Here is a 115,343-nt window from a genome sequence, read left to right as displayed (position 1 = left end):
CCGCGCTTCCAGACGCCGCGCCTCTCCGTCGACCCGACGCAGCCGCAGCTTGCCGTGGCGATCGATCGCGAACGCGCCTCTGATCTCGGCATCGACATTACCGGGCTGGCCGACACGCTGCAGGCCATGCTCGACGGCAACGATGTTGTCGACGTCTACATCGCCGACCGCAGCTACGGCGTGAAGCTGGTCTCCACCACCAACCCGATCAACGACCCGACCGACCTGGAAAACATCTTCCTGAAGACGTCCGATGGCCGTTTCGTGCCGATGTCGACCATCGCCACGCTGACCGAGCGCGCCGTGCCGCCGTCGCTGACGCGCGAGCAGCAGCAGCCCTCGGTCGCGATCACCGCCAATCTCGGCAGCGGCCTCGCGCTCGGCGAGGCGCTGACCCGCGCCGATCAGATCGCGGCGCCGCTGCTGCCACCCGGCGCGCGCATTCTGCCGCTCGCCGAAGCCGCGACACTCGGCGAGAGCAACAACGCCATGATTGCCGTCTTCAGCTTCGCCCTGGTCATCATCCTGCTGGTGCTGGCCGCGCAGTTCGAAAGCTTCGTCAGCGCCGTCATCATCATGGCGACGGTGCCGCTCGGGCTCGCCTGCGCCATTTTCGCGCTGCTCCTGTCGGGCACCAGCCTCAATGCCTACAGCCAGATCGGACTGGTGCTTCTGGTCGGCGTCATGGCCAAGAACGGCATCCTGATCGTCGAGTTCGCCAATCAGCTGCGCGACCGCGGGCTCGGCGTGCGCGAGGCGATCGAACAGGCTTCGACCATTCGGCTACGCCCGGTGATGATGACCATGATCTGCACCGTGCTCGGCGGCGTGCCGCTGGTGCTCGCCGCCGACGCCGGAGCCGAGGCGCGCGTGGCGCTGGGCTGGGTCATCGTCGGCGGCCTTGGGCTCGCCACTGTCTCGACTTTGTTCCTGACGCCTGTCGCTTATCTCTTGCTTGGCCGCTTCGTCACGCCGAAAGCGCATGAGGAAGCGAGGCTGAAGCGCGAGCTCGAGGAAGCCGTGTATGTCGACGCGGAGCCGGCCGAGTAGACTATCTCAACAGCCGACCCTCGATCGACCAGCGTGCCGCCAGGAAGTTCAGCACAGCGGCCACCACGACACCGATGATCTTGGCCGGCCACACGCCGATGGCCCCCGCGAGAGCGGCGATCGACAGGCTGGAAACGCCAAGCGAAATCAACGCGCCCAGCGAGACGAAGCGCAGGAAGGACTGGCGGAGCCGGATGCCCGGGTCGCGCTCGAACGACCAGAAGCCGTTCGCCGCGAAGGAGAAAAGGACCGCGACGAACCAGGCGCCGACATTGGCGGCCAGAGCCGGTACCGCGAGCTTGAGCAGCAGGAAGAATGCGGCGAGGTCGATGCCGCTGTTGACCAGCCCGACCAAGGCGAAACGAACGATCTTGTTGCCGGTCGAACGCTGCGGCTGGCCGGCGCTCATGTTTTGCCGTCCATGACGCGCATTCCGGCCCGTTCGAGGCTGGCGCCGAAATCCTCAGAACTCAGAACCGTGAACTCGACCTCACGCGCGCCCTGCATCGGGTCTCGCGCCCGTAAACTGTCATCGACTTGACCCGGATGGCACATGAACACCCCTTGTTCGGGCAAGGTGTCGATCGCGCCGCGCAGCGTCGGAGCGAATTTCTCCGGCTTCCGCCAGTCATAGATGCCGCAGAGCGGCGTCATCACGCTGAAGCCGGCCCGCTGCATCGACCTGTTGAACCCCACGGCCAGAGCAGCGATCGCCGCGATCTTGGCCGCCGCGTCCAGGCCGGCAAGCCCGGGCGCGCCGCGTAGCGCGGGCTTGTGTGCGCTTTCCCCAAACCGGGTGAGCAGCCAATTCCGTACCGCGGGAAGAAAATGCACGTGCTGGTGCCCGTCGATGTGATCGGGCGGGCCAACCAGCGCTTCGGTGAAGCGGTCGTACTGGGCGTCGAGCTCGGCATGAACGTCCCGCTCGTCGATACGCTCGCGCCGCACCGGCAGCGCAAGAGAGGCAAGCCCGGGCAACTTGCCGTCCGGCGCCAGGCTGGACGATCCGGTCACGGCTATCTGATCGGTCAGGGTCAGGTGCAGCCCGACGGTCGCGCGTTGACGGAACGGCCTGATGCGCGCCGCCGCCTCTTCCCATTCGGGAAAGCCGGTCATGCAACTTGTCCCGGTCAGGCGGCCGCACTCGATGAGGTCGAGGATCGCACCCGATACCCCCGGCGCCAGCCCGTAGTCGTCGGCGATCAGGCGGATCGACCTGGTCATCTCTCGGAAGCAACCTGCTCGGCGGCATTGCCATGCAACACGTCGCGCACGATGTAGACGGGCCGGTCCTTGCTTTCGCTGAGCGTGACCCAGACATACTCGCCGATCAGGCCGAGCAGCGCCAGGTTGAGGCCTCCAAAAAGCACGACGGCGACCATGATGCTGGGGTAGCCGGGCACGGCGATGCCGTAGAACAGCACCTCGAAGAGCACCTTCACGCCATAGGCGAGACCTGCGAATGCCGCGAGCAATCCGATGAGGCTGATGACGCGCAGCGGGATCACGGAAAACGAGGTGAACCCTTCAAGCGAGAACGCGATCAGGTTGAACCTGGTCCATTTCGACGTGCCGCCGGAGCGGTTTTCCGGCGAGTAAAGCACCGCCTTCTGGCGAAAGCCGGCCCAGGCGAACAGGCCCTTGTTGAAACGCCGCTTGTCGCGCACGCTGGTCAAGGCACGTGCCACCGCGCCGCGCATGACACGGAAGTCTCCGGCATTCTCGGGAATATCGAAGCGCTGGCTGCTGTTGATCAGCCTGTAGAAGAGCCGCGCCAGCTGGCTGCGCCGCCAGCTCCCCTCGCGCCGGTCGTTCTGGGCGTAGACGACATCGATTTCGGGATTCTCGACCAGCTCGCCGATCATCCTCAGGCTGATATCCATGGAATGCTGGAGGTCGGAGTCCATGATCAGGACCATGTCGCCGCGGGAATGATCAAGGCCGGCGAGCACCGCCGCTTCCTTGCCGAAATTGCGGCTGAGCCGCACGATTTCCCACGAGCCCGACAACGCCGCAGCGAATGTCTCGGCGCTGCCGTCGCGGCTGCCGTCGTCGACGAGTATCTTGCGGACGGTCATGCCGAAGCGCTCCGCCACGGCCACTTCCAGCCTGTCGAGCAACCCAACGAAGGCGATCGCGGATTCGGCCTCGTTGAAGAACGGCGCGATGACGTCGAGCATCTCAGCCATGCGCGACGGCTCCGGGGGTCGGCACTTTGTCCCCGCCTCGCCCCCAGAACCAGGCGACAAGCATGCAGGCGACTATGCTGGTGCTGATTGGCCACAGCCACAAGTGGAAAAGATCGTGCAGCCGGAGATCGACACTGGTCAGTCCGGTAACGAAGAGGAGTATCGCCGGCAACCAGCGCATGACCGCGTTTTCCTTCTCCCGCCACATCAGGGCGATGGAAAGGCCGGCTGGCACCGCCACCATGGCATAGGTGTTCTGCTCGACCCGCGGATTGAAGACGCACATGTAGAACGCCGCAATGAGGAATACGGCCAGTCCGCCGATGTTGGAGTCCAGCCTGCGGTCCAACTGAAGCACCGCCCAAAGCGCAAGCAACCCCACGACGACGCGCACGATCGTCGCCTCGGCTTCGGACAGCGGCATCCCAAACCGCGTGAAAGGCGCTGTGAAGTCGGCCGGAACGAAGGGACCGGTTGGGTCGACCGTCATCGACGTCAGCATGCGGAAGAAATCGTGGTACTGGGCGTTGATGTAGTCCGCGGGCGCAAAACCATAGGGGATGGCGAGCACGACGAGCACCGCCAGCACCAGCACCGGTATCAGCCGGGGACGCAGCGCTCCCACCAGAAGCAGCATGATGATCGCCGTGGGCTTGGCTATGACCGCAAGCGTGGCCCAGAAGAAGCTTTCAGCCCGGCGCCCCTCGAGCGCCGAGAGCGTGAGAAACCAGCACGCTCCGGTGAGCAGGATCGTCGCCTGGCCGTTGCGAAGCGCCGCTAGCGCCATCGGCAAGGCAAGGAACAGGCCGAAGGACAGCAGCCATGTCTGCTCCTGGCCGTCGATCCTGCGCACCTGACGCATTACGGCGAAAGTCAGCGCGCCGAAGCCCAGCACGTGCCACAAAACGCTGCCCAGATGCGGCCCGAGCTTCACCAGGGGAACGTAAAGGGCGGCGAAGGCGGGCGCGTAGAGATACCCCATCGCGGCCTGGACGTGATACAGCGGTTCACGGCTCAGGAAAGCTTCGCTGCCATGTCTGTAGATATAGACCACCGAACGCGTATCGGGCGACCATAGCGCCAGGCCAAGCACAATCAGAAACGACCCGACCCACAGCCAAAACCCCAAACGGTCGAAAACCGGCTTGGTTACCGTCATAGCGCACCCCGCGTTCCGACCAGGATGGCGTTCCCATCGCCGCCTGGCCTTCAGCGCCGGCGAGATATCACATCGAAATGAAATAGAACATACGAGCGTGACTGTTACCGGCGCGGGGCAAAGGACGGCGCAACAGCGGCGTTTTTCCGCCGCCACCTTGTCGATCACAGATTTGTGTTCAAGGCGTCGGCCGTGGTCTGAACAGCTGCGATCGGCGCCCGGGGAGCTTACGGTTTGATGAACACCTTTCCGTTGGGCCTAGCGAGCTCGGCCGGCAGCCGCGCCATCGCCTCGTCCAGCGGCACCACTGCCGCGACGTCGGTCGACCAGCGTCCGTCGGAAAAGCGCTTCTGCGCTTCCAGCACCGCCGGGCCCAGCCTGTCGCGGAACTGGCGCATCCATTCGGCCAGCCAGAAACCTTCGACACGCTTGTGCTGGAAGATCAGTTGGCCGGGCTCGCGGATCACCGTCGGCTCGGCGTCGAGCCGGCCATAGACGATCCAGCGCGCGCGTTTCGGCATGGCGTTGAAAATGGTGGAAGCCAGCGGGCCGGTGACGGCGTCGAGGAAGATGCGCGGCTGCTCAGCCTTCATCACCTCGCGCAGCGCCGCCTCGAAATCCGCCGCCTTCTCGTTGAGCACATGGGCGGCGCCGAGCTCTTTCAAAAGCGGGATCTGCTCGTCGCGACGCACCGTGACGATCGGCCGGAAACCCGCCTCCTTCGCCAGCCCGATGATCAGCTTGCAGAGCTGGCTGGCGCCAGCGCTCATGACGAAGGCCTTTTCGCCCTCTTGCTTGACGATGTCGAACATGGCCAAGGCCGTCAGCGGATTGACGATCATCGCGGCGCCGTCCTCGTCGCGCACCGTATCGATGAGCGGGATGCAGGACGCCGCCTCGGCGACGGCATAATCCGCCCAGGCGCCCCAGTTCGACACGCCGGTGGCGAAGGCGACGCGTTTCCCTGCGAGGCTCCTTGCATAGGGATCATCGCCCGTGGCGACGACAATGCCGACGCCCTCGAAACCCGCCGGACGGCCCTTTACCCGCGGCTGGCCGTACTGGCCCTTGATGAAGGCGATGTCGGACGGGTTGATCGAGGCGAGGCTGACCTTGATCAGCGCTTGCGACGGACCGGGCGCGGGCACGGCGACGCTGCCGGGCTGGAGATAAGGCTCCATCGCCTCCAGCGCGGCCGCCGAAGGCGTCCTGGTGTAACCGTCGCCGACAAGCAGCAAGCCCCACATTTGCGATGGAAGCGTCATGATCGTCAGACCTTCTCCTGCGTGTATTTCTTCAGTTCCGTGCGCGCCACCTGCCGCCGGTGCACCGCGTCCGGCCCGTCGGCCAGCCGCAGCGTCCTCAGATGCGTCCAGGAGCGGGCGAGCGGGGTATCCTGGCTGATGCCTTGCGCGCCGAACATCTGCACCGCCTCGTCCGTGACTTTCAGCGCGACGCGCGGCGCCACCACCTTGATCTGGCTGATCCAGGGCGCGGCGGCGCGCGCGTCGCCCTGGTCGATCATCCAGGCGGCCTTGAGGCAGAGCAGCCGCGCCATCTCGATCTCCATCCGGCATTCGGCGATGATGTCGAAATTCGCGCCGAGCTTGGCCAGCGACTGACCGAAGGCCTCGCGCCGCACCGAGCGCTGGCACAGCATCTCCAGCGCCATCTCGGCCTGGCCGATGGCGCGCATGCAGTGATGGATGCGGCCAGGCCCCAGCCGCCCCTGCGCGATCTCGAAACCCCTGCCCTCGCCGAGGATCAGGTTCGCCGCCGGCACCCGCACATTCTCGAATCTCAGATGCATATGGCCGTGCGGGGCGTCATCGTCGCCATAGACCTGCATGGGCCGCAGCCTGGTGATGCCCTTGCTGTCGGAAGGCACCAGGATCATCGAATGCCGGCGATGCTGCGGCTCTTCGTCCGATCCGGTCCTGACCATGACGATATAGATGGCGCAGCGCGGATCGCCCGCGCCGGAAGCCCACCATTTCTCGCCGTTCAGCACATAGTCGTCGCCCTGCCGCTCGCAGCGCATCGAAATGTTGGTCGCATCCGAAGAGGCGACGTCAGGCTCGGTCATCAGATAGGCCGAACGAATCTTGCCCTCGAGCAGCGGCTCCAGCCAGTCCCGCTTGTGCCCTTGCGAGCCGTAACGCTCCAGCACTTCCATGTTGCCGGTGTCGGGCGCCGAGCAGTTGAACGTCTCGGCGCCGAGATGCGCCTTGCCCATCTCCTCCGCCAGATAGGCGTATTCGACGGTGGAAAGGCCATAGCCGCGCTTGGAATCGGTCAGCCAGAAGTTCCACAGGCCGCGTTCGCGCGCAGTCTTCTTCAAGCCTTCGAGGATTTCCGTCTGCCTGGCCGTATAGGACCAGCGGTCGCCGCCCTTGCCGATCTCGGCGAGAAATTCTTCGCCGAGCGGCGCTATCTCGTCGCGCACCATCGCCGCCACTCGCTGGTGGATTGGCCTCAGCCGCTCGGTCATGCCGAGATTCATGTCCGTCATCGCTTCCGGCCTTTCCAAAGATAAATCTTTACCCGTGGCAAGGATGACCGTACTTCGGCTAGCCTTGTCAACGCGAGTCCTTGGGCGAGTCCCCGGCCTGGCCGGATGCGGAGAAACACGATGAGCTATCTGGACAAGCTGTTCTCGGTCGCCGGCAAGACCGCGCTGGTGACGGGTGCTGCGACCGGCATCGGCCGCATGGTGGCGACCGGACTGGTACGCGCCGGCGCTCATGTGATGATCGTCTCGCGCAAGGGCGGGGATTGCGCGAAAGTCGCCAATGAATTGAACGCGCTCGGCGGCTCCGGCCATGCCGAGGGCTTTGCCGGCGACGTGTCCAGCGAAGCGGGCATCGCCGCTCTGGTCGCCGAGGTCAAGGCGCGCACGGAGCGCCTGCACATCCTGGTCAACAATGCCGGCATTTCCTGGGGTGCGCCTCTGCAGGATTTCCCCTACCACGCCTGGGCCAAGGTGTTCGGCGTCAACGTCACCGCCGTCTTCCACCTGACGCGGGAGCTCTTGCCGCTGCTCGATGCCGCCGCGAGCGACGAGGATCCTGCTCGCGTCGTCAATCTCGGCTCGGTGATGGGCACCCAGCCGCTGGCCGACGATGCCTATTCCTACGCGGCCTCGAAAGCGGCGGTGCATCATTTGACTCGCACGCTGGCGATCGAGTTCGCGGCCCGCCGCATCACCGTCAACGCCTTTGCGCCTGGTCCTTTCCAGAGCCGTATGACGGCGTTTGCCACCGCGACCGAGGAGCAGGCGAAACATGTTGGTAACCATGTTCCGCTCGGCCGCATCGGCGTGGCGGATGACATTGCCGGCGCAACGCTTTATTTGTGCAGCCGGGCCGGCAGCTATGTCACCGGCGCCATCCTGCCGATCGACGGCGGCCAGTCGGTGCAGCATGGAATGACTTTGTTCAAGGAATAAGGTGCCCGGTTCGAGGAATCGTAATCCGGGCGGGGGTGCGGAGGACATCAGCGTGGAACCGATCAGTCTCGATACGCTTGTGGCAAGCGTCGGCAAGGAGGTCGGCGTCTCGCCCTGGCGAACGGTGACGCAGCGCATGATCGATCAGTTCGCCGATGCGACCGACGACCACCAGTTCATCCATTGCGATCCGGAGCGCGCCGAGCGCGAAACGCCCTTCGGCGGCACCATCGCTCATGGTTTCCTGTCGCTGTCGCTTCTGTCGGCAATGACCTTCGAGACGATGCCGCCGCTGGAAAACACCAAGATGGGCGTCAACCACGGCTTCGACACGCTGCGTTTCCTGGCGCCGGTGAAGACGGGCTCGCGCATCCGCACCCGCTTCGTGCTGGCGGACGTCAAGGTGCGGCCGTCCGGCTGGGTGCAGACGGCGCATGATGTGACCATCGAGATCGAAGGCTCGAAGAAGCCGGCGCTGACGGCGCGTTGGCTGACCTTGACGCTGATTGAGCGTCAGCCCGAGAACGCATGAGCGGCGAGGCCGGTGCCATAGACCAGGCGGCGCTTGCGCCCTATCTCGAGGCGCATATCCCGGGTTTTACCGGCCTGTCCGCGATTGAAAAATTCAAATCTGGGCAATCCAATCCGACCTATCTTTTGACCGCCGCCAGCGGCCGCTATGTGCTGCGCGCCAAGCCGCCGGGACAATTGCTGAAATCCGCGCATCAGGTCGACCGCGAATTCCGGGTCATGCAGGCGCTTGCCGGCACGGCTGTGCCGGTCCCGCGCATGCTGCACCTGTCGGGTGAAACCTCCCCGATCGGCCGCATGTTCTATGTCATGGAATATCTCGACGGCCGCATCTTCTGGGATCCGTCATTGCCGGACTTTTCCGGCAATGACGAGCGCGCCGCGATCTACGACGCGATGAACGCGACGCTTGCCGCCCTGCACGATGTCGATGTCGGCGCCGTCGGCCTTGGCGATTTCGGCAAGCCCGGCAGCTATTTCGAGCGCCAGCTCGCGCGCTGGACCGGCCAGTACCGCGCCTCCGAAACCGAAACCATAGCCGATATCGACAGGCTGATTGCGTGGCTCGAAACCCATATACCGGCCGATGACGGCCGCGTTTCGCTTGTCCATGGCGACTACCGGCTGGACAACATGATGTTCGCGCTCGATGCGCCGAAAGTCATCGCGCTGCTCGACTGGGAGCTGTCGACGCTCGGCCACCCCTTCGCCGACCTCGCCTATCAATGCATGCAATGGCGCCTGCCGCATGCCTCCGGCTTTCGCGGCCTCGGCGGCGTCGGCCGCGCCGCTGCCGGCCTGCCGTCCGAGGAGGCCTATGTCGCAGCCTATTGCAAACGGCGCGGCATCGGGAAGATCGACAACTGGACCTTCTTCCTCGCCTTCTCCTTCTTCCGGCTGGCGGCGATTTGCCAGGGCGTCTATCGCCGCGCGCTGGACGGCAATGCCTCCAATCCGGAAAAGGCAAAGACCTATGGGCAAGCGGTTAAGCTGATCGCGATACTCGCGGCGGAGCTGAGCGGCGGGAAGAACTGAAGAAAGGAAAGCTGAGCGATGGGCCGTTTCGATGGGATGACGGTGCTGGTCACCGGCGCGACGGGCGGCCTCGGCCGCGGCGCGGCAAAGGCTTTCGCGGCGGAAGGCGCGCGGCTCGTGCTCTCCGATCTCGACGAGGCGGCGCTCGGCGATTTTGCGGCGACGCTCGACGCCGAGACCGCTCACCTTGCCGGCAACATCGCCGACGAAAAGCTCTCGGAGGATCTGGTGCAACTGGCCGTCGAGAAATTCGGCCGGCTCGACATCGCCGTCAACAATGCCGGCATCGTACACAACTTCGTGCGCTTGCCGCAGGTGACCTCGGAAGAGGCGCGCCGCGTGGTCGAGGTCGACCTGCTCGGCGTCTTCTATGCCATGAAGCACCAGATTCCTCAGTTGGAACGGCAGTTCAGGGAAAACGGCAAGGGCGGCATCATCGTCAACATCGCCTCGGTCGCCGGTCTATCGGGCGCGCCGAAACTTTCGGTCTATGCCGCCGCCAAGCATGGCGTCGTCGGGCTGACGCGCTCGGCCGCCGTGGAATATGCCAGCAAAGGGATACGCATCAACGCCGTCTGCCCGGCCCACACCCGCACGGCGATGGTCGACGGCTTCGTGCGTTTCACCGGAGCGCCCGAAGCCGAAGCGCTTGCCGAACTCACGCGCGGCGTGCCGATGAAGCGTGTCGGCGAGATCGACGAGATCACCACCGGCGTCCTGTTCCTTGCCGACCCTGCCAACTCCTTCATGACCGGTCACGCGCTGGCGCTCGACGGCGGCATTGGCGCCATTTGAGCATGCCGGGAACGGCTTGCGTCCGCAATCGCGTTAACCGAAGAGCTTGAACGGACGTTGCGGAACCGGAACGCTCTCTTGTCCGTTTCCGTACAGCGTATATAATTTCGTCAGGCAACCAATCACAAAGGCAGCGGACATTGACGCTGAGCGTTCAGAAACGCCGCGAAAAACAGAAGGCGGAGCTTCGCTCCGAACTGGTCGCGGCGGCTCACAAGCTGGTGCAGGAAGAGGGTTACGAGGGCCTCACCATCCGCAAGCTCGCCAAGCGCGTCGGCTACGCGCCGATGTCGGTCTATTCCTATTTCGCCGACAAGCAGGACATCCTGTTCGCGCTGGCCGAAGACGCCTTCGAGACGCTCGCTCGTCGCATCGAGGACCACCCCGCCGACGACCCGATCGAGGCGCTCAAGGCGGTGATGACCGAGTACGCGGCTTTCGGGCTCGGCAATCCCAACGAATACCGCACCGTCTTCATGACCGAGAAGACCAAGCTGCCCGAAGGACGCAGCTACGAGGACATGGAAGAGGGCAATCCGGCCATGAAGGTGCTGATCAAACGCGTCGAGGCCTGCGTTGCCGCCGGCAGACTTAAGGGCGACCCGCGCGCCATCGCGACCATGCTGTGGACCGTGGGCCACGGCACGATTTCGCTCTTGATCACCTTTCCCTTTTATCCGTTCGGCGACGCCCAGGCCTATGTGAAGCGCATGTGCGATTTCACGCTTGTGGGGTTGCAGGCGCAGGATATTCCGCCGCTGACCGCAACGCCCGTCAACTGCTGATCTCTTTGATCGTCGGCTCGCATCGCTTCGCCTGATTTGCGGCGGCGAATTCCTGTGTTCAAAAAAATTTGTCGTACACGTACAGATTCCTCCTTGAATTCCGACTCTATTAACCGTATTTGTACGCCGTATCGTACGTGTACGACGAGATTGACTGGAGACGGAAAATGAAGAAGACCCTCCTTGCGCTCGCCACCGTGCTGGCTTTCTCGGGTGCTGCTTTCGCTGGCGCGAGCCAGCCGGCCAAGCATGCCCCCGCGGCTTGCGCTCAGACCAACGCCAGCGTGAAACTCGACTGCACGTCGACCGGTTCGGTCGAAAAGGCGGACGCCAACAAGACGACGAAGAGCCCGCGGCTCGGCATCGATGTCAGCCCGTGGTTCGTGCCCGGCCTCTAAGTGCCGGCCGGCTTTTAAGATCTCAACATCGAAACGGGTGGCATCCGGCCGCCCGTTTCGTATCCACCTGTATGGCGCCAACTGAAACGGTCGGCGACAGCACCTATTTCTTGCGCGGCTTGCTCCCGGGTACCGTCTTGGCCTTGCCGGTTTTGGCGGGAGCGCCGGGAATGGTGGTGCTGGTGATCGACACCGGATCGCTGGCTGGGAATGTGTCCTCGAGGCCTTCCTCGAGTTCCTCGTCCTCGACCTGGCGATGCTTCTCACGCTCGAGCGAGCGGACGGCCGAAGTCTTCCTGGGCGATTTCGGCGCGGATTTGGATGGCATCGCGGTCTCCCTCAAGTCGCAAGAACGGGCTGGATCGGCGATGGTTCCTGCCACGCCGCATCCCTTCGGATAGCGTGGCGCAAAGATCAGTTCGCCGCGTCGCTCGCCGCTTCCGACAGCAGAGTAAAGACATAGTCCGCGAAGGAACGCCAGCACTCCACACGGAACGCGTCGGCCGCGATGCGCAACAGCACGATCTCGGATTTGCCGAGAATGGTGCGCGAGGCAGCACCCACCGGGAAAGCCTCGAGCGACAGGTCCTGCGGACAGCCCGAATTGACCGTCATCGCGGCCGCTGGCCCGGTGACCGAGATTGCGACATTGCGGTGCGAGATGCCGACCGCCGAATGCAGCGCCGTCACCTTGGCACAGTCGGCGAGCGGATCGTTGCCCGCCTCGTCGATGATCAGCCATTCGTCCGGCCCGAGCCACAGCGCCATGCGTCCGTCCTTGGTCGCCGAGGTCTTCGGCTTGGCCGGCAGCGTCACACCGAGCGCCTTGGAAAGTGCTGCGACCGAAGCCTGCGGCGCGCGCAGCGAGATGCGTTCGGCCGGCGGCAGCATCTCCACTTTTACGCCCGGCGCCGAGACCGTGCGGCCGGCGAATGCCGGCCGCCGCTCGACGGAAGGCGCGGCAGCAGCGGCTTTTGTCTTGGCGGCGGCCTTAGCCATTGAGGCGTTCTCCCTTCTCGTCGACGAACACCATGCCGGTGACTTCCACCTCGATCGTGCCGTTCGGCATCGGCACGTAGAGCGTCTGCCCCATGCGGTCGCGACCGCCGGCGACCAGCGCCAGGGCGATCGAGCGGCCGCAATTCTCCGACCAATAGCTGGAGGTGACGTGGCCGATCATCTTCATCGGGATCGGCTGCTTCGGGTCGGCGACGATCTGCGCGCCCTCTTCCAGCACGACCTTCGGATCCTTGGTCTTCAAGCCCACGAGCTGCTTGCGGCCCTTGGCTACAAGGTCCGGCCGGGTCAGGCCGCGGATGCCGACGAAATCGGTCTTCTTCTTGCCGACCGCCCAGTCGAGCCCGGCATCGTTCGGCGTCACCGTGCCGTCGGTGTCCTGGCCGACGATGATGTAGCCCTTCTCGGCGCGCAGCACGTGCATCGCTTCCGTGCCATAAGCAGTCGCGCCATGCTTCTGGCCTTCAGCCCACAGCGCTTCCCAGACCGCCTCGCCGTAATCGGCAGGCACGTTCACTTCAAAACCGCGCTCGCCGGTGAAGGACATGCGGAACAGCCTCGTGGGCACGCCGCAGATCTTGCCCTCGCGCACCGACATATGCGGCATCGCCTCGTCCGACATGTCGATGCCTTCAACCAGCGGCGCGATGATGTCACGCGACTTCGGCCCTTGGACGGCTATGACCGCCCACTGTTCGGTGATCGAGGTCAGCCAGACATTGAGATGCGGGAACTCGGTCTGGAGGTAATCCTCCATGTGGTTCATCACGCGCGGCGCGCCGCCAGTCGTCGTCGTCACATGGAAGCGGTCGGGCGCCAGCCTGCCGACGACGCCGTCATCATAGATGAAGCCGTCCTCGCGCAGCATGATGCCGTAGCGGCAGCGGCCAGTTTCCAGCTTCTCCCACGGGTTGGTGTAGAGCAGTTCCATGAACTTCGCCGCATCCGGCCCGACCACCTCGATCTTGCCGAGCGTCGAGGCGTCGAACAGGCCGCCCACTTTTCGCACCGTCACGCATTCGCGGTCGACGGCGGCGTGCATGTCCTCGCCGGCCTTGGGGAAATACCAGGCGCGCTTCCAGTGACCGACATCCTCGAACACAGCACCTTGCGACGCGGCCCAGCCATGCGTTGCCGTGCGGCGGGTCGGGTCGAAGAGCGCACCCCGCGCGTGGCCGACGATCGAGCCGAACGTCACCGGCGTATAGGGCGCGCGGAACGTGGTGAGGCCGACCTGCGGGATCGGCTTGCCGAGTTCCTCGGCGGCGATCGCCAGGCCATGCATGTTCGACGTCTTGCCCTGGTCGGTCGCCATGCCGTTGGTGGTGAAGCGCTTGACGTGCTCGATCGAGTGCATGCCTTCATGCACCGCCTGGCGGATGTCCTTGGCGGTGACGTCGTTCTGGAAATCGACGAAGGCCTTGACCGTTGTGCCCTGCCCGGCGCCGGGCCCGGCGCCCAGCATGCCGCGCGACCAGCTCTCGCCGGCATCGACCTTCGGCTTGGCGCTCTTCCTGGCGCTGCCGCCGGCGTCCTTCGCCGCCTTGGCGCCGGCCGCATAGGCCTCGTCGACCGTCGCGTCCAGTCCGTCCGTGCCGTTGCAGGCACCGGCCGAGACGCAGTCCTGCGCATAGGTGCCGGGCACGAAGCGCTTGGTCTCGTCGTTGAAGGCGACCTTGCCGCGCGACTGCGAGAACAGATGCACCGACGGCGTCCAGCCGGCCGACATCAGGATCGCGTCGACCGGGATGGTCCGCTCGCCGCCGCCATTCTTCGGCTGCACCGTCATCGACGACACGCGCAATTTGCCGCCGGCGCTGACCACGGCGCGGCCGAAATTGATCTCGATGCCGAGCGCCCTCGCCTCGTCGATCACCGCGCCGGCGGGATTGTCGCGCAGGTCGACGATGGCAGCGACATTGACGCCCGCCTTCTTGAGATCGATCGCGGCGGCGTAAGCGGAATCGTTGGCCGTATAGACGCCGACATTCCTGCCGACCGCCACGCCATAATGGTTGAGGTAGGTGCGCGCCGCCGAAGCCAGCATGACGCCCGGACGGTCGTTGTTGGCGAAAACCATGTGGCGCTCGATGGCGCCGGTGGCGATGACGACGCGATTGGCGCGAACCTGCCACAGGCGCTCGCGCGCCAGCTCGCGGCCCGGGCTCTTGAGATGGTCGCTGACCCGCTCGACCAGGCCGACGAAGTTCTGCGCGTAGTACCCAAAAGCAGTCGTGCGCGACAGCACGCGCACATTGTCCATCGCCTTGAGCCTGGCGATCGCGCCTTGAGCCCAGGCAAAGCCGTTCTGGCCGTCGATCCTGGCGCCGCTCTCGAAGCGCAGGCTGCCGCCGAATTCGGCCTGCTCGTCGGCGAGGATCACCCGCACGCCCGTTTCGGCGGCGGCAAGGGCAGCTGCAATGCCGGCGGCGCCGCCTCCCAGCACCAGCACCTCGCAATGCGCGTAGCGGGCGGCATAATGGTCCGGATCCGGCTTCTCCGGCGAAACGCCGAGGCCCGCCGCAGCGCGGATCTTCGGCTCGTAGAGATCCTTCCACGCCCACTTCGGCCACATGAAGGTCTTGTAGTAGAAGCCGGCCGAGAACATCGGCGAGGCGATGTCGTTGACGGCGCCGACGTCGAAGGCAAGCGACGGCCAGCGGTTCTGCGAATTGGCCGTCAGCCCGTCATAGAGCTCCTGCACGGTGGCGCGCACATTGGGCGTCTTGCGCGCATCGTCGCGCACGATCTGCACCAGCGCGTTAGGTTCTTCCGCGCCGGCCGACAGGAAGCCGCGCGGCCTGTGGTACTTGAACGAGCGGCCGACCAGATGCACGCCGTTGGCGAGCAGCGCCGAGGCCAGCGTATCGCCCTCGATGCCGGAATAGGCCTGGCCGTCGAAGCTGAACGATGCGGTCTTCGCCTGGCTGAGGCGACCGGCGCCGGAGATACGGAATGCAGCGCTCATTTCGCGGCTCCAGGCAGTTTCGCCGGCTTCGGTTCGCCGGCCTTGTAGGTCATGACGAACTTGTCGGTGACGGTGTCGCGGACGGCGTTGAAGAAGCGCGCGCAGCCATGGATGTGCCGCCAGCGCTCATAGATGACGCCCTTCGGATTGGCGCGGATGAAGAAGAATTTCTCGAAATCGTCGTCACTCTCGCCGGCAATGTTGGCTGAGCGCACGACATGCGCCTCGCCGGCATTGCGGAACTCGAGTTCCGGGCGCTCTTCCTCGCAATAGGGGCAGCGGATGAGAAGCATCTGTGTGATCCTAAAACTTGCCGTGACCGGCGCGCGCGTCGGCCGAGTGAAAGCAAAGCGGCTGAGCCATCATCAGTGCGCCACCGCCGCCGCGGCCGCTTCATCGATGAGGCGTCCCGTGCGGAAACGCTCGAGCGTGAAGGGCGCGTTGATCGGGTGCGGCTCGTCCTTGGCGATCGTGTGCGCGAAGACGTTGCCCGAGCCGGGCGTCGCCTTGAAGCCGCCGGTGCCCCAGCCGCAATTGACATAGAGGCCCTGCACCGGCGTCTTTGCCAGGATCGGCGAGCGGTCGGGCGTCACGTCGACGATGCCGCCCCAGGAGCGCAGCATCTTCATGCGGGTGAAAATCGGGAACATCTCGCAGATGGCGTCGAGCGTATGCTGCAATATGTGCAGGCCGCCGGTCTGCGAATAGGAGACATACTGGTCGGTGCCGGCGCCGATCACCAGTTCCCCCTTGTCCGACTGCGAGATATAGGCGTGCACGGTGTTCGACATCACCACGCAGGGCACGACCGGCTTGATCGGCTCCGACACCAGCGCCTGCAGCGGATAGCTTTCGAGCGGCATGCGCACGCCGGCCATGTTCATGATAACGGAGGAATGACCGGCCGCGACCACGCCGACCTTCTTGGCGCCGATGAAGCCGCGCGTCGTCTCCACGCCGCTGACCGCGCCATTGGCCGCGCGCTTGATGCCGGTGACCTCGCAGTTCTGGATGATGTGCACGCCGCGCGCCGAGGCGCCGCGCGCATAGCCCCAGGCGACCGCGTCGTGGCGCGCCGTGCCGCCGCGCCGCTGCAACGCGGCACCCATCACCGGATAGCGCGCGTCCTTGGAGATGTTGAGCGGCGGACAGAATTCCTTCGCCTCTTCCGGCGTCAGCCATTCATTGTCGATGCCGTTGAGGCGGTTGGCATGGATGTGGCGCTTGAAGACCTGGACGTCGTGGACATTGTGCGCCAGCATCATCACGCCACGCGCCGAATACATGACGTTGTAGTTGAGCTCCTGGCTCAGCCCATCCCACAGCTTCAGCGCATGATCGTAGATGCCGGCGCTTTCGTCATAAAGGTAGTTGGAGCGGATGATGGTGGTGTTGCGGCCGGTGTTGCCGCCGCCGAGCCAGCCCTTTTCCAGCACCGCGACGTTGGTGATGCCGTGCTCGCTCGCCAGATAATAGGCCGTCGCCAGGCCATGCCCGCCGGCGCCGACGATGATGACGTCGTATTCCTTCTTCGGCTCGGGCGACGTCCACTGCTCTTCCCAGCCCTTGTGGCCGCGCATGGCCTCGCGGGCAATGGCGAATACCGAGTATTTCTTCACGTTTCAGGCCTCGCGCCAGTAGCTTTCGCGGATTTGCGGCCGGGCATTCCCGCCTCGGCGCGCGAGGTGTATCACTAGCGAAACCGCGCTGTCATCCTTGCGCTGTTTGCGACGGCACTTGCCGTTTTGCGCCGTGCCGCGTAATGCCCGCGCGCCGATGGCAAGGCAGCTTTCGGGTGGCTGCATTCATACCGATTTGCGACCAAGCATCCAACCGCCGGCAAGCCAGGCACAAAGGAAGGATGCAAGGACATGTTCACCCTGACAAACAAGGTCGCCATCGTGACGGGCGCCAGCTCCGGTATCGGCCGCGCCACAGCCAGACTGTTCGCCGACCAGGGCGCGAGCCTCGTCGTCGCGGCGCGCCGCCAGGCCGAACTCGACGCGCTCGTCGGCGAGATCGAGGATGCCGGCGGCACAGCGGTTAAGCTTGCCGGCGATGTAAGGGACGAGGCCTACGCGAAGGCGCTCGTCGAACTCGCGGTCGAAAGGTTCGGCGGCCTCGACATCGCCTTCAACAATGCCGGCGCCGTCGGCGTGATGGGACCGGTGACCGACATGGCGCCGGCGATCTGGCAGGAGACGATCGACACCAACCTGACCAGCGCTTACCTCGCCGCCAGGCATCAGATCCCGACCATGCTGGAACGCGGCGGCGGCTCGCTGATCTTCACCTCGAGCTTCGTCGGCTACACCGCCGGCATGCCAGGCATGGCGGCTTATGCCGCCGCCAAGGCCGGCCTGACCGGCCTGACGCAGGTGCTGGCCGCCGAATACGGGCCGAGGGGATTGCGCGTCAACGCGCTGCTGCCCGGCGGCACCGACACGCCCGGCGCCACGACCACGACGCCGGAGGCGCGCGCTTTCGTCGAAGGCATTCACGCGCTCAAGCGCATGGCGCAACCAGAAGAGATTGCCCGCTCGGCGCTTTATCTCGCCTCGGATGCTTCGAGTTTCACCACCGGAACCGCGCTGTTTGCCGATGGCGGCGTGTCAATCAACCGGACGTGATCCGTTTGGCGGGCGGCAGACATGCTCATCCGCTAAAATCTTGCGACTGCACCCTTGCATTCCGGTCTGTTTTGACGATTTTCGTTTCCCGTCGAAAAACGGACCGGAACGATGCTGCTGATCAGAACCTATGTCGCCCAGAGCGCCATCGAAGGCGTCGGCGTTTTCGCCGCCGAGCCGATCAGGAGAGGCGCCTCGATCTGGCGGCTCGATCCCGATTTCGACCGGCTGGTCCCGATGGAGAAATACGAGACCGCTCCCGCGCATCTCAAGGAACTGCTCGACCGCTACGCCTATCCGAGCCCGGACAAGCCGGGCTTCATGGTCTATGAGGTCGACAATGGCCGCTTCATGAACCATTCCGAGCGGCCGAACACGGATTTCTCGCAATATGGCGGCGCCACCGCCATTCGCGACATTGCCGCCGGCGAGGAAATCACCTGCGATTATGGCGAGTTTTTCGAGGATTTCGCCCGCCTGCATCTGGCGACCGCATAGTGCTCCGGCCGTCACGACGGGACACGCGGGATTTTGATCGCGGTTTCCTGCAATCAGCGGTGGACAGTGCGGCATGATTCTGCTATCAGCCGCCCACAATTCGCGGTGCAACCCGCCGCGGAGGCATGGCGGCTATGGCTGTGTGCCTATCGATATCAAACCCGAAGACAGGATTGCCCGTGCAGGTACTCGTCCGCGACAACAACGTTGATCAGGCGCTTCGCGCGCTGAAGAAGAAAATGCAGCGCGAAGGTATTTTCCGCGAAATGAAGATGCGCGGTCACTACGAGAAGCCGTCCGAGAAGCGTGCCCGCGAGAAGGCCGAGGCCGTGCGCCGCGCCCGCAAGCTGGCCCGCAAGCGCGCCCAGCGCGAAGGCCTGCTGCCGATGACCCCGCGCCCGGCTCCGGCTGGTGCTGCCGGCGCATCGCGCTCGCCGCGCTCATAACGCCTATTTTTCGTCCTTTTCGAAGGATACCGAGGGTGGCGCGATGCGGAATCGCCGCCACCTTTTTGTTTATGCATAGGAGCCGGTTCGGAGAGGGAACGGACTGACGGCGCTGCGGCAGTGAGGACAAAGATGAACGCAATTTCCGTGGAGCGCAAAACCGCTTTTCGCGGCTTCGCCCTGACGGCGGCCCTGCTTTCGGGTCTGACGCTTGCAGCATGCCAGACGACCCCGACGGGTGAGTTCAACTCGATCGACAAGGCGCAAGGGTCGAGCGAGAACATCTCCTCGCTTTCGGCGGTCATCCAGCGCAATCCGCAGGATCCCGAGGGCTATAACGTGCGTGGCTCGGCCTATGGCCGCGGCGGCCAGTACCAGGCTGCGCTCAAGGACTTCAACCAGGCGATCCAGCTCAACCCGAACTTCTACCAGGCCTATTCGAACCGCGCGCTGATCCAGCGCTTCCTCGGCAATCAGGAAGCCGCTTTGGCCGACTACAACCGCTCGATCCAGATCAACGCCAACTACGACGCCGCCTATATCGGCCGCGGCAATCTCTACCGCAAGGCAGGCCGCACCCAGGATGCCTTCAACGACTTCCAGAAGGCGATCCAGCTCGACACCACCGATGCCCGCGCCTACCACAATCGCGGCCTGATCTATCAGAGCCAGGGCCAGCACAAATTCGCCATCGAGGATTTCTCGACCGCCATCTCGCTGGCGCCCGACGCCGCCGAGCCGTACAACGGCCGCGGCCTCTCCTATCTGGCGACGGGTGACGAGGACAACGCCTTCTCCGACTTCAACATGGCCATCAAGCTCGACGGCAAGAACGCCGAGGCCTGGGCCAACCAGGCGCTGATCTACGAAAAGCGCGGCGACAAGGGAAGGGCAGCCAAGTCCTACCGCGAGGCCATCCACCTCGACCCGAACTATCAGCCGGCCAAGGACGGCCTGTCGCGCACCGGTGGCAACGCCAGCTGATCGGAAGCTGGCGCCGAAAATAAGGTGTCTTGCACGACTTACGGGTCCGCCTGCGAGCGCAGTGTTGCGCCGCGGAGACGCCGATAGCGATCCGTTAACCGCCCAGTCCAACGCGTTAATCTTTGCCATGTTCGCGCCAAGTTTTCGGCGGAACGCTCCGTGCACCTCGATCGTTTAAGCCGGGGCCAAGATTTTCGCGAAAGGACCTTTCCAATGATCAAAACACTTGCCTGTGCCGCTGCCGCGCTTGCCGCCACGGTCCTCGCTTCTCCGGTCAGCGCCGGCACGCTCCGGCTCGGTACGCTCGATTGCACGATCGACGGCGGCGTCGGCTACGTCATCACGTCGAACAAGGGCGTCTCCTGCACCTTCCGCCCCTCCCATCATGGCCCGGCCGAGATTTATACCGGGATGATCTCCAAACTCGGCGTCGACGTCGGCAAGACGCATCAGGGCCAGCTCGTCTGGGCAGTGCTTGCCGCCACACGTCATCACGACGCGGGCGACCTCGCCGGCAGCTATTACGGCGTCAACGCCGAGGCGAGCGTCGTGACCGGCGGCGGCGCCAACCTCCTGGTCGGCGGCCTTGACGGCGCCTTCATGCTGGAGCCGCTCAGCGTCCAGGCACAGACCGGCCTCAACCTGGCCGTCGCGGTGGCCTCGCTGGATCTCGTCCACTCCTACAAGTGAGCCCTCGGCTTTTCAAATTCATTGCGCCGCACTCGGCCCGGAACATCTGTTCCGGGCCGAGTGCTTTGGAAAGCCGGATCCCTTCGGCGCAAATGGTGGCTTGCCTCGAAATCCGCGAAAAAGCCTCTTGAGCTCAACTGCGCTTGAGGTTCTACAAGCCCTGCCGAACTGGATCTTGCCCCTCGTTCGCAACGCGGATGAGGTGCGCAAAACAAGCAGGAGATCGGCGTGACGGCAGCGAGCGGCAACAAGGTGGCCAGCAAGAGGGTGGATTGGCGGGCGCTGTGGGCGAGCGGCGATCTGGCGCGGTTCTGCTTCATCAATCTCGGCATCCTGCTTTACGCCACCAACGAGACGATGGTGGCGACGGTGATGCCGGCGATGGTCGGCGAACTCGACGGCGTGCAGCTCGTCGGCTGGTCGCTGGCGATCTACGAGCTTGGCGCCATCACCGCCGGCGCCGCGGCCGGACGGCTCGTCAGCTATGTCAGCCTGCGCAGCAACATGGCGGTCGCCGCCACCCTCTACGCGGCCGGCGCGCTGTTGAGCGCCGTCGCGCCCTCGATGACCCAGTTCCTCGCCGGGCAGCTGATCGAAGGCTTCGGCGGCGGCGCGCTGGTGTCGCTTGCCTTCGTCTCCGTCGAGCGGCTCTTTCCGCGCAGCATCTGGCCCCAGCTTTTCGGCGTGATGTCGGCGATCTGGGGCATCGCCGCCTTCAGCGGCCCGATGATCGGGGCGATCATGGTCGAGCTTCTGTCCTGGCGCTGGGCGGTCGGCATCTTCACGCTGGGCGGCATCGCGGTTGCGCTTGCCAGCCTCACCGTTCTCAACACCGCCGGCGCGTCGCGTCCGCAGGTTTCGGCCGATGCCGCGCCGCCCTTCCCCTATGGCGCGCTCGCCTGCCTTGCCGTCAGCGTGGTGCTGATCGCGACCGCCGGCGTCGACATAGCCCTGCTGCGCTCGTCGCTGCTGCTTTGCCTTGGCCTGATCGGCCTGGCGCTGTTCGTCAGGGTCGATGGGCTGAGACCCCGGTCGCGCCTGTTCCCGTCAGATCTGTTTTCATGGCGCGCGCCGCTCGGCACCGGCATGACCATGGTCGCCGCCTTTTCGGTGGCGACCTGTTCCTTTGGCATATACGGGCCGCTGCTTCTGACCACGCTGCACGACATACCTCTGCTCACCAGCGGCTACATCATCGCCGCCGAGTCGATCTCATGGTCGATACTGTCGATCCTCGTCGCCAATGCCCCGCCGGAACGCGAACGCTCGATCATCCTCGTCGGCGCGCTGATGATTGCATGCGGAATTGCCGGCTTCGCCTATACGATCCCTGCCGGCTCGATCCCGCTGATCCTGCTCTGCGCCCTTTTGCAGGGCGGCGGCTTCGGTATCGCCTGGCCGTTCCTGACCCGCATCATCGTGGCGTCGGCGGCGCCGGACGAGCAAACCATCGCCTCGGCCGCAGTGCCGACCATGCAGCGCATCGGCTATGCCGTCGGCGCCGCGCTTGCCGGCATCATCGCCAATGCCAGCGGCTTCTCCGAAGGGCTGAACCGGGAAGCGGCCGCTTCCGTCGCCAGTTGGCTGTACCTGGCCTTCGTGCCGCTCGGCGTGTTCGGCTGCCTGGCGGCGCTGAGGATCTTCTCCACAGCGAACCGGCCGCGACTTGCGGCGGGTTGACTGCGGCGACGGCAACGACCGAAACGCGGGCTTGCCGCTCAGACCACGACAGTTTGCTGCAGCCGCTCGGCAATCAGCGCGGCGAGCCGCGCCGCCACCTCGTCCTTGCCCATTTCCGGCCATTCCTCGACACCGGTCCTGGAGACGATGCGCACCTTGTTGCGGTCGCCGCCCATCACGCCGGACGGCCCGATGCCGCTTTCATGCGAGACGTCATTGGCGACGATGAAGTCCGCGCCCTTTTTCTTGAGCTTGGCCTCGGCATTGGCGATCAGATCCTGCGTCTCGGCGGCGAAGCCGACGATGAGGCCCGGCCGCTGCGCGTGATGGCCGATGCCGGCCAGGATGTCCGGGTTCTCGACCATCTCCAGCGAAGGCGGCCCCTCGCCAGCCACCTTCTTGATCTTCTCGCCGGCGGCGTTGGCGGTGCGCCAGTCGGCGACCGCCGCGACAAACACGGCGGCATCCGCCGGCAGCAGGCGCTCGACCGCGTCCTTCATCTGGGCAGCTGTTTCGACATGCGTGGTCACGACGCCGGCCGGATCGGCGATGGTGACCGGACCGGAAACCAGCCGCACATCGGCGCCGAGCTTCGCCAGCGCGGCCGCTATCGCGTGGCCCTGCTTGCCCGAGGAGCGGTTGGCGATGTAGCGCACCGGGTCGATCGGCTCATGCGTCGGCCCGGAGGTGACGATGATCCTGCGGCCGGCAAGCGGCTTCGGCTTCTCGTCGAGCATGGCTTCGATCGCGGCGACGATCTCCAGCGGTTCGGCCATGCGGCCCTCACCCGCTTCGTGGCTTTCCGCCATCTCGCCCTTGGCGGGACCGACAAAGGCGATGCCGTCCTTCAGCAAAGTCGCCCGGTTGCGGCGCGTGGCAGCATGCGCCCACATTTTCGGGTTCATCGCCGGCGCCATCAGCACCTTCTTGTCGGTGGCAAGAAGCACCGTCGAGGCAAGGTCGTTGGCATGGCCATTGGCGAGCTTCGCCATCAAATCGGCGGTGGCCGGCGCCACCACCAGCAAGTCGGCTTCGCGCGACAGCCTTATATGGCCGACATCGTGCTCGTCCTTGCGGTCGAACAGCTCGGTGAAGACATGATCGGCCGAAAGCGCGCCGACCGAAAGCGTGGTGACGAATTCCTGCGCGGCCGACGTCATCGCCACCCGCACCGACGCGCCACGCTCGCGCAGCCGCCGGATGAGGTCGAGCGCCTTGTAGGCGGCGATGCCGCCGCCGATGATGAGCAGGATGCGCTTGCCGGAAAGAGTCATGCTCCCTCCCAAGGATTGACTATGTAAATGCCACAATCAACAAAGTCGGCCACATTCCTTGTCACCACAGCAAAACTCCGACAGAGAGCAACCGAGGCGATCTGCGCGTCAAATTCACGAATAGGATGCCCCAGAACCCGTCTCTTCGAAACAATCTCTGCGTACGCCTCAGCCTCACGATCTCCGAACGCAAGCACAGGGGTCTTGAGCTTCATCGTGAAAAACGCCCCGATCACGCTACCCAGAGCAGCCTTACGCTTCCCATCCGGCATATTTGCCAGGACTACGAGCAGTTCCGCTTTGGTCATCGCCGTGACGTAAGAGCGCCTCCCAAACGAACTTTCCATCCAAGCGGCTACTCCCGCATCTGGCTGCGGCTTGAAAGTTTCCGAAATAACGTTCGTATCCAGCACGAACATGGTCAATCGAATTTTGGCGGCTCGCGCGCGGGGCCACGCTCCGGCAGCTCAATATCGAAGCCGCCATGAGGCTCAACTAGCCGACGAATCGCTGCGTAAAGTGACTCGCCGTGCACATCATAACCCGACCCGTCCGACAAAACGCTCTTGGCGAGAACACTACGCGCTTCCTCCTCCATCGAGACTCCTCTTACTGCAGCTCGCTCACGTAGTTTTTGCTTCACGCTGTCATCGAGATTGCGGATCGTAAGTGTGCCCATATCTCTGCTCCTTACCCTGCAAGATAGGACATAAAAGAGCTGCTTTCAATGACAGCAATGCTTGCATTGCTGTCATTTGATACGATCACAGCAATTTCCAGGCGATGTAGATCAGCGTCAGCGCGATCACCCATAGCGCCACGCGGCCGGAGCGGGTGTGGCGCGCTTCGGCCTTGCCGATGGCGCGGGCCGTCGCTTCGTCGAAGCGCAGGCCGTTCTCGGCCATCAGGTCGATCTCGCGCGACAGCCGGTCGGTACGGGTGGCAAGGTCCGGCGCCTGTCGTGCCAGCGTCAATAGCGCCTTGGCGCCGTCGCGCGCGTCGGTGAGCATGCCGCGCGGGCCGAGATTGCCCGCGATCCAGTCGCTGACCACAGGCTCGGAAGTCTTCCACATGTTGAAGGCCGGATCGAGCGTGCGGGCGACGCCTTCGACCACCACCATGGTCTTTTGCAAAAGCACCAACTCGGTCCGCGTCGCCATATCGAACAGCTCGGTGACTTCGAACAGCAGCGTCAGCAACTTCGCCATCGAAATGGTCTCGGCCGACTGGCCGTGGATCGGCTCACCGATGGCGCGGATCGCCTGCGCGAAGGCCGAGACATTGTGCTGACGCGGCACGTAGCCCGCCTCGAAATGCACCTCGGCGACGCGCTGATAGTCGCGCACGATGAAGCCGTAGAGAATTTCGGCGAGGAAGCGCCGCTCCTTCTTGCCGAGCCGGCCTGCAATGCCGAGATCGACGGCGACGATGGTGCCATTGGCTTCGACGAACAGGTTGCCCGGATGCATGTCGGCATGGAAGAAGCCGTCGCGCAACGTGTGCCTGAGGAACGACTGGACCAGATTGGCGGCGATCGCCTTGAGGTTATGACCGGCATTGGCAAGGCCGGCGATGTCGTTCATCTTGGTGCCGTCGATCCACTCCATGGTGAGCACGTCGCGGCCGGTGCGCTCCCAGTCAACCGCGGGCACGCGAAAGCCCGGATCGTCCTTGGTGTTCTCGCCGAGTTCCGAAAGCGCGGCCGCCTCGAGCCTCAAGTCCATCTCGACCTTGGTGGTCTGCGCCAGCGTCTGGGTCACCTCGACCGGACGCAGCCGGCGCGACGAGGGGATGTATCTTTCCTGCAGATGGGCAGCAAGGAAATAGCTTTCGAGATCCTGGAAGAAGCGGCGGCGCACGCCGGGTCGGATGACCTTCACCGCCACGCGCGACGTCGTTCCGTCACGAGCCACGTCGGCGCCATGCACCTGCGCGATCGAGGCGGCGGCAACGGGATCCCCGAACCTGGCATAGAGATCGTCGATCCTGCGCCCGAGCGAGGCTTCGATCGCATGGACCGCTTCCGCTTTCGGGAAGGTGTGCATCTTGTCCTGCAACAGCGCGAGGTCCAGCGCCATGTCGTTGCCGACGACATCGGGCCGCGTCGCCAGGAACTGGCCGAGCTTGACGTAGGAGGGTCCAAGCCGCACCACCGCTCGCGCCAGCCGGTCGCCGCGCTGATAGCTCAGCGCCCGGCGGCGGGTAAAAAGCCGCGCCACGCGCCAGCCGAATTTCGGCATGCCGGACAGTTCTTCGCCAGGCAACGCCGCGACGACGCCCTCGCGGACCAGCACCCAGCCGGCCCTGGCGAGCCGAAAGGCGGCGGCGACGCTGCTCATAGCCCTGCCTGTGTCAAAGGGGCCTGCTGCAAGGGGCCGCGCCTCAAAGCTTCCAGCCGGAATGAAGGGCGGCGATGCCGCCCGAATAGTTGCGGAATGTGACGCGGTCGAAGCCGGCGCGGGTAATCATCGCCGCGAAATTCTGCTGGTTGGGGAATTTGCGGATGGATTCGATAAGGTAGGAATAGGGCTCGCCATCGCCGGTGACCGCCTTGCCGATCTTGGGGATCGCATTGAACGACCAGGCCTCATAGGCCTTGTCGAGCAACGGCATGTCGACCTCGGAGAACTCCAGGCACAGAAACCGTCCGCCCCGCTTCAGCACGCGATAGGCTTCGGCAAGCGCGACTTCGATGCGCGGCACGTTGCGAATGCCGAACGCGATCGTATAGGCGTCGAAGGACTCATCGTTGAAAGGCAATTCCTCGGCATTGGCCTCGACAAAGTCGGTGTTTGCCGCAAGGCCCTGCTTCTCGGCGCGGTCGCGGCCGACGGCCAGCATCGAGCCATTGATGTCGAGCACCGTGGCATGGGCCTGTCGCTGACTGGCCTCGACGATGCGGAAGGCGATATCGCCGCTGCCCCCGGCGACGTCGAGCACCTTCCAGCCCACCTTTTTGGGAGGGTTCAGCCAGGCGACCATCGCGTCCTTCCACAACCGATGCAACCCAGCCGACATCAGATCGTTCATCAGATCGTATCGATTGGCCACCTTGTGGAAGACGTCGTTGACGAGGGGCTGCTTCTCGCCTTCCCGGACCCTCCTGAAACCATAGGAGGTTTCCATGCCGCCCGCGGCCGTGGTTCTCTCAACTGACATTATTTTGATCCGTCATAAAACCGGCGGGACCATAGCCGATCGATGGTGCCGACGCTATTGTCCAAGGCGCGGTTTTCGGCCGCGCCTTCAAAACCCGGCAGGGAAAGGTCACGCATGATTTTCCGGCCAGAATCTGCGCGAGAGCAGCATATCGGACGAGATGACCGCATGATTTTGAAGGCCGAACTGCATTGCCACATCGAAGGGGCGGCGGCGCCCGAGCTCGTCGTCAGCCAGGCCCGCAAATATGGCAAGGACCCTTCCCCCTATATCCAGGAAGGCTCCTTCATCTGGCACGATTTCACCTCGTTTCTGGCCGCCTACGATTTCGCTTCCGACCTGTTTCGCACCGAAGAGGATTATGCGCGCCTCGCCGACTATTACCTGACCAGCCTCGCCCGCGACGGCGCCATCTATTCCGAGGTTTTCACCTCGCCGGACCATGCCAAAAAGGCTGGGCTGTCGCCAAAAGCCTATACGGACGCGCTGGGCGAAGGCATGACCCGCGCCAAGGCCAAGACCGGCATCGAGGGCCGCATGATCGTCACCGGCGTGCGCCATGTCGGGGTTGAGGCGATCGAGCAGGCGGCGCGCTTCGCGGCGCGCTGCGGCCATCCGCTGGTGACCGGCTTCGGCGTCGCCGGCGACGAGCGCATCGGCGATGTCGAGGACTATGTGCGCGCCTTCGAGATCGCGCGCGAGGCGGGCCTCGGCATCACCATCCATGCCGGCGAGCTGATGGGCTGGGAAAGTGTCAAGGCGGCCCTCGACCACATCCGCCCGTCACGCATCGGCCATGGCGTTCGCGCCATCGAAAACGCGGATCTCGTCCGCCGCATCGCCGCCGAGGGCGTGGTGCTGGAATGCTGCCCTGGCTCCAACATCGCGCTGAAGGTGTTCGGCAGCTTCGCCGACCATCCCTTTCCGGCGCTGCGCGCCGCCGGCTGCAAGGTGACGCTTAACTCCGACGACCCGCCCTATTTCTGGACCTCGCTGAAGCGCGAATACGATATCGCGGCCGAGCATTTCGCCATGAACGACAAGGCGCTCGCGGAGATCACCAGGACGGCCATCGAGGCGGCCTTCGTGGACAAGAAGACCAAGGTGATGCTGCTAGGCCGGTTGGACGTGAAGGTGCGGTGAGTGAGTAGGGAGTAGTCGGTAGTCAGTAGTTATGGATTTGGCCGAGCGCGCATAGATCGGTTGAAGGCCAGAGCTTTCCCCGAGGCGAGGACTCGCAAATCGGCTCACTATTCACTACTCACTACTGACTACTACCCCGAACCAGTCGGAGCACATCATGCAGGGCGTCACCGTCGTCGACCACCCCCTCGTCCAGCACAAGCTGACCATCATGCGCAAGAAGGAGACCTCGACGGCAGGTTTCCGGCGGCTGCTGCGCGAGATTTCACTTCTGCTCGGCTATGAGGTGACCCGCAATCTCGAACTGACCACGACCATGATCGAGACGCCGATCGAGGAGATGGAGGCGCCGACGCTGGAAGGCAAGAAGCTGGTCTTCGCCTCGGTGCTGCGCGCCGGCAACGGCCTGCTCGAGGGCCTGCTCGACCTGGTGCCGGCGGCACGCGTCGCCCATATCGGCCTCTACCGCGACCATGAGACGCTGGAAGCGGTCGAGTATTTCTTCAAGGCGCCGAGCGATCTCGCCGACCGCCTGGTGATCGTCGTCGATCCGATGCTGGCGACCGCCAATTCCGCGATCGCTGCGATCGACAAGCTGAAAGGCCGCGGTGCCACCAACATCCGCTTCCTCTGCCTGCTTGCCGCCCCCGAAGGCATCGAGCGCTTCACCAAGGCGCATCCGGACGTGCCGATCTTCACCGCCTCGATAGACCGGCAGTTGAATGACAAGGGCTACATCATGCCCGGCCTTGGCGACGCCGGCGACCGCATGTACGGCACAAAATGAGCGCATCCGTTTACCACGCGTTTACACAACCGCGCGGTTCCGGCGCACGTTAAGGCGGAAAACACCACGTCGGCGCAAGGATGCGACCTCGATTTAAGGGGCATCCATGCTGCGCAAGCTTCTTATCCTTGGCATCTTTGCCGGAACCTCGGCTTCGATTCCGATCGTCTATCAGGCGAATCCGCATCTGGTGGACGGCTTGTTGAAATCGACCGTCGCCTCGCAGCCGGCTGCGCCGAAGGCAGAGCCGCAGGTCAATCTCGCTTCGGTCCCGGACAAGCCGGCGACGCCAATGCCGCTCGGCCGCCAGGTGCTGGTCAATGCCGACGGGCGCGGTCACTTCACGTCGCAGTTCAAGCTCAACGGCCGCCAGATCGACGGCATGATCGACACCGGCGCGACGCTGGTCGCCATCAACACCTCGACCGCCCGCAGGATCGGCATCTCGCTCAACCCGTCCGACTTCAATCGCCAGGTGAACACTGCCAACGGGGCGATCAAGGCCGCCGTGGTGACGGTCGAGCGCCTGCAGATCGGCAAGATATCGGTCGACAACGTCCAGGCGATGGTGCTCGACGACAGGGCGCTGCAGACCAACCTGATCGGCATGAGCTTCCTGCAGCGCCTGCAGAAATACCAGGTCCAGGACGGCTCGCTGCTGCTCGTTCAGTAAGGCCGATCAGCGAGGCAATATCCGCCTGAGCACGGTCTTTTCGGCGGGCGGCTTGGAACCCCCGATCGTATAGGCGGCACGCACGGCGGCCGCTGTCGCCTCGGCCTCGGCGTCGGTGCGGGCATGCACCAGCGCCAGGGCCTCGCCCGGGCGCGCCTCGGCGCCGACCGGCAACAGCCTGGTCAGACCGACAGCATGATCGATCTTGTCGTCGGGACGGGAACGCCCGCCACCGAGCGTGACGACGGCAAGCCCGATATCGCGCGTGGCGATGCCGGTCACGAACCCGTCCTGTTCCGCTTTCACGGCCAATTCGACCGGCGCTGTCGGCAGATACTTTTCCGGTTTCTCGATGAAATCGCCGGGACCGCCAAGCACCGCCACCATTCGCGCGAAGACGGCTGCCGCACGGCCTCCGGCAAGCGCCTCGGTGCCGCGCCTGATACCGTCCTGGTGAGACGAGACGAGCCCCGCCGACTGCAGCATCTCGGCCGCCAGCGCCAGCGTAACGTCCTCCAGCCGGCGGTCGCGATATCGGCCGGTGAGGAAATCGACGGCATTTCGCACCTCGACCGCGTTGCCGGCCGCCGAAGCCAGCGGCTCGTTCATGCCCGTCACCAGCGCGGATGCATTCAGGCCGGCGCCATTGGCGACCTCGACCAGGCTGTTCGCCAGCGCGACCGCATCGCGCGACTTTTCCATGAAGGCGCCGTTGCCGACCTTGACGTCGAGCACCAGCGAGCCCAAGCCCGCGGCAAGCTTCTTCGACAGGATCGAGGCGGTGATCAGCGGGACCGATTCGACGGTTCCCGTCACGTCGCGGATCGTGTAGAGCCTGCGGTCGGCGGGTGCCAAATCGGCGGTCTGGCCGATGATGGCGCAACCAGTCTCGAGCACCGTCTTGCGGAAAAGCGCCACGTCCGGCTGGCTGGCATAGCCAGGGATGGCATCCATCTTGTCCAGCGTGCCGCCGGTGTGGCCGAGGCCACGGCCCGATATCATCGGCACATAGGCGCCGCAGGCGGCGACGATCGGCGCCAGCATCAGCGAGACATTGTCGCCGACGCCGCCGGTCGAATGCTTGTCGGTGACCGGCCCCGGCAGGTCGGACCAGTCGAGCACGTCGCCGGAATCGCGCATGGCGAGCGTCAGCGCCACCGCCTCCTCGCGGCTCATGCCGTTGAGGAACACTGCCATGGCGAAAGCGCCGACCTGGCCCTCGGCGATGGTGCCGGCCGTCAGCCCTGCGACGAAGGCCGCGATCTCGTCGGCCGAGAGTCTGTGGCCGTCGCGCTTGCGGCGGATGATCTCCTGCGGCAGCATCAGTCGGGCAAGCCGTCCTGGAAGACGCGCCGCAGGATCGTCGCCAGCCGCGCGCCGCCGACCGGCGCCATGTCCTTGGTTTCCTGGTGCGAGAGCTCCGCCCCGGTCATGCCGGCCGCCAGGTTGGTGATCACCGAGCATGCAGCGACCTTGAGTCCGAGGAAGCGGGCGAGGATGACCTCCGGCACGGTCGACATGCCGACCGCCGTCGCGCCCATGACGCGCGCCATGCGGATCTCGGCCGGCGTCTCGAAGCAGGGTCCGGAAAACCACATATAGACGCCCTGGTGCAATGCCGTGCCGGTCGCCTTCGCCGCCTTCTCGATCGCGCCGCGCAAGCCGGCATCGTAGGCCTCGGTGAGACCGACGAAGCGGCGGTCGCTCGGCTCGCCGATCAACGGGTTGGAGCCGGAGAAATTGATGTGGTCGGTGATCAGCATCACCGAGCCCGGCCCCATTTCAGGATCGACGGAGCCGGCGGCATTGGTGAGGATCAAATGCGAGATGCCGATGCCGGCAAGCACCTCCAGCGCCGGCCGCATCGCCGCGGCATTGCCATGCTCGTAATAATGCGCGCGCCCGGACAGCATCAGCACCGGCGTGCCGGCGAAATGCCCGGCAACAACCTCGCCGGCATGGCCGGAAACACCGCTGCGCGGGAAGCCCGGCAGTTCGGCATAGGAGATGCGCCTGGCATCCTTGACCTGGTCGACCAGACCGCCAAGGCCCGAGCCCAGCACAAGCGCGGCCGCGGGCGCCAGCCCGTCCAGCTTCTCGACCAGATGATCCAGCGCTTCCTTCATTTCAACCCGCTCTTCATTTCAAGATGTCGCCCCTGAAGCCGTAAGGCAGCATGTCGCCCATGGTCACGGTCTCGGCCACGCCGGCGTTGTCGCACAGATAGAGCTTCGTGTCCGGCCGGCAGAATTCCGCCAGCCGTTGCCGGCAGCCGCCGCAGGGCGAGCATTTGGCCATGCGTTCGGCGATCACCGCGATCTCGACGATCCTGCCGCCGCCGCCCATTATGTAGTGGCCGAGCGCCGTCGTCTCGGCGCACCAGCCTTCCGGATAGGACGCCACCTCGATGTTGGCGCCGGTGAAGACGCGCCCGTCCTCGGTGCGCAACGCCGCACCCACCGGGAATTTCGAATAGGGCGCGTAGGCCTTGGCCATCGCCGTCTTCGCCGCCTCGAACAGATCATGCGACATCCGGTTCTTCTCTCCCATGATCTTGTTCAAATGCCGGTCGCCGCCGGACGAAAATCCAACCTCAGCGTTCCTTGACATAAGGCACGCCGCCGGCGCGCGGCGGGATCGCCTTGCCGATGAAGCCGGCGAGCAGGATGACGGTCAGCACATAGGGCAGCGCCTGCATGAACTGTGCCGGAACCTTGCCGACAATAGGCAGCGGCGAGCCCTGCAGGCGGATCGATGCCGCGTCGAGAAAGCCGAACAGAAGGCAGGCGAACATGGCGTTGACCGGCTTCCATTTGGCGAAGATCAGCGCGGCAAGCGCGATATAGCCCTTGCCCGCGGTCATGTCTTTCACGAAACCGCCATTCTGCACCATGGAAAGATAGGCGCCCGCGACGCCGGTAAGCACGCCGGTGCAGATCAGCGCCCTATAGCGCAGCCACGCGACCGAGATGCCGGCGGTGTCGACGGCGGCCGGATTTTCGCCGACGGCGCGCATCCTCAGCCCGAAGCGGGTGCGAAACAGCACCCACCAGGTGAACGGCACCATGGCGAAGGCGAAGTAGACCAGGATCGAGTGGCCGGAGATCAGCTCGGCATAGATCGGGCCGATGATCGGCACGTCCTTGATCGCGTCGGCGCCGGGCCAGGTGATCGCTGCGAAGCGTTCGCCCGGCTGCAGTGCCGGCGTGCGCCCGCCCTGCTGGAACCAGGCCTGGCCGAGGATGATGGTCGATCCGGCGGCGATGAAGTTGATGGCCACGCCGGACACGATCTGGTTGCCGCGATGCGTGATCGAGGCGAAGCCGTGCACCAGGGCGAATGCAACCGAGATCAGCACCGCCATGCCGAGGCCGATCAGCGCCGAATGGAAGACGGCGGCGGCCGAAGCGCCGGCAAAGGCGCCGACCAGCATCTTGCCTTCGAGCCCGATGTCGAAGATGCCGGCTCGTTCCGAATAGAGGCCCGCCAGGCAGGCGAGCAGCAGCGGCACCGAAAGGCGGATGGTCGAATCCAGCACCTGGACGATGGCGTTGAAAATGTCCATCTCAGGCCCCCTTCCCGTTCACTGCCTGCATGCCGACCGATTTCGGACTGACCGAGGCGAACAGCGCCTGGATGTAGGGCCTGAACATGTGTTCCAGCGCGCCGGCGAAGAGAATGACCAAACCCTGGATGATGACGATCATGTCGCGGCTGATCGCCGGCATCTCGAAGGCGAGCTCGGCGCCGCCCTGGTAGAGCATGCCGAACAGGATCGCCGCCAGCACGATGCCGACCGGATGCAGCCTGCCCATCAGCGCGACCGCGATGCCGACATAGCCGGCGCCGGACACGAAATCGATCGCGACATTGTGCTGGTCGCCCATGACAGGGTTGAGCGCCATCATGCCGGCCAGCGCGCCCGAGATCATCATCGCGGTGATGATGATGCGGGTTTCCGAAATGCCGGCGTAGCGCGCCGCCTTCGGGCTGTGGCCATAGGTGCGCATCTCGTAGCCGAGCCTCGTGCGCCAGATCAAAAGCCAGACAAGGAAAGCCATGACCAGTGCCAGCAGGAAGCAGATGTTGAGCGGCGCCGAACGGATCTTGGCACCGAACAATTCGATTATCCAGTTGAGCTTCGGCAGTTCGGCGCCGGCGAGGAAATTGCGCGTCTGCGGCGCCTGCGAGCCGGCCGGCTTCAGCGCGCCGACCAGCAGGTAGACCATCACCGAGGCGGCGATGAAATTGAACATGATGGTGGTGATGACGATGTGCGAGCCGCGCTTGGCCTGCAGATAGGCCGGGATCAGCCCCCACAGCGCGCCGAAGGCAGCAGCGGCGACGATCGCGATTGGAAAGATCACCCACCAGGGCAGCACGCTGTCGAGGCTCAGGCAAACAAGCGCGATGCCGAGGCCGCCTATATAGGCCTGCCCCTCGGTGCCGATGTTGAACAGGCTGCAATGCGCCGCTACCGCCACGGAAAGTCCGGTGAAGATGAAGGTCGTGGCGTAAAACAAAGTGAAGGCGATGCCCGTGCCCTTGCCGAAGGCGCCCTCGACCAGGATGACGGCGGCGCGGAACGGGTTTTCGCCGACCAGCATGACGACGAAGCCGGCGACGATGAAGGCGACCGACAGGTTGATCAACGGAATCAATCCATAATCGGCCCAGGCCGGCAATTTGGCGTAAGGCGTGCTCATTCGGCGGCCTCCTGGTGCTCGACGCCGGCCATCAATAGGCCAAGCTCGCCTTCGGTCGCGTCCGGGCCGCGCTCGCCGACGACACGGCCGGCAAACATCACCAGGATGCGGTCGGAGAGCGAGCGGATCTCGTCGAGCTCGACCGAGACCACCAGCACCGCCTTGCCCTGGTCGCGCATGGCGATCAGTCGCTTGTGGATGAATTCGATGGCGCCGACATCGACGCCGCGCGTCGGCTGGCCGACGATCAGCACGCCGGGATCCTGCTCCATCTCCCTGGCCAGCACGATCTTCTGCTGGTTGCCGCCGGAGAAGTTCGCCGTCTTCAGCCGCGGATTGCTTGGACGGATGTCGTATTTTTCGATCTTGTCCTTGGCATCGGCCATGATGGCATCGATGTCGAGGAACGGCCCCTTCAAATAGCGCTCGTCGTCGTGATAGCCGAGGATCGAGTTCTCGTTTTCCTCGAAGGCGAGCACCAGTCCGACATGGTGACGGTCTTCCGGCACATGGGCGAGTCCGCGGTCGCGTAGTTCGCCGGGATCGGCCTTGCCGGTGAGGTCGATCGGCTTGCCGTCGAGCATCACCTCGCCGGAGACCGCATGCCGGATGCCGGAGATCGCCTCGAGCAGCTCGGACTGGCCGTTGCCGGCAACGCCGGCGATGCCGACGATCTCGCCGCCGCGCACGTCGAAGGAGACATTGTCGACCATGGTGACGCCGCGCGAATCCTTGACCGTCAGGTTCTTGACCGAGAGTTTTACCGCGCCGGCTTCCGACTGGCCCTTCTCGACCCTGAGCAACACCCGCCGGCCGACCATCAGTTCGGCCAATTCGCCGACCGTGGTTTCCTTCGTCACCCGGGTCGCCACCATCGTGCCTTGGCGCATCACCGACACCGTGTCGGTGATCGCCATGATCTCGCGCAGCTTGTGCGTGATGAGCACGATGGTTTTGCCCTGCTCCTTCAATTGCTTGAGGATGCGGAAAAGGTGATCGGCCTCAGCCGGCGTCAACACGCCCGTCGGCTCGTCGAGGATCAGGATCTCGGCGCCGCGATAGAGCGCCTTGAGGATTTCGACGCGCTGCTGCAGGCCGACCGGCAGCTCTTCGATGACGGCGTCGGGATCGACCTCGAGGCCGTATTCGCGCTCCAGCCGGTCAAGCTCCGAGCGCGCCTTGGCGATGCTGCTCTTCAACAGCGCATCGTTTTCGGCGCCGAGGATGATGTTCTCCAGCACCGTGAAATTGTCGACCAGCATGAAATGCTGGTGCACCATGCCGATGCCGAGTGCGATTGCGTCGTTGGAGGTGCTGATCGACACCGGCTTGCCGCCGACGCGGATCTCGCCGCTATCGGCCTGGTAGAAGCCGTAAAGGATCGACATCAGCGTCGACTTGCCGGCGCCGTTCTCGCCGACAATGCCGTGGATCGTGCCGCGCGCGACTTCCAGGTTGATGTCGCGGTTGGCGCGCACCGCGCCAAAGCTCTTGTTGATGCCTATGAGCTCGATTGCGGCTTGCGCCATGCAGCCTGTTCCCACTGTTATTTTTTTATCGCTTGGTCAAAATGCCTAGCATGATGCCCCGCTTATGCCAATCGGCCGTTCACTCTCGACAAATCCCCGCGTCCTTGTCAATTTCGAACCTGAGCAGGTTCCGCAAAAGTGTCCCACGGTTTTGCGATCTGAACCTGCGAAAACCAACAGAGCTAAGCAGATATTCGTGGGGCATCCCACGAATATCTGCTTAGCTGGAGGCTTCACATTCGCAAGGATCGGTTTTGCATGGCCATGCCTGACGATCGGCTGACGACGTTGGAAATCCGCGCCGCCGAGCAGGAGAAGACCATCGAGGAGTTGTCCGGCCAGATCGCCGAACAGTGGAAGGTGATCGAGCGTATGGAGCGCAAGCTCGCAGCCCTGACCGACCGCTTCCTGGAATTGGAGGAGCAGTCCGCCTCCGATGTGCCGGTGACCAAGCCGCCGCATTGGTGAGGAGCCATGGGGAAAGACGGCCATGTCCAGTGAAAGCGACCGCGTCGCTCGAGCCGGCGATTATGTCTTTGGCTTGATGAACGACAGGGAACGCGCCCGTGCCGAACGCGACCTCGAGATCGATCCCGCCTTTCGCGACACGGTGCTGCGGCTGGCCGAACGCCTGCGCGCCTTCGATCCCGCGGGACCTGAAGCGCGCGGCGATCGCTGGGAACTGGTCACGCAACGCCTTGCCGAACTGCCGCAAATGCAGACGCGGCTGGCTGGCGTTGGCGTCCCGGAGACGGAACCGCCGCCGCCGATGATCCACCGGCTCGAGCGGAAGCCCTACGGTGTCGGCCTGCATTCGCTTGGCGGCAGGCTGGGCTTCGTCATCGCGCTTGCCCTGGTGGCGGCCTTTGCGCTCGGCTATCTCGCCAGCACGCTATAAAGGCAATTCCAGGAAAAGTGCGGGCAGTTGGGCTCGGCGCCTTCGTCGTAGCCTTCCGTCCGGAATTGCGTCAAAGCAGAGACTTCGACATCAGAAGCATCGGCGCGCCGTCCTGCTCGAAGGTCTCGACCGCCGTCCATCCAAGCGCCTCGTAGAAGCCGCGCGCCTGCCAGGTATAAAGGTAGAGCGTGCCGATACCGGCAGACGCCGCATGAGTCTCGACGGTTCTGACCAGCGCCGTGCCGACGCCGCCGCCTCGATAGGCTTCCTCGACGATCAGTCCGGCCAGCCATGGCGTCAGATCGTGCGGCGAACTGATTTCGTCGCGGACGAGCAGGCAGTTCCCGATCGGCCGGCCGCGGTCGCGGGCGACAAAGGCCGCCTCGAAGCCGTCGCCGGCGATCAGCCCGCGCAGCCCGGCCATGTCCTCGTCGAGTGTCCGATCCGTACCCTCAAAGAAAGCCTCGAGCCGAAGCCGCGCCATTGGCTCGACGTCGCCTTCGGCCATGGCTTCGATTGCCGGTCGCATCGTGCCGTCTCCAGAACAAAACCACCGGGCATTGGCCCGGCGGTTCGAACCCCAGAGCAATTCCACGAAAAGTGCGTAGCGGTTTTCCGTCCGGAATTGCGTGAAAACAAAAGCTAGAGCGGTTCAATCACTGAACCGCTCCGGCTCAGCTGCCGATCAATAGGGGCAGGCGTTGTCGGCGGTGTAGTCGTGCACCTGGACCTTGCCAGCGATGATGTCGGCCTTGGCCTTTTCGACGGCCGCTTTCATCTCATCGGTCACCAGCGCCTTGTTGTTGTCGTCCATGGCGTAGTCGACGCCGCCTTCCTTGAGGCCGAGATTCTCCAGACCACCCTTGAAGGTGCCGTTCTTGCCGTCCATGAAGGTGTTGTAGACGGCAACGTCGACGCGCTTCATCATCGAGGTCAGCACCTTGCCGGGCTGCAGGCCATTCTGGTTGGAATCGACGCCGATGCCGAGCTTGCCGGCATCCGCCGCCGCCTGCAGCACGCCAACGCCGGTGCCGCCGGCAGCGGCATAGACCACGTCGGCGCCCTGATCGATCTGCGTCTTGGCGATCTCGCCGCCCTTGGCCGGGTCGTTCCAGGCGGCCGGCGTATCGCCGGTCATGTTCTGGATGACATCGGTCGCGCCGGCCGACTTGGCGCCGCCGACATAGCCGCATTCGAACTTGCGGATCAGCGGGATGTCCATGCCGCCGATGAAGCCCACCTTCTTCGACTTCGACGCCATCGCCGCCAGGATGCCGACGAGGTAGGAGCCTTCGTTCTCCTTGAACACCAGCGAGCGGACATTGGGAAGGTCGACGGCATCGTCGATGATGGCGAAGTTGAGGTCGGGATAATCTTTCGCGACCGCTTTCAGCGCGTCCTCCCAGGCAAAGCCCGCCATGACGATCGGATTGCGGCCGTCCTCGGCGAAGCGGCGCAGCGCCTGCTCGCGCTGCGAGGCGTTGGAGACTTCGAATTCGACATAGGCGACGCCGGTTTCCTTCTTGAACTTCTCGGCGCCGTTATAGGCGGCCTCGTTGAAGGATTTGTCGAACTTGCCGCCCAGATCGTAGAGGATGGCCGGCTGCACGTCCGCGGCGAAAGCCGGAAGAACCATTGCGGTTGCGGCCAGAAGGCCGAGAACGATACGTTTCATGTGATCCACACCCTGTCGGTTATTTTTCCGTTTTTGCACCGCCTGCTCGCCCGGTTCTCCGGCGGGCTGGCGAGGCCAGGCAGGAAGTGTTTGACCCTCCCGCTCGCGGTCAATCTGGCACGGCGCGAAACAAAATTCACGTGGAATTTTGACCTGTTGGAAAAAGCGGTTATCGGCGATCCGGCACGTCTCTTAAAAGCAATTCCACGAAAGAGTGTGTTGCGGTTTGCATGCGGAATTGCGTCAGAACAGCCTTCAAGGGCTTGGAGCGAATTCCGCGCCGCGGCGCTTGCGCCGGTAGCCGATGGCGTAGAGCAGGAAGGCAAGCACCGCGAACACCGCGAAACCGGGTTGCGCGAGCACCCAGGCGACCGCGCCGTCCCAGACCAGAGGGTTTGCCTTGGCGCGCACGAAAGTCTCGAAAGCCGCGCGGGTATCGGGCGAGACCGCGAGCCAGCTTGCGTTGAGCGGCGTCATCACCAGCGACGACGCCGCGACCGAGCGTGTCGTGTCGATCACCACCATGATGACGGAAATCGACAGCGCAACCATGGCTGCCAGCCGAAAGATGAAACGCAACATCGATGCTCTCCCCGGGAAAGCTCCCGTCTACCCCGCAATCGACATAGAGCGTGCGTGGTTCCCGCGCAATCGCGGCCCGTGAAATTAGCGAGCCCGCGCCGGCACGCGCCGGTTCACCCGCCAGACGGCGAAAATACCGCCGGCGATCGCGCCGACGATCAGGCCTCCCAGGCCGACAAAAGCCGCGAAAAATCCGCAGGCGCCCTCGAAGCAGCTCATATGCGTCAGGTCCGCGATCAGCGAGCCGGCGAAGAACCCGGCGCAGGCGCCGATCGCGCCGCCAAGGATGATGCCGAGCAGCGCGGCAAGGATCGAGACGAAGACCGGCGGCCGCTCGGTCTCCGGATTGGCGTAGATCGTGTCCGCGCCTGCCCCGTTGCGCAGGAGATAGATGCACAGCAGGCCGATGGCGATCTCGGCCACTGTGAAGCCCAACGCTTCGGCCGAGAAGGCGAAGCTGTAAAACACATAGGCCTGGCGCACGAGGAGCCAGATGATGATGGCGATTTGCCAGATCGTGTAATGGCGCGGGAAGCGGGCCGACCGGTTGAAGGCAAGGCCAAGCAGGTACAGCCCCCACAGGATGGTGATGACGCCGCCGGTCAAGCCGCCATAGACCAGGAAGAACACGCTGTCGGGCAGGCTAAAGTCGCCGATCAGCCGCCAGGAGGAGATCAGCCCGTAGGCCGACAGCCCCATGACGATGACAAGCCACGCCACCGGGATGAAGGACAGGCCGCCGTCCGGCCGCCCCGCGGGTTGCTGGTCGATCGATGCCATGTCGGAACGCCCTCGCCCAAGCAATTCCAGGAAGGCCGCCTGCCGGCTTTCGTCGGGATTGCAAAACCGAACCGGCAATTCCAGGAAAGCCCGCAACCGTTCACCGGGATTGCATGATTAACGGCAGTCGACAGCCGGGCGCAGGCGAAGTCAAGCATCACCGGCGCGCCACGATCGGCCTGTATACATCATTCGAACGCATCGCCCTTCCCCGCCCTTTGCGCCATACACGGCAAAAGCCGCGGCAACGCCAATATGGCTTGGCATTCGCTTTCGGATCGACTAGATGAGCCCCGCGCCTGTTTGCCTAGACGGCTAGCGGTGCCGGGAAGGTTGCCCGCCGGTTGAAGGCACCAGATGTCCGTTGAGGACTTCCCACGGGAGCATCTCCCCAACCCGCGCGGCGAAACCGGCCGACGCGAGATGCTAAGACGGAGAGGTGGCCGAGTGGTTGAAGGCGCACGCCTGGAAAGTGTGTTTACGGGAAACCGTAACGCGGGTTCGAATCCCGCTCTCTCCGCCAACTCCTCAACAAAATCAATAACTTAGAGAGAATTTTAGAACTTACCCGCCAAAAAGCCCATCATGCAGGATGCTATTGATTTAGACAGCATGCGACGGCATGAGACATCCAGCCGGGGCGCAATCGTAAAACGGCATCGCGGACCCCGTCGAGATTGGCGAGCGACTGCTCTCAAAGCACCAGATCATTGCGCATGGATGACCGCGAGCGCGTAGCGATCAAGGTGATGAGCCTTTTCGGACGGGGGATAATCGAGCCAGATCAGCTATCGGTAGAGCTCGAACGGGGGCTAGCGGACCTGGCCTCGCTGTGATCCAGTCCATCGCCCTGGCAGTGACGCCGTTCGGCAGGGGCAAGCGGGAGGCGGTCCAGTTCCGCACGGTCGGGCTCGCCGCTCTCTTAGCCTTCGCACTCGCTCGGCATGTCTAGCCAGATGGCCGCGCTACGTACCGGCAATGCCGACACCGTCCTCGATCACGCCGGTGCTGATCCTGCCGATGGTGTGGCAGCAAAGCCGGCGAAGGCCGACCGCCCCCGCGATTTCGCCATGGGTAGGGCCATACAAATGAACTTGCAGGGGCGAATCCCGGATTCTGCGAAGGAAGTTGCCAGCAGCCTTCAGGTCGATACCGCTTGGCAAAAGTACCAAATCTACAATTTGGTCATGGAGATCGCCCTCACCTTCCAGTCGGAGGCCTTCGAGTTGCTGGCGTTCGAACCAGCCGACCACGACACGCATAAAATCGATGCCGATATTTTCGAGAGCCCAGACGGTCACAAATTCCGAAAGAAATACAAAGCCAAAAACGGGGCGGAATTCTTTAGGCATGCGATGCACAAGGGCACCTCGCTGCTGGCACTCTATCAAGAACGCAGCCTGCCAAAGAACGTGACGCCTCATCAGGTTTTCGATGCGATCGCCACCATCATGGGCGACAACGGGAAATTCAAGAGCGGGCTCACGTATCTTCAACGCTTTCGCGAGAAAGGGACTGCCACTCCCTGAACGGCAATGACCCTAGTTGCCGCGCATCCGTTCAATCTCTTCCTCAACGCGAGCGTCGAGCGCAGATGTGGCTTCGTCAATCCAGCCGCGCACGGCTGAAGTTTCATCCATAAACATCTGATACTTTCGAAGCGCCTTGTGCGGATTTTTCTCCCCGCGCACGCCCAGGAGACGCTTGCGCCAAGAAGGAATGGGATCATTCCGATATTGAAATGGATAGTGCTCGCCAATCCATTGAACGTAACCATGGACACTTTTGCCTGGTGGCGGATTGGATCGTAGGAAGGCCTTTCCAGCATCGCTGAATGTCACCGGCCACGCCTGACAGTCGATCACAATTTGCTCCCGCGTCGGACGTTCGTCACGCGGATAGCCACCCTGTAGATACTTGATGAAATCGTCCTTCTCCGTAATTACGCTGTCCATGTGCGATGCGAGATGTGCCCTTAAGGCCTCATCGCTTCCGCTCACTTTGCTCGCCAACAACGAACACCCGGCCCTGTATTCCTCCCAACTGCCGGGCATGAAACGCCTATCATGGTTCGGAAAATATTTTTTGGCACGCTCAGGAATCTTCAAATTTGAGCCCCAGCCGATCCCGATGGATTTCAGGGTTGCCAGCACGTCACATGCGACAGAAAAATAAAACCGACTGAGCGCCGGAAGCAGCTCTTCGTGCTTCACACCGATGTGATAGACCTCGTTCCTATAGCCATGCGCTGTGAAGATCGTCTCGCCAACCTCCTGCGAGAAATGGCCCATCAGGCGTGCGAATTTCACCTTCGGCTCAAAATTGCGCCCAAGCGCATCAGCGAGTTCACGTTCGTATTTAAATTCTTTTGCGCGGGACCAGGACCTGTTTGAGCCGGCTTGCAGCTCGGCAATTTGATGCAGCGTTATCTCGATCGCATTGTCCGTCAGCATTAGCGCAAAACGTGCATTATTTGCATCGCCCAGCATCAAATGATCGTAGGCAAGGTCCAGCTGTTCGAGATTTGCCGCAAGCTGTTTGAGCATTCGAAAAGCGTACCAGAGACGACAATATTAGGCGAGATTTTGAGCTTGGCTGCCATTTTCCGCAATGTACGAAAAACGGGCTCTATGGCTTGCCACCTAACCCCAACACGGTTTCACCCCACAGGGGCAAGATTGGGCTGTCGGGACGACTCTATTCCAACGCTACCGCAAATCCAGGCCACGCCGCATGAAACGTTTGCAACGCGTCCGCGCGTATCCTGTCGAGCCGCTCCCCCATTGATGGTTCGACCATAAAAATAGGGCAACTGGGATTACCGCAGCCACAAGGCTTAATCGTGCCATCACGCAGGCCCGAGACGAACGCGCGTCGGAGTTCATCAACCAGCTGGATCGCCCGCGTGACATGCCTTTTCGCAACAGGATCCCGCAGATGGTGAACAGAGGGAATACGGCGAACGTCCTCTCCCTCTCGGGTTCGCCACAGGCCCGTATTTAGCGCAGCGATGGTATCCTCAACTGCCTGCTGGAATGCATGAAGCGAACATTCTCGGAAAAATGGGGTCCGAAACGCGGGCCGATCAAAAACGGCAGCCATCTGTGCCAAAGACTCCTCGTCCCCGAGGCTGGGAAAGTCATCTGCGAAACTTCGGAGCTTTTCGGCGCCGTCGGGAAAGGCTTCTCCCATACAGAAGCGGCGCAAGAGATCTTCGCCGATAAGGCGAAGATTCTCCTCGAAATCCGCACCCGACCAGATTGTCAGGTGATTGACACAACGCTTGTTCGCAAATGCTTTCACCGCGTTTCTGCGAGCTGCGGACACCGTGCCACGCGTCACGAACTTAAAGCTTGCGATGCTCGGATTGCATGATAGGGCCTTATCAATATCGTTCTCGGCTTTCGCCTGCGTGAGGCTGCCGCGATTGACACATTGGATAACGGCACGCTTGAAGTTTCCCGCCTCGTCGGCACACTCCCCCACGATATCTCGGCCTTGGTCGCTACCCGTTTGGCCGTACCATTCGACATCACGCCATCCTGCGCGGACGTGATAGGCAAAAACGAGCCGTTCAAATTCGGCGCCACCAAAATCCTCGAAATGTATCCGCTGAACCAGTTGCGCGACCGGTGCACGAGCTGTCATCGCTGCAATCTGCCTTCGATGATCAAAAGTCCAATGCCATTCATGGCGGCAAAATCCTGAGCGCGATCGAGCGCTTCATCCTTGCGCCAGTCGAATGGCCCACTGCCGCCGTAATCTCCTTCGGCGCTGTCAAAGAAATAGCCCTTTTCGCCGAAGCCATCGCGGTGAACAACAACCCGAACATGCCGCTCTTCGGGGGGACCTTTGCCAGGTTCCAGGTGAACGATGCTAACCACTGGAAGACTCCTTATAGATTCGCCTCAGAATACCACGTTCGCGAAATCTTCTCGACCGTGCCTCGAAGCAACCAAATCACCGAGTCTTATTCATGCCTGCTTCGGTTAGAAACTGAGATTCGAGCATATCAATCGCTGTCCGTAGCCCATTAAACGAGAGGCCTTTGGCGTGATCAACGGCTTGTGCCGGGAGTACCGATCTTAGCAACTGGTCGCAACCATTGTCGTCCCGCCAATGTTTGAGCCGTCTCTCTTTGAACGAGTTGCCCAAGAGAAACGCGCTGCGACCATATATAGCGTGGATAATATAGTAGATTGACCAAAGGCGAGGACTGACAAAGGGTCGCTCCTTGGCTGCCTCGTTGGCCCCTGCACGTGTCAACTTGTCGATAGGCACATTCGGGCTTTTGAATTCGAGAAGCGCATCCATCAAAGGAGGCGTCTCCTTGCCTTTGAAGTAGTCGTCCATTTCCTCTGGCAATAGGATGGAGTCGATAAAAACAACGATACTGAACTCGCTGCCCAGGCTTCTGACTATCTCCCAGAGACGTTCGACAGCCGCCATCTGACGGCTGGATAAATGCCCAGCGCTGTGGGTGGTTTGCACTGTAATGGTATTTGCATGGACAGTATGCGCGGCGAAACCGCCGCTCTGGCCGGTGGCTACGACACTTTCCACATAGACTTGCGCCACCCGATCAGCTTCGCCCTCCTCTACTGGTTTCGCGTGGTCCTCGTGGTCGCGCTTCAGGCGAATAAGCCGGTCAACCGTGTATGACTCTTTGTCATCGTCAATGACCGTATGGTGCGTCGGGCACATTAAGATGAGATTCTCGAATGCGTGCCTCTCCTCTGGAGGTTGATCTGGATCATGTCGAGAGCTGCGAAGCCGGGCTCCTTTGATGTGGCAAATCTCACCGACCAGCGTTTCACCGATAGCCATTGGAGCGTTGCATTTTGGAAAAGCGCAACGGTTTCCCGAAAGGGCAAATAGGCGCTTGATATCGCTGGTGCTTGGCGAGTTGGCGCTCACGATGTTCTCAGAATCTAGATTGTCCAAGGTGATCGTACCCGCTTCTGCCGCTGTTTCGAAGCGATAAGAGCGTTTCAATCCAACGCAGGCTCATGCTTAACGGTGCACCGGCCCAAGCCCGAAAGGTCACTAGCTCAGCCCTTGACGTTTGGTGGCAAATTTGCCAACATGGTGATAGATGATTACGTACCGCGATACCAGGCCGGTTTCATGGGTTAAAGCCGCCCTAAAGGCATTCGAGGATTTTCCGAAGAACGCTCAGGACGAGGTCTTGACGGCTCTCACGATCGCCGCCGACGGTGGCTTCCCCAGCAACGCTAAGCCGATGAAGGGCTTAGGACCTGGCGTTTATGAGGTGGCTTTACGTCACCGTACCGACGCTTATCGCGCGGTCTACACGATTCAGTTTGAAGGCGCCTTGTGGGTTGTCCACGCCTTTCAAAAGAAGTCGAAGAGCGGAATCAAAACACCCAAACAGGAGATCGACCTGATCCTTGATCGGATAAAACGACTGAAGGAGATGCTGAGATGAGCACGAAAAAAGAAGACAACATGGAATTGGTCCACGGTAGCGGCAACGTGTTTCGCGACTTCAATCGCGATGACGCCGACCTTTTGCAGGCCAAAGCTCTTATGGCGTCCGAGATCATTAAGATACTCGACGATCGTCATTGGACAACCCGGAAAGCCGAAGATGCCACGGGGGTTAGCCATGCGGATTTTTCCCGCATCCGGCGCGCAAATCTAGGGCGTTTCACGCTAGATCGCCTAATAACCGTGCTAACGCAGTTGGGGCAGGAGGTGGAATTGTCGGTAAATGTTCGACCTCGCCTACACAATAAGCATCCCTTACTGGCCGATGTTTGAAGGCTGAGGCTTGGAAGATGCCCTTGGCAAAAGCTGTCAATGACCTTGTTGCCATCCGCGATGGCGAACTCATTTTCCAAGGTAAAACACTTGATATCCCCTCTCTTCGGCCGGAACGGGAAATCGGCAGAGGGGCCAATGGAATTGTAATTTTATGTGAGAATACGTTCCTCAAAAGGCCAGAAGCTCTGAAAATATGGGTGAAGCTTCGGAACAAGGACCGACGCGACAAATTTAAGCAGGGAATCTCGGAAGCGCAAAAGGCAGCTGCAGCAGCTGGCGGCGTAGCTCCCCAAATCTATAGTGCTGGCGACGTAGGCGATGGTATCTTTTATGCCAGCATGGAAATGATCGAAGGCGAAACACTCAAGGAATATATCTCGAAGGAGAAAGGCCTTTTTCAGCGATCTGTTGTTGCACAAGCTTACGTGTGGGCCATTGAACAGCTTTGTGAATCGGGTCATGTGCACGGAGATCCCCACACGAAGAATGTTATCGTACGAGCTATAGATGAGAAACGAGTTCGCTTGAGCCTGCTTGACTTTGGTACGTCGCATTTTACCGCTCCCAACAGATTTGTGGAACGACACTGGAGAGTTGTCGACGAAACGCTCTCTCGCATGTATCGCGACCACTTCTTTTTTCGCCGAATGAAGGGCAAGCCGACTTCCTTCGATTCCGGAAGCCAGTATGCCTGGACGAAATACTATTCTGAAGTTGCCAAGATGATGCGAGAACTATCTGTAGGGCATTGAATGCAATAAAAAACCGACCTGGACACCGTAGGCGTTTCGGGTCGCGATGAAATAGAAAATAGATGGGGATCAGATGCATCCTTTGGCAAAGAACGCGGTTGGAAATCTGAATATTGTCGTTGATTTGGCGCTCGACTTCTTTTTGATCTACTCGCGGTTCGAATATGCAGCAAAAGACAACGGTCACGTCCAAAAGCCTGCGGCGCCGACCGAACTCAGACTGTCTCACAACAGTTTGGCGATGGTGATTGATGCGGATTTGCAAGCCCATATCCTGACAAACCCATCATTGAGAGGAGCGGTTGAATATTACGAGAACGATCCACCCAGGAAACAAATATGGGACGGCACCAAGCCAGACTGGAAAGTGACAGTTCAACAAGAGCCGATGCGTAGCGAACGACTTTTGATCTGGTTGACACGAGTTCGGAACAACCTGTTCCACGGTGGCAAAGGGTTCGAGCCAGAGTCTAAAAAAATCGGCCGAGACATGGCACTCCTAGAGAATGGCCTCGTGATTATCGAAGCTATTCTCGCATGCGACGAGGATATGCGATCCTCATTCTCCTCCTATCAATAGCCCTTCGCCTCTTAAGTTTAGCTGTCGAACATAAGGTCGCGAGTGCCCTAGCTTCTGGGTTCGACTCGGTTCAGATTCTTGCGCAAGTGTCACTCCGCCTATAGGCGCCAGATAACCGCCTCGATCGCTCTGAATTTCAGCAGCGTCGAGATCATAGCGTGCTCGCACAGCCCGGAGTGACAAGTAGCCCGGGATCGCCTCAAGAAGGCCGAAGAGCGTCAGGGCAACTTGGACGCGCGGATGTATCTCCTGCTCGAAGTTCTACCCGGCTTTGCGCGACCAGATTTCCGACATCGACAAGCGAATTGAGGTCCTGCCCAGCAACCTCGACGCGCTCGCTGGGCAGGCAGACCGCAACCGGTGCACGCGCTAGCGTGCTCAGCAGATCAGGCCGCTCAGCTCCATTGGCATTTGATCCTGGGCTCTATACTTTTGCGAGAAGCAAGCCAGAGGGGAGAACCATGTCGGCACCAGCGAAATGCATAGTCACTGGCGATCCGATCACGCCTGCGAACAACTCAAAGGCGCATGTAGTCCCGAGCGCGCTAGGCGGACGCCTCAAGCCGAAGGGTATCCTCTCGCGCATCGGAAACGGGATCCTCGACGACAAGTTCGACTATCCACTGATCGAAGCATTCCAGGCGATCATGAACCTTATTGGCGGGTCAGCCGACCGTTCAAAGGCGGCCATCGAGACCAAGATGAAGGGAGAGGACGGGAGGATCTACGTTTTCACGTTTGGGGAGCACCTCACCCCGCTGGATCATGAGTTCGTTGAGGAGGAAGTAGGTAACGAGACCCACTTCACTATCGTCGCGAGGACGCTCAAGGAGGCAAAAACCCTCTTGGGAAGGATCAAGAAGAAGCATCCCCAATTTGACATCGATGAGGCAATGAAACATGCCGTTACCGAGCACCACTGGCCGGAAGGGCCGCTGCATCTCAACATGCAAATGGGACCGAGCATCCTCTTCCCTTGGACGTTCAGCGCTGCTGCGGTATTCGCGACTTTTCACGGGCAGGCAGTTCCACCTGGTTTCCGCACGTACGTCGAGCGCTTCGATCTTGAAGCGCCGACTCTTCCGCCCGACACTTTCTTCTTCATGCCTGAAACCCGCTGGATTGAAGCAGCGGGCGAAGTGACACATCGCCTAGCGCTTGTCGGCGACCCGAAAAAAGGGCGGTTGCTCTTCTACGCCGAGTTGTTTGATGCCGTTGGTGTCGGCGTCACTTGGCCATACGCCGGCGATCAGCCGATCTGCGAGACGTATGCTGTGGATGTCCTCGCCGGGAAATCCATACCGGCGACGGTGGATCTGTCTGCGATCATAACGATGGCATGGTCCGCTACGCACAAGCTCGGGGATTCCGAACTATATGCACGGACGACTGACCGCATCGGACATCTCATGCAGACCTCTATTGAACGGCAGTTGGACCGCGAAGTCGAAGATGCGCTGACACGCGCCTGGGGACCTGCGGATGGCAGGCGGCTGAGACCCGAGGATTTCGTCAGGTTTCTTGAGGAACTTGCCACTCTCACAGAACACATTTGGACTAATCCCGCCGTGACGCCGGACATCCGCGAGCAGATGATCGAAAGATTTTCCGGAATCTGCGACGAAATAGCGAAGAAAATTCCCGTGCCGTTCCGCGCAGCATTCAGCCAGCTCCTGAAGCCTCTTGAGGGCCGGCTCGTCAGGGTCCATCATGCCGCCACTACTCGTGAGGGGTCCGGGGGCTTTTGAACCTCGTGCGGCTTTACCGGAGACTCCGGCTCTCCAGCCAATAGCCACCATGTCCCAGCAGCCCGATTTCCTTCGCTCCGCGGAGCCCGCGCCAGTTTGCCAAGGCAATGGCGCGCATAACGCCCATGTCTACGGGGCTGCGCTTGCAACCGTGAAACTCGGCTGGCGCACCGCTGCTTATCTTCATTCCAGTTTCACGCGAGAGGCCGGCAAATTGCTTCGATTCGAACATGGAGGAAGGCGAACGGTCGTTGCCGCCCCCGGCTATCTTGAGCGGATCGAGAATGCCGCGAATCGTCCAGTGGCCACAGCTACGGGGTCAACTTCAGCTGCGAAGGGACTCCGCAGCAATCTCCTTTTCGGGTATGGGCACATCCTCAGAGTTTACTAAGGGCCCGGAAATGCTATCAACGATTGCACTTAGCTTGCTGCTGTTGTTTTGACGATTCGGTGGAATCATGCGCCAAACGGCGATTGATCTTTACTCAGGTTGTGGCGGGATGTCGGCGGGAGCTGCGATCAGCATTCCTGACCTTGAGATCAAATGGGCACTCGACATAGATAAGTACGCGACACAGACCTTCAAAAAGGCCCATCCCGAAGCACTTATTGACTGCTGCGATGTCTCCCTCGTTTCGGCGACGGACGTGATTGACAGGGCCAGATTAAACAAGATCGACTGGTTTTTCGCCGGCCCCACCTGCCAGGCTGTAAGCACAATGGGTGTGTTCCACCTGGACGATCCCCGAAACGCGTTGTTCGTCCACTTCATAAGGCTACTCGACGGCTTCACGTCCGCAGGCCGCAGACCCAAACGCGTGGTAATGGAGAACGTGCCAGGCGTTGTATATGGCCGCAACCTCGTCATCGTGAAAGAGCTATTCAAGCTTTTCGAAGAGCGAGGTTACCATGTTTTCGCGGACGTTCTAAACATGGCGGACTATGGCCTGCCGCAACTTAGAAACAGGTTCATCTTGGTCGCCTCCATCGATCCGGTGCCCTCGACGTTCCCTAAGCCGACCCATTCCGCCGATCTCAGTGACGGACGTATGCAGTACGTAAGTGTTGCTGAGGCCATCGGCGACCTGGTCAAAACGTCCTCGAACGGCAATGGACTTGTTAGGCTGGCGCCGAACCCGGACAAGACCGAATTCCAGCGTTTCGTTAGAGACAAACATGGATTAGTCGCCAACCAATCGGCGAACGGCCTTAGTGAAGTCAATCGGAACCGGATTTCAAGCGTGCCCCAAGGGGGTAGCTGGAAGGATATACCCCCGGAGCTTCTGCCGGATCGCTTCCGCCGTGTCCGCCTGACCGACTACGCAACGCTCTACGGTCGATTGCACGAGGCCTCCCCCTCCTACACGATCTCCGCAGGTTTCGGCAACGTAACCTCGGGATGTTTCACGCATCCCCTGCACGACAGGCCGATCACGGTAAGAGAAGGAGCGAGACTGCAGGGATTTCAGGATTCCTTCGAATTCACCGGTCCCCGCCACTCCCAGTACCGACAGGTCGGCAACGCCGTTCCTCCCTACTTCATGAGTAAGCTTGTCCGGCACCTGTTGCATGGCACCGAAGGCGTCGAGGCGAGGATCACAAGTGGCACGCTGGCCAACGGCAGAAAGCTGCCGAAGATGGTCAAGAGATTCATGCGCCGGAGAAACGACTCGGAGCGCTCTAAAGACGGGTATGGCGGTGGAACATACTGGCCTGCCGGATGGGGGGAACCAATTGCTGCAGATGCTGTCACGGCGAACGGTCATCGTCTTGATGCTAAGCCCCTGCGATACCGCCGCCGTGACGAGTGGCGCGTCAGTAGGGACAGCTTCTTCAACCAGGACATTGCAAAAGTATACGAGGAGAAGCTACGGGAGGGCGCTCCAGACGGAGTCATTGCAATACCGTTGCTGCGCGAAGGAAAGGTCGACGCGATCGACCGCGCCATCGTCCAACTTCTCGCCATCCTTTCGGGCATGACCGCCTCCATAAGAGTCGACGTGCAGGTTCGTTATCTGCGTTCGCGCATCAGGCTGGTTCATGAAAAGCTGGCAGAGAACGCGGCCGTCAATCTGCCTGCAATGGTTCCGATGGAAACTGAAAGTCTCCTTCATTTCGGAGATGTTTCTGAGGCGGTCTCGCTAGCAAGACTTGGGTTCGAAGAATCGGACATGCTTGCGGACTCGGGTAATCGCCGACCACACCTCGTCTTGCACATCGAGCCAACGCTCGTGCGCAAAAAAGGGAAAGTCGCGAACCGCCTTTTTACGTCGTTGTCGTAGAATTGCATCGGTCAACTGCGTATTCGGCTCAATGCAGCCGGACAACGCCGCTTTCGGGGGGAAGCGATGCCGGAATTGGAAGCAACACTTATTGAGAAGTATTTCCTTGGGCCAGGAAGCGGCGGCACGATCGGCAGTGTCTTTGTACCCGACGAAGATATTCTTGAGATATTTTCAGTATCAGATGCTTTCGAGGCCCAACGGGCTCTCGTCAAATCATTGCCTCGTGCTTCCATCCTAAGGTCTTACCTATCCGGCGAAATTAGACCAACCGCGAACCAGGCACCGAACTATATCCGCATACTGATTTTCCTGTGCTGGATGCAAACGACGAAAACCCGACAGCGAGGAGATCGTGACTTTCGGGAGATGATCGAAAGGCACATTGGAGAGAGTTTCAGGGGAGCGAGCATGCGCGGATTGAACCCGATGTGGGAGCATCTGCGGAATCACCTTGAACGGGAACACGCAATCCAGCTGCACCTTCCCGCAATTCATCCGCACAGCCAAATCGGTCGTACGCTCCGCATCGCCTTTCCGACATGGCGGGACCGTGCCGCTTTCAGGAAGCTTCGCCAGGACCTTGATGCCGACCAGCTTCTCGATCCGCTTTTGGTGTCGAACAGGCTCAACACTACCCGACACCTTCAGTCTGAAAAAATGCCGTCGTTCGAGCACAACTTCAAACAGTTCGACATGGCGCGAAAGCGCGGCGGGCGTGCGTACATGGAGACGCCTTTCTGGCAGGCCTGGTATTCGGTCGTCGCAGAGCAGGCTGCCCTCGAATGTCTTGAGATTGCGGAAGGCGAATTCGGGGAGTTCGAGCTGTTTCGTATCTCCCCCATTGGAACCCGTGAGACGATCACGACGCCCGAAGAGGCCGTAAAATATGTGCCCAAGCCGATAGGCAAGGCTATCAACAACGGCGTCGTCCTCCTCGAAAACATTGGCTTCGGACGATACCGGGCGACCAGTTCAGTTCAGTCGAACGTCTTCTTGCTACACCGCTCGAAGCTAGACGAACGCACGAAGGGCGCAGTCAAGTCATTCAGTTCGATCAACAGCGTCTGGATCTTGGTTTCGCTGCGCGGCAGCATCGAGGACAGCCGGTCAGCCGAAGTCCCGAGACAGGAATTCGGGTGGCATGGTGGGATAAGGGTCGGGGGCGCATACCTTGGGCGTGCGCCATTGACCCCGGTTCTGACGCATCCAGCCCATGCTTCTGTCAGTGTTGAAATGGGCGGCACCGACATCGAGTTGGTGCGAACCGAAGCCGGACTCGCCATGCCCCTGGGCACCTATTCAGGAGGTGTCATCGCCCATAGCAAGAACGAAAGCAGGGAGATACTTCTTGTGCCGCGAGCCAACGAAGTCGGGGAATCGCGCCGGCTTGCGTTCGACGTCTCCCGCGAGTTCAGCGAAGACGAATTCTATTTTGCCACTACCCCCTCCCGGGAAAACGGCATCGAGCAATGGAGCGGCCGCCGCTTCCCCGCATGCCAGGTGATGGTGACCATTGGCGAGGCATTGTACGCAAGGACCGCGAGGGGCCTCTCTTTGGCAGAAGCATTCGAGATCGCCAGCAGGGGACTGTCTAATACATCGGAGCGTCCTTCGGAATGGGACATCCTTCGTGCATTTGGGGATTCCGGCTGGTTCGATTTCACGCTGCTGCGCCGCTACCCGGCGCGACGGCTGCTTCAGTGTCCCGTCACTGCCTCCGAATGCAGCGAATCCGGACTTGTGAGGATAAGCGGGCCGACCCCGATCGCCGTGGTCGAAAGGCTGGCCGCGGCCGCAGACGCCGCCGGAGTCACCCTTGAGTCCCTCGACGGTGGCTCGGCATGGGCGTTGCCGCGTTATCTCGTCCGTGCCCAGGGCGCGGCACTGCAGGATTTCCTGAGACGTTCCCAACTCCCGGCGCCGGCCGAAAAGGTCCAGGCGACGCCTCAGGATGGAGACCCCGGCGGAGTGCACGGATACCAGGTCATTTCACGCCTGGACGAGGAGCGAGGTTTCTTCGTAGCACGAACCGACAGCGACATGGCAGATGGCCTTTATCGGCTTGAGCGGAAGGAATCCCTCAGCCCGTTCCTTTTCCGCTCCGTCATTCGCGGCCTCGCCGACCGAACTTTCCTCTCCGCTTCATTGGCAATCCTCTCCCATGGGGTCCGGCGGCGGAAACCGCTCTTCGCCTATGACGGGTCCACATTGTCCGGGACGGCCCCACGCGTTTCACTGCCGTCCAGTTGGGCGAGATGGGTTTCGGACCAGACCCTGTGCAATGCGGGGCTCGACCTGCACAACGGAAGGTGGCGCTACGTCTATCCGGTGGGAGAGAGGTCTCTTGAGGCCCTTTCCAAGCTCGTCCAGGTAATCCGCCCGGGCAATGACGGATTGCCATGGGTGGATCGGTTTATCGCCTCGGCATCGAACGCCGACAGAACAATCTACGACAGCCGCGCCAAGAGAATGCGGACCGCTTATTTCGCGTTGGGAAAGTGAAATTGAATGGCACGTTCAGACAATAAGATCATCCGTGTCCGCCATGTTCAAGGTTACGGTGTCGCCATCGTCGCTGAGGTCGGGGATGACGACGATGGCCTGAGCGGGAAAGCCCAGGAGACGAAAAACGGAAAAATCTACTTTGGCGGCGAGGATTCATTCTGGCTCGTAACGGGCGAGAAGAGGGAAACCCATCTGGCGCCGAAAAGCGAGGATCTGCACGTTCCAATCTTCAACACTGCGACATCGGCTCTTGTTGGCCGTATTAAGGGCATTCCGGACTTTTCAAAGGGGATGCAAAAGCTCGGCGGCAAAGGAAAACCGGACGCCGTTTCGTTCGCAACGGCCACCCGCCTGACGGTCGGCTATTGCCCGCGCGACATCTCTCATGGGGATTTGGTCGAGCGACTTCGGGCAGGGAGGCTCGACGTTCCCTCACAGGGTACCGTTGACGCCATCGAGGTCCGGCCAAAAACCTGGATGATCTCAGGCTTCACTCGTCAACCCAACGGATCGTACGGCTTGTCGCCGCAGGTTCCGATCCGCGCCGTCCAGTCGGTAATAATCGAAGGCAAGCCGGACTGGATCCAACTGGCTTCGGGCCTTGCGGTGTTCAGGTCGCCGCCAAAATGGTCCTCTGCAACCGCAACCGACCTGAGATCAGATGAGGAAATCCTGAGGTCCGCACAGGAGTGGCTGACCCGTGCCGCAACGGCAGCATCTGAAACGGCGGGATCCGCGTCGGTGAGCCTTGTCGATCTCTTGAAGGCCCGCATTGCCGGCACCGTCGGCAAGGACGAAAGAGAAGATTTGGAATCTGCCGTCCGTGTGATCTCGAACCGCACGTCTCTTTTGGAGGTCATGCCTCTGTTGCTGAAGCGAGATCCGGAGTGGGAAAAAAACCTTCGTGATTTCGAGCGTGCGGAACGCAAGCGAATAAGCGAGGAAGTCAGGCTGAAGCTCAAGTTCGAAACGGAGGAAGGAGGCAGGCAGCTCGAAGATCTCCGTGCCCAGATCGCCGAAGCCGAGACGAGACTTGCCTCTGCGGCCCACCGCCAGGTCCTGCTTAAAAACGAGACCGAAAAACACGAGGCGCTGCTGGAGGAGAAAATTTTAGAAGCCGCACGCCGCCTGGAAACCGGTTATTCCGAACAGTCGCAGATCCTGCGCGAAGAGGTAGATCGGCTCCGTGCCGAGGTCGACGGATTGGCGCACCCAACGGCAAAGCCGTCCACCGCAGAAATCCCGCATTCTCCTGCCGTCCCTGTAGAACGGCGGCCCGCCCCTGCGCCGACCGTGGAGGCTCCGCCGATCGCAACTGAGGAAGAGCGACAGCGGATAGTGGGAGAACTTGCCAAAGACAGCGGCCTGTCACTGGCAGAAGTCGTAGCTGTGTTGCTCCATTCGACGGAAGACGTTCCGGTTCTGCTTGGTGAGAGAGCTGCTGGCGTTGCCGCTCACTTCGCCAACGCCGTCGGCGGAAGTAGCGCTGCAATAGTCTTCTGCGATCCGACCCGAATCTCGCTATCCGATCTGCTGCGGGACGAACTGTCCGGGTTTTCGAAGGCGGTCCAAACGGCGATGGCCAACCCTGATGTCCTCGTTCCCGTCGCTTTCTGCGGTATCACGAATGGACCGTGCGAATACTGGCTTCCGCAACTCGTGGAAATGAGACGCCTCGGCAGGATTCCGAGAAATACCGCGGTCGTTGCCAGTGCAGGCACTGACGGAATGCGCGTGTCCGTGCCAAAAACTGTGCTCCGCCATCTTTTCCCGATAAGGATGCCCGAGGGCACCAAGTCTCCCGTCGGCAACAGGTTTGCCGGGCGATGGCCCATGAGCGGCAAGGGCAGCGATGAGGGCTTTCAGGAGGCATTGGACCTGCTGATGGGAGGAAAGGACATCGCACTCGATGTCCTGAGGGCTACTGCCAAGATGCTTTCAAGAATGCCCGTGGCGCCCGGATTGATGATGGCAGACGTGGCGGCGGTGCTTCTTCGCCAGAATGAGTGGAACGAAGTGGTGGACTCTTCGGCCGAGGACCCAAACCTTCGTTTCTTCCAAAACATAGGGGGGTAGACATGTTTGATCCGATCGGCGGGTTCAACAGGATGATCGACCAATTTCTGGCGTATCTTGATACCGCATTCCGCATCGATGACGTCAAGGTGTCAGCAATGCGTCGCCAATTGCTTTCGGACCCGAAGCAGCTGGCGCTCGACCCGATATTCGAAACGGTCCCGCGCTACGAGACCTGGGGACGGGGCCTTGAGGCCTTGATCAACGATGCCGGAAAGCTGCCAGGTTTCACCGCGGCTGAGCGAAGGGCTTTCGTGGAACTCTCGCTTTCTGGGCTGTTCGAGCGCGACAGGAAAAGCGTCGAGCTGAAGTCCGCCTATGAACCCTATGAGCATCAGATTGACATGCTTTCGCGCGGCGTCACCGACGGAAGTCCGGGCATCGTCACTTCAGGAACGGGTTCGGGCAAGACCGAGGCGTTCATGCTGCCCATTCTCGCACAGCTTGCAAAGGAAGCAACTTCCTGGCCGGCGCCCATCGAGCCGGTCGATGACGGCTGGCTAGACAAGGGCAAGAGCTTCCGCCTCCATCGGCGGAACGAGCACCCCGATCGACCAAAGGCCATCCGCGCGCTGATCCTCTATCCGCTTAACGCGCTCGTCGAGGATCAGATGGTCCGACTGCGCAAGTCCCTGGATTCCCCTGAAGCGCATGAAGTCATGGACCGTCATTTCAGCGGCAACCGCCTGTTCTTCGGGAGATATACCGGTAAGTCTCCCGTTACAGGCTTCCAGAAACACCCACGGAGGAGCGAGACAAAATACTGGAAGGAGCGGACGGATCGCTCAAGAAGTGACCTAAAGAAAGAGTTGCAGCGGTACCGCTCCATCCAGCGGCGTATCTCCGAAGAAAGCGGGAAAAAGGACCTGAGATACATTTTCCCTACAACGGACGGCGGCGAACTAATCTCCCGCTGGGACATGCAGGCTGATCCGCCCGACATACTCGTCACCAACCAATCCATCCTCAATGCAATGCTGGTCCGGGAGGTGGATGCTCCAATCCTTGAAGGAACCCGCAAGTGGCTGATGGGTTCGGTCGACGCCCGCTTCTATCTCGTGCTGGACGAACTCCACCTCATCCGCGGTTCGGCAGGCGCGGAAATGGCCGGGCTGCTCAGGATTTTGTTGGAGCGCCTTGGGTTGACCCACCCGGATCACGCACACAAGCTCCGCATCCTTTCGTCTTCGGCATCGCTTCCAATGGACGAAGAGAAATCCGAGGCGAGCATTCAGTACCTGATGAACATGTTCGGCACAGCAGGCACGGCAGGCGCTGAAGACACGGAGAACACCTGGAAGCGGAGCATCGTGCCGGGACGTTCAAAGCGGGTACCACGTCCTGACCGCTCACCAACCCGCGAAAGCTTGGTCGCACTCGCCGAGGCACTGGAAACAGGCAGCTATAGGCAGAGACCAAGCGAGTTGCGGGAGAAGTTCATCGCGGCAGCCCGGACGGTTCCCGGATCGGCATCGCTTGCCGAGACGGCCGCTCTCGAGAATGCCACAATGGTGGTGGCCTCGATGCTCGCTTACACCATGCAGGGGACACCCCGTACGGTGAGTGAGATTGGCAATGCCCTGTTCGGCGCGGATGACCGGAAAGCCGTACGTGGCCTTCTGGCCATGCGGGCGATACCCGACCTGCCCCGGGAGGTCCTGCCCGACGACGAGAAGCCTGACCGGAATGTCGTCGCCAGCCTTCCCGGTTTCAGGATGCACTGCTTTGTCCGGAACATAGAGGGGATGTTCGCCTCAGTTGGTCTGGATGCCGACGGTGGTCTGGCGTGGGGGAAACCAAGCATCGAAAGGGGCCAGGACTTCGACGCCAACGGCGGGGCCGAGAGGAGACGCCTATTCGAGATGCTCTACTGCGAAGCGTGCGGTGATCTCTATATCGGCGGCAAACGGGGCGAACCTGAAAACATGTCCCGGCGGGTTTCTCTCCTGCCGTCTCCACAGGAACTGGAGAAGCTGCCAGAAACGGCGTCCTCCCTGCGCTTCGAAGATGCGAGCTACAATGAATTTGCACTTTTCTGGCCGGGCCTGGGAAAACCGGAAACGGAAATAAGGGCGGGCACTCCGTACAAATGGCTGAAAAGCTATCTTAACCCGCTGACAGGGATCGTCCAGGAAACCGAAACCAAAGGCGACGTGCCCGGCTTCCTTCTGCATTGGGGCGGTGATGACAAGTTCCACAAACGCACTACAGAGGACGACGGAACCGCTGTGCCATATTGCTGCGCCAAATGCGGCACCGACTACTCAGGCCGCTACCGACAGCCGAACTCGAAGAAACGCGAGGGGCGTATCTCGCCGATCCGAAGCTTCAGGACCGGCTTCGGCAAAACCTCGCAGCTTCTGGCAACCGAGTTGGTGGCTTCGCTGAAGTCGCAGGGCGGAGACGGCAAGCTGGTCGCGTTCTCGGACAGCCGCGAGGACGCGGCGAACCTAGCCCTCGAAGTCGAGGTGCAGCATCAACGCGATCTCAGGCGCGAGATTCTCATATCGGCAGCCACGATGATAGGCAACGATTACACTTATACGGACGAACATGAAGCCGAGTACCAGCGCCTCAAAAAAGAAGTCCTAAAGCTGCTCGCCAAAGACGAAGACCCCGGAGATCTTACCGCCAGAATGAAGGCGCTACAGTCCCGGAAGTCCTCGGCGCTCCACCCGCCCAGCGTGCCACTGAAAGAGCTGTTCGAATTCGAACGGGACAAGGTCGGCCATGACGCGCGCCCTATACTGTCCCAACTCATGGCGCTCGGCTCCACACCCGTCGAAGGTGCCGACACAAAACTTTCGAGAGTTGATGGAAAGCCCTGGTACAAGTTCTTTGAAAGAGATGGTGAACGGATCGCCTGGAAAACCGACGTGCCCGAGGAAGAACTTATCCGCCTTCGGAAAGCCAGAGAAAAGGTCCAGGAAGAGCAGCCGCCGGAGGCCACCGATCTGCTTTTCAGCAAGACCTACTTCGCACTCGAGGAGACAGGTCTTGGCTGGCCCAGCTTCTACGGACCCGAGGAATACACCGAAGAAAAATCTCGCGATGACGCAATGCTGCGAATCTTCGCGGATGCATACCGGATAACGCCCAACCAGTTCCAGGCGGAAACAAAGACAGCCTGGAGAAGCGCACACGACATGCTCGGCCGAGGCGAAAATCGCCTAAGCCGCCTTATGGCCAGGATTCTGCAGGATCCTGAGAAGGAGTGCGACGAGTTCCTTGTGAAACTCCGGGACACCCTGAAGCAGCACCGGGGTGACGGTTCGATCGACATCAGCATGCTCTATTTTCGCACTGCCGATCCGTCGGGAAAGGCATGGCGATGCACGCGATGCGGCCGTGTCCATCTCCATGCAGGGTTCGGCCGCTGCACGCGGTGCGGGGACACACTCACGCGGGATGAGGGGCTTGTTGCCTCAAAAATCACGGATGGCAACTTTCTAGGAAGGCGGGTCACGAGGACCGTGGCTAAAGCCGAACCATTGTTCCGGCTGAAGTGCGAGGAACTCACCGGCCAGACGCGCGATCCCGCCGAACGTCTCCAGCAGTTCAAGGAAATATTCGTGAAGAAGGACGCCGAGAGCGAAGCCGATTTCGAGTGGCGGGAGCTTTTCGATACCGCAGACTTTCTCTCCGTCACGACCACGATGGAGGTCGGTGTCGACATCGGCTCCTTGCAAGCCGTCTACCAGGGCAACATGCCTCCGCAGCGTTTCAACTACCAGCAGCGGGTCGGACGCGCAGGCCGCCGTGGACAGGCGTTTTCGACTGTCCTGACCGTGTGCCGCAGCAAAAGCCACGACGTGCATTATTTCCACAACCCGATCGAGATCACGGGATCAGCACCGCCGCCCCCATTCATCACGACCGGACTGGTGGACATCCCATCAAGATTGCTCCGGAAGTTCTGGCTCGTGGAAGCCTTTCGCCTCCTGCGGGAAGAGAGCGGAACTGACTGGGCTGGCGACGACGTCGTGCCGGGCGACATCCACGGAGAGTTCCTTTACTGCTGCGAATTCTTCGAACCCGGGAAAGGCTGGCGGGACAAACTCGCGGCAGCGTTGGTCCGCACGGACGGACGGCGTGTCCGGATGGCTGAGATTCTAGCGGAAGTGTCCAAATGCGGCTTGGGCGATATCACCCGGGAGGTGACTATAGAGAACGTCCTTGCCGAGGTGGACGACCTCAAGGAAGAGTTCGGCCAGGAAGCGATCGGTTTGGCGGCGGCACTAGCGGAACGCGGCCTTGTGCCTCTCTACGGAATGCCTACGCGCTCCCGCAATCTTTACGTCGACCTCGTACAGAAGAAAGGAAACTTCGAGGCCGAGTGGGATACGATCGACCGCGATCAGGACATGGCAATATTCGATTTTGCTCCGGGCAGCGTACGCACGCGGGAAAAGCTTCGCCACAGGTGCATCGGCTTCACGGGACCACTTGGGGAGCCGAAAGAGTTCGGCAGTGATTTCGGCGTGCCAATACGGCCCTTCAGTCATTGGTCAAAGTACGATTTCCACCTGCGGTTCTGCGAGAATTGCGGATCATGGAGCCGCGGGGCGAGCGATGTCCTGGAATGCAAGAGCTGTGGGGCGGCGATGGCGGATCCCGGAATTCGCTGCATCACTCCCAGCGGCTATAGAAGTGATTTTCGTCCAACCGACGAGAACCTCCAGTCGAAAGTTAGCCAGCGGGCCACGATGGCGAGCCTTGGAAAGCCTGACGATCAAAGGATAAAGGAAAACATCAACGTCAACTTTGCCGAACGGTCCGAGATTTTCCTGGTCAACCTCGGATTTAGGGACGAAACGGAGGACTTTACGGGGTTCCAAGTCGAAGATGCCACCGACGTCCATGCCAAGAGGATCGGTTGGTTCAAGTCGAGGCCGGTCGTAAAGCTAGCCGAGCAGGCGATCAGCTCCGAAGTCATCGCCGAAGACGCTGGCTACCGCTACCGGACAATGGCCGGCGAGATTGTCAGCGCATGCCTCGCGTCTCCCAAGATCACGAACTCGCTCCAGATCGGCCCGGTCCGCATCAACAAGAACCTTCGGCTGTTGGACATGGACGTCGGTCTCTCGATGAACAGCAAGAGGAATCCATCCCGCACAAGTGTCAGGGCCGCCGCGATCTCGGCCACCGAAATCCTCGTCCAACGGGCAGCATTCGATCTCGACATCGCACCCGAGGAATTTGACACGCTTGCCCCCAACATCATGAGGTCGGCAGACGGAAATCCGCTCCCTTATATTCAGATAGCCGATGCTTTGCCGAACGGCTCGGGATTCTGCCGCCACCTGCTTGGCGACAGCACTATCCCAGTGTCGGATCTCCTGCGAAGCATTCTCAATGACGCGGCCAAGTGGCCACGCATGGAGGTCTCGGACGAGCATCATATGAAGAGGTGCGGTACATCCTGCTACAAATGCCTTCAGCGCTATAACAACAGGAACTTTCACGGACTGCTCGACTGGAGACTCGGGCTATCCTACTTACGGTCTTTCGTCGATCCGGCCTATGAATGCGGCTTCGACGGCCGCTATGACGAATTCGAGACAAGCGACTGGTCGAAGAACGCCCATCGCCTCGCCCAGGAGACCGCGACGTTCATCCCCGGCAACACTGTGTCGTGCGTCAAGGGCAGGGAAGACATACCGATGTTCTCCTTGGACAACAGGAACAGCCGTTGGGGCGTGATCGTTCATCCTCTGTGGGACAGGAGGGCGCTGTTCAAGACGCTTAACCTCGGTCAAAGCCATGTGGCGGTAGACAGTTTTGAGCTTCTCCGGCGGCCACTCCACGTGCTTGAGCGCGCTCGGGCGGCGCGGTAATATGCCTCTTTCGTCCCTGTTGAATTTCTAGCACTCAAGGATAAATACACGCTCACGACGGAAAACAGCTAGGCCGCGGCGGCGTTGACGACTGAGATGATCGATTGAGCGATAGCCTCCGGCTTTTCGTGTTCCCAATACCTGAGAACTGTCCAGCCGCCGGCAGTCAGACAATCGGTTACCTGGGCGTCCCGCTCGCGGTTGCGAGCGATCTTCTGAACCCAAAATTCTGTATTCTTCTTCACCACGGCGGGATGGATCGGGCAGCCGTGCCAGAAGCAACCGTCGAGAAAAATCGCGACTTTAAGACGAGGTAGCGCAAGATCGCAGTTGCAACGCTTCAAGACGGGCAGCGGATAGTGAATGCGGTAGCGAACTCCGCTGGCGTGAAGCAGCGACCGGACCGATCGCTCGAATGGATTATCTCGTCCACCCGTTCGCTGCATGCGTCGGCGGACTGCAGGCGTCGCGTCAAGTCTGTTGTTCATTATGGCCCTTACTGCCTTGGACAAAGCAATAACATGGATATGGGTATTCTGTGGCCAAACGGAGCAACGGGTGCTCGCTAGGCGACCATGAATTTGATTCCTCGACGAGAAACGGAGAGTGCTCGTAGGACGGCGAAAGACATCAGTGAAGTCAGTCTTCGAAGCGGCGCCTGATTTGGCAGAGCAAGAGCTTCCGAAATTTAGGCCTCACACACAACGCGCACTGTCGAGACTGCCCCAGCCTATCAGAGGTTGGATTGTCTCCCCGTCATCGGTTTCTAACTTCCCTTCGTTCATCCACACCCACCGCGCGGCGCTGCGATATTTGAGGTCTCCGCGCCGCCCGCCGCTCGCGCCAACGAGCGCAACGTTAGCCGCCCTTAGCTCTTCATTCCTTCCGTCGTAAACGCATCTTTCCCTTCTCAGCCCAGCCAACTCGTGCGCGTTCGGCGTCCTCGCTTTGGAGCTTTTCGACGATCCAAAGGAGCGCTCCGTAGATGATGGCGCGATCGTCGTTGGTCAGCTCGACGATGCCTGCCTTGACGACGAGGCCGCCGAGTTCGATCAGATGCCGGGTGCGCTTGCGGCGCTCGACCTGCCAGATGCGCATGTTATGCCGAGCCCGTTCCGCCTGACGGCGATTGATTATTGCCCGGTTGCGCTGCAGCGCCGCGCAGGTTGCGCTTAGATGCCCGATCAGTCCGCCGGGATCCGTTCTCGAAAAACATCACCCCACGCTTGGCCCATGCCTCACGCTTTGCGGTGTCCTTCGTCTCGGCGATTGCGACCAACGCGCCAGCCAGTTCTTCAGTGCTGAGTTGATCGGCGCTGGTGGCGATCACCAGTTCGCCAAGCTGCTGCACCTTTCGGGTCTTGAGTTCTCGTGCCTTGTCTTCCAGCGCTTTCAGTTCGGCATCGAAGTCACGTGGTTTGCGCATGGCTGTCTCCATCGATTGTCGATCGGATGATGATAGGGCAGCGTCTGCGGCAAGGCTTCAAGGTTGCCGAGACAGCCGGGGACGGGCTGGTCCATCCCGAGAATTTTTCGAGGGAGGGCGCGCTTATACGTCGTGCCGACGTGCGAGTTGCTGTGTAGATGGTTTGGTCGCGATGGCGATCTATCATCTTCACGTCAAAGTCATTGGCCGCAAGGCCGGCTCAAGTGCCGTGGCCTCGGCCGCCTACCGCTCGGCTTCTCGGCTGCGCGACGCGCGCATTGACCGAAGCCATGACTTCTCGGCCAAGCGCGGTGTGGTCCATTCCGAGGTGCTGCTGCCGGAGAAGGCTCCGCAAGCCTGGAGTGACCGCGAACGGCTGTGGAACGACGTCGAGGCCTTCGAGGTGCGCAAGGATGCGCAGCTGGCCCGCGAGGTGGAGTTTGCCCTCCCGCGCGAACTAAGCCAGGCGCAAGGCATCGAACTGGCGCGCGACTTCGTACAAGCCGAGTTTGTCAGCCGGGGCATGGTCGCCGATCTCAATGTGCATTGGGACAGGGCCGAGGATGGCAGTGCAAAACCTCATGCCCATGTCATGCTCACCATGCGCTCCGTGGACGAGAACGGTTTCGGTGCAAAGGTGCGCGACTGGAATGCTACCGAGATGGTCGAACGCTGGCGCGAGCGCTGGGCGGAGCTGGCCAATGAACGCCTGGCCGAACTCGATATCGACGCCCGCATCGATCATCGCAGTCTGGAGGCGCAGGGCATTGCGCTTGAGCCGCAAACGCAGATTGGAGCACCGGCGCAGCGCATTGAGGGCGGCGGCCTTGCCGCTGGCGACAGTGAAGCAGATCGCGTCGAACTGCATCGCGAGATCGCGCGCAACAATGGTGCGCGGATCATCGCCGATCCATCCGTGGCGCTGGACGCCATCACGCATCAGCAATCGACCTTCACCCGAAAAGACATTGCCAAGTTTGCTCATCGCCACAGCGACGGAATGGAGCAGTTCAACGCGGTCATGGGCGCCATCAGCAACACGCCTGATCTGGTCGAACTCGGCAAGGACGGGCGCGGTGAAGATCGCTTCACCACCCGGCAGATGATCGAGACCGAACAGCGCCTGCATCGCGCTGCGGAACGCATGGCCGGGGCGGAGCGCTATACAGTGAGTGATGCACAGCGCGAGACAGCTCTGGCGCGGGCACGACAGCGCGGCCTGGTCCTCTCAGGCGAGCAGGTTGATGCACTGGATCACATCACCGATGGGCGCGGTCTTGGTGTCGTCGTCGGTTTTGCCGGAACCGGCAAGAGCGCCATGCTTGGCGTTGCGCGCCAGGCCTGGGCAGCCGCAGGCTTTGAGGTCCGAGGCGCGGCACTGTCCGGCATTGCGGCCGATAATCTCGAAAGCGGATCAGGAATTGCTTCGCGCACGATTGCCAGCATGGAACATGGGTGGGGACAGGGTCGTGATCTGCTCACCGCGCGTGATGTTCTGGTGATCGATGAAGCCGGCATGGTCGGCACGCGCCAGTTGGAGCGCGTGCTCTCCCATGCAGCGGACGTTGGCGCAAAGGTCGTCTTGGTTGGTGATCCCCAGCAGTTGCAGGCGATCGAAGCCGGCGCCGCGTTCCGCTCCCTCCACGACCGCCACGGTGGCGTCGAGATCGGCCAGGTGCGCCGCCAGCGCGATGACTGGCAGCGAGACGCTACGCGCGATCTGGCAACCGGCAGGATCGGCGTTGCGATCGACATGTATGACGCGCAAGGCATGGTGCATCAGGCTGCGGCCCGCGATGAGGCGCGCAGTGATCTGATCGAGCGCTGGGACCGCGACAGGCAGGCGCAGCCACAGGCAAGCCGGATCATTCTCACCCACACAAACGACGAGGTGCGCGCGCTCAACAACGCGGCGCGCGAGCGCATGCGCGCCGCCGGCGATCTCGGCGACGATGTTCAGGTGAATGTGGAGCGGGGTGCAAGGGCCGTCGCCAGCGGCGACCGTGTCATGTTCCTGCGTAACGAGCGCGGGCTCGGTGTCAAGAACGGAACGCTTGGAATCGTGGAAGAAGTCAGCACACAAAGCATGGCCGTTCGCGTTGACGACGGCAGGTCTGTGCGCTTCGATCTGAAAGACTATGCCCACATTGACCACGGCTATGCCGCGACCATTCACAAGGCGCAGGGCATGACAGTCGACCGCACCCATGTGCTCGCGACGCCGGGGATGGATGCGCACGGCAGCTACGTCGCCCTGTCGCGTCATCGGGACGGGATGGACCTGCACTACGGCGGCGACGATTTTCCCACACGGGACCGGCTGGTCCGCACCCTGTCACGCGACCGCGCCAAGGACATGGCTTCCGACTATGAGCAGATCGATCCGGCGCAGAGCTATGCCGAACGGCGCGGCATCACGTTCCGACAGCGTGTGGTCGAGATCGTGCGCCGGATCGTTCCCGAGAGGCTGCGCGACCGGATCGGCGGGCTGCTGGACGGGTTGCGCTCGCCCGGCGACGCTGAGCACGGCCACGACCGTGGGCAGGGGCCTGGAAGGGAAGATGTTGGAGCGCGGATTACAGATGGGGCTGTCACGCCGGAAAGGGAAAAGCCATGGCCGGGTACACAGCGCAGCACGGAAGCACCGCCGGACCCGGAAGCTGCGTTGCGCAGCGCTCGCACGAAGGCGCTTGTGCGTCACGCGCGCGCGCTCGACGCGATGCTCAGCGCTGGAAATGCGGACGGGCAGGGCAGTCCCGAGCAGATGCGTGAATTGGGAGATGCGCGCAGTGCGTTCGAGAAGGTTCGGCCGCATGGCTGGCGCGATGCCGAAGCGGCCTATGTGAAACATCCCGAACTGGTCCGTGAGGCGGCGGCCGGCCGCGTCAGCCGCATCGTACTTGCTCTCCAGCTTGAAACGGAAATCCGCACCGGGATGGACATCGATCCCGCCCGCCGGGCCGACCGCTTTGTGGAGCGTTGGCACAAACTCGACCGGACCAGCCAGCACCAGTATCAGGCGGGTGACATGTCCGGCTACAAGGTGACGCGATCGGCGATGGGTGACATGGCCAAAAGCCTCGAGCGCGATCCGCAGCTTGAATCCATCCTCGCCAACCGCAAGCACGACCTTGGCATCAGCGTCGATTCTGGTCGGCGCCTTGGTGCGGAACTCGCATTCACCCACGGAATCGACCTCGGGCGGGGCCGGGGCATTGGGCTCTAGACAGTCCTATCTGCCGCCGTCTCTATGCCGGGGTACGATGACGCGGAAGACCCTCTTGCACGCCCGCAAGTGTCTGTCCTCTCTTGATCAGGAGCAGTCAAAAACAACCAGCAGGAGGCAGTGCGTCCATGCGCGAACCAGACCGTATCATCCGCCTGAAAACCGTCGTCTCCCGGACAGGTCTGTCCCGGTCCACCATCTATCGCAAGATCGCCGACGGCACCTTCCCACGCCAGATCCAGATCAGTATCCACGGTGCAGGCTGGCATGAATCCGACATCAGTCGCTGGATAACCAATCCCGTTTCGTGGCGTCCGCATGACGAGGGCGACAAGTTGTGATGAGGGTGATGCACACTGCGCGGAAAGCTGGCCTTCATCGAGACGCAGCGGTCACGGCGGCAGGGTTACTGCCATGTCCGTCAGAAGCGCCGCCGAGGCGAGCGAAAACGGCAAACCGAAACGATGGTCGGCCTCGCGCCGATCAAGATGGCTTGCTCAAGCAGGGCAACTTTGGAGCGAAGCGGCCGTGACGGGCTGCCTCCGATCCGGCTTCCTTCGAAGCAGGCTGCATCCTCACCGCTCTATAAGGTCCGTCGGCTAACGATTGCCCGATCGATCGCGATCATCGCCGGATCGATATTTATGGTGGCGGCCGAGGTCATCCAGCACCGAGCGGATATGAGGCCAAGGGAAATCGGCGGGACGTTCCCAATGCTCACCGTCATGCAAGATAACGAGCAGCTTGGCTAAAATGCCCTCCATGGAGGTAGCCGCTGTATGCGGTAGATTATCCAGAAGTTCGCGTTCGGCTATTTCGGATTGCCGTATCAGTTCGTCTGCTCTCGAATAGCCGATCTCAGCATCGGCGGCATCCCAACGCGCCTGGTGTGCCGCGAAGTCGGCAACCGCCCTGCCCCATTCGACTTCAATTTCGGGAGAGTAGGCATCGTTCATGCCTTCCATGGAATGGAGCGTTAATTCCGTACCATCGGCAAGCCGTACCTTGGCGCAGGGAAAGCCGACCGTCCTGGCGAGGTGTGTCTCCAACCTTTGCTGTTCGCGGCACAGCGCAAGTGTCTCGTGGTGGATGTTTTGCCAGTTCCTACACAGACGAAGAGCAGGATCAGCCGCGCTGCTGCCGTCCGTCAGTTCGGCGGCCCGCGACTTTACCCGGAAGGGCCATGCCACGGCGGCCGTGGCCGTGCCCGCCAGCAAGCGCCGCCGGGTGACGAAAGACAAACTCATGCTATTGTCGGAATCATCCATGATCCGAGCTCCATGAAAGCTGGGGTTGTGGTTAGGTTGGACGGGTGTGACCGCACCTGTCCAACCGCTTAAGATGCCTGTCGGTATCAACGGTAGTATCAGTGTTACTATCTATGGCCAGCAAATGCAACAACTTAGTAATAGGGTTACTACGGATGGCAATATCTTCGGCCCAGTGTCGGATGGCGCGGGCAGCTCTCCATCTAGGCATTCGGGAGCTTGCTGCCCTCGCCAAGGTCTCTCCCAACACTATCGCGCGATTGGAGCGCGGCGAGGTTTTGTTCGACAACACACTGCAGGCGGTACAAGGTGCCCTGGAGAACGCTGGCATCGAATTCATTCCAGAGAACGGTGGTGGGCCCGGCGTGCGCTTAGCCAGGCGAAATTAGAGGTGGCGTCACGCAGCGCCCATCGAACCGAGCGGAAACATCTCAGCGACACCGCTGATAATTCCGGTTCGCCGATGCGATCAGCGATCGATATTGCTGAACAGCTTAGCGTTCCGTTTTGCTCGCAAGCTTATCGCCTTCGGTCGGCGTTGCCGAGGCTCATGTCTTAGAGCTTTGGTCAGTTCCCGCCCCGCAAAAACGCAGCCCAATCGCTCATCATGGCGCGGCGCTTCTCAATCATGGTTTCGCGCCGGTATGCGGCCTCAACGTCGCTGTTGATGGCGTGGGCGAGCGCAAATTCCCGCATGTCTCGCGGATAGTCCGAAAGCTCGCCGGCCCAATCCGAAAAGGTACTGCGCAAGCCGTGCGGGACCGCTGGACGGTTCGAATGCTTGTCCAGCCATCCGATGCGCCCGGCTTCCACCTCGCTTTCGTGCATCCGCTTCATGGTCGCGCTCAACGTCATGTCGGACAGCATGCCGCCACGAATTGCCGGAAACACATATTTGCTGTCGGTCGCCGCCTCTTCCATTGCGGTTAGAATTGCTAGCGCATCATCGGACAGCGCCACCGTGTGAGGCTTTTTCATCTTCATTCGCACGGCAGGCACCGTCCACAATTTGGCGTCTGAATCGATTTCCGGCCATTCCATGCCGCGCACTTCGCCGGATCGTGCGGCGGTCAACGTTAGGAATTCAAGCGCCCGTGCGCCGTTGCCATCGCGCTTGCGCAATGCTGCGAACCACGTGGGTGCATCTTTTAGCTGAACGGCGGGATGATTTTCGACGGTCGCAACCTTGCTAGGCTTGGACAGCATCGACGCGAGATTGCCTTTCCATGCCGCCGGATTGTCGCCCTCGCGATGACCATGGGCTTTTGCCCAATCCAATACCCGTTCGCACCGTTGCCGCAACCGGGTGGCCGTTTCCGTCTTGGTCGTCCAGATCGGTTTGAGAATATCAACCATGTGGTGCTTGGTGACTTCGGAAACGGCAAGGTTCCCAATAACCGGTGCCGCATAATTATCGAGCGTCGATCGCCACTGTTTGCGGTGTTTTTCGTTCCTGAATTCCGCCAGCGTGTCGGCCAAAAATTTGTCAACGGCGTCGCGGAATAGAAGGTGGCGCTTTGCAGCTGCCTCCGCTGCCTTGCGACGGTCGCGCTTCGCCTTGACCGGATCGACACCGACGCGGATTTCGCCCTTGGTTGTTCTCGCCCGTTCGCGAGCTTCGCCCAATGACACGTCGTGTCCGCCAAGGCCAATCTCGCGCCTCTTGCCGTTGGCCATTGTCCGCAAAAGCCACGATCTGCCGCCGCCCGGTGTAATCTGGAGCATTAGCCCAGCCACGCCGCCAACGGCGAAAATGGCGTTGCCAGGTGTGGATGTCCCCGGATGCTTTAGATTCTTGACCGCGAGCGCTGAAAGTTCCTTGGCAATTTTCGGCATGGCTGTTTCTAATTCCCATCATCTTACCCGCCAAAAACGATGGCATTGAATGACGCGGATTGCAACAGCATGCGACAGCTATAAGGGAGCGATGCGATCGTATATCTTTGAAATTGTTTCTGTATTTTTATCGATTGAGACGACATGCCACAACATGCGACAGATAAGCATGGCAGACGCTCTCTCCGCCATAATTTTCCTAATAAATTTAACGATTTCAATAATTTAGATAATTCTGAGAGCGCCCACACGGGAGTATGTGCTTCCTTCAGGGAAAATCGAGCAAGGTCGGCAGGATTCGACGCTCAGCGTCGACGTGATCAGCGTCCTGTCTGGGGCCGCAGAACGGAACGTACGCTTTTCGGGAGATTGGATTAGAGAGCAGACATTGCATCCAGCGTGGTGACGATCGTTTGATCCAAACAGACGCGCCATAAAGCAAAGTCTTCGCGCGTGGCAAACATCGCGGACGGCAATATCATGACCACTTTTTCCAGGCGTTCTGCTGGTCCGACAGCGAGGCGCCGAGGGCCCGAAGTACCGACTCGACAGTCTGTTGTGTCAATTCAGGCTTGGCGCCACGATCAAGGATGCCCCGCGTCACCTGCAGCCATATGCCCATCACGATATCTACCGCCAGCTCTGCGTCCCGTATGCTCACACGATCCTGGACTATCGCCTGGGCGATATCAGCCTTGAGGTTCGTCCGGATGCCCCGCGCATACTCGGCGCGCGATTGAGAACTCTGAACGACCAGACGTGCCCAGTTCGGGTCCGAGATCGCCTTTTCCAAGAACTTCGTGAAAGCGAAGCATAAACGTTTGACTGGATCGTCCAGTGCGAGGCGCGCGTCCCTCAGCACCGCGTCGAAGCTCTCCCCGAGTTTCTCCCCAACGGCCGCAGCCAGTTCGTCGATGCTTTGGAAGTGGTAGTAGAACGTACCCTTCGCGACGCCGGCTGCCTCCACGACGGCATCGATTGTAATCGACTCGCGGGGCCGTTCGGCCATGAGCATCGTCCCGACGTCCAAGATCAGGGTACGCGTTCTTTCTCGCTTCTCCCGTCCGATTTCCGCCCTGCGCGCCAAATCAATCTTTGCCATCCATTCTGCCTTTTCTTTTTTGTTCGGTCCCAGCATATCAAAGGAGCGGACCGGCAACTGCCGTTCGACTGCATTTCCCGGGACGTACCGGGAACTCGGCCTGTGGCGCTCGGCACAATAGGCCGCATCCTCGCTCCGATCCTGCGGCTAACTCGCTTCTCCACTCGCCATGCCTTTTTGCATGGCACGATTGCGCGCATCTCATATTGACTATATAGTCGATTTGACTTAATCGTTCAAGTCGAAATGCCACTCGGTTCGACCTGTGGCTTGCCCTTTAGTTCCCTGCAACCCCGATCTTTCGAGCGGAGGCTTCCATGCGCCTGTCGTCGCGTCATTTCCTGTTGGCCGGTATCGCCGGCCTTTGTCTTGCCGGTTGTTCACAAAAGGAGGCCGAGGCGCCGGCAGCGCCACGAACGGCCCGCGTGGTGGTGGTAACGCCCCACAAGTTCAAGCTGGTAACGCAAGGCGCCGGCCGCATCCAATCGCGCTATGTCAGCCAGGTTGGCTTCGAGGTCGGCGGCCGGCTCATCTCACGCGACGTCGACGCCGGCGCAACAGTCAAGAAGGGCCAGAAGCTCGCGGCACTAAGCGCGGTGGATTACCAGAACAAGGTGACCGCCACTGCGGCAGACCTCGACGCGGCCAAGGCCGCTCTCGCTCAGGCTGCCGCGCAGGAAGAGAGGTTTCGGCTCCTGCTCGGCAAGGGCTTCGCCACGCATTCGCAGTATGATGAAGCGCTGAAGTCACTGCGGAGCGCGCAAGCGCAGGTTCAGGCGACTGAGGCCAATCTGCGTATCGCGCAGAACCAGCTCGCCTATACGGAGCTCCAAGCGCCCAACGATGGCATCGTGACCGCGACCGGGGCGGATCCCGGCCAAGTGGTGGCCGCCGGACAGATGGTGATTGAAATCTCGCGCAATGACGAGCGCGAAGCCGTCTTTGCCGTCGCGAGCGAGGACATCGTCAGGGCCAGCCTTGGCATGCCGGTGAACGTTGCGCTTCAGGCCCACCCCGAAATCGCGGTGATCGGCACGGTCCGCGAGATTTCACCCGAGGCTGACAGCGCCACCGGTACCTATCAGGTGAAGGTTGCCATACCTGCTCCGCTGCCGCAAATGCGGCTGGGAGCAATCGTCGTCGGTCGGGTCGAAAGCGACCAGGGTCACATGGTTGCGACACTTCCCCCGAGCGCGTTGCTGCAGTCGGGAAGCCAGCCGCAGGTTTGGGTGGTTGGCAAAGACGACAAGGTGGAGCGGCGCAAGGTCCAACTGCTGGAGTTCGATGCAAATTCCGTCACCGTGAGCCAGGGACTGGCCGCGGGCGACAAGGTGGTGGTCGCCGGCGTGAACTCGCTCGCCGACGGCGAATTGGTCAAGCCCAGCGCGGAGGTCGAGTGATGGCCAGCTTCAACCTTTCCGAATGGGCCGTCCACAACCGTTCGATCGTCGTCTTCCTGATGCTCGTCTGCGTTGCGGCCGGCATTACCTCTTACGAGCGCCTCGGTCGTCAGGAAGACCCGGATTTCACCGTGCAGACCATGGTGGTTCAGGCAAACTGGCCGGGAGCAACCGCCGCCGACACGCTGCAGCAGGTGACGGACCGCATCGAAAAGAAGCTCGAGGAAACCCCGAACCTCGATTACCTCAAGAGCTACACCAAGCCAGGCCAGGCGACGATTTTCGTCTACCTTAAGGAGTCGACCAAGAAACGCGACCTCGATGGCATCTGGTATCAGGTCCGCAAGAAAGTGAACGACATCAGGCAGACACTGCCGCAAGGCGTGGTCGGCCCCTTCTTCAACGACGAGTTTGGCGACGTCTTCGGCACAATCTACGGCATAACCTATGACGGTTTCAGTCCCCGCCAGGCACGCGACTTCGCCGAGACCGCACGGGCCGAATTCCTGCGTGCTCCCGATGTGGGCAAGGTCGACATCTACGGCGACCAGGATGAGAAGCTCTATCTGAATTTCTCGCCGCAGAAGCTTGCCAATCTTAAGCTCAGTCTCGACGACGTGCTGACGGCCATCGCCCGCCAGAATGCCGTCGTGCCTTCCGGCATCATCAACACGCCCAGCGAGAACGTGCTGGTCGACATGACCGGCTCGCTGTTGGCACCTGGCGACATAGCCAAGCTCAATTTCTCGGTGGAAGGGCGTTTCTACAAGCTTTCCGACATCGCCGAGGTGCAGCGCGGCTATAGCGATCCGCCCAGCAAGATGTTTCGCGTCAACGGCAAGCCGGCCATCGGGATCGGCATCAACATGCGCGACGGCGGCAACAACCTCGACTTCGGCAAGGGACTTCATGCGGTGGCGGAGCGGCTGAAACAGCGCTTCCCGGTCGGCATCGAACTCAATCTGGTATCGGACCAGCCTGAGGTCGTGCGTGAGGCGATCGGCGAATTCACCAAGGCGCTTCTCGAAGCGGTCGCAATCGTGCTCGTCGTGAGCTTCCTCAGCCTCGGTCTGCGCGCCGGCCTGGTGGTCGCGCTGTCCATCCCGCTTGTCCTTGCCATCGTCTTCGCATTCATGGAAGCGTCGGGCATCAGCCTGCAGCGCATTTCACTTGGTGCGCTCATCATCGCGCTCGGCCTTCTGGTCGATGACGCTATGATCACGATCGAGATGATGATCTCCAAGATCGAAGAAGGCATGCCGAAGATCAAGGCAGCGACCTTTGCCTACACGTCCACCGCCTTCCCGATGCTGACCGGAACACTGATCACGCTGCTCGGCTTCCTGCCGATCGGGTTCGCGGACAACAATACCGGGCAATACACCTTCTCGCTGTTTGCCGTCATAGGCGTGGCGCTCATCGCTTCATGGTTTGTGGCGGTCATCTTCGCGCCAGTGCTCGGGCTGACCCTCTTGCCCGCACACATGAAAGCGCACGGGACGGCGGAGCCAGGGCCACTCATGCGGCTGTTCCGGCGTCTGCTGGCGTTCACCATGCGGCACCGTTTTCTCACCATCGCCGCATCCCTCATTGCCTTTGGCCTCTCGCTTTATGGCATGGGCTTCGTCCAGCAACAGTTCTTCCCGGCCTCCAACCGGCCTGAGCTGCTGGTGACGATGACGCTGCCCAAGAATGCCTCGATCACCGCTACGGAGACACAAACGGAACGGCTGGAGAAGGCACTTGCTGGCGACGCCGATATCGAGCGCTTCTCCTCTTATGTCGGTGGCGGCGCCATCCGGTTCTACCTGCCTCTGGATGTCCAGCTCGACAACGACTTCATGGCCGAGACAGTGGTCGTCGCCAAGGATCTTCAGGCGCGCGATCGTGTGCAGGCCAAACTGCAGGCGCTGTTCGCCGATAATTTTCCGGACGTGACCGTGCGCATTTCGCGCCTGGAACTGGGCCCGCCGGTCGGCTGGCCAGTGCAGTACCGGGTGAGCGCGCCTACTCCCGAGGATGCCAGGAAGTATGGCGAGCAGGTTGCCGATATCCTGCGGGCTTCCGGGCTCGTCCAGACCATCAACTTCGACTGGGGCGAGAAGAACAAGACGCTGCGCATCGTCGTCGACCAGGACCGCGTTCGGCAGGCGGGGCTAAGCTCCGAACAGCTCTCCCAGGCGCTCAACCGGGTGCTCAACGGCTCGACGGTCACGCAACTGCGCGATTCCATCTACCTGGTCGACGTGGTCGCGCGCGCCCAGAGCGACGAGCGTTCCACTATCGAGGCGCTGCGCCACCTTCAGATCACCACGCCGACCGGCGCATCCGTTCCGTTGCGCGAGCTCGCCGATTTCAAATACGAACTCGATGAAGGGTATGTCTGGAGGCGCCAACGCCTGCCCACGATCACAGTGCAGGCACAGCCGCAGCCGGGGCTGCAGCCGGCCTTCGTTCACCAGCACGTTGCCGCTGCGCTGGACACGCTTTCCAAGTCGATGCCGGCGGAAACATCGATCGAGACCGGCGGCACGGTGGAAAAGACCGCGCTTAGCAACGCCGCCCTGCTGGCCCAGTTCCCGCTGATGATCACGCTGATGCTTACAGTTTTGATGGTCCAGCTCGGGAGCTTCCGACAGGTGGCCATGGTCATCAGCGTGGCGCCTCTCGGGCTCATCGGAGTTGCCATCGCGCTGCTGACAACCAGCACGCCGATGGGCTTCATCGCGACGCTTGGCATCATTGCGCTCGCCGGCATGATCATCCGCAACTCAGTAATCCTGGTGCACCAGATCGAGCATGAGCGGGCCCAGGGGATCGAACCATGGAAGGCGGTGATCGACGCGACCGTCCACCGGTTCCGGCCGATCATGCTCACCGCGGCCGCAGCAATCCTCGGCATGATCCCGATCATGCATGACGTCTTCTGGGGGCCGATGGCCTACGCCATCGTCGGCGGACTCGCCGTCGCAACCATGCTGACGCTGGTTTTCCTGCCGGCTCTTTATGTGGCGGTGAACCGGATCCGGGAAAGCGACGAGCCATCGGCAGCACCTGAGCCAAGCGTCGGTGCAATCCCGATCCTGGCCCTGTCGGACTGAGAAAGGAGACAGCCATGTTGGAAACACGCCCCACTCTCCTTGACCGCTTTCTTGCGACCGATGCCACCATATGCGCAGAACCCGACGGGACCACGCGCCAATATGTCGAGAAGATGTTGTCCGCGGCGCTGCAAGAGGCGCAGTCGGTCGCGCGTTCCTACGATACCAAGGCTCAGATCGTGGGCGTGGGCTACATCCTCGCCCTCAATCTGATCCTGCGATTTGGTGATCTGCTGCCGTCGCATGCTCCACTCGGACCGCTGTTCTACGTCGCGGTCTGGGGGGGCGTCATCATGCCGATCATGCAGTTCGGACAAGTGCTCTATCCGAGCCGAAAGCGAGCTGACAAGGAACTCAACCGCAAAATAGCTGGTGCCTGCGCTATCCCGCCTGTCTACCATGTGGACCCCAAATTTTTCGCCGATGTGCGCGAACTGGTTCACTTGGCCCTGCAATCCGATTGGACCTCGGTGGTATCGGCTGAATTGCTGAAAACCTCACGCGTGAGAGAGATCAAACAGGCGCGCTTCCATCGTGCCCTGCTGATGACCGTCGTCTCCTTCGCCGTCCTTGGAGGCGAACAGCTTTTCCGTAGCTTCGCCTTAGCTTGAAAAGAAACCGAGTCAGGAGCTTGAAAGCTATGCTGAGGATCACCCTGCTTGGCCTGTGCGCAATTCAGCTTACAGGCTGCATCGCTGCCTATCCACGCGATGGCGTGCCGACGGAACGCATGGCTGCGGCCCAAGTGAGTGGCTATCCCAGCGACATACGCGTCTGGGGCGATTCCGACGAAAGTTTTCCGCCCGATCGTCTCATCGCATTCCGCGACGAGAGAATTCAGGCGGCAAAGGCCGATCCGTCGATCAAGCTGCGGGAACTCGACGCGCTTACGATTTCAGGCGGTGGCAGCAGCGGCGCCTTCGGCGCCGGAATTCTCGCCGGCTGGACCAAGGCTGGGACCAGGCCAAGGTTCGACATCGTCACCGGAATCAGCACCGGATCGTTGATCGCGCCCTTCGCATTCCTTGGCCCGACCTATGACGATCGCTTGAAGCATGCCTTCACTACAATCAAGGACGCCAACATCTATACCGAGCACAGCTTCCTCGGCGTGCTGTCGAGTGCATCGTTCACCAGCAACGCCCCCCTTGCCAAAATGCTGGACGAAGAAGTCACCGAGGAAATGCTCGATCAGATCGCCCGAGAAACCGGCAAGGGACGGCGCCTCTTCATCGGAACGACCAACCTTGATGCGGATCGGCCGGTGATTTGGGATATGGGCGCGATCGCGGCGAGCCATCGGCCGGACCGGCTGAAGCTCTTCAAGCAGGTTATCCTGGCCTCCACCGCCATTCCCGGCATTTTCCCTCCGGTCGAGCTGAAAGTGACCGCTGGGGGCAAGTCTTACCACGAAATGCACGTTGATGGCGGCACCACCAATCAGGTGTTTCTCATGCCTGCTGGCTTGAGCCTGCGCGAGCTAGATCACGCGTTCCATGCACGGGTCAAGGCTCGCATCTATATCATCCGCAACGGCAGGACGACGCCGGAACCTTCTGTGGTGAAGGCCACGCTGCCAGATATCGCGGAAAAGGCAGTCTCCTCCCTTATCAAGACGCAAGGGATTGGCGATCTCTACCGGCTCTACGCCATCTCCAAGCGCGACGGCATCGCCTACAACTTCATAGACGTTCCGGTAGACTTCACCGACGAGCCAAAAACTCCGTTCGAGAACAAATACATGCGGGCGCTGTTCGAGAAAGGCTACAAAATGGGCCGCAAAGGCGTGCCTTGGAAAAACATGCCGCCCGGATTTTCGAGATGAGCTGGTCGAGTCGTTGACCCGTCGGTCGGTCCGGAAAGTCGGCCTGAATCTCTACCACGAGCTATTTCTTCGTCCTCTATCTGTCCAAGTGGCGGACGCTCCACAAGCATAATGCATCCGGAGGATCTCCAACCGACAGTGGAAGTCGTGCGAGGGCCGGACGGCAGCTTGTGGGGACCGGCATGCGGGGCGTTGAATGGTGGATACGAGGCGCAAAGCTGACCTTCCCTACGCAGATGACTCCCAGAACTATCGCCCCGTCCGTGCAACAAACTGTGTAACAAAGCAAACAAAAAGCTCAATATTTTCAACGGCATATGTCTTAAATCGAAAGACGCTCTCTCCGCCGCGGAGGCAATCTGGCCATTGTTAGCAGGACAAATCCGACGCGCCCGAATATTCCAAGTCTGTTCATTCCGTCGATAACGGCACCAGGTCGGGCCGCAGGACAAATTCCTCCAACCCGTCGTCGAGTAATGGCGGTTCCTCCTCAGCCTCCTGCTTCGGCTCGACCATCAGAAGACCAACGACGATCAGCGCCAGGGAGACCCAGGTGAGCGCCGGTATGGCTTCACCCAACAACAGCATGCTCCAGCCTATGCCGGCTGTGGTGACCGCGTAGGCGTTCTGGCTTGCGAATACGGCGCCTGTGCTGGAGATCAGCGCGATGAAAAGCAGCATTGCCAGATTGCCGGCAACCGCCATTAGAACGACGATCACGCCAAGCTTTCCGGTCAATAGATCAAGCGGGATGAAGTCCCGATAGAAGGCCGCCAGCGGCATCAGCATCAAAACCGAAGCAACAAGGGTGATGCCGAACAGAGCGACGCTGTCGATAGCAGCAGGCTTGCGCTCCGAGAGGTAGATATCCTCGGTCGCGTAAGTGATCGGGATGACGAGTGCAATGGCAAGCCACAACCAGCTGGTGGCCATTTCCGCCGGCTCTCCATAGAGGAGTATGATGAAGATGCCGACGAGACCCAATCCAAGTCCCAAAAACCGCTTCAGGTTAGGCGCTTCCGTCCGCATCAAGGCAGCGAACAGGAATACGGAGAATCCCTCCAGGACGATGACAATGGAGACGATGAAGGCGGGAAGCTTGCTTGCCAACCAATAGACCAGCACCTGATTGATCACCGAGCTGATGAACGCAAGGATGAGGATGAACTTCCAATCCGAGCGCGTAAGATCAGCCAGGCGCGGCATTGTCCCGCGCTTGATGCTTATCCCGACGCAGAATACTGCCCCAATGACGTCAATAAGGATCGCCAGCCCTATCGGATGAGCTTCAACGAGTGAAGCCATCTTCGAGAGTGGCACGACAAGGCCCCACAGTCCTCCGCAGGCCAACAGCAGCAATGCGCCACGGAATGTGCGGATATTCTGCCGCATCTTGCGCTCGCGCTCATAGACCTTCTGGGCCATCGTAGCGAAAACCGTGGCGAGCTTGCCTAGGCCATCCGGGCGGCCTGCCACATCGCGGATGCCGAGCTTTGAAGGGTTGAACCTCCCGCTTTCCAAGGTCGCGGCCGCCTTCGTCAGCTTGGCCACCTGCCGCAAGTATTCTTTCTCGATATCGCGCAGTCTCTTCTTCTCGATGCAGGTGGAAACCCGTGCCTTGAGAAGCGCGAGTTCAAAATCCTTGGGCAGGAAATCCTCGGCGCCCAATTCGATCGCCTTGACGACGCTGCTCATCTCATCGTCGAGCGCGGAAATCACGATGATCGGCACATCCCGCGTTCTGGACGACGCCTTGAGACTCTTCAGCACCTCGAAGCCGTCCATCACCGGCATCATGATATCGAGAAGGATGAGGTCGAAATTATCGGTGGCGAGCAAATCGAGCGCCGCCCGGCCGCTCTCCACCGCCTCGGCTTCGTGTCCGAGAGCCTCGACCGATTTCTTGAGCTTGATCCTTATCGTCCGGGAGTCGTCAACAATGAGGATCCTACCAGGGCTGCTCACGCTATTCTCCCAGCTTGAAGATTTTTCGGAGCTCCGTGACGGCGGCGTCGAAGGCGCGCTGCGCGTTGTCGATTTCCGCCAAATCCGCCGGCTCCCCACTTGCGCACCGCGCCTCCACCTGGGCGCAGATTTGGCTGAGTTCGGCCGCCCCCATATCCCGCGCGTTGGATTTCAGGGAATGGGCAGCCCGCCGAGTGACTGCCAGGTCGGAAGCCCGAGCCGATGACCACATGTCCAGCATGATGGATGGCCCCTCTTCGAGAAAGGACTCCACGAGCTCTACAAGATCAGCCTCTTCGCCACCGACAAGCTCGCGCAGCTTGTCCAGTGCCCCTTTGTCGATCGCCACGACATCCCCGATGTGCGTTTCTTCCGACTATAACCAGTGACCGCGAGTTTCTTCCGGTACTGGTGAAGTAAGACCGAAATCGAACTCCCTGATTGGATTTGTGAGAGTTCCATCGCGCTCAAAGGCAGACTATCGCAGACATGCTAAATTAGCGATAGCACATAGTTCTCGATCAATACCGCCACGGCGCCGGTGGCGATTGCGCCAAGGTGCACCCTTCTTATTTAGACCCTTGGTACGCCAGGTTCCTCGAAATCTCGCGCTGCGACGGCAGGCCTGTGCCCGCCTGCCAGCACCGCTTTGCTCAGCGAAGCGATAAGGTCTTCGACGCGCAGCGGCTTGCTGAGATAGTCATCCATCCCTGCATCCAGATACCTCTCGCGATCTCCGGCCATCGCGTTGGCGGTCAGGGCAATGATGAACGGCTGACGCGCATATTGGGGGCCGGGCGCGCGGATCAATCTTGTCGCTTCGAGACCGTCCATATCAGGCATTTCGATATCCATCAGGATAACGTCATGGCTGCCCTGGGTATAGGCGGCGACCGCCGACTGCCCGTCGACCGCCAGTTGCGGCTTGTAACCCAGACGCTCGAGCACCTTGGAGCCAAGCTTCCGGTTGGTGGCATTGTCATCGACCAGGAGGATGTGAAGCGGAAACTTCTGCGCCATCGTGCTATCGAGAGCCGTCCCCTTCGGCTGATCTGATCGGATGGAGCGTGTCGGAGTTCCGACGAAGATCGACATCAACGTATTGAGCAATGGCGATGGCTTGATCGGCTTGGAGAGCGTGGCCGCGAACTTAATGCCTTCCATCTCCTTCTTCTTGTCTCCAGGCATGGGCACCATTGAACTGAGCAGCACCAACGGAACGCTGCCGTTGCCTTCGAGCGCGCGTATTTGCCTGGCCAGTTCGATCCCATCCATGCCGGGCATGTTCATGTCGAGAACGATGACATCGAAGACCTCGCCTCCCGCAAGCCTTCGAAGCGCGTCGGCGGGATGTTCGATTGCTGATGCAGCCATGTTCCAGGACTGCGCCTGCAGCGACATGATGCGCCGGTTTGTTGCGTTGTCGTCGACGAACAGCAGCCGTTTACCGGCCAACTCGTCCTTTGACGGCGCTGCCTGAGCCGTTTTTCGACTCGAGGCAACCGGAGCGCGGATGGTAAAGGAGAATGTCGTGCCTTTTCCTACGGCGCTTTCCACCCAAACCTCACCGCCCATCAATTCCACCAGGCGCCTGCTGATCGCCAGACCGAGGCCGGTTCCGCCATAGCGTCTGGTCGTGGAGGCATCGACCTGGCTAAATGACCTGAACAGGCGATCCATCCGGTCCTTGGCTATGCCAATGCCGGTGTCGCGCACCGCGAACTGGAGCGTACAAATTTTCCGCTCGCCTTCGCCCTGTGGACTTGTGTCCGCGGCTGCGGACGGCACCTCCATCACGGAAAGCACGACCTCTCCTCGCTCGGTGAATTTGACGGCGTTGTTGAGCAGATTGATCAGAACCTGGCGTAGACGGTTGCCGTCGGCGACAATCGTTTCCGGCGTGCCGGGCTCGACCACGTAGCCGAGATCCAGTCCCTTCTCTGCCGTCCTTGGCGCGATCAGGTCTATCGCGCTTTCGAGACATTCGCGCAGTTCGAACTGCCGAGGATCAAGGTCGAGCTTACCCGCCTCGACCTTTGAGAAGTCGAGTATGTCGTTGATGATGGTCAGCAGCGCTTCCGCACTATTGTTTATCGTCTCGCCGATTTCCCGCTGCTCATCGTCAAGTTTGGTGGCCAGCATCAGGTTGGCCATGCCGATAACGCCGTTCATCGGCGTGCGGATTTCATGGCTCATGGTGGCGAGGAACGTGCTTTTGGCTTCGTTGGCAGCCTCCGCCGCTTCCTTGGCCTCCGTCAAGGCCAGCGAAAGCTCCTTGAGCTCGGTGAACAGTTGTGCGTTGTGAAGCGCCGCACCCGCATTGGCGGCGATGGTTGAAAGCAGCCGCAGCGAATTTTCGTTGAACATGCCCTCCCGTGTCGTGCTCTGCACGCTGATCACGCCGACATTGCCCTGCGCCGTCTTGATTGGAACGCCAAGGTAAGACAGCGCATCCTTGCCAACTGGAGTTGCTCCGATTTCCGCGCCGCGTTCCGCGACATCCTGATTGATGAGCAACGGCTCGCCGGTTTCTATGATCTTGCTTGTAAGGCCTTCCCCGAGCCGGAGCGTAGTGAAGGCCTCGCCGAACTGATACGGGAAATGGATGAGCTTGGTCTTTGGATCGAGCAGCGCGACATAGACGATGTCGGCGCTGAAAATCTCCTGCATCTGATCGCCTATCAGTTGGATCGTATTGCCGAGTTCAGCTTCACCTATGAGGGCTTGGCTAACCTTGCTGATCGCGCCCAGTTCAGCGGCGCGATGCTCGGTTTCCTTGAGAAGCCTCTGTGTCTCGTCGAACAAGCGGGCATTGGCGATCGCGACTCCCATGCTGGAGGCTATCGTCTGCAACAGGCGCACGTGGTTTTCGTCGAAGGCATCTGACTCGTAGCTTTGCACACTGACCACTCCGAGCGTTCTCTCGCCTGAATTGATAGGCACGCCAATGTATGAAGAGGTCCTGTCGTCTTCGTCTGGAAAATAGGCACCGCGCCTTTTTCCTTCCTCCATGGTGTTGAAAACCAACGGCTTTCCAGTGGAGATAATTTCCGATGTAAGTCCTATCCCCAAAGGGAACGGCTCGATGGTCTTGTAGCCCCTGTAGTAAGCGTAAGGAACTCGAACTAAACCGGATTGACTATCATGCAACAGAATCTCGCTGACCTCTGTGCCGAACGCCTCCCTCACTTTATCGCCCACCAGTCGGATGACGGTGTCAACATTCAGCGACTTCGTCATCGCTTCGCCGACGCTGTTGAGAATGGCCAATTCCTTTGCGCGGTCTTGCGCCATTTTCAGGAGCCGCTGCGTCTCGTCAAAGAGATACGCGTTGGCAATGGCAATGCCCATGCTGGACGACAGCCCTTGCAGCAGGCGCACGTGATCTTCGTTAAAGACATTCTTTTGGTAGCTCTGCACGCTGACCACACCGAGCGTTCTGTCTCCGGCAATGATCGGCACGCCCAGGTATGATTCGGTTCTATCCTCCTCCTTTGGCATCAGGGCACCCAGAGCAATGTGCTCGTCAATATTTCCCAGCAGCAGCGGCTTGCCTGACAATATGACCTTCGAAGTCAGGCCTTCACCTATAACAAACGGTTCAGGATCCTGGTAATCGCCATAGAAGGCGTAAGGGATCCTGATTAGATCCGACATCTCATCGCGCAACAGGATTTCGGTTACTTCAGTGCCGAATATCTCGCGAACCTTGTCGCCGACAATACGGGTCACTGTCTTCACATTCAGCGTTTTCGCCATCGCTTCGCCGACGCTATTGAGAATGGCGAGTTCCTTTGCGCGGTCCTCTGATATTTTCAGCAGCCGCTGGGTTTCGTCGAAAAGGCGTGCGTTAGCAATCGCCACGCCCATGCTGGAGGATAATCCCTGTAACAGGCGCATATGATCTTCGTTGAAGGCGTTTTTTCTGTAGCTCTGCACGCTAACCACGCCCAGCGTCCTATTCCCGGCAATAATAGGCACACCGAGATAGGTTTCAGTCTCGTCCTCTTCCTTGGGCATCAGGGCGCCCAACCCGATGGCTTCGTCGGCGGTCCCCAGCAATAGTGGCTTACCCGACAATATAACTCTCGAGGTAAGTCCTTCGCCCATCGCAAAAGGTTCAGGATACTGGTAATTGCCGTCGAATGCATAGGAGACGTTGATCAAATTGGACGTCTCGTCGTGCAGCAGGATTTCCGTCAAATCCGCGCCGAACATCTCGCGAACCTTGTCGCCAACAATACGGGTCACTGTTTCGACATTCAGCGTCTTGGCGGTCGCTTCGCCGACGCTGTTGAGGATGGCCAATTCCTTGGTGCGTTCCTCGGTGAATTGAATCAATCGCTTGTTTTCAACGGAAAGACGGTCAAGCTCGATCGTCGCGACTGCGTTGATATGTTCCAGTTCGGCAATACGCCGGTCGGCGGATGCCAGGCGACTGGCAAGATCGCTTTCGACTGAGCCCTGCATATTGGCTTCTCCCAAAAGGGACCTTCCGCCAGGTTCAGCGGAATGCTTTCCCCACCCGTGTATTAGCAAGTAGTGTTACATGCCAGACGACTGATTGACAGTACCGTCGAGGGGCGGCTTTGGGACAAGCTAGACTCTGCGGCTCGGACCCTGTCTGCTTCCGGCCAGTGGCAAGATTGCTCCAGCGGCCGAGATGCGGCGCAGAGCTGCCGTTCCGAGGCTAGCCCTCCAACCCAATCCCGGAAGCACTTAAATCTCGGAGCCACTTAGGAGTGCTAGCAGGCGGGTGGATTCGGTCGGCCCCTAATCGAGAGACGCTCTCTCCGCCATTTAACATGATTGATTTCTATATTTTTTCGGAGCAGGCCGAGCCTTCATGCTCGACCAGGTGATATCTGAAACGATCGCGCACGAATTCGTTGAAGAACTGTCCTTTTGAGAAAGCCGCCTTGAAAGCCGTGTAGACCTCGGGTCCTACGTCCTCATAGTCATAGCGCTTGCCGGTCGGGACGAACCATACCGAAAGGACCCGCTTCGACGGATCGTAGTGGATATTCCGGATCGCGGTGGAAGGCACGTGCAGGCTCCTGCTTCCAACTCTTAATTCGTCGTGCGCCGCGCGGTTCCGCCGCGCCGGCTTGCACAGGGGCTCCGATTGCCTATCTGAGCCACATGTCATCACCAAAAAGCCGAACCGGCGGGGTCGCCTTCCAGGGCGATCTCTTCGACGCGCCCGCAGACCTGCCGCCCACACCCGAAGGCTTCTCATACCGGCCGGACCTGATCGCCCGCGATGAGGAGCACGAACTGGTCCGTCATATCCAGGGCCTGCCTTTCAAGCCGTTCGATTTTCACGGCCATCTTGCCAACAGGCAGGTCGTCGGCTTCGGCCTGCGCTACGACTATGAGCGCCGCCAGGTGCTCGAAGCGCCGCCGATTCCGGACTTCCTGCTGCCGCTTCGCGCCAAGGTTGCCGCCTTCGCGGCGGTCCCGGCCACCGAATTCGCGCAGGTGCTGATCAACGAGTATCGCCCGGGTGCCGGCATAGGCTGGCACCGGGACAAGCCGCATTTCGAACTGGTCGCCGGCGTTTCGCTGCTCGCGCCCTGCAGCTTCCGGCTGCGCCGCAAGAACGGCGCGGCATGGGATCGTGAAACGATCGAGATTGAGCCCAGGTCTGTCTATCTCATGGCCGGCCCGTCTCGAAACGAATGGGAGCACAGCATCCCGCCTGTTGAGCAACACCGCTATTCCGTCACCTTCCGGACAATGCGCGCTTCGTAAGTTGCCGCGCCGGCGAATGTCCGGGAACCATCGTCCGGCCCCGGGGTTGTGTCGTCAGGTTTCCCGATGGAAAGGAAAGACGATGCGCATGTTGACGATAGTCCTGACCCTGTCGGCAATGGCATTGGCGCAGCCCGCTTCCGCTCAACGCGCCGATCCGCAGCCGCCGCAAGTCCTGCCTCCGGCCCAGCAGCCCGCCCCCGACCAGGCCCAGCCTGGCGAGGACAATGCCGGCCAGAATGTCACCAACATTGTCGTGGTCGCATTCGAGGATTTGCCTTCGGAAGTGAAAGCTCAGGCCGAGGCCATCGTCACCAGGACGACGGCCAAGGAGCTGGCCAAGCTGCAGAGCTCGGTCGACGCCTCGCCCGAGGCGACGTCGGTTCTGCATGCCAACGGACTGAATTCCTCGCAAGTCGTCGCCGCCAACATCGACGGTGACGGCACGCTGACCCTGATCATCCAGACGACGGCATGACCCGGCTGGACGGCGGCTGACGGGCCGCGATCCGCCTTCGATACTCACTCTTGCGAGGTCGTCATGACCGAAGCCGCGGTCCGTAACTTCACGCTCAATTTCGGGCCGCAGCACCCGTCGGCGCATGGCGTGCTCAGGCTGGTGTTGGAACTGGACGGCGAAATCGTCGACCGTGCCGATCCGCATATCGGCCTGCTCCACCGCGGCACCGAAAAGCTGATCGAATACAAGAACTATCTGCAGGCTCTGCCTTATTTCGATCGGCTCGACTATGTCGCGCCGATGAACCAGGAGCACGCCTTCTGCCTTGCCGCCGAAAAGCTGCTCGAACTGTCCGTCCCCCGGCGCGGCCAACTGATCCGCGTGCTGTTTTGCGAGATCGGGCGGCTCTTGTCGCATCTTCTCAACGTCACCACGCAGGCCATGGATATCGGCGCGCTGACGCCGCCGCTATGGGGTTTCGCCGAACGCGAGAAGCTGATGGTGTTCTATGAACGCGCCTCTGGCGCCCGTATGCACGCGAACTATTTCCGCGTCGGCGGCGTCCACCAGGATCTGCCGGGGCAGCTCTTGGATGACATCTGGGATTTCTGCGATCCGTTCCTGCAGGCCTGCGACAATCTCGAGGGCCTGCTCACCGACAACCGCATCTTCAAGCAGCGCAATGTCGATGTCGGCGCGATCTCGCTCGACGACGCCTGGGGCCTGGGCTTCTCCGGCGTCATGGTGCGCGGCTCGGGTGCCGCCTGGGACCTGCGCAAGGCGCAGCCCTATGAATGCTATTCCGAAATGGATTTCGACATCCCCATCGGTAAGCACGGCGACTGCTACGATCGCTATCTGGTACGCATGGAAGAGATGCGCCAGTCGGTGCGGATCATGCGGCAGTGCCTGGAAAAGCTGCGCTCATCGGATGGCCAAGGTCCTGTCGCCGTGCCGAACCAGAAGATCACGCCGCCGCCGCGCGCCACCATGAAGCGCTCGATGGAAGCGACCATCCATCATTTCAAGCTTTATACCGAAGGCCACCGCGTGCCGCCCGGAGAGGTCTATGCCGCGGTCGAGGCGCCGAAAGGCGAGTTCGGCGTCTATCTGGTTTCGGACGGCAGCAACGTTCCCTATCGCTGTAAGATACGCGCACCGTCCTTCGCCCATCTCCAGGCCATGGATTTCCTGTCGCGCGGGCACATGGTGGCCGATGTCGCGGCGATCATCGGCTCGCTCGACATCGTGTTCGGCGAGATCGATCGCTGAACAAAAGGGAGCGCGGAGAGCCCGCCAAGTCTCCGTCGTTCCCATGGAGGTCTTGAACGGTCGCGATCGTGGGCATCGCGGCCAGCGCTAGAGCAATTCCAGAGACAGTGCCCGCGTTTTTCCGTCCGGAATAGCGTCGGACAAAGCGGTGGAGCGGAAAGCCGTTTCCATGAAACGGTGAACCTCTCTAACGCATGAACACCGCTCTCAGCCAGGCGAGAATGCCCGCACCCGGCGAGATCGCCGCCCGCACGCGCGATGCCGCCCAGCGGGCCGGCATGTTGGCGCCGACATGGCAATGGCAGACGACCTCATGCAGCTGCCAGTCGCTCATCTCGAAAAAGCGCTTGGCTTCGCCGTAAGTGTCGTCGCGCAAGCCTTGCGCGCGAAAGATCGGGTCCTCGAAAGCGATGGTGATCGCCGATCCGTCTGTGCGCATTCTTTCACGCACGTCGGGTGCGGCGTATTCGGTGCCTGCCAGCGCCGTGAGGCGGCGGCTCGGACTATCCTCCAGAAGTTGCGCCCAGCGTTCAAGGCGCTGGCCGCGATTGGCGATGAGAGCCGGTGCTTCGGCATGAACGTCGGCAACGGCGTTGATCTGGTCAAGGGTTTGGTGCTTCACGGCCGTCTCCTGTGTCGGCAGATGGCCCCCGTCCACAACGGGATTTAAGGCGCCGACCGACGCCGGCAAGAGCCGAAACAGCCACGTAGAATCATTTGATCATTATCTGCCGCCATCGCGCGGCCCGATCGTGTTGGAACCATCCGCGGGCGCGACCGTTCTGCCAGCTTGTGCCGCCGATTACTCCCGACGAAGCGTCCGAGTGCGGCGATCACCTCCATCATTTCAGGTCGGGCAGGGCATCCCGCTTGTTGGGATCGCAGCAGAGCACCAGCGGAAGGAAAACGCGATGGCCATTCTCCCCAATCCGGACCCGGCTCCCACGCCGGTGCCCACGCCGCCCATCCCCGAACCGAAGCCGGTGCGCGAGCCGGATCCGGATCGGCTGCCTGACGAGGAGCCGATCCCCAATCCCGACGAGAACGACACGCCGCCGAAGCATTCCACGCCGAGGCGGCGCCGGCCTTGAATGGCTCATGGGCGGTGCTTCCAGCGCCGCCCATGGCGATCACTCATTCCCCACGCATGGTCGGCAGGTGCTTCTTCTGCGCTCGATCATGCGTTCGCGGTAGACGCCGTAGATGACGTCGGTGTCGTGCAGCGTCACGGGCTCGGCGATCAAGGGGTAATCACCCGAACCGCGCCGCCGTCCACGCCCCTTCCGCCGCGTTCGACGCCACTGCCGCGGCAACGAACTTCACGCCGCGCGCGCCGTCGACGACATCGGGCACCTGCGCCGCCCGTCCAGTATCGACCGCACTGCCCGAGCGGTGCGCGCGAATAATGTCGGCGGCGTCGCGGTAGAAATTGGCGAAGGCCTCGATATAGCCTTCCGGATGCGCCGCCGGCATGCGCGAGAGGCGCCGGGCTTCCGCCGTCGAGCCATGGCCGCCACGCACCAGCGTGCGCGTTTCCTCGCCATAGGGCGAGAAGCGCAACTCCTCCGGCCGCGATCCAGACCATTCGAGCCCGGCCTTCTCGCCATAGATGCGCACCGACAGGTCGTTGTAGTGGCCGGGCGAGGTCTGGCTGGCGAGGATCGTGCCGCGCGCCCCGTCCGTCCAGCGCAGCAGCACATGCGCGTTGTCGTCGAGTCGCCGCCCCGGCACGGCGGTGAACAGGTCTGCGGAAACCGCCTCGGCCTCGAAACCGGAAATGAAGCTCGCCAGGTTGAAGGCATGCACGCCGATATCGGCGAGCACCGCCGACTGGCCGGCGCGCGCCGGATCGGTGCGCCATTCGGCCTGCTTCTGGCCCTCGGCATCGATCGGCTTGGTCAGCCAGTCCTGGATATAGGCGCCGTGCACCGACACGATGCGGCCGAGTTCGCCCGCCGCCACCATCTCGCGCGCCTGGCGCACCATGGCGTAACCGGTGTTGTTGAGCGTGACGACGAAGCGGCGCTTCCTGGCTTTGGTCAGCGCAACCAGCGCTTCGGCCTCGGCAAGCGTCGTCGACAGCGGCTTGTCGCAGATCACGTCGATGCCGGCTTCGAGGAAGGCGGTGGCGACCGGCGCATGCAGATGGTTGGGCGTGACGATGACCACCGCCTCGATGCCGTCCGGTCGCGCCGCTTCGGCCTTCGCCATGGCGCGGTAGTCGGCGTAGCTGCGCTCAGGCGCGATGCCGATCTCCGCAGCGGAGGCCGCGGCATTCTCCGGATCCGAAGACAGCGCGCCCGCGACCAGCGCGATCTGGTCGTCGAGGCGCATGGCCAGCCGATGCACGGCGCCGATGAAGGCGTTGCGGCCGCCTCCGACCATGCCGACCCGGAGACGTTGACGCGACGTACAATCGGCGGTTGCATAGACCATGATTGTGATTATTCTCCCAAGTTCGATGTGCCGGTCGTCGCGGATGTTCGTCGTAACCGACCGCCGTTGTTTTCGAATGATATTTCTATTTTTTGTTTTGTAAAACGATTGTGCCGCGTTAGCTTTTGATCCAGGTCCAGCTAGAGCATGATCCCGAAAAGTGGGAACCGATTTTCGGAAAAAGATCATGTTTCAACAACGAGGTGGATCAGGAGGGCAGGGATCGGATGACGCATCCGATGGTTGGGGTCACGATGAGGCATATCCTATGAGCGGCCGCGGCAAGGCGGCCGACGAGCCGTCCGCCCACAGCCTGGAGACGGCGGCGAGAAAGCGGAGCCGGTCGCTGGCAGCACTTGGCTACACCAAGCCGCAAACCTATGAAGAGCTGCGGGCGGTGCTCTCGTCAGGCACCGTGCATTTCCCGAAACGGCTTCGCCAGGTCGCGATCTTCCTCTGGCAGCATCCGAGCGACGTGGCTCTGGGCACGATCGCGCAAGTGGCGGACCAGGCCGGCGTGCAGCCCTCGACCCTGGTGCGCTTCGCGCAGATCTTCGGCTACTCCGGCTTTTCCGATTTCCAGGTCCTGTTCAAGGACCGCATGAAAGGCTCCTGGCCGGACATGCAAGGCAGCCAGGAAAAGGCAGCAGAACCGAATGCGAACCTGCATTTCCTCAATGGCATGGTCGGTGCCTGCCAGGCCTCGCTCGGCCGCATCGGCAATAATTTCGATATCGCCACTTTCGAGACGATGGTCGACCATCTGGCAGCGGCCGAGCTGATCTATGTGATCGGCAGCAAGCGCGCCTTCCCGGTCACCACCTATCTGTCGCTGACGCTCTCGCAGCAGGGCGTGCGCAACGTGCTGGTCGACAATGTCGGCTCAACCGCGCTCGACCAGGTCGGTTGCATCACGCCGCGCGATGCGGTGCTGGCCGTCTCCTTCAGCCCTTACAATTCGATCACGCCCGACCTCGTCGCCGTCGCGCATGAGCGCAAGGCGCGCATCGTCGCCATCACCGACAGCACCTTTTCGCCGCTGGTAAAACTCTCCGACACCTGGCTGGAAGTGGTCGAGCAGGATTTCGGCGGCTTCCGTTCGCTCGCCGCCTCGCTCGCGGTCGGCATGGCCTTGGTCCACGGCGTCGTCGCGCAACGGACAGGCTGACAAGAGCAATTCCAGGATAAAGCGTGAGCGGTTTTCCGTCCGGAATTGCGAAAGACAAGGAGATAGAGCGGTTCACCGGTTCAATGAAAACGGCGAACCACTCTAGCACGATTTGACTAAAGAGAACTATCGTTCCATATTTGAAAAAATGGAAACTTTGTTCCGGGAGGAGGAATGGAGGTTCGTCTCGACGGCAAGGTGGTGCTGGTCACCGGCGCGACGCAAGGCATCGGCCGGGCGATCGCCGAGATCGCCGCGCGCTCCGGCGCCGCCGGACTGCTGATCACTGGCCGTGACCAGGAACGTGGCGACGCTGCCGCGGCAGAGCTCTCGGCCATGGGCACCGCTACCGCCTTCGCTTCCGCCGACCTCGGTGATCCGCAAACCCCGGCGCGGCTGGCGCAGGCCTGCATCGAACGCTTCGGCCGCATCGACGGCCTGGTCAATGCCGCCGGGCTGACCGATCGCGCCTCTTTCGTCGACGCCACGCTCGACGATTGGGCATCGCTGTTTGCCGTCAACGCCCGCGCGCCCTTCTTCCTGATGCAGGCGGCGATCGCCGACATGAAGAAGCGCGGACAGGGCGGCTCGATCGTCAACATCCTGTCGATCAACGCGCATTGCGGCTCGCCGGAGCTTGCCGTCTATTCCGCCACCAAGGGCGCGCTGGCGACGCTGACCAAGAACGCCGCCAACGCCCACCGCTTCGACCGCATCCGCGTCAACGGCATCAATGTCGGCTGGACCGACACGCCGGCCGAGCGCGTCATGCAAGCCGAGACGCTCGGCCAGGGGCCGGGCTGGCTCGACGCAGCCAATGCGATGCAGCCCTTCGGCCGGCTGTTCGCCGTGACCGACATAGCCAACCTTGCCGTCTTCCTGCTTTCCGATGCTGCCGGCCCGATGACCGGCGCGCTGATCGACCAGGAACAATGGGTGATCGGAGCCAATCGTTGAGCGCGTCATCGCCCGAGAGCCTCAGCCCTGCCTTGCTCGATCGCTTGCCGTCCGAGGTCCGCAAGCCGGCTTACGATCGCGCCGCGCTGAAGCCTGGGATCGCCCATATCGGTGTCGGCGCCTTCCACCGCTGCCATCAGGCCGAATACACCGACGACCTGCTGGCGAAGGATTTCGACCGCTGGGGACTGGTCGGCATCAATATCCGATCTCCCCTGCTGGCCGACACGCTGGGGCGCCAGGACGGCCTCTACACGCGGCTGATCCGTCAGAACGACGAGGTCGAAGCGCGCATCATCGGCAGCATAGTTAGCGTCGTCGACAGCCAGGAAAGTGCGGTGCCGGCGCTGGACGTGCTCGCCTCGCCCGACATCGAGATGGTCACCATGACGGTGACCGAGAAAGGCTATTGCCACATTCCGTCGAGCGGCGCGCTCGACCCCGACCATCCCGACATCGCGCACGATCTCGCCAATCCCGAGACGCCGGGCAGCGTGCCAGGCATCCTGGCAAGGGCGCTGGAGCTGCGCATGGCCACGCATGGCCGGCCGGTGACGCTGCTGTCCTGCGACAACATCCCCACCAACGGCATTATCCTCGGCAATGGCGTGCGCACATTCGCCGAGCGGCGCGGCAGGAGGCTGGCGGACTGGATCGAGGCCAATGTCGCCTTCCCCTCGGCCATGGTCGACCGCATCGCGCCGGCGACGACCGAAGCCGATATCGACACCGTCGAGAAGCGCTTCGGCTACCGCGACGGCGCCGTGGTGGTGGGCGAGCGCTTCCGCCAATGGGTGATCGAGAACCGCTTCGCCGGCCGCGTCCCGCGTTGGGACCGCGTCGGCGCGACCTTCGTCGACGATGTCACACCGTTCGAGCATCTTAAGATGCGCGTCCTGAACGGCGCCCAGACGACGCTCAGCTATCTCGGCGTTTTGGGCGGCTTCGAGCACACGTTCGAGACCATCGCCGACCCGCTTCTGGCAGGCTTTGTCCGCCGCATGCTGACCGAGGAAACGCTGCCGACGCTGATGCCCGTGCCCGGCATAGCGCCCACTGCCTATGTTGAGCAGAGCCTTTCGCGCCTCGCCAACACAGCGATCCGCCATCGCAACCACCAGATCGCCACCGACGGCTCGCAGAAGATCGTGCAGCGTCTGCTCAACCCGATCCGCGACCGCCTGGCGAAGGGCGAGAGCATTGCGCTCCTCTCGGTCCCGGTCGCCGGCTGGATGGCCTATCTGATCAAGGCGTCCGCGCGTTTCGGCCGCGCCTGGCAGGTTTCCGACCCCTTTGCCGAGAAAATTGCGGCGATCGCTGACACCATCGGTGCGGACAGCAGCGCGCTTGTCGATTCGATCCTTGCCATCGACGCTATCTTCGACCCGTCCTTGGCCGCCAACGCCACATTCCGGGCGCATGTCGTGGCCGGGCTCGACGGCTTGCTTTCAGGCGATCCGATGGGCTTTGTCGGACAAGTCTGCGCTGGGCCAACCGATGCGCGGTTGAAGCAGCCGGCGCGATCTGCATAGTTAGCAACTGGGAGGGAACATGAAGCTTGGACTGCTGACAGCACCGTTTCCGGATACGCCACTCGGCGAAGTTGCCGACTGGGCGCGCTCTGTCGGCTTCGAGGCGCTGGAAATCGCCTGCTGGCCGAAGACGTTCGGCGCCAGCCGCCGCTACGCTGGCACCAGCCATATCGACGTGGACGTCTCGGCCGCGCAGGCCAAGGACATAGCCGCCGAGCTTGCCGGCAAGGGCCTGGCCATCTCGGGCCTCGGCTTCTACCCCAATCCGCTCCATCCCGACCGGGCGCATCGCGAAGCGGTGATCGATCATCTGAAGAAAGTGATCGTGCTGGCGAGCCGCATGGGGGTCCCGCTCGTCAACACCTTCTGCGGCGGCGACGCTTCGAAGACTATCGACACCAACTGGGAGGATGCGCAGAAAATCTGGCCGTCGATCATCCCCCACGCCCGGGAGCACGGTGTAAAACTCGCCTTCGAGAACTGCCCGATGATCTTCAGCTACGACGAATGGCCGGGCGGGCACAACATCGCCTACTCGCCCTATGTCTGGCGCCGCATCCTCGAAGCCTGGGGCGGCGACGTCGGCATGAACTTCGACCCCTCGCATCTCGTCTGGCAGATGATCGACAAGGAGCGCTTCATCCGCGAGTTCGGCAAGAGCATGCTGCATGTGCACGCCAAGGATCTGATGATTGATCATGATGGTTTGTACGAGCGCGGAATCCTTTCGGCTGGCATAGGCTGGCAGGTGCCGCGCATGCCAGGGCTTGGGGACATCGACTGGAGCAGGATTTTTTCGGGCCTCTACCGGGCCGGTTATGACGGGCCGGTCATCATCGAGCATGAGGACCGGCGCTTCGAGGGGACGGATGAAAAGGTCAAGCGCGGCTTCCTGCTTGCCCGCGATGTGCTGCGCCCCTTCATCAAATGACGAAAAGCTCGGCTCCGACCGCGTCGGAGCCCTGGAACTGAACTGAAAAGATCAATGTGGAGGAGTACTGAAATGAAAAGACATCTGACCGTGGCCTCGCTCCTTGCCGGCGCCGCCTTGCTTGCCTCGGTGGGCGTTTCGGCCGCCGCCGGCAAGTATACGATCGGCATTTCCAACACCGTGCAGGGCAATGGCTGGCGCGAGGAAATGATCTGCGCGATGAAGGCGCAGGCGCTCGCATCCGGCGAAGTGACGAAGCTCAACATCGCCCACCGCAACACCGACGCCGCCGGCCAGCTCGAGGACATCCGCAACCTGATCAGCGCCAAGGTCGACGCCATCGTCGTCAACCCGGCCGATCCGGCTGGCATCAAAGCCGGCCTCGAGGAAGCCACCAAGGCCGGCATCGTCGTCGTCGCCGTCGACCAGGCGGTGACCGAGCCGTCCGCCTACATCATCTCCAACAACCAGGAACAATATGCCTATCTCGGCGCCAAGTGGCTGTTCCAGCAGATGGGCGGCAAGGGCGAGGTGTTCTACATGCGCGGCGCCGCCGGCGCTTCGGCCGACTCAGATCGCGACAAAGGCTTCAAGAAGGCGCTCGCCGAATTCCCCGACGTGAAGGTCGCGCAGGAAGTCTTCACCGGCTGGCAGCAGGATCAGGCCAAGCAGCAGATCCTGTCCTTCCTCGCCACCGGCACCCCGATCAACGGCATCTGGACCTCTGGCATCGACAACGTGATTGTCGACGCGCTGGTCGAGCAGCAGGCGCCGATGGTGCCTGTGGTCGGCGCCGACAATGCCGGCTTCGTCGGCCAGCTCAGCTCGGTCAAGGGCCTGGTCGGTGCTGCGGTCACCAATCCCGGCTCGATCGGCGGCGCCGGCGTGACGCTCGCCTTGCAGATTCTCGACGGCAAGAAGCCGGCGCAGCAGACCGTGCTGGTCGAGCCGCAGCTCTGGGAAAACGCCACCGACGAAGGCAAGGCCAAGCTGAAGAGCGTCGTCGATCCCTCGCTCAGCCCCGAATGGCCGGTCTCGATCTCGATCCCGGACTGGACGACCTACACCAAGGAGCAGATCGTAGCCTGCAAGGGCCCGGGCGAATAAGCGCCTGATCCGGACGCAAGCGCGAGGACGCTGGACCAAGGTCTGGCGTCCTTGCCATTTGATTTGGCACGCATAATTTGAGCCTTCGAGCAATTCCAGGAAAAGTGTGAGCGGTTTCCGTCCGGAATTGCGTAAAACAAAAGGATAGAGCGGTTCGCCGTTTCCATGAAACGGTGGAACACTCTGAATCGAGAAAGCTTTGACCACCAACCTCCTCGACGCCACAGGCGTAGCGAAGAACTACGGTGCGGTTGCCGCGCTGCGCAACGCCTCGCTTTCCGTATTGCCGGGCGAGGTGCATGCGCTGATGGGCGCCAACGGCGCCGGCAAGTCGACCCTGGTGAAGATCCTGACCGGTGCGATCAAGGCGGACGCCGGGCGCATCCTGATCCGCGGCCAGCAGCTCGATGTCCGCTCGCCCGCCGACGCCCGCCGCGCCGGGCTGCTGCCGGTCTACCAGGAACCGGCGCTGATCCCCGATCTCGATGTCTTGTCCAATCTGCGGCTGACCGGCACGCCGGTCGAGCCGTTCCGCGCCTGGGTGCGCGAGCTCGGCATTCCCGACCTCGATATCCGCGAGACGGCGCGTCATATCCCCTTGGCCATCCTGCGCGTGCTCGATCTGGCGCGCGCGCTTGCCGTCGAACCCGACGTGCTTCTCCTCGACGAGATGACCGCGGCTCTGCCCGCGAACCTTGCCGAGAAGGTGCTGGAAGTCGTGCGGCGCCAGGGCGACGCCGGCCGCTCCGTCATCTTCATCTCGCACCGTTTCGTCGAGATCTCCGCGCTCTGCGACCGCGCCACCGTGCTGCGCGACGGCTCCACGGTCGGTGTCGTCGACATCGAGCCGGGCGTCGAAGAAAGAATAGTCGAGATGATGCTCGGCACCCGCATCGAGAAGACACACGTCACCGCGCGCGCGGCAAATGATGTGGCGGTTGCCGGCGGCCGCCGCCCGCGATTGTCGGTCCGCAACCTGCAGCTCGGCACCAAGCTCAACGACGTCTCCTTCGATCTCGCCAATGGCGAGGTCGCCGGCGTGTTTGCGCTCGAGGGCCAGGGCCAGGACGAGCTCTTCGCAGCGCTTGCCGGCTCGATCCGTCCGACCGGCGGCACCATCGACGTCGACGGCGCGTCGGTGAAGTTCTCGCATCCGAGCGACGCCATCCAGGCCGGCATCGCCTATGTGCCGGGCGACCGCGCCGAGGCCTTGGCCATGCAGCGCTCGGTGCGCGAGAACATCGCGCTGCCCTTCAGCGCGGCGTTGCGCAAATGGGGCCCGATCCGCATGCGACGCGAGCAGGTGGTGGTTTCCAGCGCCATCGCCAGATTGCAGATCGACACCCGCGCCCAGGGTGAGGTGCAGCGCCTTTCCGGCGGCAACCAGCAGAAGGTGACCATCGCCCGCTGGATCGCGGCCAACGCCCGCACCATCCTTTGCTTCGACCCGACGCGCGGCATCGATGTCGGCACCAAGCAGGAAATCTACAAGCTGCTGCGCGAGCTCGCCGGCCAGGGCAAGTCGGTGCTGTTCTACACCTCGGAAATGGAAGAGGTGCAGCGTGTCTGCGACCGCGTCATCGTCATCTTCGGCGGCCGCGTCGTCGACACTTTCCCGGTCGAGCAAGCCGATGAAGCGGCATTGATGCGCGCAGCCTACGGCCTGCCGCGCGGCGCCAAGGCGGATGTCGGCATCCTTGCCGAGGTCAAACCCGGTTCCAGTGCGGAGGCCGCGTCATGAGCCGCTTTCTCCGCAACCAGGGTTGGGTCGCGGGGCTGTTCGCCCTGCTGATCTTTCTCTTCGTCGTCACCAAGCTGATCCAGCCGGGCTATGGCAGCGGCGACTTCGGTTCGCTGGCGCGCGCGGTTCTGCCTTACGCCTTTGCCGTCGCGGCCCAGACCGTCGTCGTCATCGCCGGCGGCATCGACCTGTCGGTCGCCGCCATGATGGCGCTGACCAGCGTCACCGCCGCCTCGATGATGAACGGCGCCAGCGAGGAATATGCCTTGTTCGTCGTGCCCTTCGTGCTGGCCATGGGGCTGGTGCTCGGCGCGCTGAACGGCCTCCTCATCGTCGTCACCCGGGTGCCCGACATCGTCGTCACCCTGGCCATGCTGTTCGTGCTCCAGGGCGCGGCGCTGCTTGTGCTGGGCGCCCCCGGCGGCGCCGCCGCGGAATGGCTGAAGGCAAGCGTTATCGGCACCGTGCCGATCCCCGGCCTGCCGGATTGGGCTGACGCCTGGGTGCCGAAAGCGCTAGTGCTGCTCGTCGTCTGCCTCTGCATCGTGTGGATTCCGCTCAGGCGCTCACGCCTCGGCCTCTCCATCTACGCCATCGGCAGCAACGAGCTCGCCGCCTTCCGCAGCGGCGTGCCGGTGGCGCGCACCAGGATCACCGCCTACGCGCTGTCCGGCCTGTTCGCAGCGCTTGGCGGCCTGTCGCTCACCGTCAGCACCGGCATCGGCGCGCCCATCCCCGGGCCCTATCTGCTGGCCAGCGTCGCCGCAGTGGTGCTGGGCGGCGTCGCGCTCGGCGGCGGCAAGGGCGGCCTGCTCGGGCCGATCATCGCCGTCTTCGTGCTGAGGCTGGTGCGCACCGACCTGACGCTTCTGGCCATCGATCCGAACGTCACCGCGATCATCGAGGGCGCGATCATGGTCGCGGTTGTGATGTTCGGCGCCTTCATCACCATGCGGAGCCGCCCGGTAGGAGCAACGCCATGACCGACATCGCGACCATGCCCCAGCCGGTCTCGTTCGGTCGCCGGATCAAGCGCTTCATGGCGGACCGGCCACTGATCCCGCTGATCATCCTTTTGATCATCCTCGTCGCGATCCTGCAGGTGCTGCGCCCCGGCATCGTCAACGAGCGCTGGCTCGCCAACACGGCGAAATTCGCCATCCCGCTGGCGATCCTCGCCGGCTGCCAGACCATGACAATGCTGACCGGCGGCATAGACCTTTCCGTCGGCACGGTGGCGACGATGGGCGCCTTCATCATGGCGACGCAGATCGTCAACCAGGATCCGGCGGTGGCGTTCCTGCTGGCCATGCTGCCCGCCGTGCTGATCGGCCTCGTCAACGGCATCGGTGTCGGCGTGTTCCGGGTGCATCCGTTGATCATGACGCTCGGCACCAGCCTGATCGGCACCGGCTTCCTGCAGGTCTACCAGCGCACCGTGATCGCCTCCGGCGCCAAGATTCCGGATTTCCTCAGCTGGCTGGGCACCGGCGTCACCTACGGCTTTCCCAACGCGCTTCTGCTGTTCGTGCCGGTGGCGGTGCTGATCGTCTTCATGCTGAACCGCACCGGCTTCGGTCGCCTGCTCTACGCCGTCGGCGACAATGAGCGCGCCGCGCGTCTGTCGGGCGTCCGCTACTGGCAGGTCATCACCGCGCTCTACGTCCTCTCCAGCCTGCTCGCCGGCATCACCGGCCTGCTCTATATCGGCCTGATCAAGGCGCCCTCGCTGTCGCTCGCCGAACCGCTGGTGCTGCCATCCGTGGCCGCCGCCGTCATCGGCGGCACCTCGATCTTCGGCGGCCGCGGCGGCTACACCGGCACCATCATCGGCGCGCTGATCCTGACCGTGCTGACGACGCTGCTCACCATCCTGCAAATGCCCGAAGGCGGCCGCCGCATCCTGTTCGGCTTCATCGTGCTGTTCGTGACGGCGGCGTATCTGCGGATCGTCGAGGACCGATAGAACCAAGCGACGTGGCCGTGACAGGCACGGCTCACTCCGCCGCCTGTACATGGCGGGCATCGATGATCGCCCTGATCTCCGAGCGGCACGAGCCGCAATTGGTACCGGCGCGCAGCGTCGAGCCGATCGCTTCGAGGCTGTCGCATCCGGCGGCTACGGCCGACGCAAGCTGGTTGACGCCGACATGGAAGCAGGCGCACACGACCCGCCCGATGGCAGGCATGGGCACCGGCGAGCGTCCCGACAAAAGCGCATGGCGATCGGTCGCCGACAGTGGCTGGCGCGCTGCGAGCAGCGACACCAGCCAGTCACGTGCCGGCAACTGATCCGGGGCGGCGACCAGCAAGGCTTCGGCCATGGCGCCGCCATCGTCAATGGCCGCCGCGCGATAGGCGAGGCCGCGCCGGTCAGTATATTCCAGAAGCTGGTCTCGCCGTTGGACGCCGAGCAGCTTGCGCGCCAGGAGAATGCCCTGGTCCGGCGGCTCTGTTCCTGTGAGCTCGTAGACCCAACCGCCCTCGACCGCATGCCGGCTCCAATGGACGAAACCTGTCGGCTTGAGATCGCGCCGTGTGATGAGCACGCCTGCCCATCCGATGTCTTCCCGCACGATCATTGCCGGAACATGCTTGAGCTCCGGCTGGCCGGAATGCGGATCGGTAACCGGTGAGGACAGCAGACCGGCCGCGGCCTTCGCCGCGAAATGGCCACTCCAATGCATGGGCAGGAAGGCCTGGCCGCGCCGCTGTGCTTCCGACACCCGCACCCGTGCACGGACGAAGCCGAAGCGGGTCGAAAGATGGGCGAGGTCGCCGTCCTTGAGACGGTGCGCGGCCGCATCCGCCGGATGGATGTCGACCGCGGGCTCCGGCGCGTTCGCCATCAAACGCGGCACGGTCCCGGTGCGCGTCATGGTGTGCCACTGGTCGCGCAGCCGGCCGGTGTTCAGGGCCAGCGGATAATCGGCATCGACGGTGAAGGCGGTTGCCTCCTGCCGCACCGGCACGAAGCGCGCACGGCCGTCGGGCGTCGGGAAACGGCCGTCGCTGAACAATCGCATCTGCTGCTCGCCTCGCTCCGGTGCGGGCCAGTGACGCGGCGCGAAGGCGGCATAGTCCGTGTCGCTGAGGTCAGCCATGCCGCCGAGATCGAACAGGCGCTCGCCGCTGTTCTCGAAGGCGGACAGCGCCGCGTGCTCGCGGAAGATGTCGGCCGGCGCCTGGTAGGCGAAGGCATCGCCAAAGCCCATGCGGGCGGCGACATCACAGATGATGCGCCAGTCGGCCCTCGCCTCTCGCGTCAGCGGCAGGAACGGCCGCTGACGCGAGAGGCGCCGCTCCGAATTGGTGACCGTGCCGTCCTTCTCGCCCCAGGTGGCGGCCGGCAGCAGCACGTCGGCATGGCGCGTGGTGTCGGTGCGGGTCACATCCGAGACAACGACGAAATCGCATTTGGACAAGGCGGCGCGCACGCGCGACGCATCCGGCATGCTGACGGCCGGATTGGTGCCCATCACCCACAGCGCCTTGATGCGGCCGTCGGCGACCGCCTGGAACATATCCACCGCCTTCAGGCCGCCGCGCCGCGCGACGCTTGGCGCCTTCCAGAAGCGCGAGACCCGGTCGACGTTGGCCTCGTCCGCGAAGTCCATATGCGCGGCGAGCTGGTTGGCTAGGCCGCCTACCTCGCGGCCGCCCATGGCGTTCGGCTGACCGGTGACCGAGAACGGCCCCATACCGGGTCGCCCGATGCGGCCGGTGGCAAGATGGCAGTTGATGATGGCGTTGACCTTGTCGGTCCCATGCGCCGACTGATTGACGCCCTGGCTGTAGACGGTGACCGTTCGCTCGGTCTCGGCGAAGAGATCGTAGAAGGCCTGGACGTCGGCGACCGCCAATCCGCAGCCTTTCGCGACGCGTGCGATCGACGGCGCATCGGCGCCGGCGAGCACGGATGCGGCGTCGAAGCCCGATGTATGGTCACGGACGAAGCCTGAATCGACCTTACCGGCTTGCACGAGATGCGCCAGCAGCCCGTTGAACAACAGCACATCCGTACCGGGATCGAGCGCCAAATGCAGGTCGCACTCGTCGGCCGTGGCGGTGCGGCGCGGATCGATGACGACGATCCTGATTCCGCGTTCTCTTCGCGCCGCAAGCATGCGCTGATAGAGCACCGGGTGACACCATGCGGTGTTGGAGCCGGTGAGCACGATGAGATCGGCGCGCTCGAAATCCTCATAGACGCCGGGAACGATGTCCTCGCCGAAAGCGCGGCGATGGCCGGCGACGGACGACGCCATGCAGAGCCGCGAATTGGTGTCGACGTTGCCCGAGCCGATGAAGCCCTTCATCAGCTTGTTGGCGACGTAATAATCCTCGGTCAGTAGCTGGCCGGATACATAGAAGGCGACCGAGTCCGGTCCATGCTCGGCAATCGCCCGCGAGAATTTTCCGGCGACGAGATCGAGCGCTTCATCCCAATCGGCCTGCCTGCCGCCGATTTCAGGCCGGAGCAAACGGCCTTCAAGGCCGAGCGTCTCGCCAAGCGCAGCACCCTTCGAGCAAAGCTTGCCTAGATTGGCCGGATGATCGGGATCGCCGCGAACGGTCGTCGTGCCGTCCGCGGCGACCTCGGCCAGCACGCCGCAACCCACCCCGCAATAGGGACAGGTGGTCCTCACCTCGCGTGCTTCTTCCATGCCTCAGGCCGCTTTCGAGGCCAGCGCTGCAAGCGCGATGAACAGCCGTTCGCCCTCTATCCTGACCGGGATTGTCCTCACCGAGCCCTCGTCGGCGCCGAGCGCCTTGCCGGTCTCCAGCGAGATCACCCAATTGTGCAGCGGGCAAGTCACCGCCGCGCCATGGACGATGCCCTGGCTGAGCGGTCCGCCCTTGTGCGGGCAATGGTCGTCGATGGCGAAGACCTGGTCGTCCGCCGTGCGGAAGACGGCAATCTTGCCTTGCGGTGTGACGACGCAACGCGCGCCGCGCTGCGGAATGTCGGCAATGGAACCGATGGCGATCCAGTTCATATTGATCACTCCGCTGCCTCCGCGAAACCGACCGAAGCCATCGGCCGGAACTCGTGCTTGTCCTTGCCGGAGACGCGCTCCGACCACGGATCGACCTGCGCGAATCTTTGGCTGAAGACGAAGCGCTCGAAATAGGCTCTGCGCTTCTCGGCATCGTCGAGGGTCTGCTTCTTGATCTCGGCGGTGCCGATCCGCTTGGCCCATTTGTAGATGCGCTCCAGATAGCGGGCCTGCTCGCGATACATCTGGACAAGCGCCACGATCACCTCCAGCGCCTCGTCCTCGGTCTTAACCAGGCCGAGCACTTCGGTGCCCTTGATGTCGAGGCCGGCGGCCCCGGCGAAATGGATCTCGTAGCCCGAGTCGACGCAGACCACGCCGACATCCTTGCAGGTCGCTTCCGCGCAGTTGCGTGGGCAGCCCGACACCGCCATCTTCACCTTGGCCGGCGTCCAGGAGCCCCACATGAACTTCTCGATGCGGATGCCAAGGCCGGTCGAATCCTGCGTGCCGAAACGGCACCAGTCGGAACCGACGCAGGTCTTCACCGTGCGCAGGCCCTTGGCGTAGGCATGGCCGGAGACGAAGCCGGCCTTGCCGAGATCGGCCCATACCGCCGGCAGGTCTTCCTTGCGGATGCCAAGCATGTCGATGCGCTGGCCGCCGGTGACCTTGACCATCGGGATATCGAACTTGTCGACCACGTCGGCGATGGCGCGCAATTCGCCGGCGCTGGTGACGCCGCCCCACATGCGCGGCACCACCGAATAGGTACCGTCCTTCTGGATGTTGGCGTGCACGCGCTCGTTGATGAAGCGCGACTGGTAGTCGTCGGCATATTGGTCAGGCCAGTCGCAGACGAGATAGTAGTTCAGCGCCGGCCGGCATTTTGCGCAGCCGCAGGAGGTCTTCCATTCGAGCTCCTGCATGACGGCGGGGATCGTCTTCAGTCCCTTCGCCTTGATCAGCCGCCGCACGTCGTCATGGCCAAGGCTGGTGCAGCCGCACATCGGCTGCACCGCCGCCGGATTGTAGGTGTCGCCCAACGTGAGCTTAAGCAATTGCTCGACGAGGCCCGTGCACGAGCCGCACGAAGCCGAGGCCTTGGTATGGGCGCGCACATCGTCGAGACCGGTCAGCCCCTTGCCGGTGATCGCGCCGGTGATCTTTCCCTTGCAGACGCCGTTGCAGCCGCAGATTTCCGCATCATCCGCCAGTGCCGCAACGGCCGCCAAAGGGTCCGAGGAAACGCCTCCCTGGAACGCCTGGCCGAAGATCAGCGTGTCGCGCATCTCCGAAATGTCGGTCGCCTTCTTCTTGAGGTCGTTGAACCAGGCGCCGTCGCCCGTCTCGCCGAACAGCACCGTGCCGATGATGCGGTTGTCCTGCAGCACGACGCGCTTGTAGATGCCGGCGGATGCGTCGCGCAGGATAATCTCCTCGCGATCCTCGCCGTCGGCGAAATCGCCGAGCGAATAGAGGTCGATGCCGGTGACCTTGAGCTTGGTCGGCGTGTCGGAGTGGACGAAGCGCCTGTCCTCGCCATCCGCCAGCCCGGCGGCCGCGACGCGGGCCATCTCGTAGAGCGGCGCGACCAGCCCATAGACATGGCCGCCGACCTCCGCGCATTCGCCGAGCGCCATGATCGCCGGATCGGAAGTCCGCATGCGGTCGTCGACGACGATGCCGCGATTGACCTCCAGCCCGGCCTCCTTGGCGAGCGTGGTGCTGGGCCGGATGCCGACCGCCATCACAACCAGCGTTGCCGGGATGACCGTGCCATCCATCAGTTCTACGCCCTCGACCTTGCCGTTGCCGACGATGGCCTTGGTGTTGGCCTTGGTCATGACCTTGATGCCGCGCGCCTCGACGGCCTTCTGCAGCAGGTAGCCGGCGGCCGGATCGAGCTGGCGCTCCATCAGCGTCGGCATGACGTGCAGCACGGTGACGTCCATGCCGCGTTCTTTCAGCCCGGCAGCGGCTTCGAGCCCAAGCAGGCCACCGCCGATGACGATTGCCTTGGCACGCGACTGCGCGGCGAGCAGCATGGCATTGACGTCGTCGAGGTCGCGATAGCTGAGCACGCCCGGCAATTCCTTGCCGGGCACCGGAATGATGAAGGGCACCGAGCCGGTAGCGATGACCAGCCGGTCATAGCTTTCGGTCACGCCGTGGTCCGAGGTGACGGTCTTGGCCTCACGGTCGATGGCGACAATCTTGTGGCCCTTGTAGAGCGTGATGCCGTGCTTGATGTACCAGCCGTCGCCATGGATGACGATCTCCTCGAACGCCTTCTCGCCCGACAGCACCGGCGACAGCATGATGCGGTCGTAGTTCACGCGCGGCTCGGCGTTGAAGATGGTAACGGCGTAACGGTCCGGCGCTGCCTCCAGCAGGTGCTCGAGCATCCTGCCTGGCGCCATGCCATTGCCGATGATGATGAGTTTTTCGCTCATGTCCGGTCTGCTCCGATCTATTCGGCGGCGTAGGAAAGGGACGATGTCTTGACGGCGGCCGCGCGCTCCATCCGGCGGATGGTGACGTGCATCCAGAGCAGGCACGAGCTGACGATCAGGAACAGGAGCATGAAGCAGCTCGACCAGACGCCGGTGAGGTCGTTCAGCGCGCCGAAAGCGATCGGCAGGATGAAACCGCCGAGCCCGCCTATCATGCCGACCACGCCGCCGACAGCGCCGACGCTCTGCGGATAATAGGCCGGGATGTGCTTGTAGACGGCGGCCTTGCCGAGGCTCATGAAGAAGCCAAGCACGGAAGCGATGGCGATGAAGGCGAGCGGGCCGATCTCGAAGTGGAAAGGGATCGGCCCGCTGATGCCGCGCACGACATAGTCTGCCGAGGGGAGAGACAGAACGAGCGTCGCGACGGCACAAACGCTGAAGGTCCAGTAGAGCACCGTGCGGGCGCCGATGCGGTCGGAAAGCACGCCACCATAGGCGCGGAAGATGCTGGCGGGGATCGAATAGGCGGCGCCGATCATGCCGGCGGTGGCGATGCCGAAGCCGTAGACGCCGATCAGGTAACGCGGCAGCCAGAGCGACAGCGCCACGAACGCGCCGAAGGAAAAGAAATAGTAGAAGGCCAAGCGCCAGACCCGCAGGTTCTTCAGCGGCGCGAATTCCTGCCAGAAGCTTCTTGCCGGCGCCACCTTACCGGCGCGGCGCTCGCGGATGACCGGATCGTCGTCGGTCGTGAACCAGAAGACGATGGCCATGACGACCAGCGCCGCCGCCCAGATCAGCGCCACCGACTGCCATCCCCAGGACAAGAGCACGAACGGCGCCAGAAACTTGGTGACCGCGGCGCCGACATTGCCGACACCGAAGATGCCGAGCGCCGTGCCTTGTTTTCCGGCTGGAAAGAACCGCGAGACATAGGCGACGCCGACGGCGAAGGAGCCGCCGGCGAGCCCGACGCCGAGCGCGGCCAGTAGCATCTGCCCGTAGGTGTGCGCGAAAGCGAGCAGGAAGGTCGCGACCGCGGCCGCGAGCATGGTCGCTGTGTAGACCAGGCGGCCGCCATAGCGGTCGGTCCAGACGCCGAGCACCATGCGCACGAGCGAGCCCGTCAGGATCGGCATGCCGACCAGCAGGCCGAACTCGGTCTCGTTGAGCCCAAGCTCCTGCTTGATGCGAACGCCGATGATGGAGAAGATCGTCCACACCGCGAAGCAGACGGTGAAGGCGATGGTGGACATGGTAAGCGCCTGCCGGGAAGCACTGTCCTGGCTGGGCGCGGCTGGGAGATTTGCGGTCATGGCTGGCTCCGGTTTGCAGCGTGGAAGGCGCCGCGTGTGGTGTTGATCATGGTCAGCGCGACGGGGTTTGCGCGATCACTTGCGGACCCTTGCCTTCGGCTTCGTGGCTGGCGGGAAACAAGAGCAGCGCGGCGATGAACAGCACCGCCGTCAGCACGCTGCTCGCCAGGAAATCGCGGCGGGTGAAATCCTTGAGGGATGTCGTTCCGATCCATCTCGTCATCGTCGTCTCCCGTTTGGCGCTGCCTGGGGCCAGCGCCGTCGATTGCGTGTCGGCCAAAAACGAAAAAGCTGCCGTCCAGGCCCTCTCGCGTCCGTACATCCGGGATCGCGTGGTGACCTGAGCGGCAGCTTTGCCTGTGGCGCCCGCCATTGGACGCCTGTTCCATTGCCCGCGAGGGGCTCGGCTATTTCAAAGCACGAAGCGTGCCAGTTTTATGAAGAAGCTGAATTCTGTGGAAAATCAAAGCGGTATGAACGCCAGTCGGCGATCGTGCCAAACATGTTTGCGGTCAAACATTGATCAATGGCGCGACAACACCGCATAAATTTTGTGCAACGCACAAGAATGGCGTGCAAATAATCAAGCTCGCTTCTGGCCGTCAATATAGGCGTCGATCCGGTCCGGATCGAAGATCTGGCCGTCGAAGAATCCATCGGGGCCAAGGATCAGACTGGCCCCCGCCGAGCCGACCGGCGTCGCGACCTTCAATGCGCCCTCGACCTTGGCATTGGCGCCGGGCAGCGCGACGCCAAGCGGCTTGAGCGCCGATCGATAGAGGTCGGGCCGGTAGCAGTCGCGGGCGATGGCCAGGTTCTGTGGCGTGTGCGGCAACTGCCCCCAGCGCACCATCTGCGTGTAGAACCACAGCGCATGGCTCTTCCAGGGAAAATTGGCCGCCTTGTCGAAAGGCAGGAAGAAATCCTCGACGCGCCGTTCCGCGCCGCCGCCGAGTTGAAGGCGTCCGGTGAGCGCCGGCATCTGGATCGTCTCCGGCTGCCCGAGGAAGGCTGGCCTTGCCATCAGCGCGGCCAGTTCGCCGCGGTTCGCCGGATCCTGGCACCAACGGGCGGAATGATGCAGCGCCCTGAGCAGGGCGGCTAGCGCCTCCGGGTTTTCCTCAGCCCAGGCCCTGCGGGCACCGATGACCTTTTCCGGGCTGTTGCGCCACAGCAGCGCCTTGACGGTGACGATGTGGCCGGTGCCCGTCGCGACGGCGGCGCTGTTCCAGGGCTCGCCGACGCAATAGCCGTCGATGCGGCCGGCAGCCAAAGCGTCGGTCATGAAGGGCGGCGGCACGATGACGATTTCGATGTCGCGGTCGGGATCGATGCCGCAAGCAGCAAGCCAGTATCGCAATTCGTAATTATGCCCGGAATGCGGGTGGACGACGGCGAAGCGCAGCGGCTCGCGAACGGCGCCCATCCGCTCGCGGATCAGCGCGCCGAGCGCCGCCCCGGCGCGGGCGGGATCGAGGTCAGGCGCCGCGCCATGCGCCGCCATGCCTTCCCACACGGCGTTGGAAACGGTGACGCAATTGCCGCCGAGGCCGAGCGAGAACGGCACGATGGTTTCGGAGGCAAGCGGCGTGAGGCCAAGGCTGCAGGCGAGCGGCATCGGCCCCAGCATATGCGCGACATCGAAATGGCCGATGGCGATGCGGTCGCGGATGTTAGCCCAGGAAGTCTCGCGTTGCAGCTTGAGCTCGATGCCCTCGCGCGCGGCAAAACCTATCTCGCCGGCTGCGACCAGGACGGCGCTGTCGAAAAGCGGCATGAAGCCGGCGGTGATCTGATGCGCTACCGACATGCTCATTCGCCCTCCAGAGGCCCCAGCAATCCCGCAGCCGTCACCAGGCTCTGGGCGATGTCGGCGATCTTGCGGTTCTGGTTCATCGCGGTCTTGCGCAGCAGCGCGTAGGCCGCCTCTTCGCTTAGGCCCCGCGACTTCATCAAGATCCCCTTGGCCCGGTCGATGACCTTGCGGTTCTCGAGCTCGCTGCGCGCCTCCTCCAGTTCGCGCGCCATGCGCGAGAAGGCGTTGAAGCGGCTGATCGCCATGTCGAGGATCGGCTTGATGCGTTCTTTTTTCAGCCCGTCGACCACATAGGCCGACACGCCGGCGTCGACGGCCGCCTCGATCGAAGCCTGATCCGAGCGGTCGACGAACATGGCGATAGGCCGCTTCACCGCGCGCGAAAGCTGGAACATGTTCTCCAGCATGTCGCGGTTGGGGTTTTCGAGGTCGATGACGATGACGTCCGGCTCGATCTCGGCGATGCGCCGGGCTATGCCGGCCACATCATGGATCACCGTCACATGCCGATGGCCGGCATCCCGCAATCCGGCCTCGATGATCGAGGCACGGATGCGGTTCTCGTCGATAACAAGGATGGTCAACGAACCGGCGGACATGCGCCTATTGTGCAGGTAGGCCGGATTTGTGCAATGCGGTAGTCGGCGGGAAGGCCGCGGGCCGGGCCTTACCAGGGGTAAGCAACCTGAGCATCGCCCCGGGCGAACATGAAATCGCCCGCCAGGGGGCGGTCGGCCAACGAGTCGCTTGACATGTGGGTAATTTTCCCACAGGTATTTGGTCGTCGATCAAGGCTGCTTCGATCGGACCTGCTCTCGCAGGCCCGGACTGAATTTCCACGGATCACCTGCCCCCCGCATGATCCGCGGAAGAGCAGCCGTAACGAAAAGGCTCGAAACACCCACCCCGGTAAAAGAGCCCAGTGCGACTGCGCCGGCCGGCCTGTCCCTCGCAAGAGACAGGCCGGCCGGATCTATCGTCATCGCGAGACAGCGTGTTTTCGAGCAGCGGGGCAGCCTGCACCGCGAAGCGTTCGGCCTTGCCGGCGGCAACAGCCTGCTAGGTCCTCGTGCGGGACCTCAGGGAGCGCCTGGACCCCCCGGTCCACCGGGGCCGCTCGGCCCACCAGGCCCACCGGGCCCAACCGATTCGCCATTGGAGGCGCCCCCGGGAGCCTCTGGACCGCCTGGGCCTTTTGGCGGACCTGAACCAGGCGGCTGACCGGGCATGCCGGACGGGCCTTGCGGCCGCATGCCGGAATTCGCCTGGCGCGAGGCCGATACGATGTTGCCCGCCCGGTCGAACCCGACGGCAACGAACGCGTGGACGACAGCTGTCGATTTCGAATCGTCGCCTTGGTCGTCGATAGAGACCCCCAGACCCGAAACCAGCCGAGGTCCCTGGCGCCGCAGGAAGGTCTCATACAGCACGTTCGCGGCATCGGCCCGTGGAACCGGAACCTCCGCCTCGATGCGCAACACCCTGTAGCCGCCGCTGGCCTTGGCCAGGAACAGTTCGACGCGGCGGTTCGCGAGCTGCAGCGACCTTGAGCCGAGGCTCAGTCGTCCCACCAGCAGTGAGCCCGACCTCACGACCGCAAGGCCGCGCACAAGGTAAGGCGTCCCGGATGGTCTGGCCTCTATCAAGCTTGCAACGATCTTCCCGCCTGGCCGCCGGATGCCTTGAACGGCCACGATATCCCCCTTCTTGACCGCCGGCATTCCTGTAACGCGGCTGGTGTCCACGCTCTGTCCCAAAACCAGGATCGAACCGCGACTCGCGCGTTCGACAGGCCCGACGACCTCGCTGGTGACGTGGATTTCACGCGTGACGACGCGATCCGCATCCCGTGTCACGGCCACGCGCACAACATGTCCCACCTTGAGGCTGCCTGTGGTGGCTGCGACGCCGTCGATCCAAACGGGCACGTCCGGACCGTAGGCGACGCGCACATCGTTGACGAAGATGCTGCCGAAGCCCTGTATGGTGCCCACTATGCCGGTGCCGCCGATGCCGTGATCGCTCTCCGTTCCCGCCGTCCACCCGGTGCCGCCGATACCCCGGTCGCTCGACGTATCCGTCGCCGTTGCAATTGAACTGAGCAACGCCGCCGGAAAGGCGGCGCCGAGCATCAGAAAACTCCGCCTCGTCAACCTCCAGTGCATCAAGCGTCTCCGCCGGCAGGCTTGGAGGATTCTTCTCCGGCAAACGATGCACCGTCGGAGGTGAGGATGTAGACGCCGCAATTCCAACGGTTTGTCCCGCCGGGATCGCTTTTCACCGCCTGGTTGGCATGCTTGTTGAGCTGGATAAGTGTCTCCATCGCGACCTTGCGGCTGTAGGCTTCGAGCGACCTGGCAAGGTCTTCTGAGAGCCCGTCATAGTGGACGGCCCGCTCGATGAAAGGCGGTTTGTCCGCCAGGATGTTCGCGACGGCGGCGGCGGCATGGTCCTGAAGGTTGCGGGCAAAGTAATAGAGTCTGACCTCGCCGTCGTCGCGCGGCGCAATCGCCGCCTCCATCAGGACGATGCGGTCCTCCTCGTCGATCTCCACCAGCTTTCGATCGAGCCAGTCGTCCAGAACCGCTCTCGGCCGCAAATCCCGCGTCACCGACTCCACGAGGCCCGCGAACGACGCCTCTCCGGCCTCGGCCATTCGCGGCAATGGCAATGGCGCGCCCTTGGCATCGGTGAACAACGGATCCGCAAGCCAGCGCGCGACAATCGCGCTCGTCCTCGAAACGGATTCGGGTATCACCCTGACAGGGGCGCCGGCGCCTCGCAGACGGCTGACCTCCTTGCGATGGACACCCGTCAAAAGGCTTACCCTGCTGTCCGTCTGCTGCTTGTCGGGCAGCGTGAATTCATGCTCCGCCACGTTGACGTAGATCTGCCGAAGCAGGTCGACGAAGGTGGGAAACGTCACCCCGCATTTGATCGCCAATCGCACCAACGGGCGAAGCACCCGGTTCAACGCGCTCTGGACGCCCGCGGCATCCAGATATTGTTCCGCCGATTTGCTCATCGCCGTCCTTCACCCGTCAATCAACCACCTATGCCCCGAAAATTCCTGCCGAAAATAGCCCGTGGGAAATGCTTCCACAATAGATGGGCCTGCAATGCCGCCTGTCCACCTCGCTATCCTCAATCGCAAGGCGTGTCTCCATGTCCAAGTCCTCAGCTCCCGCGTTGTCTGCTCGGCAGACCTCCCTCGGTTGACATGTGTGAAATTTTCCCACAATGCTTTATCGAGAGGCAGAATCTCACATCGATCACCGCCAAGATATGACCGGCAGAGGAGAGCATTGTTGAAAAGGCCTTATGTGAAGCCGGCCATAAACAAGGCCCTGGATGGATTCGACGGCACGGCGGGCAATGTCGACCGCGTCGACCTTGCGCATCGCGGCATGGAGACCAACGGAAAGGACTTTTCAGGCTCCTCGGACGGCTTTGTCTCGCTCAACGAACGCCTAGATCCCGCCATCTCCCTGACCGCAAGCGTTGTATCCGCCTACATTGCGAACAATCCGCTGCCTGCGGCCGAGCTGCCCGACTTCATCGGCAAGATATACGCCTCGATCAAGCTGATCTCACTTGGGTCGCCCGATGTCCCGCCGGACGAGATAAAGGGCGTGGCCCGGGCGAAAAAAACCGTCACGCCGGAATTCATCATCTGCCTGGAAGACGGCAAGCGCTTCAAATCGCTCAAGCGGCATATCGAGACCCAATACGGCCTTACGCCGGATCAGTATCGAGCGAAGTGGAACCTGCCTTCGAACTACCCGATGGTAGCGCCAAATTATTCGGCAACGCGTTCGAAACTGGCCAAATCCATGGGCCTCGGCCGAAGGATAAAGTAAGGTCCGGGACGGCCGGCAGGTTTCAGGCGGACTGCGACGCCACGAGCGTTGCTGCCAGGCGACACCATAGGTGTTCCGTCGTGCGCGAGGATATTCACACGACAGGCGTCCCGGTGCTCTGCGCTTCGTGCGAGGCGCCGCATCGCGGCATATGCGGAGCGCTCAATGCCGAACAGTTCCAAGCGTTCGCCAAATCGACGAAGCGGTACAAGGCCGAGGCCGGCAAGGAGTTGGTGGGCGATTCCAGGAGCGTCGAGCGTTTCTCGAATGTGCTTTCGGGCGTCGTGAAATTGACCAAGACGCTTTCCGGCGGCCGCCAGCAGATCGTCCGGCTGCAATTCGCTCCCGATCAATCTCGCCCGCGCCTGGCTGTCGACCAAGCCGCTCATGCTGCTCGACGAGCCCACCTCGACGATACGCAGGAAGCGCGCGTTCTCGAGCGGCTGCTCGCCCGCTTCAGCGATCGGATCGTCGTCGTCTCAACCCATCGCGCGCCGCCGCTTCGCGGCGCCCGCACGATGGAGCTGCAGCCATGAATGCCATGCCAACTGGAGGCTGGCGGCCTTTTCATTCCTCCTTGAAGGCATGAGCGAAACTGTCGGCGACCGGCTGAAAGAGATATTCGAGCAGGGTTCGCTTGCCGGTGACAACCGAGACGTCCACCGGCATTCCCGGATATAGCTTCACTTGTGGGAGGTTCTTCAGCTCATCGGCACTCACCTCGACCGTCCCCCTGAAAAACGTCGCGCCGCTGCGCTCGTCGATCTCGGCGTCGGCCGAAACCCGGGTAAGGGCGCCCTTCACCGTGGGCGTGGTTCTCTGCTTGTAGGCGACGAGCCGCACCGTCGCCGGCAAACCGGGGCGAACGACATCGATATCCAGCGGCTGAATCTTGACGTCCAGCACCATCTTGTCCTGGTCGGGAACCAGATCGAGAATAATCCCGCCGGGGGGCACAACGCCGCCCGGCGTGAAATACCGAAGGTTCATTACCGCCCCATCTTCCGGCGCAACGACATCCCGGCGCGCCGCGCGCGCGTCGGTCTTCTGAAGCGCCTTTTCGAGCTCGGAGCGTTTGGTCTGGACGTCACGAAGGTCCTCGGCGGCCTTCTTGACATAGGAGAGCCGGCCATTGTCGATCTGCGCGTCCGCCTCGGCGATCTGCTGCCGCAGGCTTTCTATATTGCCACGGTTCGAGTCAGCCTCCCCCTGCGCGGCAATGACCTGCCGTTCGAGCTGGAGCACGCGGGACTTCACCCCATAGCCTTTCTTCAGAAGTGTGCGGGCGTCCGCCAGCTCTTCCCGCAGAGACGGCAACTGGATCTCGAAGGCCGCAACTCTCGCAGCGAGCGCCGACATCTGGGCATGGTATTGGGCGATCCGCTGCTGCCAGACCTCGACCTCCGACGCCTGAACCTTGGCCTGGTCCTGGAAGATGCGCTCCTGCCCGGCCATGGCCTCGGCGACGGTGGAGTCGCTTTGCCGCGCCGACAGGTCCGCAGAAAAAGGAATTGTCTTCAGGCCGTCGCGCTGCGCGATCAGGCGGGCTTCGCCGGCGAGCGCGGAATCGAGTTCGCCGCGCACGGCGTCGCGGTCGGATTCCGCGTCGAGCCCGTCGAGGCGGACCAGTATCTGACCCTGCTTGACCAGGTCTCCCTCCCGGACCAGGATTTCCCGGATGATGCCGCCTTCCAGGTGCTGCACGGTCTTGCGGTTGCTGTCGACCTTCACCACCCCGGACGCGACCGCCGCGCTCGTCAGCGGCGCGGTGGCTGCCCAGAGGCCGAAGCCACCGAACAGCAGGCCGATGACGGTCAGGCCGCCGAAGACATGGGCGCTTACCGCCGGCCATGCGGGCGGTGGCGGCGGCATTTTCAGCGACAGCGCGGCTTCCGTCACGACCCGGTCCTTTCGGAGCTCACGACCCGGACCTGCGGCGGGGCGGACTGCTGCTCGGGGCGGCGCAGTTGCGCAAGCACGCCATCGCGCGGGCCGAACATTTGCGGCTGGCCATCGTTCAGCACCAGGACGCAATCGACGTTCACCATCAGGGACGGGCGGTGGGCGACGATCACCACGGTCGAACCTGCCTCCTTCATCGCGGCAATCGCCTGGTTCAGCGCTTCCTCGCCGACGGCATCCAGATTGGAGTTCGGCTCGTCCAGCACCACCAGCGCCGGACGGCGGTAGAGCGCCCTGGCAAGGCCAATGCGCTGGCGCTGCCCACCGGAGAGCACCGAACCCTGTTCGCCGATCTCGGTATCGTAGCCATTCGGGAGCCTGAGGATCATCTCGTGCACGCCCGCCATCTGGGCGGCGGCCACGATCTCGGCCGGATCGCCTTGTTCCATGCGGGCGATGTTTTCGCGGATGGTGCCGGGAAAGAGTTCGACGTCCTGAGGAAGGTAGCCGACATAAGAGCCGAAGTCGGTTCGGTTCCAGGAAAACACGTCGACACCGTCGAGCCGAACCCGGCCTTGCTGCGGCGACAGCATGCCGACGATCAGGCGGGCAAGCGTCGACTTGCCGGCCGCAGACGGGCCAATCACAGCAAGCACCTGGCCCGGCGGCACGGCGAAGGAGAGATTTTTGAGCACGGGCTCCTTGGCGCCGGCTGGCGTGTAAGCGACAGCCTCGACCGAAAGCCGCCCCTGCGGACGCGGCAATTCCATCCCCGGGGGGCGCAGCGACGGAGCCTCGAACAGCCGGTCCAGGCGACGCCAGGCCTCGCGAGCGGCGGTCGTCTGTTTCCAGGTTGCGATAGCCTGCTCGACCGGCGCGAGCGCGCGCGACATGATGATCGAGGCCGCGATCATGGCGCCGGGCGAGACTTCATGGCGCAGCGACAGCCAGGCGCCGAGCCCCAGCACCGCGACCTGCAGGAACATCCGGAATGGCTTGGTGAATGCATTGATCAGGCCAGCCCAGTCGCTGGCGGTCGTCTGCAGCGCGAGCACGGACGCATTGGCTGCGTCCCAACGCCGGGCGAGTACCCCGCCCATGCCCATCCCGTCGATGACTTCGGCATTGCGGAAACCGGCATCCGCCGCCTGGTAGGCGCGCGCGGAAGCGGCGTTGGCCTGTTTGAGCGTGTTGGCCGTCAGTGCGTTGTTGGCAAGGGCGAGGCCGAACAGGATGATCGCGCCGCCCAGCGCCAGAAGTCCGAGCAGGGGATGCAGCAGGAAGATGAAGCCGAGATAGAGCGGCATCCATGGCGCGTCGAACAGCGCCATGATGCCGCCGCCGCCAAGATAGCCGCGCAGCGTGGCGAGGTCGCGCAGCGCCTCGGTGCGGTAAGATGAGCCGCGCAACGCGTTCTCAAGCCCACGGCCCAGTACCTGCGGCGACAGCACGCGGTCGATCCAGGTGCCGAGCTGCACCAGCAGCCGGGAGCGGAAGAATTCGAGCGCGCCCATTGCAGCCAGCGCCGCCGTCGTAATCAGCGTCAGATAGACGAGCGTTTCCACGCTGCGTCCCGTCAGCACGCGATCATAGACCTGCAGCATATAGATCGAGGTCGAGAGCACGAGCAGGTTGATGACGAAGCTGAACCCCGCCACCGCGGCGAAACCGCCGCGGCAACGGGAGAGGGCGATACGCAGGGCGTTGTTCATCGCAGGCACCGGCGCGATTGCACAGAGCTGCTCAGGTCCACTCGACGAACTTGGTGTTGTCGAGCCCTAGCAACTGCGTTAGCGTTGTCACATCATCCAGCGTGGCCACATGGACGCGGCCTCCCGTGTCGCTCCAATTTGCGTCGTGCCAGAGTTCCCCCTTGCCGGTATCACTGTTGAAGACAACGACGTAAGCGTTGGCGGCGCCTGCCGTGCCGTTGGTGATCTGAGATGTAGTCTGGGCGGCTTGGATTTCCACTACCTTGTTGGCGTCGCCGGGCGCGATGTTGGCGATGGCGTTCCTGGTCTGATAATCGGAGGCGCTAAGCGCGGCGCCTGTGGCGGTCGCACTGGTGTTGGCCGCGTTCCAGCCGTCGGCCCCCTGCTGGAGGCCAATCGTGTGGCCCGCGACCGCGAAGTCCAGAATGGTGTCGGTGCCGTTCTGGCTCGGAGCAATCATCCGGAATTGATCATTTCCGCTGCCGCCCAGGAGCACATCATTGCCGCCGCCGCCGCTTAAAATGTCGTTTTGCTGGCCGCCGAGCAGATAGTCGCGTCCGGCGCCACCGCTCAGCGTATCGCCGCCATTGTAGCCGGCAGCGATGTCGCTGCCGCTTCCGCCAGTCAGCGTGTCGTCGCTGCTTCCGTTAAGCCCGACAAGCACATGAAAATCCGCGCTGGTCGTGTTGTTCGCCTGATCGGTGACAGTCACGTGGACATTGTAGTCGCCGATGCCCGCGTTCGATTGAGACGCCGTCAGATTGCCGGCCGAGTCGACCGAGACGTTCGACGCCGAAAGAGCGTTGTTGGAGGTGGCCGAGTAGCTGAATGTGTAGTGATCCGTGGCAGCATCCGGATCGCCCAGCTCGATGAAATGACCCAGAAGCGCATTGTTGCCGGTCTGCGTCGGCACGAAATCGATGCCAGTCGGGCCGCTGAGGTCGTTGTCGGTAATCGTGCCCACCCCCTGGTTGTCGGAAATCGTCGCATTGGTCGGGTTGCTGAGGTTGACGTAGAACTGCTCCGTCGGCTCGAACACCGCATTGTCGACGATTGTCAGGGTGATGGTTTTGCTCGTTTCGCCGGCAGCGAAGCTGAGTGTGCTGCTCAACGCGTCGGGCCCGGCGGCGTAGTCGCTGCCGGCCGATGCGGTGCCAGGCGCCACTTGGTAGTCCACAGTGGCGGGCAACGCCGTCGCGCCCGTCTTGGTGACCGTGAAGGTGATGGTTCCGGCCGCCTCGCTGACCGTGACGTCGATCGAGAAGCTCGGCGGTGAATCGTTGTCGGTGACGGTCACCTTCGCGGTATCGCCGGTGTCGAGCGCCTCGTAATTGCCGCCGCTGGTGTTGGTGATGGCGACCTGGTAGCTCTCGCCGTCGGCATAGGGATCGTCGCCCTGCACCGCAAAGGCGGTCGAGACGCCGCTGGTGGCGCCGACCGCGATGGTGACGCTGGCGCCGTTGTCGAGGCTGACCACCAGATCCGAGCCGGTGACCGCGTTGGCGACGTGGGCGGTGATCGTCGCCGTTCCCGCGCCCTCGTTGACGCTGACGTCGTCCAGCGTGATGGCGGTGGTGTCGATGGTGTCGTGCACCGTCACCGTCGCCTTGTCGGTGGTGTCGAGCGCCTCGTAGTTGCCGCCGCTGGTGTTGGTGATGGCGACCTGGTAGCTCTCGCCGTCGGCATAGGGAT

At 62.2% G+C, this 115,343-nt stretch carries 103 protein-coding genes and 1 tRNA gene (1 of these 104 running past the window's edge); 50 read left to right on the top strand and 54 right to left on the bottom strand.

The genetic code is table 11. The features are described 5' to 3' along the window. Nucleotides 1-1,050, top strand: the end of a protein-coding gene (locus tag FJ424_RS04015; RefSeq protein ID WP_140651438.1) for an efflux RND transporter permease subunit. 2,082 nt of this gene lie to the left of the window's left edge; only the last 1,050 of its 3,132 coding nucleotides appear in the window; its start codon lies beyond the left edge, outside the window; its stop codon occupies nucleotides 1,048-1,050. Between the two features lies 1 nt (nucleotide 1,051). On the opposite strand, the gene FJ424_RS04010 is transcribed toward FJ424_RS04015, so the two are convergent. From FJ424_RS04010 to FJ424_RS03985, 6 genes are read right to left on the bottom strand one after another with little or no spacing between them, the layout of a single operon-like run. Further along, nucleotides 1,052-1,459 carry a GtrA family protein gene (locus tag FJ424_RS04010; protein WP_140651436.1) on the bottom strand — a complete coding sequence of 136 codons (408 nt, stop codon included), beginning with the start codon at nucleotides 1,457-1,459 and terminating at the stop codon, nucleotides 1,052-1,054. Further along, the gene (locus FJ424_RS04005; protein WP_140651434.1) at nucleotides 1,456-2,274 is read right to left on the bottom strand and encodes a ChbG/HpnK family deacetylase; all 819 of its coding nucleotides are present in this window, start codon (nucleotides 2,272-2,274) and stop codon (nucleotides 1,456-1,458) included. Before FJ424_RS04005 ends, FJ424_RS04010 begins: the two co-directional genes overlap by 4 nt. Beyond that, nucleotides 2,271-3,239: a glycosyltransferase family 2 protein gene (locus FJ424_RS04000; RefSeq protein ID WP_140642370.1), complete on the bottom strand. Its 969-nt coding sequence runs from the start codon at nucleotides 3,237-3,239 to the stop codon at nucleotides 2,271-2,273. The genes FJ424_RS04005 and FJ424_RS04000 overlap by 4 nt, the downstream gene beginning before the upstream one ends. After that, the gene (locus FJ424_RS03995; RefSeq protein WP_246677136.1) at nucleotides 3,232-4,566 is read right to left on the bottom strand and encodes a glycosyltransferase family 87 protein; all 1,335 of its coding nucleotides are present in this window, start codon (nucleotides 4,564-4,566) and stop codon (nucleotides 3,232-3,234) included. Before FJ424_RS03995 ends, FJ424_RS04000 begins: the two co-directional genes overlap by 8 nt. 59 nt (nucleotides 4,567-4,625) lie before the next feature. Then, nucleotides 4,626-5,663, bottom strand: a complete 1,038-nt coding sequence (locus FJ424_RS03990; RefSeq protein ID WP_140651432.1) for a zinc-binding dehydrogenase — start codon at nucleotides 5,661-5,663, stop codon at nucleotides 4,626-4,628. A 5-nt stretch (nucleotides 5,664-5,668) separates the two neighbouring features. Further along, on the bottom strand, nucleotides 5,669-6,910 hold the full coding sequence (locus tag FJ424_RS03985) for an acyl-CoA dehydrogenase family protein (protein WP_140651430.1): 1,242 nt from the start codon (nucleotides 6,908-6,910) through the stop codon (nucleotides 5,669-5,671). 120 nt (nucleotides 6,911-7,030) lie between these two features. Between FJ424_RS03985 and FJ424_RS03980 the strand changes: the two genes are divergently transcribed. The 6 genes from FJ424_RS03980 to FJ424_RS03955 all read left to right on the top strand — a co-directional run bounded on the left by FJ424_RS03980 (nucleotide 7,031) and on the right by FJ424_RS03955 (nucleotide 11,390). Then, on the top strand, nucleotides 7,031-7,846 hold the full coding sequence (locus tag FJ424_RS03980; protein WP_140651429.1) for an SDR family oxidoreductase: 816 nt from the start codon (nucleotides 7,031-7,033) through the stop codon (nucleotides 7,844-7,846). Between the two features lie 46 nt (nucleotides 7,847-7,892). Next, the gene (locus FJ424_RS03975; RefSeq protein ID WP_281405136.1) at nucleotides 7,893-8,378 is read left to right on the top strand and encodes a MaoC family dehydratase; all 486 of its coding nucleotides are present in this window, start codon (nucleotides 7,893-7,895) and stop codon (nucleotides 8,376-8,378) included. After that, nucleotides 8,375-9,412: a phosphotransferase family protein gene (locus FJ424_RS03970; RefSeq protein ID WP_140651427.1), complete on the top strand. Its 1,038-nt coding sequence runs from the start codon at nucleotides 8,375-8,377 to the stop codon at nucleotides 9,410-9,412. Before FJ424_RS03975 ends, FJ424_RS03970 begins: the two co-directional genes overlap by 4 nt. Before the next feature lie 18 nt (nucleotides 9,413-9,430). Beyond that, nucleotides 9,431-10,207, top strand: coding sequence for an SDR family oxidoreductase (locus tag FJ424_RS03965; protein WP_140651425.1), 777 nt, complete (start codon nucleotides 9,431-9,433; stop codon nucleotides 10,205-10,207). Between the two features lie 140 nt (nucleotides 10,208-10,347). Next, a complete protein-coding gene (locus FJ424_RS03960) occupies nucleotides 10,348-10,992 on the top strand; it encodes a TetR/AcrR family transcriptional regulator (protein WP_140651424.1) in 645 nt (214 codons plus the stop codon). Between the two features lie 167 nt (nucleotides 10,993-11,159). Next, complete coding sequence (locus tag FJ424_RS03955; protein ID WP_140642390.1) at nucleotides 11,160-11,390, top strand: DUF680 domain-containing protein; 231 nt, start codon at nucleotides 11,160-11,162, stop codon at nucleotides 11,388-11,390. A 103-nt stretch (nucleotides 11,391-11,493) separates the two neighbouring features. Here the strand turns inward: FJ424_RS03955 and FJ424_RS03950 are convergent, their stop codons facing one another. From FJ424_RS03950 to FJ424_RS03930, 5 genes are all read right to left on the bottom strand, one after another. Continuing rightward, nucleotides 11,494-11,718: a hypothetical protein gene (locus FJ424_RS03950; protein ID WP_140642392.1), complete on the bottom strand. Its 225-nt coding sequence runs from the start codon at nucleotides 11,716-11,718 to the stop codon at nucleotides 11,494-11,496. Between the two features lie 86 nt (nucleotides 11,719-11,804). Then, the gene (locus FJ424_RS03945) at nucleotides 11,805-12,389 is read right to left on the bottom strand and encodes a sarcosine oxidase subunit gamma (RefSeq protein ID WP_140651422.1); all 585 of its coding nucleotides are present in this window, start codon (nucleotides 12,387-12,389) and stop codon (nucleotides 11,805-11,807) included. After that, entirely contained in the window at nucleotides 12,382-15,375 is a 2,994-nt protein-coding gene (locus FJ424_RS03940) for a sarcosine oxidase subunit alpha (RefSeq protein WP_140651420.1), read from the bottom strand. Before FJ424_RS03940 ends, FJ424_RS03945 begins: the two co-directional genes overlap by 8 nt. Continuing rightward, nucleotides 15,372-15,668: a sarcosine oxidase subunit delta gene (locus FJ424_RS03935; RefSeq protein ID WP_140651419.1), complete on the bottom strand. Its 297-nt coding sequence runs from the start codon at nucleotides 15,666-15,668 to the stop codon at nucleotides 15,372-15,374. Before FJ424_RS03935 ends, FJ424_RS03940 begins: the two co-directional genes overlap by 4 nt. Nucleotides 15,669-15,740: 72 nt before the next feature. Continuing rightward, complete coding sequence (locus FJ424_RS03930) at nucleotides 15,741-16,994, bottom strand: sarcosine oxidase subunit beta (protein ID WP_140651417.1); 1,254 nt, start codon at nucleotides 16,992-16,994, stop codon at nucleotides 15,741-15,743. A gap of 252 nt (nucleotides 16,995-17,246) precedes the next feature. Between FJ424_RS03930 and FJ424_RS03925 the strand changes: the two genes are divergently transcribed. The 6 genes from FJ424_RS03925 to FJ424_RS03900 all read left to right on the top strand — a co-directional run bounded on the left by FJ424_RS03925 (nucleotide 17,247) and on the right by FJ424_RS03900 (nucleotide 22,303). Continuing rightward, nucleotides 17,247-18,005 (top strand): SDR family oxidoreductase, encoded by a 759-nt coding sequence (locus FJ424_RS03925; protein ID WP_140651415.1) that lies wholly within the window; start codon nucleotides 17,247-17,249, stop codon nucleotides 18,003-18,005. Between the two features lie 111 nt (nucleotides 18,006-18,116). Beyond that, nucleotides 18,117-18,503: an SET domain-containing protein-lysine N-methyltransferase gene (locus FJ424_RS03920; RefSeq protein WP_140642404.1), complete on the top strand. Its 387-nt coding sequence runs from the start codon at nucleotides 18,117-18,119 to the stop codon at nucleotides 18,501-18,503. Between the two features lie 179 nt (nucleotides 18,504-18,682). Continuing rightward, on the top strand, nucleotides 18,683-18,949 hold the full coding sequence (gene rpsU / locus FJ424_RS03915) for a 30S ribosomal protein S21 (RefSeq protein WP_027165252.1): 267 nt from the start codon (nucleotides 18,683-18,685) through the stop codon (nucleotides 18,947-18,949). A 132-nt stretch (nucleotides 18,950-19,081) separates the two neighbouring features. Beyond that, on the top strand, nucleotides 19,082-19,933 hold the full coding sequence (locus tag FJ424_RS03910) for a tetratricopeptide repeat protein (RefSeq protein WP_140651413.1): 852 nt from the start codon (nucleotides 19,082-19,084) through the stop codon (nucleotides 19,931-19,933). A gap of 213 nt (nucleotides 19,934-20,146) precedes the next feature. Beyond that, nucleotides 20,147-20,623, top strand: coding sequence for a DUF992 domain-containing protein (locus FJ424_RS03905; protein ID WP_140651411.1), 477 nt, complete (start codon nucleotides 20,147-20,149; stop codon nucleotides 20,621-20,623). A 228-nt stretch (nucleotides 20,624-20,851) separates the two neighbouring features. Beyond that, the gene (locus FJ424_RS03900; protein ID WP_181181970.1) at nucleotides 20,852-22,303 is read left to right on the top strand and encodes an MFS transporter; all 1,452 of its coding nucleotides are present in this window, start codon (nucleotides 20,852-20,854) and stop codon (nucleotides 22,301-22,303) included. Between the two features lie 38 nt (nucleotides 22,304-22,341). Here FJ424_RS03900 and coaBC read toward each other — a convergent pair whose 3' ends face one another. The 5 genes from coaBC to ubiE form a co-directional block, all read right to left on the bottom strand. Continuing rightward, nucleotides 22,342-23,577, bottom strand: a complete 1,236-nt coding sequence (gene coaBC / locus FJ424_RS03895) for a bifunctional phosphopantothenoylcysteine decarboxylase/phosphopantothenate--cysteine ligase CoaBC (RefSeq protein ID WP_140651409.1) — start codon at nucleotides 23,575-23,577, stop codon at nucleotides 22,342-22,344. Beyond that, nucleotides 23,574-23,996 (bottom strand): type II toxin-antitoxin system VapC family toxin, encoded by a 423-nt coding sequence (locus tag FJ424_RS03890; protein WP_140651407.1) that lies wholly within the window; start codon nucleotides 23,994-23,996, stop codon nucleotides 23,574-23,576. The genes coaBC and FJ424_RS03890 overlap by 4 nt, the downstream gene beginning before the upstream one ends. A 2-nt stretch (nucleotides 23,997-23,998) precedes the next feature. Beyond that, nucleotides 23,999-24,256, bottom strand: a complete 258-nt coding sequence (locus FJ424_RS03885) for a plasmid stabilization protein (RefSeq protein WP_140642420.1) — start codon at nucleotides 24,254-24,256, stop codon at nucleotides 23,999-24,001. An 85-nt stretch (nucleotides 24,257-24,341) separates the two neighbouring features. Further along, a complete protein-coding gene (gene ubiB / locus FJ424_RS03880) occupies nucleotides 24,342-25,916 on the bottom strand; it encodes a 2-polyprenylphenol 6-hydroxylase (protein WP_140651405.1) in 1,575 nt (524 codons plus the stop codon). Between the two features lie 43 nt (nucleotides 25,917-25,959). Next, nucleotides 25,960-26,736: a bifunctional demethylmenaquinone methyltransferase/2-methoxy-6-polyprenyl-1,4-benzoquinol methylase UbiE gene (ubiE, locus tag FJ424_RS03875; protein ID WP_140651403.1), complete on the bottom strand. Its 777-nt coding sequence runs from the start codon at nucleotides 26,734-26,736 to the stop codon at nucleotides 25,960-25,962. A 168-nt stretch (nucleotides 26,737-26,904) separates the two neighbouring features. On the opposite strand from ubiE, the gene FJ424_RS03870 reads away from it, so the two are divergent. The 3 genes from FJ424_RS03870 (at nucleotide 26,905) to FJ424_RS03860 (ending at nucleotide 29,339) form a co-directional block, all read left to right on the top strand. Next, complete coding sequence (locus FJ424_RS03870) at nucleotides 26,905-27,879, top strand: adenosine deaminase (protein WP_140651401.1); 975 nt, start codon at nucleotides 26,905-26,907, stop codon at nucleotides 27,877-27,879. 157 nt (nucleotides 27,880-28,036) lie between these two features. Next, on the top strand, nucleotides 28,037-28,666 hold the full coding sequence (gene upp / locus FJ424_RS03865; protein WP_027165262.1) for a uracil phosphoribosyltransferase: 630 nt from the start codon (nucleotides 28,037-28,039) through the stop codon (nucleotides 28,664-28,666). A gap of 106 nt (nucleotides 28,667-28,772) precedes the next feature. Continuing rightward, complete coding sequence (locus FJ424_RS03860; protein WP_140651399.1) at nucleotides 28,773-29,339, top strand: TIGR02281 family clan AA aspartic protease; 567 nt, start codon at nucleotides 28,773-28,775, stop codon at nucleotides 29,337-29,339. Nucleotides 29,340-29,345: 6 nt separating this feature from the next. On the opposite strand, the gene deoA is transcribed toward FJ424_RS03860, so the two are convergent. From deoA to FJ424_RS03830, 6 genes are all read right to left on the bottom strand, one after another. After that, nucleotides 29,346-30,662 carry a thymidine phosphorylase gene (gene deoA, locus FJ424_RS03855; RefSeq protein ID WP_140651397.1) on the bottom strand — a complete coding sequence of 439 codons (1,317 nt, stop codon included), beginning with the start codon at nucleotides 30,660-30,662 and terminating at the stop codon, nucleotides 29,346-29,348. Beyond that, the gene (locus tag FJ424_RS03850) at nucleotides 30,662-31,465 is read right to left on the bottom strand and encodes a purine-nucleoside phosphorylase (protein WP_140651395.1); all 804 of its coding nucleotides are present in this window, start codon (nucleotides 31,463-31,465) and stop codon (nucleotides 30,662-30,664) included. Before FJ424_RS03850 ends, deoA begins: the two co-directional genes overlap by 1 nt. A gap of 13 nt (nucleotides 31,466-31,478) precedes the next feature. Continuing rightward, nucleotides 31,479-31,871, bottom strand: a complete 393-nt coding sequence (cdd, locus tag FJ424_RS03845) for a cytidine deaminase (protein ID WP_095766692.1) — start codon at nucleotides 31,869-31,871, stop codon at nucleotides 31,479-31,481. Between the two features lie 61 nt (nucleotides 31,872-31,932). Beyond that, complete coding sequence (locus FJ424_RS03840) at nucleotides 31,933-32,904, bottom strand: ABC transporter permease (RefSeq protein ID WP_140642435.1); 972 nt, start codon at nucleotides 32,902-32,904, stop codon at nucleotides 31,933-31,935. A gap of 1 nt (nucleotide 32,905) precedes the next feature. Next, the gene (locus FJ424_RS03835) at nucleotides 32,906-34,045 is read right to left on the bottom strand and encodes an ABC transporter permease (RefSeq protein WP_140642438.1); all 1,140 of its coding nucleotides are present in this window, start codon (nucleotides 34,043-34,045) and stop codon (nucleotides 32,906-32,908) included. Next, a complete protein-coding gene (locus FJ424_RS03830) occupies nucleotides 34,042-35,574 on the bottom strand; it encodes an ABC transporter ATP-binding protein (protein WP_140651393.1) in 1,533 nt (510 codons plus the stop codon). Before FJ424_RS03830 ends, FJ424_RS03835 begins: the two co-directional genes overlap by 4 nt. 258 nt (nucleotides 35,575-35,832) lie before the next feature. Between FJ424_RS03830 and FJ424_RS03825 the strand changes: the two genes are divergently transcribed. Continuing rightward, nucleotides 35,833-36,042: a SlyX family protein gene (locus FJ424_RS03825; protein WP_140642442.1), complete on the top strand. Its 210-nt coding sequence runs from the start codon at nucleotides 35,833-35,835 to the stop codon at nucleotides 36,040-36,042. Between the two features lie 22 nt (nucleotides 36,043-36,064). Continuing rightward, nucleotides 36,065-36,472, top strand: coding sequence for a hypothetical protein (locus FJ424_RS03820; RefSeq protein ID WP_140651391.1), 408 nt, complete (start codon nucleotides 36,065-36,067; stop codon nucleotides 36,470-36,472). 70 nt (nucleotides 36,473-36,542) lie between these two features. Here the strand turns inward: FJ424_RS03820 and FJ424_RS03815 are convergent, their stop codons facing one another. The 4 genes from FJ424_RS03815 to FJ424_RS03800 all read right to left on the bottom strand — a co-directional run bounded on the left by FJ424_RS03815 (nucleotide 36,543) and on the right by FJ424_RS03800 (nucleotide 39,509). Next, on the bottom strand, nucleotides 36,543-37,001 hold the full coding sequence (locus FJ424_RS03815) for a GNAT family N-acetyltransferase (protein ID WP_140651390.1): 459 nt from the start codon (nucleotides 36,999-37,001) through the stop codon (nucleotides 36,543-36,545). Nucleotides 37,002-37,157: 156 nt separating this feature from the next. Then, entirely contained in the window at nucleotides 37,158-38,147 is a 990-nt protein-coding gene (locus FJ424_RS03810; protein ID WP_140651388.1) for a BMP family ABC transporter substrate-binding protein, read from the bottom strand. 255 nt (nucleotides 38,148-38,402) lie between these two features. Continuing rightward, complete coding sequence (locus tag FJ424_RS03805; protein ID WP_140651386.1) at nucleotides 38,403-38,729, bottom strand: hypothetical protein; 327 nt, start codon at nucleotides 38,727-38,729, stop codon at nucleotides 38,403-38,405. 84 nt (nucleotides 38,730-38,813) lie between these two features. Beyond that, nucleotides 38,814-39,509 carry a DUF2569 family protein gene (locus FJ424_RS03800; RefSeq protein ID WP_140651384.1) on the bottom strand — a complete coding sequence of 232 codons (696 nt, stop codon included), beginning with the start codon at nucleotides 39,507-39,509 and terminating at the stop codon, nucleotides 38,814-38,816. Nucleotides 39,510-39,942: 433 nt separating this feature from the next. On the opposite strand from FJ424_RS03800, the gene FJ424_RS03795 reads away from it, so the two are divergent. After that, nucleotides 39,943-40,032, top strand: a tRNA-Ser gene (locus FJ424_RS03795). Between the two features lie 433 nt (nucleotides 40,033-40,465). Continuing rightward, nucleotides 40,466-41,038 (top strand): hypothetical protein, encoded by a 573-nt coding sequence (locus FJ424_RS03790; RefSeq protein WP_140651382.1) that lies wholly within the window; start codon nucleotides 40,466-40,468, stop codon nucleotides 41,036-41,038. A 12-nt stretch (nucleotides 41,039-41,050) separates the two neighbouring features. Here FJ424_RS03790 and FJ424_RS03785 read toward each other — a convergent pair whose 3' ends face one another. From FJ424_RS03785 to FJ424_RS03770, 4 genes are all read right to left on the bottom strand, one after another. After that, nucleotides 41,051-42,055 carry a hypothetical protein gene (locus FJ424_RS03785; RefSeq protein ID WP_140651381.1) on the bottom strand — a complete coding sequence of 335 codons (1,005 nt, stop codon included), beginning with the start codon at nucleotides 42,053-42,055 and terminating at the stop codon, nucleotides 41,051-41,053. Nucleotides 42,056-42,206: 151 nt separating this feature from the next. Beyond that, nucleotides 42,207-43,157: a restriction endonuclease gene (locus tag FJ424_RS03780; RefSeq protein ID WP_140651379.1), complete on the bottom strand. Its 951-nt coding sequence runs from the start codon at nucleotides 43,155-43,157 to the stop codon at nucleotides 42,207-42,209. Next, nucleotides 43,154-43,393: a hypothetical protein gene (locus FJ424_RS03775; protein WP_140651377.1), complete on the bottom strand. Its 240-nt coding sequence runs from the start codon at nucleotides 43,391-43,393 to the stop codon at nucleotides 43,154-43,156. The genes FJ424_RS03780 and FJ424_RS03775 overlap by 4 nt, the downstream gene beginning before the upstream one ends. A gap of 76 nt (nucleotides 43,394-43,469) precedes the next feature. Then, nucleotides 43,470-44,504, bottom strand: coding sequence for an HNH endonuclease (locus tag FJ424_RS03770; RefSeq protein ID WP_140651375.1), 1,035 nt, complete (start codon nucleotides 44,502-44,504; stop codon nucleotides 43,470-43,472). Nucleotides 44,505-44,604: 100 nt separating this feature from the next. On the opposite strand from FJ424_RS03770, the gene FJ424_RS03765 reads away from it, so the two are divergent. The 9 genes from FJ424_RS03765 (at nucleotide 44,605) to FJ424_RS03725 (ending at nucleotide 61,079) form a co-directional block, all read left to right on the top strand. Beyond that, on the top strand, nucleotides 44,605-44,958 hold the full coding sequence (locus FJ424_RS03765; protein ID WP_140651373.1) for a type II toxin-antitoxin system RelE/ParE family toxin: 354 nt from the start codon (nucleotides 44,605-44,607) through the stop codon (nucleotides 44,956-44,958). Next, the gene (locus FJ424_RS03760) at nucleotides 44,955-45,293 is read left to right on the top strand and encodes a helix-turn-helix transcriptional regulator (protein ID WP_140651372.1); all 339 of its coding nucleotides are present in this window, start codon (nucleotides 44,955-44,957) and stop codon (nucleotides 45,291-45,293) included. Before FJ424_RS03765 ends, FJ424_RS03760 begins: the two co-directional genes overlap by 4 nt. Before the next feature lie 23 nt (nucleotides 45,294-45,316). Then, complete coding sequence (locus tag FJ424_RS03755; protein ID WP_181181969.1) at nucleotides 45,317-46,048, top strand: AarF/UbiB family protein; 732 nt, start codon at nucleotides 45,317-45,319, stop codon at nucleotides 46,046-46,048. 73 nt (nucleotides 46,049-46,121) lie between these two features. Further along, a complete protein-coding gene (locus FJ424_RS03750; protein ID WP_140651369.1) occupies nucleotides 46,122-46,628 on the top strand; it encodes a hypothetical protein in 507 nt (168 codons plus the stop codon). Between the two features lie 461 nt (nucleotides 46,629-47,089). Then, entirely contained in the window at nucleotides 47,090-48,376 is a 1,287-nt protein-coding gene (locus FJ424_RS03745; protein ID WP_140651367.1) for an HNH endonuclease, read from the top strand. Nucleotides 48,377-48,834: 458 nt separating this feature from the next. After that, nucleotides 48,835-50,658, top strand: a complete 1,824-nt coding sequence (locus FJ424_RS03740) for a DNA cytosine methyltransferase (RefSeq protein ID WP_140651366.1) — start codon at nucleotides 48,835-48,837, stop codon at nucleotides 50,656-50,658. Between the two features lie 66 nt (nucleotides 50,659-50,724). After that, complete coding sequence (locus tag FJ424_RS03735) at nucleotides 50,725-53,163, top strand: hypothetical protein (RefSeq protein ID WP_140651364.1); 2,439 nt, start codon at nucleotides 50,725-50,727, stop codon at nucleotides 53,161-53,163. Nucleotides 53,164-53,169: 6 nt separating this feature from the next. Then, nucleotides 53,170-55,242 (top strand): hypothetical protein, encoded by a 2,073-nt coding sequence (locus FJ424_RS03730; RefSeq protein WP_140651362.1) that lies wholly within the window; start codon nucleotides 53,170-53,172, stop codon nucleotides 55,240-55,242. 2 nt (nucleotides 55,243-55,244) lie between these two features. Continuing rightward, on the top strand, nucleotides 55,245-61,079 hold the full coding sequence (locus tag FJ424_RS03725) for a DEAD/DEAH box helicase (RefSeq protein WP_140651360.1): 5,835 nt from the start codon (nucleotides 55,245-55,247) through the stop codon (nucleotides 61,077-61,079). A 68-nt stretch (nucleotides 61,080-61,147) separates the two neighbouring features. Here the strand turns inward: FJ424_RS03725 and FJ424_RS03720 are convergent, their stop codons facing one another. The 3 genes from FJ424_RS03720 to FJ424_RS03710 all read right to left on the bottom strand — a co-directional run bounded on the left by FJ424_RS03720 (nucleotide 61,148) and on the right by FJ424_RS03710 (nucleotide 62,505). After that, a complete protein-coding gene (locus tag FJ424_RS03720; RefSeq protein ID WP_140651359.1) occupies nucleotides 61,148-61,567 on the bottom strand; it encodes a very short patch repair endonuclease in 420 nt (139 codons plus the stop codon). A 388-nt stretch (nucleotides 61,568-61,955) separates the two neighbouring features. Next, nucleotides 61,956-62,177, bottom strand: a complete 222-nt coding sequence (locus FJ424_RS03715) for a conjugal transfer protein TraD (RefSeq protein ID WP_140651357.1) — start codon at nucleotides 62,175-62,177, stop codon at nucleotides 61,956-61,958. A 1-nt stretch (nucleotide 62,178) separates the two neighbouring features. Then, nucleotides 62,179-62,505: a conjugal transfer protein TraD gene (locus tag FJ424_RS03710; protein WP_181181968.1), complete on the bottom strand. Its 327-nt coding sequence runs from the start codon at nucleotides 62,503-62,505 to the stop codon at nucleotides 62,179-62,181. A gap of 172 nt (nucleotides 62,506-62,677) precedes the next feature. Between FJ424_RS03710 and traA the strand changes: the two genes are divergently transcribed. Together traA and FJ424_RS03700 are read left to right on the top strand one after the other, a co-directional pair. Further along, nucleotides 62,678-65,731 (top strand): Ti-type conjugative transfer relaxase TraA, encoded by a 3,054-nt coding sequence (traA, locus tag FJ424_RS03705; protein ID WP_140651354.1) that lies wholly within the window; start codon nucleotides 62,678-62,680, stop codon nucleotides 65,729-65,731. A 128-nt stretch (nucleotides 65,732-65,859) separates the two neighbouring features. Then, entirely contained in the window at nucleotides 65,860-66,072 is a 213-nt protein-coding gene (locus tag FJ424_RS03700; protein WP_140651352.1) for an AlpA family phage regulatory protein, read from the top strand. Nucleotides 66,073-66,330: 258 nt separating this feature from the next. Here FJ424_RS03700 and FJ424_RS03695 read toward each other — a convergent pair whose 3' ends face one another. After that, entirely contained in the window at nucleotides 66,331-66,999 is a 669-nt protein-coding gene (locus tag FJ424_RS03695) for a hypothetical protein (RefSeq protein ID WP_140651350.1), read from the bottom strand. Between the two features lie 182 nt (nucleotides 67,000-67,181). On the opposite strand from FJ424_RS03695, the gene FJ424_RS33900 reads away from it, so the two are divergent. Further along, complete coding sequence (locus tag FJ424_RS33900) at nucleotides 67,182-67,388, top strand: helix-turn-helix transcriptional regulator (RefSeq protein WP_023825501.1); 207 nt, start codon at nucleotides 67,182-67,184, stop codon at nucleotides 67,386-67,388. Nucleotides 67,389-67,566: 178 nt separating this feature from the next. Here FJ424_RS33900 and FJ424_RS03685 read toward each other — a convergent pair whose 3' ends face one another. Further along, nucleotides 67,567-68,835, bottom strand: coding sequence for a site-specific integrase (locus FJ424_RS03685; protein WP_140651348.1), 1,269 nt, complete (start codon nucleotides 68,833-68,835; stop codon nucleotides 67,567-67,569). A 478-nt stretch (nucleotides 68,836-69,313) separates the two neighbouring features. Continuing rightward, complete coding sequence (locus FJ424_RS03680; protein ID WP_140651347.1) at nucleotides 69,314-69,937, bottom strand: TetR/AcrR family transcriptional regulator; 624 nt, start codon at nucleotides 69,935-69,937, stop codon at nucleotides 69,314-69,316. Nucleotides 69,938-70,254: 317 nt separating this feature from the next. Between FJ424_RS03680 and FJ424_RS03675 the strand changes: the two genes are divergently transcribed. From FJ424_RS03675 to FJ424_RS03660, 4 genes are read left to right on the top strand one after another with little or no spacing between them, the layout of a single operon-like run. Next, the gene (locus FJ424_RS03675) at nucleotides 70,255-71,337 is read left to right on the top strand and encodes an efflux RND transporter periplasmic adaptor subunit (RefSeq protein ID WP_140651345.1); all 1,083 of its coding nucleotides are present in this window, start codon (nucleotides 70,255-70,257) and stop codon (nucleotides 71,335-71,337) included. Continuing rightward, nucleotides 71,337-74,438: an efflux RND transporter permease subunit gene (locus tag FJ424_RS03670; RefSeq protein ID WP_281405422.1), complete on the top strand. Its 3,102-nt coding sequence runs from the start codon at nucleotides 71,337-71,339 to the stop codon at nucleotides 74,436-74,438. Before FJ424_RS03675 ends, FJ424_RS03670 begins: the two co-directional genes overlap by 1 nt. Nucleotides 74,439-74,452: 14 nt before the next feature. Continuing rightward, complete coding sequence (locus tag FJ424_RS03665; protein WP_140651342.1) at nucleotides 74,453-75,049, top strand: hypothetical protein; 597 nt, start codon at nucleotides 74,453-74,455, stop codon at nucleotides 75,047-75,049. A gap of 29 nt (nucleotides 75,050-75,078) precedes the next feature. Beyond that, complete coding sequence (locus FJ424_RS03660) at nucleotides 75,079-76,263, top strand: patatin-like phospholipase family protein (protein WP_140651340.1); 1,185 nt, start codon at nucleotides 75,079-75,081, stop codon at nucleotides 76,261-76,263. 411 nt (nucleotides 76,264-76,674) lie between these two features. Here the strand turns inward: FJ424_RS03660 and FJ424_RS03655 are convergent, their stop codons facing one another. The 4 genes from FJ424_RS03655 to FJ424_RS03640 form a co-directional block, all read right to left on the bottom strand. Continuing rightward, the gene (locus FJ424_RS03655) at nucleotides 76,675-78,228 is read right to left on the bottom strand and encodes a response regulator (RefSeq protein WP_181181967.1); all 1,554 of its coding nucleotides are present in this window, start codon (nucleotides 78,226-78,228) and stop codon (nucleotides 76,675-76,677) included. Nucleotide 78,229: 1 nt separating this feature from the next. Further along, complete coding sequence (locus FJ424_RS03650; RefSeq protein ID WP_140642465.1) at nucleotides 78,230-78,577, bottom strand: Hpt domain-containing protein; 348 nt, start codon at nucleotides 78,575-78,577, stop codon at nucleotides 78,230-78,232. Nucleotides 78,578-78,801: 224 nt separating this feature from the next. Further along, nucleotides 78,802-82,698: a GAF domain-containing protein gene (locus FJ424_RS03645; protein WP_140651336.1), complete on the bottom strand. Its 3,897-nt coding sequence runs from the start codon at nucleotides 82,696-82,698 to the stop codon at nucleotides 78,802-78,804. Between the two features lie 346 nt (nucleotides 82,699-83,044). Continuing rightward, nucleotides 83,045-83,275, bottom strand: a complete 231-nt coding sequence (locus FJ424_RS03640) for a KTSC domain-containing protein (RefSeq protein ID WP_140642469.1) — start codon at nucleotides 83,273-83,275, stop codon at nucleotides 83,045-83,047. A gap of 95 nt (nucleotides 83,276-83,370) precedes the next feature. Here FJ424_RS03640 and FJ424_RS03635 point away from each other — a divergent pair, with 95 nt between their 5' ends. The 3 genes from FJ424_RS03635 (at nucleotide 83,371) to FJ424_RS03625 (ending at nucleotide 85,714) form a co-directional block, all read left to right on the top strand. Further along, entirely contained in the window at nucleotides 83,371-83,982 is a 612-nt protein-coding gene (locus FJ424_RS03635; protein WP_140651334.1) for an alpha-ketoglutarate-dependent dioxygenase AlkB, read from the top strand. Nucleotides 83,983-84,070: 88 nt separating this feature from the next. Then, on the top strand, nucleotides 84,071-84,460 hold the full coding sequence (locus tag FJ424_RS03630) for a hypothetical protein (protein WP_246677134.1): 390 nt from the start codon (nucleotides 84,071-84,073) through the stop codon (nucleotides 84,458-84,460). Between the two features lie 63 nt (nucleotides 84,461-84,523). After that, nucleotides 84,524-85,714 (top strand): NADH-quinone oxidoreductase subunit D, encoded by a 1,191-nt coding sequence (locus FJ424_RS03625; RefSeq protein ID WP_140651331.1) that lies wholly within the window; start codon nucleotides 84,524-84,526, stop codon nucleotides 85,712-85,714. Nucleotides 85,715-85,901: 187 nt separating this feature from the next. On the opposite strand, the gene FJ424_RS03620 is transcribed toward FJ424_RS03625, so the two are convergent. Further along, on the bottom strand, nucleotides 85,902-86,336 hold the full coding sequence (locus FJ424_RS03620) for a hypothetical protein (RefSeq protein WP_140642478.1): 435 nt from the start codon (nucleotides 86,334-86,336) through the stop codon (nucleotides 85,902-85,904). Nucleotides 86,337-86,625: 289 nt separating this feature from the next. Between FJ424_RS03620 and FJ424_RS03615 the strand changes: the two genes are divergently transcribed. Beyond that, entirely contained in the window at nucleotides 86,626-86,805 is a 180-nt protein-coding gene (locus FJ424_RS03615) for a hypothetical protein (RefSeq protein ID WP_140642480.1), read from the top strand. 160 nt (nucleotides 86,806-86,965) lie between these two features. Here the strand turns inward: FJ424_RS03615 and FJ424_RS03610 are convergent, their stop codons facing one another. Continuing rightward, nucleotides 86,966-88,150 (bottom strand): Gfo/Idh/MocA family oxidoreductase, encoded by a 1,185-nt coding sequence (locus tag FJ424_RS03610; RefSeq protein WP_140651329.1) that lies wholly within the window; start codon nucleotides 88,148-88,150, stop codon nucleotides 86,966-86,968. A gap of 268 nt (nucleotides 88,151-88,418) precedes the next feature. Between FJ424_RS03610 and FJ424_RS03605 the strand changes: the two genes are divergently transcribed. The 8 genes from FJ424_RS03605 (at nucleotide 88,419) to FJ424_RS03570 (ending at nucleotide 97,552) form a co-directional block, all read left to right on the top strand. Further along, nucleotides 88,419-89,318, top strand: coding sequence for a MurR/RpiR family transcriptional regulator (locus FJ424_RS03605; RefSeq protein WP_140651327.1), 900 nt, complete (start codon nucleotides 88,419-88,421; stop codon nucleotides 89,316-89,318). A 174-nt stretch (nucleotides 89,319-89,492) separates the two neighbouring features. Continuing rightward, on the top strand, nucleotides 89,493-90,275 hold the full coding sequence (locus tag FJ424_RS03600; protein WP_140651325.1) for an SDR family oxidoreductase: 783 nt from the start codon (nucleotides 89,493-89,495) through the stop codon (nucleotides 90,273-90,275). Next, entirely contained in the window at nucleotides 90,251-91,807 is a 1,557-nt protein-coding gene (locus FJ424_RS03595; RefSeq protein ID WP_140651323.1) for a mannitol dehydrogenase family protein, read from the top strand. Before FJ424_RS03600 ends, FJ424_RS03595 begins: the two co-directional genes overlap by 25 nt. A gap of 19 nt (nucleotides 91,808-91,826) precedes the next feature. Continuing rightward, the gene (locus tag FJ424_RS03590) at nucleotides 91,827-92,738 is read left to right on the top strand and encodes a sugar phosphate isomerase/epimerase (protein WP_140651322.1); all 912 of its coding nucleotides are present in this window, start codon (nucleotides 91,827-91,829) and stop codon (nucleotides 92,736-92,738) included. A gap of 72 nt (nucleotides 92,739-92,810) precedes the next feature. Beyond that, complete coding sequence (locus tag FJ424_RS03585) at nucleotides 92,811-93,845, top strand: ABC transporter substrate-binding protein (RefSeq protein ID WP_140642493.1); 1,035 nt, start codon at nucleotides 92,811-92,813, stop codon at nucleotides 93,843-93,845. A gap of 199 nt (nucleotides 93,846-94,044) precedes the next feature. Then, nucleotides 94,045-95,586, top strand: a complete 1,542-nt coding sequence (locus tag FJ424_RS03580; protein ID WP_140651320.1) for a sugar ABC transporter ATP-binding protein — start codon at nucleotides 94,045-94,047, stop codon at nucleotides 95,584-95,586. Further along, on the top strand, nucleotides 95,583-96,569 hold the full coding sequence (locus FJ424_RS03575) for an ABC transporter permease (RefSeq protein WP_140651318.1): 987 nt from the start codon (nucleotides 95,583-95,585) through the stop codon (nucleotides 96,567-96,569). Before FJ424_RS03580 ends, FJ424_RS03575 begins: the two co-directional genes overlap by 4 nt. Continuing rightward, nucleotides 96,566-97,552, top strand: a complete 987-nt coding sequence (locus FJ424_RS03570) for an ABC transporter permease (protein ID WP_140651316.1) — start codon at nucleotides 96,566-96,568, stop codon at nucleotides 97,550-97,552. The genes FJ424_RS03575 and FJ424_RS03570 overlap by 4 nt, the downstream gene beginning before the upstream one ends. A gap of 31 nt (nucleotides 97,553-97,583) precedes the next feature. Here the strand turns inward: FJ424_RS03570 and FJ424_RS03565 are convergent, their stop codons facing one another. From FJ424_RS03565 to FJ424_RS03530, 9 genes are all read right to left on the bottom strand, one after another. After that, on the bottom strand, nucleotides 97,584-100,253 hold the full coding sequence (locus FJ424_RS03565; protein WP_140651314.1) for a nitrate reductase: 2,670 nt from the start codon (nucleotides 100,251-100,253) through the stop codon (nucleotides 97,584-97,586). Between the two features lie 3 nt (nucleotides 100,254-100,256). After that, the gene (nirD, locus tag FJ424_RS03560; protein ID WP_181181977.1) at nucleotides 100,257-100,592 is read right to left on the bottom strand and encodes a nitrite reductase small subunit NirD; all 336 of its coding nucleotides are present in this window, start codon (nucleotides 100,590-100,592) and stop codon (nucleotides 100,257-100,259) included. Next, complete coding sequence (gene nirB, locus FJ424_RS03555) at nucleotides 100,592-103,042, bottom strand: nitrite reductase large subunit NirB (RefSeq protein ID WP_140651310.1); 2,451 nt, start codon at nucleotides 103,040-103,042, stop codon at nucleotides 100,592-100,594. Before nirB ends, nirD begins: the two co-directional genes overlap by 1 nt. A gap of 17 nt (nucleotides 103,043-103,059) precedes the next feature. Further along, entirely contained in the window at nucleotides 103,060-104,361 is a 1,302-nt protein-coding gene (locus tag FJ424_RS03550) for a nitrate/nitrite transporter (RefSeq protein WP_140651308.1), read from the bottom strand. A 52-nt stretch (nucleotides 104,362-104,413) separates the two neighbouring features. Beyond that, complete coding sequence (locus FJ424_RS33425; RefSeq protein ID WP_181181966.1) at nucleotides 104,414-104,584, bottom strand: hypothetical protein; 171 nt, start codon at nucleotides 104,582-104,584, stop codon at nucleotides 104,414-104,416. Between the two features lie 360 nt (nucleotides 104,585-104,944). Continuing rightward, a complete protein-coding gene (locus FJ424_RS03545; protein WP_181181976.1) occupies nucleotides 104,945-106,171 on the bottom strand; it encodes a CmpA/NrtA family ABC transporter substrate-binding protein in 1,227 nt (408 codons plus the stop codon). Between the two features lie 2 nt (nucleotides 106,172-106,173). Continuing rightward, a complete protein-coding gene (locus tag FJ424_RS03540; RefSeq protein ID WP_140651304.1) occupies nucleotides 106,174-106,776 on the bottom strand; it encodes an ANTAR domain-containing response regulator in 603 nt (200 codons plus the stop codon). A 480-nt stretch (nucleotides 106,777-107,256) separates the two neighbouring features. Further along, entirely contained in the window at nucleotides 107,257-108,309 is a 1,053-nt protein-coding gene (locus FJ424_RS33420; RefSeq protein WP_181181965.1) for a DUF5666 domain-containing protein, read from the bottom strand. A 32-nt stretch (nucleotides 108,310-108,341) separates the two neighbouring features. Beyond that, nucleotides 108,342-109,202: a DUF6502 family protein gene (locus FJ424_RS03530; RefSeq protein ID WP_181181964.1), complete on the bottom strand. Its 861-nt coding sequence runs from the start codon at nucleotides 109,200-109,202 to the stop codon at nucleotides 108,342-108,344. A gap of 382 nt (nucleotides 109,203-109,584) precedes the next feature. On the opposite strand from FJ424_RS03530, the gene FJ424_RS03525 reads away from it, so the two are divergent. Together FJ424_RS03525 and FJ424_RS34440 are read left to right on the top strand one after the other, a co-directional pair. Beyond that, complete coding sequence (locus FJ424_RS03525) at nucleotides 109,585-110,037, top strand: MucR family transcriptional regulator (protein WP_140651627.1); 453 nt, start codon at nucleotides 109,585-109,587, stop codon at nucleotides 110,035-110,037. Between the two features lie 80 nt (nucleotides 110,038-110,117). Further along, entirely contained in the window at nucleotides 110,118-110,573 is a 456-nt protein-coding gene (locus tag FJ424_RS34440) for a hypothetical protein (protein WP_140651300.1), read from the top strand. Nucleotides 110,574-110,604: 31 nt separating this feature from the next. Here FJ424_RS34440 and FJ424_RS03515 read toward each other — a convergent pair whose 3' ends face one another. The 3 genes from FJ424_RS03515 to FJ424_RS03505 all read right to left on the bottom strand — a co-directional run. Next, the gene (locus tag FJ424_RS03515) at nucleotides 110,605-111,936 is read right to left on the bottom strand and encodes an HlyD family type I secretion periplasmic adaptor subunit (RefSeq protein WP_140651299.1); all 1,332 of its coding nucleotides are present in this window, start codon (nucleotides 111,934-111,936) and stop codon (nucleotides 110,605-110,607) included. Beyond that, entirely contained in the window at nucleotides 111,933-113,651 is a 1,719-nt protein-coding gene (locus FJ424_RS03510; RefSeq protein ID WP_140651297.1) for a type I secretion system permease/ATPase, read from the bottom strand. The genes FJ424_RS03515 and FJ424_RS03510 overlap by 4 nt, the downstream gene beginning before the upstream one ends. A 31-nt stretch (nucleotides 113,652-113,682) precedes the next feature. Continuing rightward, nucleotides 113,683-115,343 (bottom strand): immunoglobulin-like domain-containing protein (locus tag FJ424_RS03505; RefSeq protein WP_210239385.1); only part of this gene is annotated, 1,661 nt, incomplete at its 5' end.

Source organism: Mesorhizobium sp. B3-1-8 (assembly GCF_006439495.1).
Taxonomy (GTDB): domain Bacteria; phylum Pseudomonadota; class Alphaproteobacteria; order Rhizobiales; family Rhizobiaceae; genus Mesorhizobium.
This window is presented reverse-complemented; position numbering and strand designations above follow the sequence as displayed.

Coding starts and splice junctions, on each gene's coding strand:
- FJ424_RS03955 (WP_140642390.1), top strand. CDS start 11,160: ATGAAGAAGACCCTCCTTGCGCTCGCCACCGTGCTGGCTTTCTCGGGT.
- FJ424_RS03565 (WP_140651314.1), bottom strand. CDS start 100,253: ATGGAAGAAGCACGCGAGGTGAGGACCACCTGTCCCTATTGCGGGGTG.
- FJ424_RS03645 (WP_140651336.1), bottom strand. CDS start 82,698: ATGCAGGGCTCAGTCGAAAGCGATCTTGCCAGTCGCCTGGCATCCGCC.
- FJ424_RS03765 (WP_140651373.1), top strand. CDS start 44,605: ATGATTACGTACCGCGATACCAGGCCGGTTTCATGGGTTAAAGCCGCC.
- FJ424_RS03910 (WP_140651413.1), top strand. CDS start 19,082: ATGAACGCAATTTCCGTGGAGCGCAAAACCGCTTTTCGCGGCTTCGCC.
- FJ424_RS03920 (WP_140642404.1), top strand. CDS start 18,117: ATGCTGCTGATCAGAACCTATGTCGCCCAGAGCGCCATCGAAGGCGTC.
- FJ424_RS03600 (WP_140651325.1), top strand. CDS start 89,493: ATGGAGGTTCGTCTCGACGGCAAGGTGGTGCTGGTCACCGGCGCGACG.
- ubiE (WP_140651403.1), bottom strand. CDS start 26,736: ATGTCAGTTGAGAGAACCACGGCCGCGGGCGGCATGGAAACCTCCTAT.
- FJ424_RS03700 (WP_140651352.1), top strand. CDS start 65,860: ATGCGCGAACCAGACCGTATCATCCGCCTGAAAACCGTCGTCTCCCGG.
- FJ424_RS03760 (WP_140651372.1), top strand. CDS start 44,955: ATGAGCACGAAAAAAGAAGACAACATGGAATTGGTCCACGGTAGCGGC.
- FJ424_RS03745 (WP_140651367.1), top strand. CDS start 47,090: ATGTCGGCACCAGCGAAATGCATAGTCACTGGCGATCCGATCACGCCT.
- FJ424_RS03805 (WP_140651386.1), bottom strand. CDS start 38,729: ATGTTGCGTTTCATCTTTCGGCTGGCAGCCATGGTTGCGCTGTCGATT.
- FJ424_RS04010 (WP_140651436.1), bottom strand. CDS start 1,459: ATGAGCGCCGGCCAGCCGCAGCGTTCGACCGGCAACAAGATCGTTCGT.
- coaBC (WP_140651409.1), bottom strand. CDS start 23,577: ATGACTCTTTCCGGCAAGCGCATCCTGCTCATCATCGGCGGCGGCATC.
- FJ424_RS03860 (WP_140651399.1), top strand. CDS start 28,773: ATGCTGCGCAAGCTTCTTATCCTTGGCATCTTTGCCGGAACCTCGGCT.
- FJ424_RS03590 (WP_140651322.1), top strand. CDS start 91,827: ATGAAGCTTGGACTGCTGACAGCACCGTTTCCGGATACGCCACTCGGC.
- FJ424_RS03815 (WP_140651390.1), bottom strand. CDS start 37,001: ATGCGACCGGCAATCGAAGCCATGGCCGAAGGCGACGTCGAGCCAATG.
- FJ424_RS03530 (WP_181181964.1), bottom strand. CDS start 109,202: ATGAGCAAATCGGCGGAACAATATCTGGATGCCGCGGGCGTCCAGAGC.
- FJ424_RS03710 (WP_181181968.1), bottom strand. CDS start 62,505: ATGCGCAAACCACGTGACTTCGATGCCGAACTGAAAGCGCTGGAAGAC.
- FJ424_RS03575 (WP_140651318.1), top strand. CDS start 95,583: ATGAGCCGCTTTCTCCGCAACCAGGGTTGGGTCGCGGGGCTGTTCGCC.
- FJ424_RS33900 (WP_023825501.1), top strand. CDS start 67,182: ATGGCGCGGGCAGCTCTCCATCTAGGCATTCGGGAGCTTGCTGCCCTC.
- FJ424_RS03585 (WP_140642493.1), top strand. CDS start 92,811: ATGAAAAGACATCTGACCGTGGCCTCGCTCCTTGCCGGCGCCGCCTTG.
- FJ424_RS03820 (WP_140651391.1), top strand. CDS start 36,065: ATGTCCAGTGAAAGCGACCGCGTCGCTCGAGCCGGCGATTATGTCTTT.
- FJ424_RS03625 (WP_140651331.1), top strand. CDS start 84,524: ATGACCGAAGCCGCGGTCCGTAACTTCACGCTCAATTTCGGGCCGCAG.
- FJ424_RS03850 (WP_140651395.1), bottom strand. CDS start 31,465: ATGAAGGAAGCGCTGGATCATCTGGTCGAGAAGCTGGACGGGCTGGCG.
- FJ424_RS03695 (WP_140651350.1), bottom strand. CDS start 66,999: ATGGATGATTCCGACAATAGCATGAGTTTGTCTTTCGTCACCCGGCGG.
- FJ424_RS33420 (WP_181181965.1), bottom strand. CDS start 108,309: ATGCTCGGCGCCGCCTTTCCGGCGGCGTTGCTCAGTTCAATTGCAACG.
- FJ424_RS03935 (WP_140651419.1), bottom strand. CDS start 15,668: ATGCTTCTCATCCGCTGCCCCTATTGCGAGGAAGAGCGCCCGGAACTC.
- ubiB (WP_140651405.1), bottom strand. CDS start 25,916: ATGAGCAGCGTCGCCGCCGCCTTTCGGCTCGCCAGGGCCGGCTGGGTG.
- FJ424_RS03825 (WP_140642442.1), top strand. CDS start 35,833: ATGGCCATGCCTGACGATCGGCTGACGACGTTGGAAATCCGCGCCGCC.
- FJ424_RS03750 (WP_140651369.1), top strand. CDS start 46,122: ATGCATCCTTTGGCAAAGAACGCGGTTGGAAATCTGAATATTGTCGTT.
- FJ424_RS03785 (WP_140651381.1), bottom strand. CDS start 42,055: ATGCTCAAACAGCTTGCGGCAAATCTCGAACAGCTGGACCTTGCCTAC.
- FJ424_RS04000 (WP_140642370.1), bottom strand. CDS start 3,239: ATGGCTGAGATGCTCGACGTCATCGCGCCGTTCTTCAACGAGGCCGAA.
- FJ424_RS03890 (WP_140651407.1), bottom strand. CDS start 23,996: ATGTTCGTGCTGGATACGAACGTTATTTCGGAAACTTTCAAGCCGCAG.
- FJ424_RS03925 (WP_140651415.1), top strand. CDS start 17,247: ATGTTCACCCTGACAAACAAGGTCGCCATCGTGACGGGCGCCAGCTCC.
- FJ424_RS03670 (WP_281405422.1), top strand. CDS start 71,337: ATGGCCAGCTTCAACCTTTCCGAATGGGCCGTCCACAACCGTTCGATC.
- FJ424_RS03635 (WP_140651334.1), top strand. CDS start 83,371: ATGTCATCACCAAAAAGCCGAACCGGCGGGGTCGCCTTCCAGGGCGAT.
- FJ424_RS03715 (WP_140651357.1), bottom strand. CDS start 62,177: ATGCGCATCTGGCAGGTCGAGCGCCGCAAGCGCACCCGGCATCTGATC.
- FJ424_RS03940 (WP_140651420.1), bottom strand. CDS start 15,375: ATGAGCGCTGCATTCCGTATCTCCGGCGCCGGTCGCCTCAGCCAGGCG.
- FJ424_RS03630 (WP_246677134.1), top strand. CDS start 84,071: ATGTTGACGATAGTCCTGACCCTGTCGGCAATGGCATTGGCGCAGCCC.
- FJ424_RS03540 (WP_140651304.1), bottom strand. CDS start 106,776: ATGTCCGCCGGTTCGTTGACCATCCTTGTTATCGACGAGAACCGCATC.
- FJ424_RS03685 (WP_140651348.1), bottom strand. CDS start 68,835: ATGCCGAAAATTGCCAAGGAACTTTCAGCGCTCGCGGTCAAGAATCTA.
- FJ424_RS03970 (WP_140651427.1), top strand. CDS start 8,375: ATGAGCGGCGAGGCCGGTGCCATAGACCAGGCGGCGCTTGCGCCCTAT.
- FJ424_RS03800 (WP_140651384.1), bottom strand. CDS start 39,509: ATGGCATCGATCGACCAGCAACCCGCGGGGCGGCCGGACGGCGGCCTG.
- FJ424_RS03830 (WP_140651393.1), bottom strand. CDS start 35,574: ATGGCGCAAGCCGCAATCGAGCTCATAGGCATCAACAAGAGCTTTGGC.
- FJ424_RS03660 (WP_140651340.1), top strand. CDS start 75,079: ATGCTGAGGATCACCCTGCTTGGCCTGTGCGCAATTCAGCTTACAGGC.
- FJ424_RS03905 (WP_140651411.1), top strand. CDS start 20,147: ATGATCAAAACACTTGCCTGTGCCGCTGCCGCGCTTGCCGCCACGGTC.
- FJ424_RS03790 (WP_140651382.1), top strand. CDS start 40,466: ATGGCCGCGCTACGTACCGGCAATGCCGACACCGTCCTCGATCACGCC.
- FJ424_RS03675 (WP_140651345.1), top strand. CDS start 70,255: ATGCGCCTGTCGTCGCGTCATTTCCTGTTGGCCGGTATCGCCGGCCTT.
- FJ424_RS03570 (WP_140651316.1), top strand. CDS start 96,566: ATGACCGACATCGCGACCATGCCCCAGCCGGTCTCGTTCGGTCGCCGG.
- FJ424_RS03870 (WP_140651401.1), top strand. CDS start 26,905: ATGATTTTGAAGGCCGAACTGCATTGCCACATCGAAGGGGCGGCGGCG.
- nirB (WP_140651310.1), bottom strand. CDS start 103,042: ATGAGCGAAAAACTCATCATCATCGGCAATGGCATGGCGCCAGGCAGG.
- deoA (WP_140651397.1), bottom strand. CDS start 30,662: ATGCTGCCGCAGGAGATCATCCGCCGCAAGCGCGACGGCCACAGACTC.
- FJ424_RS03780 (WP_140651379.1), bottom strand. CDS start 43,157: ATGACAGCTCGTGCACCGGTCGCGCAACTGGTTCAGCGGATACATTTC.
- FJ424_RS03720 (WP_140651359.1), bottom strand. CDS start 61,567: ATGAACAACAGACTTGACGCGACGCCTGCAGTCCGCCGACGCATGCAG.
- FJ424_RS03980 (WP_140651429.1), top strand. CDS start 7,031: ATGAGCTATCTGGACAAGCTGTTCTCGGTCGCCGGCAAGACCGCGCTG.
- FJ424_RS03965 (WP_140651425.1), top strand. CDS start 9,431: ATGGGCCGTTTCGATGGGATGACGGTGCTGGTCACCGGCGCGACGGGC.
- FJ424_RS03595 (WP_140651323.1), top strand. CDS start 90,251: ATGGGTGATCGGAGCCAATCGTTGAGCGCGTCATCGCCCGAGAGCCTC.
- FJ424_RS03510 (WP_140651297.1), bottom strand. CDS start 113,651: ATGAACAACGCCCTGCGTATCGCCCTCTCCCGTTGCCGCGGCGGTTTC.
- FJ424_RS03945 (WP_140651422.1), bottom strand. CDS start 12,389: ATGGCTAAGGCCGCCGCCAAGACAAAAGCCGCTGCTGCCGCGCCTTCC.
- FJ424_RS03525 (WP_140651627.1), top strand. CDS start 109,585: ATGGAGACCAACGGAAAGGACTTTTCAGGCTCCTCGGACGGCTTTGTC.
- FJ424_RS03985 (WP_140651430.1), bottom strand. CDS start 6,910: ATGACGGACATGAATCTCGGCATGACCGAGCGGCTGAGGCCAATCCAC.
- FJ424_RS04005 (WP_140651434.1), bottom strand. CDS start 2,274: ATGACCAGGTCGATCCGCCTGATCGCCGACGACTACGGGCTGGCGCCG.
- FJ424_RS03885 (WP_140642420.1), bottom strand. CDS start 24,256: ATGGGCACACTTACGATCCGCAATCTCGATGACAGCGTGAAGCAAAAA.
- cdd (WP_095766692.1), bottom strand. CDS start 31,871: ATGTCGCATGATCTGTTCGAGGCGGCGAAGACGGCGATGGCCAAGGCC.
- FJ424_RS03990 (WP_140651432.1), bottom strand. CDS start 5,663: ATGACGCTTCCATCGCAAATGTGGGGCTTGCTGCTTGTCGGCGACGGT.
- FJ424_RS03740 (WP_140651366.1), top strand. CDS start 48,835: ATGCGCCAAACGGCGATTGATCTTTACTCAGGTTGTGGCGGGATGTCG.
- FJ424_RS03615 (WP_140642480.1), top strand. CDS start 86,626: ATGGCCATTCTCCCCAATCCGGACCCGGCTCCCACGCCGGTGCCCACG.
- FJ424_RS03680 (WP_140651347.1), bottom strand. CDS start 69,937: ATGGCAAAGATTGATTTGGCGCGCAGGGCGGAAATCGGACGGGAGAAG.
- traA (WP_140651354.1), top strand. CDS start 62,678: ATGGCGATCTATCATCTTCACGTCAAAGTCATTGGCCGCAAGGCCGGC.
- FJ424_RS03725 (WP_140651360.1), top strand. CDS start 55,245: ATGTTTGATCCGATCGGCGGGTTCAACAGGATGATCGACCAATTTCTG.
- FJ424_RS03605 (WP_140651327.1), top strand. CDS start 88,419: ATGAGCGGCCGCGGCAAGGCGGCCGACGAGCCGTCCGCCCACAGCCTG.
- FJ424_RS03950 (WP_140642392.1), bottom strand. CDS start 11,718: ATGCCATCCAAATCCGCGCCGAAATCGCCCAGGAAGACTTCGGCCGTC.
- FJ424_RS03665 (WP_140651342.1), top strand. CDS start 74,453: ATGTTGGAAACACGCCCCACTCTCCTTGACCGCTTTCTTGCGACCGAT.
- FJ424_RS03730 (WP_140651362.1), top strand. CDS start 53,170: ATGGCACGTTCAGACAATAAGATCATCCGTGTCCGCCATGTTCAAGGT.
- FJ424_RS03610 (WP_140651329.1), bottom strand. CDS start 88,150: ATGGTCTATGCAACCGCCGATTGTACGTCGCGTCAACGTCTCCGGGTC.
- FJ424_RS03550 (WP_140651308.1), bottom strand. CDS start 104,361: ATGACCGCAAATCTCCCAGCCGCGCCCAGCCAGGACAGTGCTTCCCGG.
- FJ424_RS03840 (WP_140642435.1), bottom strand. CDS start 32,904: ATGGACATTTTCAACGCCATCGTCCAGGTGCTGGATTCGACCATCCGC.
- FJ424_RS33425 (WP_181181966.1), bottom strand. CDS start 104,584: ATGACGAGATGGATCGGAACGACATCCCTCAAGGATTTCACCCGCCGC.
- FJ424_RS03735 (WP_140651364.1), top strand. CDS start 50,725: ATGCCGGAATTGGAAGCAACACTTATTGAGAAGTATTTCCTTGGGCCA.
- FJ424_RS03545 (WP_181181976.1), bottom strand. CDS start 106,171: ATGTCGGTAGCGCATCAGATCACCGCCGGCTTCATGCCGCTTTTCGAC.
- FJ424_RS03810 (WP_140651388.1), bottom strand. CDS start 38,147: ATGAAACGTATCGTTCTCGGCCTTCTGGCCGCAACCGCAATGGTTCTT.
- upp (WP_027165262.1), top strand. CDS start 28,037: ATGCAGGGCGTCACCGTCGTCGACCACCCCCTCGTCCAGCACAAGCTG.
- FJ424_RS03835 (WP_140642438.1), bottom strand. CDS start 34,045: ATGAGCACGCCTTACGCCAAATTGCCGGCCTGGGCCGATTATGGATTG.